General features: G+C 36.4%; 128 protein-coding genes, 1 pseudogene and 3 other annotated features (1 of these 132 running past the window's edge). Of the genes and pseudogenes, 36 read left to right on the top strand and 93 right to left on the bottom strand.

The window, feature by feature from the left end:
* The 18 genes from AC2CGR_RS15230 to AC2CGR_RS15145 form a co-directional block, all read right to left on the bottom strand.
* Positions 1-458, bottom strand: the 5' portion of a protein-coding gene (locus AC2CGR_RS15230) for a dUTP diphosphatase (protein ID WP_000365050.1). The gene continues 34 nt to the left of window position 1, outside the view; 458 of the gene's 492 nt are visible here — the first part of the coding sequence; the start codon lies at positions 456-458; the stop codon falls past the left edge of the window.
* Between the two features lie 470 nt (positions 459-928).
* A complete protein-coding gene (gene rplT, locus AC2CGR_RS15225; RefSeq protein ID WP_001138362.1) occupies positions 929-1,285 on the bottom strand; it encodes a 50S ribosomal protein L20 in 357 nt (118 codons plus the stop codon).
* Between the two features lie 37 nt (positions 1,286-1,322).
* Positions 1,323-1,523, bottom strand: a complete 201-nt coding sequence (gene rpmI / locus AC2CGR_RS15220; protein ID WP_001125945.1) for a 50S ribosomal protein L35 — start codon at positions 1,521-1,523, stop codon at positions 1,323-1,325.
* 21 nt (positions 1,524-1,544) lie between these two features.
* A complete protein-coding gene (gene infC, locus AC2CGR_RS15215; RefSeq protein WP_000973214.1) occupies positions 1,545-2,048 on the bottom strand; it encodes a translation initiation factor IF-3 in 504 nt (167 codons plus the stop codon).
* A 62-nt stretch (positions 2,049-2,110) separates the two neighbouring features.
* Positions 2,111-2,231, bottom strand: a sequence feature (ribosomal protein L20 leader region).
* 210 nt (positions 2,232-2,441) lie between these two features.
* Positions 2,442-4,379 (bottom strand): threonine--tRNA ligase, encoded by a 1,938-nt coding sequence (thrS, locus tag AC2CGR_RS15210; protein ID WP_000786081.1) that lies wholly within the window; start codon positions 4,377-4,379, stop codon positions 2,442-2,444.
* A 47-nt stretch (positions 4,380-4,426) separates the two neighbouring features.
* Positions 4,427-4,655 (bottom strand) — a binding site (T-box leader).
* A gap of 31 nt (positions 4,656-4,686) precedes the next feature.
* The gene (gene ytxC / locus AC2CGR_RS15205; protein ID WP_000569618.1) at positions 4,687-5,568 is read right to left on the bottom strand and encodes a putative sporulation protein YtxC; all 882 of its coding nucleotides are present in this window, start codon (positions 5,566-5,568) and stop codon (positions 4,687-4,689) included.
* Between the two features lie 279 nt (positions 5,569-5,847).
* Positions 5,848-6,786, bottom strand: coding sequence for a primosomal protein DnaI (gene dnaI / locus AC2CGR_RS15200; protein ID WP_000400101.1), 939 nt, complete (start codon positions 6,784-6,786; stop codon positions 5,848-5,850).
* 33 nt (positions 6,787-6,819) lie between these two features.
* Positions 6,820-8,226, bottom strand: a complete 1,407-nt coding sequence (locus AC2CGR_RS15195; RefSeq protein ID WP_131100812.1) for a replication initiation and membrane attachment family protein — start codon at positions 8,224-8,226, stop codon at positions 6,820-6,822.
* 127 nt (positions 8,227-8,353) lie between these two features.
* A complete protein-coding gene (gene nrdR, locus AC2CGR_RS15190; protein ID WP_001203687.1) occupies positions 8,354-8,815 on the bottom strand; it encodes a transcriptional regulator NrdR in 462 nt (153 codons plus the stop codon).
* A gap of 285 nt (positions 8,816-9,100) precedes the next feature.
* Complete coding sequence (gene speD / locus AC2CGR_RS15185; protein ID WP_002003660.1) at positions 9,101-9,484, bottom strand: adenosylmethionine decarboxylase; 384 nt, start codon at positions 9,482-9,484, stop codon at positions 9,101-9,103.
* A 388-nt stretch (positions 9,485-9,872) separates the two neighbouring features.
* Entirely contained in the window at positions 9,873-10,901 is a 1,029-nt protein-coding gene (locus tag AC2CGR_RS15180) for a glyceraldehyde-3-phosphate dehydrogenase (protein WP_484480972.1), read from the bottom strand.
* Positions 10,902-11,010: 109 nt separating this feature from the next.
* Positions 11,011-11,613 carry a dephospho-CoA kinase gene (gene coaE, locus AC2CGR_RS15175; protein ID WP_270184758.1) on the bottom strand — a complete coding sequence of 201 codons (603 nt, stop codon included), beginning with the start codon at positions 11,611-11,613 and terminating at the stop codon, positions 11,011-11,013.
* A 51-nt stretch (positions 11,614-11,664) separates the two neighbouring features.
* Entirely contained in the window at positions 11,665-12,297 is a 633-nt protein-coding gene (gene ytaF / locus AC2CGR_RS15170; RefSeq protein ID WP_000281744.1) for a sporulation membrane protein YtaF, read from the bottom strand.
* 72 nt (positions 12,298-12,369) lie between these two features.
* Positions 12,370-13,200 (bottom strand): DNA-formamidopyrimidine glycosylase, encoded by an 831-nt coding sequence (gene mutM / locus AC2CGR_RS15165; RefSeq protein ID WP_001114481.1) that lies wholly within the window; start codon positions 13,198-13,200, stop codon positions 12,370-12,372.
* A 12-nt stretch (positions 13,201-13,212) separates the two neighbouring features.
* Positions 13,213-15,846: a DNA polymerase I gene (gene polA / locus AC2CGR_RS15160; RefSeq protein ID WP_131100814.1), complete on the bottom strand. Its 2,634-nt coding sequence runs from the start codon at positions 15,844-15,846 to the stop codon at positions 13,213-13,215.
* 285 nt (positions 15,847-16,131) lie between these two features.
* Complete coding sequence (gene phoR, locus AC2CGR_RS15155; RefSeq protein WP_087968410.1) at positions 16,132-17,895, bottom strand: sensory box histidine kinase PhoR; 1,764 nt, start codon at positions 17,893-17,895, stop codon at positions 16,132-16,134.
* Positions 17,888-18,607, bottom strand: a complete 720-nt coding sequence (phoP, locus tag AC2CGR_RS15150; RefSeq protein WP_001065225.1) for a two-component system response regulator PhoP — start codon at positions 18,605-18,607, stop codon at positions 17,888-17,890. Before phoP ends, phoR begins: the two co-directional genes overlap by 8 nt.
* A gap of 148 nt (positions 18,608-18,755) precedes the next feature.
* Positions 18,756-18,992, bottom strand: coding sequence for a hypothetical protein (locus AC2CGR_RS15145; protein WP_270184757.1), 237 nt, complete (start codon positions 18,990-18,992; stop codon positions 18,756-18,758).
* 89 nt (positions 18,993-19,081) lie between these two features.
* On the opposite strand from AC2CGR_RS15145, the gene AC2CGR_RS15140 reads away from it, so the two are divergent.
* Positions 19,082-19,213, top strand: coding sequence for a hypothetical protein (locus AC2CGR_RS15140; protein ID WP_087968409.1), 132 nt, complete (start codon positions 19,082-19,084; stop codon positions 19,211-19,213).
* Between the two features lie 57 nt (positions 19,214-19,270).
* On the opposite strand, the gene AC2CGR_RS15135 is transcribed toward AC2CGR_RS15140, so the two are convergent.
* From AC2CGR_RS15135 to AC2CGR_RS15115, 5 genes are all read right to left on the bottom strand, one after another.
* Complete coding sequence (locus AC2CGR_RS15135; RefSeq protein WP_000914180.1) at positions 19,271-19,744, bottom strand: MaoC family dehydratase; 474 nt, start codon at positions 19,742-19,744, stop codon at positions 19,271-19,273.
* Positions 19,745-19,960: 216 nt separating this feature from the next.
* On the bottom strand, positions 19,961-20,899 hold the full coding sequence (gene mdh, locus AC2CGR_RS15130; protein ID WP_000153232.1) for a malate dehydrogenase: 939 nt from the start codon (positions 20,897-20,899) through the stop codon (positions 19,961-19,963).
* A gap of 19 nt (positions 20,900-20,918) precedes the next feature.
* A complete protein-coding gene (icd, locus tag AC2CGR_RS15125) occupies positions 20,919-22,211 on the bottom strand; it encodes an NADP-dependent isocitrate dehydrogenase (RefSeq protein ID WP_000206898.1) in 1,293 nt (430 codons plus the stop codon).
* 160 nt (positions 22,212-22,371) lie between these two features.
* Positions 22,372-23,520: a citrate synthase gene (gene citZ / locus AC2CGR_RS15120; RefSeq protein ID WP_205687610.1), complete on the bottom strand. Its 1,149-nt coding sequence runs from the start codon at positions 23,518-23,520 to the stop codon at positions 22,372-22,374.
* A 387-nt stretch (positions 23,521-23,907) separates the two neighbouring features.
* The gene (locus AC2CGR_RS15115; protein WP_000625507.1) at positions 23,908-24,369 is read right to left on the bottom strand and encodes a DUF441 domain-containing protein; all 462 of its coding nucleotides are present in this window, start codon (positions 24,367-24,369) and stop codon (positions 23,908-23,910) included.
* A gap of 419 nt (positions 24,370-24,788) precedes the next feature.
* Here AC2CGR_RS15115 and ytvI point away from each other — a divergent pair, with 419 nt between their 5' ends.
* Entirely contained in the window at positions 24,789-25,907 is a 1,119-nt protein-coding gene (gene ytvI, locus AC2CGR_RS15110; RefSeq protein ID WP_001081398.1) for a sporulation integral membrane protein YtvI, read from the top strand.
* Positions 25,908-26,493: 586 nt separating this feature from the next.
* On the opposite strand, the gene AC2CGR_RS15105 is transcribed toward ytvI, so the two are convergent.
* The 8 genes from AC2CGR_RS15105 to dnaE form a co-directional block, all read right to left on the bottom strand.
* Complete coding sequence (locus tag AC2CGR_RS15105; protein ID WP_000871626.1) at positions 26,494-26,883, bottom strand: FxsA family protein; 390 nt, start codon at positions 26,881-26,883, stop codon at positions 26,494-26,496.
* Between the two features lie 199 nt (positions 26,884-27,082).
* Complete coding sequence (gene pyk, locus AC2CGR_RS15100; RefSeq protein ID WP_001232664.1) at positions 27,083-28,840, bottom strand: pyruvate kinase; 1,758 nt, start codon at positions 28,838-28,840, stop codon at positions 27,083-27,085.
* Between the two features lie 53 nt (positions 28,841-28,893).
* Entirely contained in the window at positions 28,894-29,853 is a 960-nt protein-coding gene (gene pfkA / locus AC2CGR_RS15095; RefSeq protein WP_000821163.1) for a 6-phosphofructokinase, read from the bottom strand.
* 128 nt (positions 29,854-29,981) lie between these two features.
* Positions 29,982-30,956, bottom strand: a complete 975-nt coding sequence (gene accA, locus AC2CGR_RS15090) for an acetyl-CoA carboxylase carboxyl transferase subunit alpha (protein ID WP_000818798.1) — start codon at positions 30,954-30,956, stop codon at positions 29,982-29,984.
* Positions 30,944-31,813 (bottom strand): acetyl-CoA carboxylase, carboxyltransferase subunit beta, encoded by an 870-nt coding sequence (accD, locus tag AC2CGR_RS15085; protein ID WP_000942865.1) that lies wholly within the window; start codon positions 31,811-31,813, stop codon positions 30,944-30,946. The genes accA and accD overlap by 13 nt, the downstream gene beginning before the upstream one ends.
* A gap of 185 nt (positions 31,814-31,998) precedes the next feature.
* Complete coding sequence (locus AC2CGR_RS15080; protein ID WP_087968406.1) at positions 31,999-32,643, bottom strand: FadR/GntR family transcriptional regulator; 645 nt, start codon at positions 32,641-32,643, stop codon at positions 31,999-32,001.
* Positions 32,644-32,657: 14 nt separating this feature from the next.
* Positions 32,658-33,866: an NADP-dependent malic enzyme gene (ystJ, locus tag AC2CGR_RS15075; protein WP_484481074.1), complete on the bottom strand. Its 1,209-nt coding sequence runs from the start codon at positions 33,864-33,866 to the stop codon at positions 32,658-32,660.
* A 133-nt stretch (positions 33,867-33,999) separates the two neighbouring features.
* Positions 34,000-37,326 carry a DNA polymerase III subunit alpha gene (gene dnaE / locus AC2CGR_RS15070; protein ID WP_087968405.1) on the bottom strand — a complete coding sequence of 1,109 codons (3,327 nt, stop codon included), beginning with the start codon at positions 37,324-37,326 and terminating at the stop codon, positions 34,000-34,002.
* A gap of 42 nt (positions 37,327-37,368) precedes the next feature.
* Here dnaE and AC2CGR_RS15065 point away from each other — a divergent pair, with 42 nt between their 5' ends.
* Both AC2CGR_RS15065 and ytrI read left to right on the top strand, forming a co-directional pair.
* On the top strand, positions 37,369-37,782 hold the full coding sequence (locus AC2CGR_RS15065; protein ID WP_002003648.1) for a YtrH family sporulation protein: 414 nt from the start codon (positions 37,369-37,371) through the stop codon (positions 37,780-37,782).
* The gene (ytrI, locus tag AC2CGR_RS15060) at positions 37,779-38,282 is read left to right on the top strand and encodes a sporulation membrane protein YtrI (protein ID WP_087968404.1); all 504 of its coding nucleotides are present in this window, start codon (positions 37,779-37,781) and stop codon (positions 38,280-38,282) included. The genes AC2CGR_RS15065 and ytrI overlap by 4 nt, the downstream gene beginning before the upstream one ends.
* Before the next feature lie 51 nt (positions 38,283-38,333).
* Here the strand turns inward: ytrI and AC2CGR_RS15055 are convergent, their stop codons facing one another.
* Entirely contained in the window at positions 38,334-39,266 is a 933-nt protein-coding gene (locus AC2CGR_RS15055; RefSeq protein ID WP_087968403.1) for a DHH family phosphoesterase, read from the bottom strand.
* Between the two features lie 240 nt (positions 39,267-39,506).
* On the opposite strand from AC2CGR_RS15055, the gene AC2CGR_RS15050 reads away from it, so the two are divergent.
* The gene (locus AC2CGR_RS15050; protein WP_001144763.1) at positions 39,507-39,812 is read left to right on the top strand and encodes a YtpI family protein; all 306 of its coding nucleotides are present in this window, start codon (positions 39,507-39,509) and stop codon (positions 39,810-39,812) included.
* A 7-nt stretch (positions 39,813-39,819) separates the two neighbouring features.
* Here the strand turns inward: AC2CGR_RS15050 and AC2CGR_RS15045 are convergent, their stop codons facing one another.
* The 3 genes from AC2CGR_RS15045 to AC2CGR_RS15035 all read right to left on the bottom strand — a co-directional run bounded on the left by AC2CGR_RS15045 (position 39,820) and on the right by AC2CGR_RS15035 (position 42,043).
* Positions 39,820-40,083, bottom strand: a complete 264-nt coding sequence (locus tag AC2CGR_RS15045) for a DUF3949 domain-containing protein (RefSeq protein ID WP_073542583.1) — start codon at positions 40,081-40,083, stop codon at positions 39,820-39,822.
* A gap of 125 nt (positions 40,084-40,208) precedes the next feature.
* Positions 40,209-40,532 carry a hypothetical protein gene (locus tag AC2CGR_RS15040; RefSeq protein WP_087968401.1) on the bottom strand — a complete coding sequence of 108 codons (324 nt, stop codon included), beginning with the start codon at positions 40,530-40,532 and terminating at the stop codon, positions 40,209-40,211.
* Positions 40,533-40,729: 197 nt separating this feature from the next.
* Positions 40,730-42,043, bottom strand: coding sequence for a CBS domain-containing protein (locus AC2CGR_RS15035; RefSeq protein ID WP_000201583.1), 1,314 nt, complete (start codon positions 42,041-42,043; stop codon positions 40,730-40,732).
* Between the two features lie 244 nt (positions 42,044-42,287).
* On the opposite strand from AC2CGR_RS15035, the gene AC2CGR_RS15030 reads away from it, so the two are divergent.
* A complete protein-coding gene (locus AC2CGR_RS15030) occupies positions 42,288-42,449 on the top strand; it encodes a hypothetical protein (protein WP_000976301.1) in 162 nt (53 codons plus the stop codon).
* A 40-nt stretch (positions 42,450-42,489) separates the two neighbouring features.
* Here AC2CGR_RS15030 and AC2CGR_RS15025 read toward each other — a convergent pair whose 3' ends face one another.
* Complete coding sequence (locus AC2CGR_RS15025; protein ID WP_131100818.1) at positions 42,490-43,173, bottom strand: metal-dependent hydrolase; 684 nt, start codon at positions 43,171-43,173, stop codon at positions 42,490-42,492.
* 149 nt (positions 43,174-43,322) lie between these two features.
* On the opposite strand from AC2CGR_RS15025, the gene pepQ reads away from it, so the two are divergent.
* A complete protein-coding gene (pepQ, locus tag AC2CGR_RS15020; protein WP_484480971.1) occupies positions 43,323-44,420 on the top strand; it encodes a Xaa-Pro dipeptidase in 1,098 nt (365 codons plus the stop codon).
* A gap of 28 nt (positions 44,421-44,448) precedes the next feature.
* On the opposite strand, the gene AC2CGR_RS15015 is transcribed toward pepQ, so the two are convergent.
* Together AC2CGR_RS15015 and AC2CGR_RS15010 are read right to left on the bottom strand one after the other, a co-directional pair.
* Positions 44,449-44,820 carry a DUF3221 domain-containing protein gene (locus AC2CGR_RS15015; protein ID WP_087968399.1) on the bottom strand — a complete coding sequence of 124 codons (372 nt, stop codon included), beginning with the start codon at positions 44,818-44,820 and terminating at the stop codon, positions 44,449-44,451.
* A gap of 20 nt (positions 44,821-44,840) precedes the next feature.
* Positions 44,841-45,215 (bottom strand): hypothetical protein, encoded by a 375-nt coding sequence (locus AC2CGR_RS15010; RefSeq protein WP_484480970.1) that lies wholly within the window; start codon positions 45,213-45,215, stop codon positions 44,841-44,843.
* A 93-nt stretch (positions 45,216-45,308) separates the two neighbouring features.
* Between AC2CGR_RS15010 and AC2CGR_RS15005 the strand changes: the two genes are divergently transcribed.
* Complete coding sequence (locus AC2CGR_RS15005) at positions 45,309-46,136, top strand: DUF2785 domain-containing protein (RefSeq protein WP_484480969.1); 828 nt, start codon at positions 45,309-45,311, stop codon at positions 46,134-46,136.
* Positions 46,137-46,150: 14 nt separating this feature from the next.
* Here AC2CGR_RS15005 and AC2CGR_RS15000 read toward each other — a convergent pair whose 3' ends face one another.
* The 7 genes from AC2CGR_RS15000 to AC2CGR_RS14970 form a co-directional block, all read right to left on the bottom strand.
* Positions 46,151-46,357 (bottom strand): hypothetical protein, encoded by a 207-nt coding sequence (locus tag AC2CGR_RS15000; protein ID WP_001248905.1) that lies wholly within the window; start codon positions 46,355-46,357, stop codon positions 46,151-46,153.
* Positions 46,358-46,420: 63 nt separating this feature from the next.
* Positions 46,421-47,434 (bottom strand): anti sigma factor C-terminal domain-containing protein, encoded by a 1,014-nt coding sequence (locus AC2CGR_RS14995; RefSeq protein WP_484480968.1) that lies wholly within the window; start codon positions 47,432-47,434, stop codon positions 46,421-46,423.
* Positions 47,415-47,924 carry an RNA polymerase sigma factor gene (locus AC2CGR_RS14990; RefSeq protein ID WP_087968395.1) on the bottom strand — a complete coding sequence of 170 codons (510 nt, stop codon included), beginning with the start codon at positions 47,922-47,924 and terminating at the stop codon, positions 47,415-47,417. The genes AC2CGR_RS14995 and AC2CGR_RS14990 overlap by 20 nt, the downstream gene beginning before the upstream one ends.
* Before the next feature lie 107 nt (positions 47,925-48,031).
* The gene (locus AC2CGR_RS14985; RefSeq protein ID WP_029440105.1) at positions 48,032-48,376 is read right to left on the bottom strand and encodes a DUF6176 family protein; all 345 of its coding nucleotides are present in this window, start codon (positions 48,374-48,376) and stop codon (positions 48,032-48,034) included.
* Positions 48,377-48,378: 2 nt separating this feature from the next.
* Positions 48,379-49,167 (bottom strand): GNAT family N-acetyltransferase, encoded by a 789-nt coding sequence (locus tag AC2CGR_RS14980; protein ID WP_484480967.1) that lies wholly within the window; start codon positions 49,165-49,167, stop codon positions 48,379-48,381.
* Positions 49,164-49,496 carry a cupin domain-containing protein gene (locus AC2CGR_RS14975; protein WP_048544398.1) on the bottom strand — a complete coding sequence of 111 codons (333 nt, stop codon included), beginning with the start codon at positions 49,494-49,496 and terminating at the stop codon, positions 49,164-49,166. Before AC2CGR_RS14975 ends, AC2CGR_RS14980 begins: the two co-directional genes overlap by 4 nt.
* A 44-nt stretch (positions 49,497-49,540) precedes the next feature.
* Positions 49,541-49,963, bottom strand: coding sequence for a hypothetical protein (locus AC2CGR_RS14970; protein ID WP_484480966.1), 423 nt, complete (start codon positions 49,961-49,963; stop codon positions 49,541-49,543).
* Positions 49,964-50,095: 132 nt separating this feature from the next.
* Here AC2CGR_RS14970 and AC2CGR_RS14965 point away from each other — a divergent pair, with 132 nt between their 5' ends.
* Positions 50,096-50,359: a helix-turn-helix transcriptional regulator gene (locus tag AC2CGR_RS14965; protein WP_002003636.1), complete on the top strand. Its 264-nt coding sequence runs from the start codon at positions 50,096-50,098 to the stop codon at positions 50,357-50,359.
* Positions 50,356-50,781: a hypothetical protein gene (locus AC2CGR_RS14960; RefSeq protein ID WP_029440109.1), complete on the top strand. Its 426-nt coding sequence runs from the start codon at positions 50,356-50,358 to the stop codon at positions 50,779-50,781. The genes AC2CGR_RS14965 and AC2CGR_RS14960 overlap by 4 nt, the downstream gene beginning before the upstream one ends.
* 51 nt (positions 50,782-50,832) lie before the next feature.
* Here the strand turns inward: AC2CGR_RS14960 and ald are convergent, their stop codons facing one another.
* On the bottom strand, positions 50,833-51,966 hold the full coding sequence (ald, locus tag AC2CGR_RS14955; RefSeq protein ID WP_001219405.1) for an alanine dehydrogenase: 1,134 nt from the start codon (positions 51,964-51,966) through the stop codon (positions 50,833-50,835).
* A gap of 214 nt (positions 51,967-52,180) precedes the next feature.
* Positions 52,181-52,972: an SDR family oxidoreductase gene (locus AC2CGR_RS14950; RefSeq protein ID WP_484480965.1), complete on the bottom strand. Its 792-nt coding sequence runs from the start codon at positions 52,970-52,972 to the stop codon at positions 52,181-52,183.
* Between the two features lie 147 nt (positions 52,973-53,119).
* Between AC2CGR_RS14950 and AC2CGR_RS14945 the strand changes: the two genes are divergently transcribed.
* Positions 53,120-53,578 (top strand): universal stress protein, encoded by a 459-nt coding sequence (locus tag AC2CGR_RS14945; protein WP_001066673.1) that lies wholly within the window; start codon positions 53,120-53,122, stop codon positions 53,576-53,578.
* A 309-nt stretch (positions 53,579-53,887) separates the two neighbouring features.
* On the opposite strand, the gene AC2CGR_RS14940 is transcribed toward AC2CGR_RS14945, so the two are convergent.
* Positions 53,888-54,310 carry a VOC family protein gene (locus tag AC2CGR_RS14940; RefSeq protein ID WP_484480964.1) on the bottom strand — a complete coding sequence of 141 codons (423 nt, stop codon included), beginning with the start codon at positions 54,308-54,310 and terminating at the stop codon, positions 53,888-53,890.
* Positions 54,311-54,667: 357 nt separating this feature from the next.
* Positions 54,668-55,363, bottom strand: a complete 696-nt coding sequence (locus AC2CGR_RS14935; RefSeq protein ID WP_131100835.1) for a hypothetical protein — start codon at positions 55,361-55,363, stop codon at positions 54,668-54,670.
* 95 nt (positions 55,364-55,458) lie between these two features.
* Here AC2CGR_RS14935 and AC2CGR_RS14930 point away from each other — a divergent pair, with 95 nt between their 5' ends.
* Together AC2CGR_RS14930 and AC2CGR_RS14925 are read left to right on the top strand one after the other, a co-directional pair.
* Positions 55,459-55,638 carry a hypothetical protein gene (locus AC2CGR_RS14930; protein ID WP_000342760.1) on the top strand — a complete coding sequence of 60 codons (180 nt, stop codon included), beginning with the start codon at positions 55,459-55,461 and terminating at the stop codon, positions 55,636-55,638.
* A 95-nt stretch (positions 55,639-55,733) separates the two neighbouring features.
* Positions 55,734-56,264: a DinB family protein gene (locus AC2CGR_RS14925; protein ID WP_049106978.1), complete on the top strand. Its 531-nt coding sequence runs from the start codon at positions 55,734-55,736 to the stop codon at positions 56,262-56,264.
* A 78-nt stretch (positions 56,265-56,342) separates the two neighbouring features.
* On the opposite strand, the gene argH is transcribed toward AC2CGR_RS14925, so the two are convergent.
* Positions 56,343-57,734 (bottom strand): argininosuccinate lyase, encoded by a 1,392-nt coding sequence (gene argH / locus AC2CGR_RS14920; RefSeq protein ID WP_131100839.1) that lies wholly within the window; start codon positions 57,732-57,734, stop codon positions 56,343-56,345.
* On the bottom strand, positions 57,731-58,936 hold the full coding sequence (locus AC2CGR_RS14915; RefSeq protein WP_131100841.1) for an argininosuccinate synthase: 1,206 nt from the start codon (positions 58,934-58,936) through the stop codon (positions 57,731-57,733). Before AC2CGR_RS14915 ends, argH begins: the two co-directional genes overlap by 4 nt.
* Before the next feature lie 166 nt (positions 58,937-59,102).
* Here AC2CGR_RS14915 and AC2CGR_RS14910 point away from each other — a divergent pair, with 166 nt between their 5' ends.
* Entirely contained in the window at positions 59,103-59,420 is a 318-nt protein-coding gene (locus AC2CGR_RS14910; RefSeq protein WP_131102650.1) for a radical SAM protein, read from the top strand.
* A 28-nt stretch (positions 59,421-59,448) separates the two neighbouring features.
* On the opposite strand, the gene AC2CGR_RS14905 is transcribed toward AC2CGR_RS14910, so the two are convergent.
* The gene (locus AC2CGR_RS14905; protein WP_000910285.1) at positions 59,449-59,643 is read right to left on the bottom strand and encodes a hypothetical protein; all 195 of its coding nucleotides are present in this window, start codon (positions 59,641-59,643) and stop codon (positions 59,449-59,451) included.
* Between the two features lie 852 nt (positions 59,644-60,495).
* On the opposite strand from AC2CGR_RS14905, the gene AC2CGR_RS14900 reads away from it, so the two are divergent.
* Positions 60,496-61,158 carry a YitT family protein gene (locus AC2CGR_RS14900; protein WP_001244510.1) on the top strand — a complete coding sequence of 221 codons (663 nt, stop codon included), beginning with the start codon at positions 60,496-60,498 and terminating at the stop codon, positions 61,156-61,158.
* Between the two features lie 31 nt (positions 61,159-61,189).
* Here AC2CGR_RS14900 and AC2CGR_RS14895 read toward each other — a convergent pair whose 3' ends face one another.
* Entirely contained in the window at positions 61,190-62,023 is an 834-nt protein-coding gene (locus tag AC2CGR_RS14895; protein ID WP_484480963.1) for an EcsC family protein, read from the bottom strand.
* Positions 62,024-62,160: 137 nt separating this feature from the next.
* On the opposite strand from AC2CGR_RS14895, the gene AC2CGR_RS14890 reads away from it, so the two are divergent.
* Both AC2CGR_RS14890 and AC2CGR_RS14885 read left to right on the top strand, forming a co-directional pair.
* On the top strand, positions 62,161-62,796 hold the full coding sequence (locus tag AC2CGR_RS14890; protein WP_131102652.1) for a DUF1796 family putative cysteine peptidase: 636 nt from the start codon (positions 62,161-62,163) through the stop codon (positions 62,794-62,796).
* A 71-nt stretch (positions 62,797-62,867) separates the two neighbouring features.
* Entirely contained in the window at positions 62,868-63,281 is a 414-nt protein-coding gene (locus tag AC2CGR_RS14885) for an NUDIX hydrolase (RefSeq protein ID WP_131100843.1), read from the top strand.
* A 49-nt stretch (positions 63,282-63,330) separates the two neighbouring features.
* On the opposite strand, the gene ackA is transcribed toward AC2CGR_RS14885, so the two are convergent.
* The 5 genes from ackA to AC2CGR_RS14860 form a co-directional block, all read right to left on the bottom strand.
* Positions 63,331-64,524: an acetate kinase gene (gene ackA, locus AC2CGR_RS14880; RefSeq protein WP_000034580.1), complete on the bottom strand. Its 1,194-nt coding sequence runs from the start codon at positions 64,522-64,524 to the stop codon at positions 63,331-63,333.
* Between the two features lie 299 nt (positions 64,525-64,823).
* Positions 64,824-65,810 carry a class I SAM-dependent methyltransferase gene (locus tag AC2CGR_RS14875; RefSeq protein WP_071725979.1) on the bottom strand — a complete coding sequence of 329 codons (987 nt, stop codon included), beginning with the start codon at positions 65,808-65,810 and terminating at the stop codon, positions 64,824-64,826.
* 199 nt (positions 65,811-66,009) lie between these two features.
* A complete protein-coding gene (gene tpx / locus AC2CGR_RS14870; RefSeq protein ID WP_000024528.1) occupies positions 66,010-66,510 on the bottom strand; it encodes a thiol peroxidase in 501 nt (166 codons plus the stop codon).
* A gap of 134 nt (positions 66,511-66,644) precedes the next feature.
* Positions 66,645-67,040, bottom strand: a complete 396-nt coding sequence (ytfJ, locus tag AC2CGR_RS14865; RefSeq protein WP_000350005.1) for a GerW family sporulation protein — start codon at positions 67,038-67,040, stop codon at positions 66,645-66,647.
* A gap of 12 nt (positions 67,041-67,052) precedes the next feature.
* A complete protein-coding gene (locus AC2CGR_RS14860; protein ID WP_131100845.1) occupies positions 67,053-67,691 on the bottom strand; it encodes a DUF2953 domain-containing protein in 639 nt (212 codons plus the stop codon).
* 205 nt (positions 67,692-67,896) lie between these two features.
* Between AC2CGR_RS14860 and AC2CGR_RS14855 the strand changes: the two genes are divergently transcribed.
* Positions 67,897-68,700, top strand: a complete 804-nt coding sequence (locus AC2CGR_RS14855; RefSeq protein ID WP_000785172.1) for an NAD kinase — start codon at positions 67,897-67,899, stop codon at positions 68,698-68,700.
* A 119-nt stretch (positions 68,701-68,819) separates the two neighbouring features.
* Here AC2CGR_RS14855 and AC2CGR_RS14850 read toward each other — a convergent pair whose 3' ends face one another.
* From AC2CGR_RS14850 to AC2CGR_RS14815, 8 genes and pseudogenes are all read right to left on the bottom strand, one after another.
* Entirely contained in the window at positions 68,820-70,388 is a 1,569-nt protein-coding gene (locus tag AC2CGR_RS14850; protein ID WP_270184752.1) for an amidohydrolase, read from the bottom strand.
* Positions 70,389-70,476: 88 nt separating this feature from the next.
* The gene (locus AC2CGR_RS14845; RefSeq protein WP_087968387.1) at positions 70,477-70,908 is read right to left on the bottom strand and encodes a VOC family protein; all 432 of its coding nucleotides are present in this window, start codon (positions 70,906-70,908) and stop codon (positions 70,477-70,479) included.
* Positions 70,909-71,014: 106 nt separating this feature from the next.
* Positions 71,015-72,601 (bottom strand): acyl-CoA synthetase MbcS, encoded by a 1,587-nt coding sequence (mbcS, locus tag AC2CGR_RS14840; RefSeq protein WP_087968386.1) that lies wholly within the window; start codon positions 72,599-72,601, stop codon positions 71,015-71,017.
* 254 nt (positions 72,602-72,855) lie between these two features.
* Positions 72,856-73,053, bottom strand: coding sequence for an alpha/beta-type small acid-soluble spore protein (locus AC2CGR_RS14835; RefSeq protein WP_000124489.1), 198 nt, complete (start codon positions 73,051-73,053; stop codon positions 72,856-72,858).
* Between the two features lie 80 nt (positions 73,054-73,133).
* On the bottom strand, positions 73,134-74,348 hold the full coding sequence (gene thiI, locus AC2CGR_RS14830) for a tRNA uracil 4-sulfurtransferase ThiI (protein WP_087968385.1): 1,215 nt from the start codon (positions 74,346-74,348) through the stop codon (positions 73,134-73,136).
* 6 nt (positions 74,349-74,354) lie between these two features.
* A complete protein-coding gene (locus AC2CGR_RS14825; protein ID WP_484480962.1) occupies positions 74,355-75,497 on the bottom strand; it encodes a cysteine desulfurase family protein in 1,143 nt (380 codons plus the stop codon).
* 168 nt (positions 75,498-75,665) lie between these two features.
* Positions 75,666-77,378, bottom strand: coding sequence for a septation ring formation regulator EzrA (ezrA, locus tag AC2CGR_RS14820; RefSeq protein ID WP_001970967.1), 1,713 nt, complete (start codon positions 77,376-77,378; stop codon positions 75,666-75,668).
* Between the two features lie 390 nt (positions 77,379-77,768).
* A pseudogene (locus tag AC2CGR_RS14815) lies at positions 77,769-78,578 on the bottom strand (LysR family transcriptional regulator); the annotation flags it as partial.
* 124 nt (positions 78,579-78,702) lie between these two features.
* On the opposite strand from AC2CGR_RS14815, the gene AC2CGR_RS14810 reads away from it, so the two are divergent.
* A complete protein-coding gene (locus AC2CGR_RS14810; protein ID WP_484480961.1) occupies positions 78,703-79,647 on the top strand; it encodes a DMT family transporter in 945 nt (314 codons plus the stop codon).
* An 11-nt stretch (positions 79,648-79,658) separates the two neighbouring features.
* On the opposite strand, the gene refZ is transcribed toward AC2CGR_RS14810, so the two are convergent.
* A complete protein-coding gene (refZ, locus tag AC2CGR_RS14805) occupies positions 79,659-80,297 on the bottom strand; it encodes a forespore capture DNA-binding protein RefZ (RefSeq protein WP_087968382.1) in 639 nt (212 codons plus the stop codon).
* Positions 80,298-80,444: 147 nt separating this feature from the next.
* On the opposite strand from refZ, the gene AC2CGR_RS14800 reads away from it, so the two are divergent.
* Complete coding sequence (locus AC2CGR_RS14800; RefSeq protein ID WP_087968381.1) at positions 80,445-80,924, top strand: GAF domain-containing protein; 480 nt, start codon at positions 80,445-80,447, stop codon at positions 80,922-80,924.
* 60 nt (positions 80,925-80,984) lie between these two features.
* Here the strand turns inward: AC2CGR_RS14800 and megL are convergent, their stop codons facing one another.
* Complete coding sequence (megL, locus tag AC2CGR_RS14795) at positions 80,985-82,163, bottom strand: methionine gamma-lyase (RefSeq protein ID WP_087968380.1); 1,179 nt, start codon at positions 82,161-82,163, stop codon at positions 80,985-80,987.
* A 398-nt stretch (positions 82,164-82,561) separates the two neighbouring features.
* Here megL and rpsD point away from each other — a divergent pair, with 398 nt between their 5' ends.
* Together rpsD and AC2CGR_RS14785 are read left to right on the top strand one after the other, a co-directional pair.
* A complete protein-coding gene (rpsD, locus tag AC2CGR_RS14790) occupies positions 82,562-83,164 on the top strand; it encodes a 30S ribosomal protein S4 (protein ID WP_000135311.1) in 603 nt (200 codons plus the stop codon).
* Positions 83,165-83,376: 212 nt separating this feature from the next.
* Complete coding sequence (locus AC2CGR_RS14785) at positions 83,377-84,525, top strand: type I restriction endonuclease (protein ID WP_087968378.1); 1,149 nt, start codon at positions 83,377-83,379, stop codon at positions 84,523-84,525.
* Between the two features lie 87 nt (positions 84,526-84,612).
* Here the strand turns inward: AC2CGR_RS14785 and AC2CGR_RS14780 are convergent, their stop codons facing one another.
* Positions 84,613-84,741 carry a hypothetical protein gene (locus AC2CGR_RS14780; RefSeq protein ID WP_000050940.1) on the bottom strand — a complete coding sequence of 43 codons (129 nt, stop codon included), beginning with the start codon at positions 84,739-84,741 and terminating at the stop codon, positions 84,613-84,615.
* Between the two features lie 105 nt (positions 84,742-84,846).
* Here AC2CGR_RS14780 and AC2CGR_RS14775 point away from each other — a divergent pair, with 105 nt between their 5' ends.
* Positions 84,847-85,194: a YjdJ family protein gene (locus AC2CGR_RS14775; RefSeq protein ID WP_131100849.1), complete on the top strand. Its 348-nt coding sequence runs from the start codon at positions 84,847-84,849 to the stop codon at positions 85,192-85,194.
* Positions 85,195-85,271: 77 nt separating this feature from the next.
* Here AC2CGR_RS14775 and tyrS read toward each other — a convergent pair whose 3' ends face one another.
* From tyrS to acsA, 6 genes are all read right to left on the bottom strand, one after another.
* Positions 85,272-86,528: a tyrosine--tRNA ligase gene (tyrS, locus tag AC2CGR_RS14770; RefSeq protein WP_001994474.1), complete on the bottom strand. Its 1,257-nt coding sequence runs from the start codon at positions 86,526-86,528 to the stop codon at positions 85,272-85,274.
* 70 nt (positions 86,529-86,598) lie between these two features.
* Positions 86,599-86,827, bottom strand: a binding site (T-box leader).
* Positions 86,828-86,904: 77 nt separating this feature from the next.
* Complete coding sequence (locus AC2CGR_RS14765; RefSeq protein WP_087968376.1) at positions 86,905-87,150, bottom strand: hypothetical protein; 246 nt, start codon at positions 87,148-87,150, stop codon at positions 86,905-86,907.
* A complete protein-coding gene (locus tag AC2CGR_RS14760) occupies positions 87,131-87,676 on the bottom strand; it encodes an RNA polymerase sigma factor (protein ID WP_087968375.1) in 546 nt (181 codons plus the stop codon). The genes AC2CGR_RS14765 and AC2CGR_RS14760 overlap by 20 nt, the downstream gene beginning before the upstream one ends.
* Complete coding sequence (locus AC2CGR_RS14755) at positions 87,657-88,112, bottom strand: hypothetical protein (protein WP_087968374.1); 456 nt, start codon at positions 88,110-88,112, stop codon at positions 87,657-87,659. Before AC2CGR_RS14755 ends, AC2CGR_RS14760 begins: the two co-directional genes overlap by 20 nt.
* Before the next feature lie 79 nt (positions 88,113-88,191).
* Positions 88,192-88,764 carry a GNAT family N-acetyltransferase gene (locus AC2CGR_RS14750; RefSeq protein ID WP_087968373.1) on the bottom strand — a complete coding sequence of 191 codons (573 nt, stop codon included), beginning with the start codon at positions 88,762-88,764 and terminating at the stop codon, positions 88,192-88,194.
* A gap of 65 nt (positions 88,765-88,829) precedes the next feature.
* On the bottom strand, positions 88,830-90,548 hold the full coding sequence (gene acsA, locus AC2CGR_RS14745; protein WP_087968372.1) for an acetate--CoA ligase: 1,719 nt from the start codon (positions 90,546-90,548) through the stop codon (positions 88,830-88,832).
* Between the two features lie 176 nt (positions 90,549-90,724).
* On the opposite strand from acsA, the gene acuA reads away from it, so the two are divergent.
* The 4 genes from acuA to AC2CGR_RS14725 all read left to right on the top strand — a co-directional run bounded on the left by acuA (position 90,725) and on the right by AC2CGR_RS14725 (position 94,264).
* The gene (acuA, locus tag AC2CGR_RS14740) at positions 90,725-91,357 is read left to right on the top strand and encodes an acetoin utilization protein acetyltransferase AcuA (RefSeq protein WP_484480960.1); all 633 of its coding nucleotides are present in this window, start codon (positions 90,725-90,727) and stop codon (positions 91,355-91,357) included.
* An 18-nt stretch (positions 91,358-91,375) separates the two neighbouring features.
* Complete coding sequence (locus AC2CGR_RS14735; RefSeq protein ID WP_000634570.1) at positions 91,376-92,020, top strand: acetoin utilization AcuB family protein; 645 nt, start codon at positions 91,376-91,378, stop codon at positions 92,018-92,020.
* A complete protein-coding gene (gene acuC / locus AC2CGR_RS14730) occupies positions 92,017-93,183 on the top strand; it encodes an acetoin utilization protein AcuC (protein ID WP_087968371.1) in 1,167 nt (388 codons plus the stop codon). The genes AC2CGR_RS14735 and acuC overlap by 4 nt, the downstream gene beginning before the upstream one ends.
* Positions 93,184-93,385: 202 nt before the next feature.
* Entirely contained in the window at positions 93,386-94,264 is an 879-nt protein-coding gene (locus tag AC2CGR_RS14725) for an alpha/beta fold hydrolase (protein WP_102990407.1), read from the top strand.
* Between the two features lie 71 nt (positions 94,265-94,335).
* On the opposite strand, the gene AC2CGR_RS14720 is transcribed toward AC2CGR_RS14725, so the two are convergent.
* The 3 genes from AC2CGR_RS14720 to AC2CGR_RS14710 form a co-directional block, all read right to left on the bottom strand.
* Positions 94,336-94,608 (bottom strand): hypothetical protein, encoded by a 273-nt coding sequence (locus AC2CGR_RS14720; protein ID WP_087968369.1) that lies wholly within the window; start codon positions 94,606-94,608, stop codon positions 94,336-94,338.
* A 119-nt stretch (positions 94,609-94,727) separates the two neighbouring features.
* Entirely contained in the window at positions 94,728-95,417 is a 690-nt protein-coding gene (locus AC2CGR_RS14715) for a response regulator transcription factor (RefSeq protein WP_002022538.1), read from the bottom strand.
* A 1-nt stretch (position 95,418) separates the two neighbouring features.
* Positions 95,419-96,873, bottom strand: a complete 1,455-nt coding sequence (locus tag AC2CGR_RS14710) for a sensor histidine kinase (protein WP_484480959.1) — start codon at positions 96,871-96,873, stop codon at positions 95,419-95,421.
* A gap of 304 nt (positions 96,874-97,177) precedes the next feature.
* Between AC2CGR_RS14710 and AC2CGR_RS14705 the strand changes: the two genes are divergently transcribed.
* The 3 genes from AC2CGR_RS14705 to mscL all read left to right on the top strand — a co-directional run bounded on the left by AC2CGR_RS14705 (position 97,178) and on the right by mscL (position 99,390).
* A complete protein-coding gene (locus AC2CGR_RS14705; protein ID WP_270184748.1) occupies positions 97,178-97,858 on the top strand; it encodes an ankyrin repeat domain-containing protein in 681 nt (226 codons plus the stop codon).
* A 78-nt stretch (positions 97,859-97,936) separates the two neighbouring features.
* Positions 97,937-98,863: a Gfo/Idh/MocA family protein gene (locus AC2CGR_RS14700; protein ID WP_484480958.1), complete on the top strand. Its 927-nt coding sequence runs from the start codon at positions 97,937-97,939 to the stop codon at positions 98,861-98,863.
* A 128-nt stretch (positions 98,864-98,991) separates the two neighbouring features.
* Positions 98,992-99,390: a large-conductance mechanosensitive channel protein MscL gene (gene mscL, locus AC2CGR_RS14695; RefSeq protein WP_000267001.1), complete on the top strand. Its 399-nt coding sequence runs from the start codon at positions 98,992-98,994 to the stop codon at positions 99,388-99,390.
* A 50-nt stretch (positions 99,391-99,440) separates the two neighbouring features.
* On the opposite strand, the gene AC2CGR_RS14690 is transcribed toward mscL, so the two are convergent.
* A complete protein-coding gene (locus AC2CGR_RS14690; protein WP_000636591.1) occupies positions 99,441-99,713 on the bottom strand; it encodes a DUF3917 domain-containing protein in 273 nt (90 codons plus the stop codon).
* 149 nt (positions 99,714-99,862) lie between these two features.
* Here AC2CGR_RS14690 and dhp61 point away from each other — a divergent pair, with 149 nt between their 5' ends.
* The 3 genes from dhp61 (at position 99,863) to AC2CGR_RS14675 (ending at position 100,842) form a co-directional block, all read left to right on the top strand.
* Positions 99,863-100,159, top strand: coding sequence for a protein Dhp61 (gene dhp61, locus AC2CGR_RS14685; RefSeq protein ID WP_484480957.1), 297 nt, complete (start codon positions 99,863-99,865; stop codon positions 100,157-100,159).
* 82 nt (positions 100,160-100,241) lie between these two features.
* Positions 100,242-100,478: a DUF3949 domain-containing protein gene (locus AC2CGR_RS14680; protein ID WP_000637883.1), complete on the top strand. Its 237-nt coding sequence runs from the start codon at positions 100,242-100,244 to the stop codon at positions 100,476-100,478.
* 1 nt (position 100,479) lies between these two features.
* The gene (locus tag AC2CGR_RS14675) at positions 100,480-100,842 is read left to right on the top strand and encodes a DUF4288 domain-containing protein (RefSeq protein ID WP_270184745.1); all 363 of its coding nucleotides are present in this window, start codon (positions 100,480-100,482) and stop codon (positions 100,840-100,842) included.
* Between the two features lie 33 nt (positions 100,843-100,875).
* Here the strand turns inward: AC2CGR_RS14675 and ccpA are convergent, their stop codons facing one another.
* From ccpA to AC2CGR_RS14655, 4 genes are all read right to left on the bottom strand, one after another.
* The gene (ccpA, locus tag AC2CGR_RS14670) at positions 100,876-101,874 is read right to left on the bottom strand and encodes a catabolite control protein A (RefSeq protein ID WP_001103293.1); all 999 of its coding nucleotides are present in this window, start codon (positions 101,872-101,874) and stop codon (positions 100,876-100,878) included.
* Between the two features lie 643 nt (positions 101,875-102,517).
* Positions 102,518-103,534 (bottom strand): CamS family sex pheromone protein, encoded by a 1,017-nt coding sequence (locus AC2CGR_RS14665; RefSeq protein ID WP_087968362.1) that lies wholly within the window; start codon positions 103,532-103,534, stop codon positions 102,518-102,520.
* Positions 103,535-103,651: 117 nt separating this feature from the next.
* The gene (ytxJ, locus tag AC2CGR_RS14660) at positions 103,652-103,978 is read right to left on the bottom strand and encodes a bacillithiol system redox-active protein YtxJ (RefSeq protein WP_001057490.1); all 327 of its coding nucleotides are present in this window, start codon (positions 103,976-103,978) and stop codon (positions 103,652-103,654) included.
* Complete coding sequence (locus tag AC2CGR_RS14655) at positions 103,978-104,490, bottom strand: DUF948 domain-containing protein (protein WP_001197726.1); 513 nt, start codon at positions 104,488-104,490, stop codon at positions 103,978-103,980. Before AC2CGR_RS14655 ends, ytxJ begins: the two co-directional genes overlap by 1 nt.
* Positions 104,491-104,677: 187 nt before the next feature.
* Here AC2CGR_RS14655 and AC2CGR_RS14650 point away from each other — a divergent pair, with 187 nt between their 5' ends.
* Positions 104,678-105,793 carry an aminopeptidase gene (locus AC2CGR_RS14650; RefSeq protein WP_000654739.1) on the top strand — a complete coding sequence of 372 codons (1,116 nt, stop codon included), beginning with the start codon at positions 104,678-104,680 and terminating at the stop codon, positions 105,791-105,793.
* Positions 105,794-105,827: 34 nt separating this feature from the next.
* Here AC2CGR_RS14650 and AC2CGR_RS14645 read toward each other — a convergent pair whose 3' ends face one another.
* The 7 genes from AC2CGR_RS14645 to AC2CGR_RS14615 form a co-directional block, all read right to left on the bottom strand.
* On the bottom strand, positions 105,828-106,262 hold the full coding sequence (locus AC2CGR_RS14645) for a hypothetical protein (RefSeq protein WP_087968361.1): 435 nt from the start codon (positions 106,260-106,262) through the stop codon (positions 105,828-105,830).
* 15 nt (positions 106,263-106,277) lie between these two features.
* Complete coding sequence (locus tag AC2CGR_RS14640; RefSeq protein WP_042875795.1) at positions 106,278-106,460, bottom strand: hypothetical protein; 183 nt, start codon at positions 106,458-106,460, stop codon at positions 106,278-106,280.
* Positions 106,457-106,861, bottom strand: coding sequence for a PH domain-containing protein (locus AC2CGR_RS14635; protein WP_087968360.1), 405 nt, complete (start codon positions 106,859-106,861; stop codon positions 106,457-106,459). The genes AC2CGR_RS14640 and AC2CGR_RS14635 overlap by 4 nt, the downstream gene beginning before the upstream one ends.
* A gap of 77 nt (positions 106,862-106,938) precedes the next feature.
* Complete coding sequence (locus AC2CGR_RS14630) at positions 106,939-107,430, bottom strand: GNAT family N-acetyltransferase (RefSeq protein ID WP_087968359.1); 492 nt, start codon at positions 107,428-107,430, stop codon at positions 106,939-106,941.
* Complete coding sequence (locus tag AC2CGR_RS14625) at positions 107,427-107,975, bottom strand: GNAT family N-acetyltransferase (protein ID WP_000494672.1); 549 nt, start codon at positions 107,973-107,975, stop codon at positions 107,427-107,429. The genes AC2CGR_RS14630 and AC2CGR_RS14625 overlap by 4 nt, the downstream gene beginning before the upstream one ends.
* Before the next feature lie 58 nt (positions 107,976-108,033).
* Positions 108,034-108,939: a DMT family transporter gene (locus AC2CGR_RS14620; protein ID WP_087968358.1), complete on the bottom strand. Its 906-nt coding sequence runs from the start codon at positions 108,937-108,939 to the stop codon at positions 108,034-108,036.
* Positions 108,929-109,342 (bottom strand): MerR family transcriptional regulator, encoded by a 414-nt coding sequence (locus tag AC2CGR_RS14615; RefSeq protein WP_000276594.1) that lies wholly within the window; start codon positions 109,340-109,342, stop codon positions 108,929-108,931. Before AC2CGR_RS14615 ends, AC2CGR_RS14620 begins: the two co-directional genes overlap by 11 nt.
* A gap of 122 nt (positions 109,343-109,464) precedes the next feature.
* Here AC2CGR_RS14615 and AC2CGR_RS14610 point away from each other — a divergent pair, with 122 nt between their 5' ends.
* A complete protein-coding gene (locus AC2CGR_RS14610; protein ID WP_061686055.1) occupies positions 109,465-109,809 on the top strand; it encodes a PadR family transcriptional regulator in 345 nt (114 codons plus the stop codon).
* Entirely contained in the window at positions 109,806-110,468 is a 663-nt protein-coding gene (locus tag AC2CGR_RS14605; protein WP_087968357.1) for an HAAS signaling domain-containing protein, read from the top strand. Before AC2CGR_RS14610 ends, AC2CGR_RS14605 begins: the two co-directional genes overlap by 4 nt.
* A 52-nt stretch (positions 110,469-110,520) precedes the next feature.
* On the opposite strand, the gene murC is transcribed toward AC2CGR_RS14605, so the two are convergent.
* The 3 genes from murC to AC2CGR_RS14590 all read right to left on the bottom strand — a co-directional run.
* A complete protein-coding gene (gene murC / locus AC2CGR_RS14600) occupies positions 110,521-111,831 on the bottom strand; it encodes a UDP-N-acetylmuramate--L-alanine ligase (RefSeq protein ID WP_088350228.1) in 1,311 nt (436 codons plus the stop codon).
* A 252-nt stretch (positions 111,832-112,083) separates the two neighbouring features.
* A complete protein-coding gene (locus tag AC2CGR_RS14595; protein WP_000658369.1) occupies positions 112,084-113,202 on the bottom strand; it encodes a nicotinate phosphoribosyltransferase in 1,119 nt (372 codons plus the stop codon).
* A gap of 61 nt (positions 113,203-113,263) precedes the next feature.
* A partial coding sequence (locus AC2CGR_RS14590) for a DNA translocase FtsK (protein WP_484480956.1) occupies positions 113,264-115,343 on the bottom strand: 2,080 nt, incomplete at its 5' end.

Here is a 115,343-nt window from a genome sequence, read left to right as displayed (position 1 = left end):
TCGTTTTTATCTAAATATGCCTTTTCAATCTCTTCTTGTTCAAACTCAAGTGCTTGTCCAAGTCGAAGGTAGCTTGTAAATAATTCAATATAGTTCGTAATAGATGGTTGATCCGTAAAACGAATCACCTTCGCATATGTGTCTAAGAAAATTTCTACTTGTGTTTTATTCGTCTGTGCACACTTATAGAATAGGAAGTTTTTATCAATACCTAAATCAATTCCGATTGATAAAATAAAATGCAAACCATCTACGTATTCTTCTAATATTACTTCACGTTCTGATGCTGGTTTGTTGCTCCAGTATTTAAAACAACGTGTTTCATTTGCAAGTTCTCCAATTTCTACAAGAAGAGCTAACATTTTTTCTTTTAACAACTTTTTCGGTTGTAAGTCATGTTCTTTCGCAATACGGTCATCTAATTCTTTTTGTAATTTAAATAGTTGTAGTAAGTCCACTCTATTGTCCTCCTCCAACATCGCATGTTACGCAACAATGTTGTTTCATCTCAAAGTTCATTATTATTTTTCGTTTCTTATTAATAAGTTAGCCATTTACCTCTTTACAAAATAGCTTGTCCTTAATTTACAAATACGTTTCAATCATCACGATTAGATTGTTCACTCCGATTGGTGATAGTTAATCATTATCCGTGTATTGTCCACTAATAAAAATGTTATTTTATCTGATGAAAGTTCCATATCATCTTTCCATTATAGCAGTGTCGTTTCACCTAGGAAAGATACTCTTCTTTCCAAAGGGGTATAATAAAAAAAAGCCAGAAGGATTCTCCTGACTTTATATGCATATTCTTCTATATTGCTATAACTTTTATATTGATTTTGTCATATCGATAACGACACACTTCTCTTTGCATACAAATAAAAAAACCTTAGAAGAAAAATCTTCTAAGGTTTCAACTAATTAATTAGTTAATGTTGTTTTTTGCAACTGTTGCTAATTCAGCGAAAGCTTTTTCGTCATGAACAGCTAAGTCAGCAAGCATCTTGCGGTTAACTTCGATGCCAGCATTTTTAAGACCGTGCATTAAGCGGCTGTAAGAAAGACCATTCATACGAGCTGCTGCGTTGATACGTGTAATCCATAATTTACGGAAGTCACGTTTCTTTTGACGGCGGTCACGGAATGCATACATTAGAGATTTCATAACCTGTTGGTTAGCAACCTTGAATAATGTATTTTTTGAACCGTAGTAACCTTTTGCTAATTTAATTACTTTTTTACGACGTTGACGAGTAACTGTACCACCTTTTACTCTTGGCATAATATTACCTCCTAATTGTTCTATATATCAGCCGAACTTATTTTAAGTTGTCAAGCATTTGACGAATGCGTTTGAAGTCACCAGCGCTTACTACACCAGCTTTACGTAGTTTACGTTTAGCTTTTGTAGATTTGTTAGCGAATAAATGGCTTGTGTAAGCGTGAGAACGTTTCAGTTTACCTGATCCAGTCTTTTTGAAACGCTTTGCAGCGCCGCGATGAGTTTTTTGTTTAGGCATAGGTATTTCCTCCTCTATCTATTACTTATCGTTTTTCGGTGCTAAAACTAAGAACATACTGCGTCCTTCCATTTTAGGCTTAGATTCGATTGTACTAACTTCAGCACAAGCTTCTGAGAAGCGATCTAAAACACGTTGACCGATTTCTTTATGAGTAATGGCACGTCCTTTAAAGCGAATTGACGCTTTAACCTTGTCGCCTTTCTCTAAAAACTTGATAGCATTACGAAGTTTTGTGTTAAAGTCGTGTTCATCAATTGTTGGACTTAAACGAACTTCTTTCATGCTAATTACTTTTTGATTTTTGCGCTGTTCTTTTTCTTTCTTCTGTTGCTCAAAGCGGAATTTACCGTAGTCCATAATGCGGCATACTGGCGGTTTCGCATTTGGAGCAACTAATACTAAATCAAGATTAAGATTTGCAGCTAAGTCTAAAGCGTCATTACGAGACTTGATTCCAAGTTGATCGCCATTTGCGCCAACTAAACGTACTTCACGTGCACGAATTTGCTCGTTAATCATCATATCCTTGCTAATAGTAAGCCACCTCCAAGGTTTTCTCAGAACATAGTTTGTAGTCATAGAACCCGACAAAAAAAGTGCGGGCATACGACACCCACACTTGTAAAATCTTAAGTAAGAAATACATTTACCTGTAAACTGCGAATGCGTCCATCAGGTGAGAAGCGGGTGCTTCTACTTGTTCCACAAAACAATATTCTATTATCCTTGATGAGTTTATCATAGGACATGACGTCTGTCAAGAAGACGCGATGTGTTTTACTAACAACAAGAAATATTGTAACAAACAACTAACATACTTGCAATACTTTTTTACGATAAGTATTACATGGTTTTTTTTTCTAATTTTCCTTGCTCATATTACATAGAAAAGCCGCGGTATACCGCGGCTTTTTCTTATCGTTTTCCTTCTACTTTAATCATGTCAACAAAAGCATCTAATGCGATTGTTTCTGATTTTTGTTCACCGTATTTACGTACGTTTACGCCGTTTTCAGTTACTTCATTGTCACCTACTACAAGCATGTACGGAATTTTTTGCATTTGTGCTTCACGGATTTTGTAACCAATTTTCTCTTCACGAGTATCTAATTCAACACGGATACCAGCACGGCGTAATTCATCTTGTACTTTTTTCGCATAGTCTAAATGTACTTGCGGAGAAACTGGAATTACTTGTGCTTGAACTGGAGCTAACCAAGTTGGGAATGCACCTTTGTATTCTTCAATTAAGAATGCTACGAAACGTTCCATAGTTGATACAACACCACGGTGAATTACAACTGGACGGTGTTGTTTACCATCTTCACCAACGTAAGCTAATTCAAAGCGTTCTGGAAGTAAGAAGTCTAATTGTACAGTTGAAAGTGTTTCGTCTTTTCCAAGAGCAGTACGAACTTGAACGTCAAGTTTTGGACCGTAGAACGCCGCTTCACCTTCAGCTTCATAGTAATCAAGACCCATTTCATCCATAGCTTCTTTTAACATGCCTTGTGCCTTTTCCCACATCTCATCATCAGCATAGTACTTTTTAGTATCTGCTGGGTCGCGATAAGATAGACGGAATGAGTAGTTCTCTAAACCGAAATCTTTGTACACTTCTAGAGTTAAGTTTACAACACGTTTTAACTCTTCTTTAATTTGATCTGGGCGTACAAAAATGTGCGCATCGTTTAAAGTCATTCCGCGTACACGTTGTAATCCAGATAACGCACCTGACATTTCATAGCGGTGCATTGTTCCAAGTTCCGCAATACGGATTGGTAATTCACGGTAGCTGTGAATATCGTTTTTATAAACCATCATGTGGTGAGGGCAGTTCATTGGACGAAGAACTAACTCTTCATTATCCATTTCCATTGATGGGAACATACCATCACGGTAGTGGTTCCAGTGACCAGAAGTTTCATAAAGCTCTCTGCTTCCTAGTACTGGAGTGTATACGTGATCATAGCCTAAGCTTGCTTCTTTATCAACGATGTAACGCTCAATAATGCGGCGGATTGTTGCACCCTTTGGTAACCAAAGTGGTAAACCTTGTCCTACTTTTTGGCTATTAGTAAATAGTTTTAATTCTTTACCTAATTTACGGTGATCGCGCTCTTTCGCTTCTTCAAGCATGCGTAAGTGCTCATCTAATTCTGCTTTCTTAACAAATGCAGTACCGTAAATACGTTGTAGCATTTTATTATTGCTATCGCCGCGCCAGTAAGCACCCGCAACGCTTAATAATTTAAATACTTTAATTTTCCCTGTAGATGGAAGGTGAACACCACGGCAAAGGTCGAAGAATTCGCCTTGCTCATAGATTGAAATAACTGCATCTTCTGGAAGATCGTTAATTAAATCTAATTTTAACTCATCGCCGATTTCTTCAAAGCGACGAATTGCTTCTGCACGTGGTACTTCATGACGAACGATTTCTAAGTTCTCGTTCACAATTTTTTGCATTTCTTTTTCGATTTTCTTGAAGTCTTCAACTGTAATTGCTTCTTCCATATCAATATCATAGTAGAAACCATTTTCAATTACTGGACCAATGCCAAGCTCAACCTTAACATCTTTATATAAACGTTTTAACGCTTGCGCTAAAAGGTGAGCTGTTGAGTGGCGTAAAATATATAAGCCATCTTCAGAATCTAATGTAATGATAGAAACTGCACCATCTTCTTCGATTGGTGTAACAAGATCAATCATCTCATCATTTAATTTTCCAGCCACAGCTTTTTTCTTTAAGCCTGGGCTAATAGAAGCTGCGATTTCTTCAGTTGTTACGCCTTTTGGAAACTCCTTCACAGCTCCATCAGGGAAAGTAATTTTAACTACATCTGCCATCACTGGTCACTCCTCTTTTTCTCAAAATAAAAAACACTCATCCCGTAAAAAGGGACGAGTGTTGAATTCGTGGTTCCACCCTTGTTCCAATTAACATAATTGTTAATTGCTCAAGTTCAACATAACGGTGTTGTCCGTTAGCAATTACTAGAAAAACCGTTCACTGCTAAAGTTTAGAGGTGGTAAGTAATAATCCCGTACTAGGAAGCTCACACCCTAAGGCTTCCCTCTCTGGAAATCGTAGAAAACTACTCATGTCCTCATCATGACATTTCAATATATTTCATTTATGTAGGTAATTATATGCTCAAAAACTTAGAAAATCAAGGGCGTTACCTTTATTTTTTAAATTTTTCACATTGCGCTCAAACTCATGTAATCCATGTAATTGTACCCGTTCTTGAAATACATTTCGCAAAGTAATAATCATATTATGGTCTTGTTCTTTCGTATATAAATAAATTTTTTTCGGCGAAATAGAAAGAAGTGGTGCAATTACTTTCGTATCAATATATACATCCTTTTGTTTTAATAAGTCTTCATCTATATATTGAACCAATTTCTCTTGTTTTAAACGTCTACCTTTATCATCATAGAAAATAAAACTTTCATCAAAAATAAGATGTACACATGACAAACGTGATTTCCGGCTACGAACTTGTTGCCGAAGCGTTTCAATAAACATTTGATATTCTTGTTCCAACTTATACTCATCAATCGCCACTTCAGCAAGCTTAGCTACCATTTCCCTATATGTACGAAGACGAAAACGAACATATGATGAAAACGAGAATGAAAGCGGATCACAAAGCCAGTTATTTAAAGAGGATTTAATATATGATTCAAATGTGTGACGTGTTAATTCACGAGCAATTCCTTTTCTTCTTCCTTTTAAAATCTCTTGTGCCATATGCAATATTTGATGACACTCTTCCTCTTCTTCATAAAAAAACTTCTCTTTTAAGATTGTATATATCCACTCATTTTGTTTCACATTCACAATGAAATATACCATTACTGGCAATAAAATCTTTTCAATATAATTTGATTCACATACTGGTATGTGAATCACCACTTTTTGTTCCTGTAAATACACACTCGTTTCCTTATATAACAGTTCCGCTCTTTTCAGTAGTTGTCTATATACATGCATAGCATCATTTTTTTCTTCGAAGCAAATTTCAATCACTTTTGTCCCCCCTTTTATCCCTGCTCTAAAGGACTGTATCTATACGTTACAAATCCTATAAGAGTCCGTCCCGCGTGAAAGTTCACTCTTAGTAGAATTACATTTCCTATCGTTAGAAAATCCACTCGATATGGCTTGCTAATTTTATATATATTAAGGGAGGGAGAAAAAAATGATACAAGCTACTAGGAATTTTCAATAAGAACTTTTCATTTTATAATTCGACTACTTAAAAAAACGTTTAACTACAAAAAAAGAGCAAGCTTCTCAGCTTACTCTTTACTTATGACGACGGTTTTTCCCGCCAATCGGAATTGGTTTCGCTAAATATTTAATTCGCTCCATAATACGAGCTGCTTTCATTTCTTCCGCTTCACCGCGCTGCGTATATGTTAAATGATGTTCTAGCTGCTTAAAATCAAAGTTAGACGTAAAGAACGTCGGTAAGTTTTCTAACATACGGAATTGCAAAATTGCACCGAGTACATCATCACGCACAAAGCTTGACATCGCTTCTGCTCCAATATCATCTAACATTAAAACTTGTACGCGTTTCACCGCATCAATCTTTTCCCCGATCGAATTATCTTGAATCGAACTTTTAATTTCACGTAGAAATTCAGGGAAGTATACAAGCATCGAACTTATTTTCTTTCGAGCAAGCTCATTCGCAATTGCTCCTAACAAATACGTTTTTCCTACACCAAATTTACCGTACAAATATAAACCTTGTACTTTTTTACCAGGTTCATATGTACTTAAAAACTCATTAGCTGCACCAATTGCATCAATACGCGCATCTAAATCTGAAGGGTCTAAGTTTTCCATCGTTGCTTGTAAAATATCAGTTGGCATATATACACTTTGAACGAGCTTTTCATATTTCTTCCTCTCGTCATATGCTACTTTTCTAACGCAACGATCATATTGAATATCAATCATCTTCCCTTGGATAACGAGCTTTGGCTCATATCCTTGCAGCATATTTTTACACGAACCTAGATCCGGACAATCCGCGCAACCTACACTTTGTCCAATATATTCGTATAATTTCACAAGACTGCGTTCAATCATAGACGTTGTTACTTCCCCTTTATGTTCGTCTATAAATTCTTTCACACGCGGATGTGCCATTACTTCCGCCTTTAATACTTCATATCTATTTTTAAAATTTTCATTTTCCATTAACTTTGCAAATGAATTTTGAATATGCTCCATTTTCTCACCTCAAAGAGCGTTCATTCTCTTCTATTAATCACGCTTATATTTTTTTAACACTTCTTCTAATCGTTTTCGTTCGTCCTCTAACGTACTTGCACCTTTTTCAGCATTTACATCTTTTTTCACAGTTTCTTTCTCTTGTTCTTTCGGCTCTTCTTTCAGCCAATCTGGTACCATTTCTTTTCGTACTGTTTTCTTCGACGTACGACCTTTCTTCTTCGTCTCAGCCCATTCTTGATATTGACGATTTTCTTCTTTCGCTAATGCCATTGCTTCAGCTACTGTACCGACCTTTTTACGTGCCCAATGCCCAGCAATCTTCTCGACATACGTTTTCGCAAGTTTCATATCTGAGCGTAGCATAACGTAATAAATAAGTACATTCACAACACCTGGCGTTAATTTTTGATTGATCATTACATCTTCAACGATTTGCAAGTCAGCCTTCGTCGCCTCTGCACCACCAGAGATTTCTTTCAATAGTTGCTTTGGTGAGATTTCCTCTAGCTGTTTGATTAACATCTCTTCTTGCGTAGAAGGCTCTTTTTCTTTCATCATACGTGCAGCGTGAGGCTGTACTCTTTCACTTAATACCGGTAATGCTTGACCATTTTCAAATTGATACCAATCGCGCGCTCCTTTTCTAAGCCTTTCGATATCAATTGTTTGCATCTCTGTCACTGCACCAAGAACGATATTTTGCATCGATAACACATCTACATCATACACGTAAGCAAGTGTAATGACACATTCTCGCACTTGATCTGTAATCGCCTTTTTAGGGACAAGAGCGGACAAGCCATCTACAAATAAAGAGAAATCAAAGAAATCATTCCAAACTTTTGGAGCGTCTCCCTTTTCATTACTTGGCATAGCTGTCGTTTTTGGAATACGAAGGTCTTCTTGCGCATGCTCAAGCTGCCCTGGATTAAACGAACCAAACACATCGTTAAAAGAACGCGTAACATTTTCATAAGATGCAAAATCAAATTCTTCTTCTAAGAAATAATGCTTTACTTGATTATATTTTGTCCGACTCAATCGATTGTATAAAAAGATACTTAAAACAATATCATCAAAAAACTGCTTCGGAGATAAAGGTGGTTGCAGCTCATATATAAACATTCGAATATCTTTTTCTTTCTTAATATATACTTTCAAAAGTCCAATTGCCTCTAACTTTACTCGTTCCTCATATACTTCGGGAAGCTGCATTTGCATGGTCACCATAAGGGAATGATGCGTATTCTCTTTTCCAAACACACGATCTTGCTCTAACTCTCCCCATAGCGTCATGTACAAGCTAAAAGCTCTACTACCTATTAACGGCTGATATAACATCGTTAACACTTTTCGGTCGTAATTATGCAATAACCCTTTCGCACTTACTTTATAACGATCAATCGGCAATAGCTCCATCCATGACTGTTTTTCCATTCTTGCTTTTCCTTTCTCTCATCCAATCTTCACTATATAATTTCTTAGCGAAAAAGAGCTATTAGCTTTCGCTTCTAGCTCTCTTATCTCATTATTTACGGTATGTAAAGAGAATACAATACAGATTCTACTCTCTTTCTTTTTGCAGTATATCTTTTAATTCTTCAATAAATACATTTAAATCTTTAAATTGGCGATATACAGAAGCAAAACGCACGTAAGCAACATCATCGATATCACGCAGTTCTTCCATAACAATTTCACCAATCATATCACTTTTCACTTCTGATATACCTAAATTACGAAGTTCACGTTCCACACTTTGAGTTACTTCTTCTAATTGTCTTAAAGATACTGGTCTTTTTTCACACGCTTTAATTAAGCCACGTAAAATCTTTTCTTTATTAAACTCTTCTCGTGTTCCTTCTTTTTTTACAACGATAAGAGGTGACTCTTCCACTCTTTCAAATGTCGTAAAGCGGCTTAAACAGCTTTCACACTCTCTCCTTCTTCGAATAGAGCGCCCCTCGTCTACCGGACGCGAATCTAACACTCTTGTACCATTATGAGAACAGGATGGACAACGCAATATATTCACTCCTTTACACTATACTCTTTATTTTTTCTCTACTTACTTCATCTGACAATATATATACATTATTATATAACTCATTTTAACTCTCTTACCACTTTAAGTTTAAGCGCATTATGCTATCATCTCGGTTTCAAAAATAAGATGGTAGATAGGGCGTTAACTCATTCGTAAGAGCTCCATTTATTCAACTAACGAGTACGTTATATTTTTCCTTTTTTATAAACTAAAAAAGAGGTGCATTATACACCTCTTTACATTTTAAATCAATTATGTTCTTTTTTAAAGAGCTTTTGTTTCTCTCTGCTTAATTTCGAAGCTACCAGTGCCTCGAGGAAGCTCGATGCTCTCACGCGTTTTCGCGTTTAAACCTTCTGCAATATATTCTGCAGCAACATTTGGATCAATACGATCCCCACAAGTATAAACATCAATACTTGCGTAACCGTGCTCCGGAAAGCTATGAATTGTTAAATGTGATTCCGAGATAATTACTACTCCACTTACACCTTGTGGTGCAAATTTATGGAAAGCAACCTCACGCACTTCAGCACCAGCTCTTAGTGCTGCATCCACAAATAATTGTTCAATATACGGCATGTCATTAAGCTTGTCGAAATCGCAATCCCAAAGTTCAGCGATCACGTGACGACCCATCGTATCCATAGTATCCATTCTACAGTTCCCCCTTGTAAATTTATTCTAACTGTTCGAATTGAAAACTAATTTGCAATTTGGCTTGCTCCACTACCACGGGGGAAAGTTAGTCCAGAGAGGTCCTAACCCTTTAAGTAGTGACTACGTACCTCAGCTCTTAAGTTTACGAGTGTTAGTATACTTTGTTTATTTTCATTTTGCAACAACAGTTTTTTCGATTTTCTGTCATATTTTCCTCTTTACTTTTCCCTAAAAAAAATAAATGATTCACGAATACAGTAACCCCAACGTTTCGTGGTATGTCCACTTTCAAAAATATACTTATATAATTTTTTTCCTTTTCAGAAAAAAATAAAAAAAAGAGGGCAAATATTCCACTTGCCCTCTCCTTATTCACTTAAATATGTTGCACATTTTCTTGTTTCGCTAATTCATCCACAACTAACGTTACAAGATCTACAACACGACGAGAGTAGCCCCACTCGTTATCATACCAAGCAAGTACTTTCACTTTACGATCACCCATTACCATTGTGGATAAACCATCAATAATAGCTGAGTGTGTATTTGTATTAAAGTCAATAGATACTAAAGGCTCTTCGCTGAATTCTACAATGCCTTTTAACGCACCGTTTGCAACAGTTTTGAAAGCATCGTTAATAGCTTCAACTGTCACATCACGTTTTACATCTACTACTAAGTCAACAAGAGACACGTTTGGTGTTGGTACACGAAGTGCCATACCATGAAGTTTTCCATTTAAATGTGGAAGAACTTTTGCTAGCGCTTTCGCAGCACCTGTCGTTGTCGGAATAATTGATTGTCCGCAAGCACGTGCTCTTCTTAAATCTTTATGTGGGTTATCAATATTTTTTTGGTCATTTGTATAAGCGTGAACTGTCGTCATTAAACCGTTTTCAATTCCAAACTGCTCATCTAACACCTTCACAACAGGTGCTAAACAGTTTGTTGTACAAGATGCATTTGAAATAACAGTATGTTTTGTAATATCTAATTGGTCTTCGTTCACACCAACTACAATTGTTACATCTTCATTTTTACCAGGAGCTGTTAAAATAACGTTTTTCGCTCCAGCTTCAACGTGAAGAATTGCTTTTTCTTTTGAATTAAATTTACCAGTTGCTTCAATTACAACTTCAACACCTAAATCTGTCCAAGGCAATTCCTTTGGATCGCGGTTGTTTAAAAGGCGAATCATTTTCCCATCAACTAATAAGTGATCTTCAAATGCTTCTACTGTTCCGTCAAACTTGCCGTGAACTGTATCATATTTAATTAAATGTGCTAACGTTTCAGATGGATAGCTTGCATTGATTGCTACAATTTCGAATGCGCTTTCTTTTATTGCCTGACGAAATACCATTCTCCCAATACGTCCAAATCCATTAATTGCCACACGAGTCATAATATGTTATCCCCCTTGAATGCGTTATACTATTTATCTCCAATCCCAATAATAGTATAACACAAAAAGGGGATATGTCACTAAGCATTTTCATTAATTTCACAATTTTTTAGTCAATAATGTTCCAATTCTTTAAAATCACCTGTAATTGTGTTTTCGTTCCCATAATTGTGCCATCATTATTTATCACTTCATCTGCATTTTTCATTTTTTCTTCTAACGGCATTTGAGATTGAATACGAGCTGTTGCTTCTTCTTCTGAAAAATTATTTCGCTTCATTAAACGTTCTAATTGCGTATGCGGCTTAACTGCTACAACTAAAACGTGGTCAACAAGACTTGTTAATTTACTTTCAAATAAGAGAGGAATATCTAACACAACCGCTTGCATACCTTCTTTTATGTACATTTCCTTTTGCCTATTCATTTCCTCACGCACTGCAGGATGAACAATTTTGTTTAACTGCAATCGTTTCTCTTCATTATAGAAAACGACACTTCCTAATTTTGGCCGATCCAGTTCTCCATCTTCTTGTAATACTTCTGTTCCAAACACTTCTACAATTTTGTTATATGCTGGCTTTCCTTGTTCTACAACTTCTCGCGCAATAATATCTGCATCAATAACTGGTATATTTAGCTCGCGAAACATTTGAGATACTGTACTTTTTCCGCTTGCAATACCTCCCGTTAATCCAATTACTACTGTCATAATACCCCTCCTCATAATAAAAGGCGCGAAACTAATGTTCCACGCCCGTACTTACATTTTCCAAATTCCAATAATAATGAGTAATACCCCAGGCAGGAATGTAAATTTTTGCAACCATTTCATATTTGATAAAACCGTTCCAAGTTTCATTCCAATAAATAAAAACAAAGAACTCATCACTGCAACTAATATCGCCATCATAGCGGGTGCATACCCTAATAAAGATGCACCAATTCCAGCACCAAATGAATCTACAGAAAGAGCGATACCAAGAAGCAATGCTTCTCCTGCAGAAATGGTGCCCGATTTATCGAAATCTGCTACAGTCGGTTTCCGTAAAATTTGAATGACTAACCCAAGCGAGGCAATCTCTAATTTCCAGACCTTCTCCTCTTGCTTTGGTTCTTCTTTTTTCTCACTTCGAAAAAATTGGTATAATACCCAAATCCCAATTCCAATAAGAACAAGCCCACCGATACGCGTTGCGATAACAGGTGAAAATACTTTCGCGATCATATGTCCAATTCCCATTGAAACAAGCATAACAGCCGCTGAACACATTCCGATAATTATAATTGATCTTAGTGGAATTCTTACGCTTCTTAAACCATATGTTAGCCCTACACTACAGCTATCTAAGCTTAATGTAAAAGCTAATAAAATAAGAGATAAATAAAGGTACATCGGTAAGCTCCTCCCTTATACATAGCTCTGCTGTATGTATATGACAAATGCCTATCCGATGTTATCTCTTTTCTATATTCTCGGCTGACAAATTGGGCAGTAATGCGTTCCTCTTCCGCCAACAACTGTTTTTTCTAATATCGTACCGCAAGTTACACACGGTTCTCCCTTTTTTCCGTATACATTTAGAAGTTCTTGGAAAGAACCAATTTGCCCTTGCGAGTTGATATACGTTCGAATTGTACTTCCGCCACGCTTCACTGCTTCGCCTAACGTTGTAACCGTCGCCTCGTAAATTCGTTCAATTTCTTCTGCTGTTAAAGACGAAGCTTCTCGTTCTGGATGAATTTGAGAACGGAATAAAACTTCATCTACATATATATTTCCAAGTCCTACTAAAAGACGCTGGTCTAATAATACAACTTTTATTTTACGATTTGTCTTTTGCAATCTCTCTTGTAAATACTGTGGTGTCAATTCAGCATCAAATGGCTCCGGACCTAAGTCAGCAAGAGGCATTTGATTCATTTCTTCACCCTTTTTAAAGAGATGCATCGTACCAAACTTTCTCACATCTTTATAATGTAATTCAGTTCCATCTGTAAATAAGAAACGGACGTGCGTATGCTTATCAATTGGCTCATCCTCTTGATGCAGTAAAAACTTACCTTCCATACGCAAATGTGAAACAATGACATAATTCGTTACATATAAAAGCAAAAACTTTCCTCTTCGCTTTATATTTTCAATCGTCTCACCTTTTAGCATTTCTTTAAAGATTTCTGCATCATCTGGACGTTTTACTATTTTGGGATAGGTAACAATGACATCTTCAATCGTTTTTCCTGTTACAAGATTTTCAAGTGTCCGTCTGACGTTTTCAACCTCTGGTAATTCAGGCATTTCATCACTTCCTTATTTTGCGTCGTACCAAGTTGGACCGTAAGAATAATCAACTTTCAGCGGAACTGCAAGTTCAATTGCATGCTCCATTACTTCTGGTACAAGCTTCTCTAATTTTTCAATTTCTTCTTTTGGTGCTTCAAATATTAATTCATCGTGTACTTGCAATAGAAGACGCGCTTGTAATCCTTCTTCTTCTAAACGATCTGCCATAATAATCATCGCTTTTTTAATAATATCTGCTGCAGTACCTTGAATTGGTGTATTCATAGCTGTACGCTCAGCAAAGCTACGCAAGTTGAAATTACGACTCGTAATTTCCGGAATGTAACGGCGGCGATTTAATAATGTAGCTACATATCCTTTTTGTTTCGCATCTTTTACGATGTCATCCATGTATTCTTGTACACCAGGGAAACTTTCTAAATACTTTTCAATAAATTCCGCCGCTGCTTTTCTTGTAATTCCTAAGTTTTGTGAAAGACCATAATCACTAATACCATACACAATTCCGAAGTTAACAGCTTTCGCTTGTCGTCTCATATTTGAAGTTACTTCATCTTTTTCAACGCCAAATACATCCATAGCTGTTTTCGTATGAATATCCATGTCATGTTGGAACGCGTCGACTAGCCCTTTATCATTTGCAATATGAGCTAATACACGAAGTTCAATTTGTGAATAATCGGCTGCGTACATAATCCACCCTTCTTCTGATGGAACGAATGCCTGACGAATCTTTCTTCCTTCTTCTAATCGAATCGGGATATTTTGTAAGTTTGGATCCGTTGAACTTAATCGGCCCGTTTGCGTTAATACTTGATTGAAACGAGTATGGATTTTAGATGAATCTTCATGTACAACTTTTAATAAACCTTCAATATAAGTTGAATTTAGTTTCCCTAATTGACGGTAATGTAAAATGTTTGGAATAATTTCATGGTGATCCATCAGCTTGTCTAGTACATCAGCTGACGTAGAATAACCTGTTTTCGTCTTCTTAATAACCGGTAAGTTTAAATTCTCAAACAAAATAACACCAAGCTGCTTCGGTGAATTAATATTAAATTCTGTTCCCGCCAGCTTATAAATTTCCTGTTCCATTTCCTTTAATCTACCCGCAAGTTCTTCTCCCATATTACGAAGACGTTCTGTATCAACTTTTACACCTTTTACTTCCATATCAGCTAATACACGTGCAAGTGGTAATTCTAACTCTGTAAACAGTTCATATTGCTCATTCTTTTCTAACTCTTCAACGAATGTTTGCTTTACATCATATAATACATGCACTTTACGAGCTACATGCTCCGCTACTACTTCTAGCTCTGGCACAGCACGCTTCGCACCTTTTCCGTAAACTTCTTCATCGGACTTCACAGCATGCGTTTCTTTCATTTTCGCTACAGTACGGAAATCTTTATCCGTATCAGCCGGGTCAAGTAAATACGCAGCGATTAATAGATCAAAGTCAATCCCTTGTATATCTATACCATTCCATTTCAGTGCAACGATCGCACGCTTCGCATCAAATGTATACTTTCTCATTTCTCCATCTGCAAGCCAATCTTTAAAAGCACCTGACTTAAGAGCAATTTCTGTCTGAATAAAGTAACATCCATTTTCATTTTGAATACCGAAACCTTGAATGTCTGCTTTATGATAGTTATCTTCTTGTACTTCAACGATAAGCGCACTATCTTGCTGCAGCATTTCTTCTGTAACTTCTTCCACAATATCAAATGTAATATCATCTAATTCAGCGGGAGCCGTTTCTTCTGGTGTAACACCTAATTTATTTAAAAGAGATGTAAATCCTAAATTCTCAAACATAGGAATAACATCGCTCGGTTCATACCCTTTGTATTCCATATCATCTACATGCACAGTAATCGGCGCATCTATAATAATAGTAGCAAGATCTTTACTCATAAGAGCTTGTTCTTTATTTGCTTCCAGCTTTTCTTTTAATTTCTTCCCGCTTACTTGATCTATATTTTCATACACTTCTTCAACCGTTCCAAACTGTGTTAACAATTTAATCGCAGTTTTTTCACCAACTCCTGGTACACCTGGAATATTATCTGATTGGTCGCCCATTAAACCTTTCATATCGATAATTTGTTTTGGTGATAAGCTATATTTCTCAAATAAAGCTTCTTTCGTATATTCATCTACTTCTGTAATCCCTTTTCGAGGAATGCATACAAGCGTATTATCAGAAACAAGTTGAAGTAAATCTTTATCTCCTGAAATAACTTTTACACTAGCTCCTTGTTCACTCGCTTCTTTCGCTAGCGTTCCCATAATGTCATCCGCTTCATAATTTTCTAATTCATAACGCGGTACGTTGAATGCATCGAGCACCTCACGAATAAACGGGAATTGCTCTGATAACTCAGGTGGAGTCTTTTGACGTCCTCCTTTATACTCACTATATGTTTTATGACGGAATGTCGTTTTACCCGCATCAAATGCTACTAACATGTGCGTCGGTTTTTCTTCCTCTAATATTCTCATTAACATCATTGTAAAACCGTAAATTGCGTTCGTATGTATACCCTTGTCGTTATTTAAAAGCGGTAGTGCAAAGAAAGCACGATACGCGATATTATTACCATCTACTAATACGACCTTTTTTTCCAAATCAGAAACCTCCCCATACAAATTTGAAATGATTTTTTTCACAGAAAAAAACCGTTTCTTTCCTCTCTCTATATTAACATGACTAATAGAGAGAAGAAAAATAACGGTTATTTTCTTTCATATATAAAACAGACTGATATTGGCATAAAGGGAAGTGACGAGAACAGCTTAACTATTCTCGTCCAAAATTACTCCTTGGATGAAGGGGTTTTCATGTATTATATTAACAGAGCTTTATTAATATTTAATTAAGCCATTGTTAATATATTGTAAACATCCTTCATCCTATTTTTCAGTTGCTGATTTTGGTAAAACAACTGTAAATGTTGTCCCTTCCCCAACTTCACTATCCACTGTAATTGTACCGTGATGTGCCTCAACTAAATGCTTTACAATCGATAACCCAAGGCCTGTACCACCAGTATTTCTACTTCTCGCTTTATCCACTCGGTAAAAGCGTTCAAAAATACGTGGAATTTCATCTTTACTAATACCAATTCCAGTATCCGATACTTTTATATAAGCATTATATTTATCTTCTGCTAATTCTACAGAAACAACACCTCCAGCCGGTGTATATACGATTGCGTTATTCATTAAATTGATAAAGATTTGCTGCAATCGACTTGGATCTCCAATGACAGAGACACGTTTTAACGCATTTACTTGTAAAGAGATTTCTTTTTCTCCCGCTTTATTATCAAGCACCATATGGATATCTTCAAGAAGTCCCTTCATATCAACGGTCCCCATACTCAATTTAAACCCTTGTTGCTCAATCTTTGATAAATCTAATAAATCTTCAATCAACCCTTGCATACGTTCACTTTCTTTTAAAATAATATGCAAGAAATGTTCGCAGAATTTTTTATTATCCATAGCACCGTCTAAGAGCGTTTCTGAAAAACCTTTAATAGAAGTAATCGGCGTTTTTAGTTCATGGGAAACATTCGCTAAGAAGTCTTTTCTCATTTGTTCTAACTTTTTCAGCTCAGTAATGTCATGGAATACAAGGACAATCCCTTTCCATTCATGGTTCGTCCCGATAATCGGTGCTCCATATACCTCGAAATGCTTTCGCTCAATTCCAAGTGGCAATAACATTTGTTTGCGCACTTTCACTTCTGTCATAAAAATTTCTTCCACGAGCTCTATAATTTCCGGATGATGAAACGACTCATAATATAAACGATCTAAATATTCTTCATCTGTGACGTGGAAAGTTTCCTTATACGAACGGTTTACAAGGTTGATATAACCGCGGCTATCAATTAAAATCATTCCACTTCCCATATTTTCAATTAACGTATGTAGACGATCTTGTTGCATTTCTTGCTCAAGCGTCATCTCTTGTAAATTACGGGCTAAAATATTAATCGCTTTACTTAACATTCCTGTTTCATCCGAATGACTTTCATAAGCGCGCGCTTTATAATTTCCCTTCGCCAATTCAATAGCCACTTTCGTAACGGATTCAATCGGTCTAATATATTGCCCTGTAATTTTCATACCTAAAAATACGACGACGAGACACGCGATAACAAATCCGATAATTAATAATCCCCACGTTTTTTGATGAACAGCTTTCAAAGGCTCAATTGTACTTTTCACCAAAATGTACCCTTGTTTTCCTGCCGCATCTTGCACGAACACCGCATGGTAAAATTCATTATTTTGATCTGTTTCTTTCGTAACGACTTTATTTCTTTGTTTCGTTGTTTCCGAGGAAAGATCTTTGATTGTCCCTTGGCTAAACGCAGACTGTTCGCCTCCGCTATATTGAACTTTCTTTTTTTCATCTACAAATGCAATAGACGCCTGTATTTTTTCTTCTAACTTCTCAAATACATATGGATTTTTTAAAACATCATCAAAACCTTGTTCTTCTGCTAATACCGCAACATACTCTGTCTCTTTTACCATTCTCTCTTTCGCATGATCTATATAGTAGTTTTCAAACACAGTTTCTAGCAATAAACCGAGTCCAACTAAAATAAATACAATAAGAGAAACAAATGTAAAAAGAAGCCTGGAACGAAATTTATTCATCCCCTTTTGGCTCCTCTAATTTATATCCTAAACCACGTATCGTTTTAATGTACGTCGGTTTTTTCGTATTTTGTTCAATTTTATCTCGCAAATGGCTAATATGAACGTCAACAATTCGTGTATCACCAGCGAAATCATAATTCCATACAGCACTTAATAATTGATCACGCGTTAATACGCGACTTTTATTTTTCGCAAGATAAACAAGTAATTCAAATTCTTTTGGTGTTAATTCAAGCTTTCTTCCTTGGAAATAAGCCTCATAAAACTCTGGTAAAATTTTGAGTTCAGCAATCGTGATGCTCTCTTCATCTGACGATTCTGTAACTTGCTCTTCTTGTTGTAATTTCGTGCGGCGTAAAATTGCCTTCACACGCGCAACAACTTCCCTTGGGCTAAATGGCTTCGTCATATAATCATCTGCCCCAAGTTCAAGACCTAACACCTTATCAAATTCATCATCTTTTGCTGTTAACATTAAAATCGGCGTCATAACGCGCTGCAATCGTAATTCTTTACACACTTCCATACCATCCATTTTTGGAAGCATTAAATCTAATATAATTAAATCTGGGCGTTCTGTTGTCGCTTTTTGAAGCGCCATTTCTCCATCCATCGCTGTTATCACTTCAAACCCAGCTTGTTGTAAATTAAATTCGATTAAAGTTAAGATAAATTCCTCATCATCAACTACTAAAATACGATTGTTCATTCTTTTCCTCCAAGTTATAGACTTGAAACCTTCTTCATCCTAGTATTTTCCCCGTTATTCTCATCATACTAGAAAACAAGGTCCCTCTCAATATAATTGTCTATTCATGGATTCAGATTGTGCCATTGTTATTACTCATTCACTTCCATTAACGTGTTGTTACCCATACTTTATACACATCTATATTTTCATTCCATTCTACTTCCGTATGAATATTGAATTCTCGATTTTGCGCTAGAAAAAAAGAAAGAGCATACGCTATTTTATAGTCTAGTGTTTCATATCCATCAAATAGTCTTCCATACATTTCATTCGCAACCCCGTCCGCCCATACTTCAGCTTCTCTTATCGTTTCAAAGATAACGTCTTCTCTCTTCCACTTCATCTTAAAAAACCACCCCTTTAATTGACTTTAATTACCAACCGATATATTATTAATTTTAATATATAAATAAACATGGAAAAGGAGCTATTATGCGAATATTACTACCTATTTTAACTTTGTTAGTAACATGTTTCCTTACTTTTAACGTACCAAGCTGGGATACAATTAAAACAGGGTGTTCAGATTTTGCTGAAGGGTTCGCACAAGGATTCTTTAACTAAAAATAGCGCTAGCACCCCTTATTAAAGGTATGCTAGCGCTATTCATATTTTCATGTTTTAAAAATTATCTAACGCTTTCTCCATAATAGAAACTGATTTGAAAGGAGGCGTTACTGTTAAGGAGCCTTTTACAACCGTTTCTCCTTTTTCATCATGAGCAGATACAAGCATATCAATTGTATGTTCCTCCTCAGAAACAGCCACAACTTCAAAGTGGATTTGTAACGTTTCATAATGGTGAACATGCTTCACGAACGTAAGGTCCTTTCTCGTAATATGACTACCTGGACCTGGTAAATATTTCGTAACTGCCGTTGTAATCATTCCAGTTAGCATAATGCTTGGTACAATCGGCTTTTCATACGGAGTTTGGGATGCGTAATCATGCTGAATATATAATGGATTGGCATCATTCGTTAACCCTAAGTACAATAACAAATCTTTATCCTCAATTTTTTCAGTGATAGATAATTTCTCTCCTACTGTAATTTCATCCATTTTACGACCAATTTGAACTTTTTTCTTTAACATGTTACAACCCCCTCCGATTTTTTCACCTTATTATCCTGCTAAAAGCGATACTTGATCCGACATTTACTATGATGAGGGCAATGTATAGTATAAATCTATAGTTTCATTATAGGATACACCAAATGATAGCGTTTTCATATTATTTCAAAAAAACATTTGTATAAATAGTAGAAAAAGATTCGGGGCCCCGAATCTTTTTCTACTTCTATTTCATTATTAAACAAGAACCTTCATAACATTACGTACAGATTCTACAGAGCGATCTAACGCTTCTTTTTCATCTGCAAGAAGTTCTAATTCAATAATTTTTTCAATTCCGTTACCACCTAGAATTACTGGTACCCCTAAGTAAAGGTCACTATAACCGTATTCACCTTCAAGGTACGCAATAGCCGGTAATACACGGCGTTGATCTTTTAAGATTGCTTCTGTCATTTCAACTAAAGAAGCAGCTGGCGCGTAATATGCACTACCGTTTCCTAATAAGCCTACAATCTCACCGCCACCTTTACGGGTACGTTCTACGATTGCTTCTAAACGCTCTTTCGGTATTAACGTTTCTAACGGAATGCCACCTGCATAAGAATAACGTACAAGAGGTACCATATCGTCACCGTGTCCACCAAGAACAAATCCTGTAATGTCTTTCACAGAAAGATTTAATTCTTGTGCGATGAATGTACGGAAACGAGCTGTATCTAATACGCCCGATTGACCGATAACACGCTCTTTCGGGAATCCTGCTTCTTTAAATACAGAATATGTCATTGCATCAACTGGATTTGTTAATACAACAATAATCGCATTTGGTGAATGTTTTGCAATGTCGCGCGTAATACTTTTCATAATTTTAGAGTTTGTTGCTACTAAGTCATCACGGCTCATACCAGGCTTACGCGCAATACCTGCTGTAATCACAACAACGTCAGAATCAGCAGTATCTGCGTAATCAGATGTTCCAATAATGTTAGCATCAAAACCTTGTACTGGGCTCGCTTCTAACATATCTAACGCTTTCCCTTTTGTTGGATTTTCCAGTTGTGGAATGTCCACTAGTACAACATCTGCAAGTTCTTTTTGTGCTAATAAGAATGCTGTTGTTGCTCCTGTAAATCCCGCACCGATGACTGAAACTTTCTTGCGTTTGATTGTCATAATTTACCCCCCGCTTTAATTATGCGTTTTTGATTATCGCTACATCCATGTTTTTAATAAGTTCATTAGCGAACTCAGAACATTTCACTTCTGTTGCACCTTCCATTAAGCGTGCGAAATCATAAGTTACTACTTTTGAAGCAATTGTTTTCTCAACTGAAGCAGTTACTAATTTCGCAGCTTCGTTCCATCCTAAGTGTTCTAATAATAATACACCAGAAAGAAGAACTGAAGATGGATTTACTTTATCTAAACCTGCATATTTCGGAGCTGTACCGTGCGTAGCTTCAAAGATAGCATGTCCAGTCACATAGTTAATATTTGCACCAGGTGCAATACCAATTCCACCTACTTGTGCAGCAAGTGCATCAGAGATGTAGTCACCGTTTAAGTTCATTGTTGCAACAACATCGAACTCACGTGGACGAGTTAAAATTTGTTGTAAGAAGATGTCTGCAATAGAATCTTTTACGATGATTTTTCCAGCCACTTCAGCGTCTGCCATCGCTTTATTCGCTGCATCTTTGCCATCTTTCTCAACGATACGATCATATTCAGCCCAAGTAAATACTTTGTCGCCGAATTCTTGTTCCGCTACTTCGTAACCCCAGTTTTTGAAAGCACCTTCTGTAAATTTCATAATGTTTCCTTTATGAACTAATGTAACAGAAGAGCGTTTTTCGTTAATTGCATATTGAATTGCAGCACGAACAAGACGCTTTGTCCCTTCTTCTGAGATTGGTTTAATACCAATACCAGATGTTTCTGGGAAGCGGATTTTATTAACACCCATTGCTTCTTTTAAGAAAGCAAGAACTTTTTCTGCTTCTGGAGATCCTTGCGCATATTCAATTCCAGCATAAATGTCTTCTGTATTTTCACGGAAAATAACCATATCAGTATCTTCCGGACGTTTTACAGGTGAAGGAACACCTTCAAAATAACGAACTGGACGTAGACATACATATAAATCTAATTCTTGACGAAGTGCTACGTTTAGAGAACGAATACCACCGCCAACTGGAGTTGTAAGTGGACCTTTAATCGCGATTAAATATTCACGAATTAAATTTAAAGTTTCTTCTGGTAACCACTCGCCTGTTTGGTTGAATGCTTTTTCCCCTGCAAGCACTTCTTTCCAAACGATTTTCTTCTCACCATCATAAGCTTTTTCAACTGCTGCTTCTAGTACACGAGATGCAGCTGCCCAAATATCAGGACCAATTCCATCTCCTTCGATAAATGGAATAATCGGATTGTTTGGTACATTCATAACACCATTAGTTACAGTAATTTTTTCACCTGTCGTCAATGTGATAACCCCCATGTTTGAAATTTCATATGTATGAAACTGAGGGAATAACCCCTCAGTTCAAACCGTTAGTCAAATTAAAATATTCTAATCATTACATCTTTCCGAAAAAATCAGACTTTTGAAAGCGTATTTTCACTATCAAAATAGTGTTATTCGCTTATCGTTGTGCAATTGGAACATACACTTGATGCGTTGGTCCATTATAATCAGCACGCGGACGGATTAAACGGTTATTTTCATATTGTTCTAGAATATGAGCTAACCAGCCTGACATACGGCTAATTGCAAAAATAGGTGTAAATAAGTCATGGTCAATTCCTAAACAATGGTATACAGAAGCTGAATAGAAATCAACATTTGGTGGAAGACCTTTTTCTTTTGTTACAATGTCTTCAATTTTGATAGACATATTATACCATTTCTCTTCTCCTAAAAGCACGCATAATCTCTTAGACATTTCGCGTAAATGTTTTGCACGCGGATCACCCTGCTCATATACACGGTGGCCAAAGCCCATGATTTTCACTTTATTTTGAAGAGCATTATGAATATATGATTCTACATTTTCTTCTTCGCCAATTTCAGTTAACATCTTCATTACATTTTCATTTGCCCCGCCGTGAAGAGGACCTTTTAACGCACCGATTGCTGCTGTAATACCAGAATATACATCTGAAAGTGTAGCTACACAAACGCGTGCAGTAAATGTAGAAGCGTTTAACTCATGATCTGCGTGAAGTACAAGCGCCTTATCAAAAGCTTCAATTTCAACTTCATTTGGCTCGCGATCATTTAACATGTACAAGAAGTTTGCAGCTAATGATAAATCATTTCTAGGCTCAACAACATCTAAGCCTTTACGAATTCTTGCATAAGCAGCAACTAAAGTTCCCACTTGAGCCTGTAATTTAACCGCTTTCAAATAATTGGACTTGTCATCCATAATTTCAGCGCTCTCATCGTATAATGATAGCATGGAAATTGCAGTTCGTAAAACAGACATCGGATGTGCAATTTTTAAATCTACTTGTTTCAAATATGCTAAAATCTCACCTGGAACTTTATAGTATTCCGATACAATCTCATTAAATTCCGCAAGTTCTTGCTCATTAGGAAGCTTGCGATGCCATAATAAGTACACTACTTCTTCAAATGTAGCATTCTCAGCTAAATCATCAATATTATACCCAACATAAGTTAATGTATCATCAATAATAGAGCTCACAGATGATGTTGTTGCTACTACCCCTTCTAAACCTCGAATAACAGTCATGACATTCTCTCCTTTTCCTGAAAATTCTCCCAACCTTGCTCCTTATATCTATTTGCTCCCCTTTTGAATTATGAACGCCCGTTCACTCTTTAGGCAAGCAAAATGCACGATCATGCAAATTTGTTGCGATGTTCCCCTCTTATTGTCCACTGTCTACATGGAAAGCATGAGCGTGAATGTCTCCCCGAATCCTCACGCTCAAAACAACAAGTTAGTGAGGAAAATTAATTCCGAAGAGTTTTATGATAAAAACAACATAAAACAATATCATTATAAAATTGTTTTATGTTGTTTTTATTTTATCTGGTGTAAAGTCTCTGCTGTTATGTAACTTTTCAAAGTTTCTAATCCTATTATAAACAATTATCTGACTTTTGTGAACAGAAAGAATTCAAAATTTTTATATTACTATAAAATTCCTTATTTAAACATCTGTATAATACTCATAACTGCATAGGCAATTCCAGCCCCAATTAATGGACCTACAGCGACCCCATTAAATAAAGCAACTGCTATAATTGTCCCGAAAACGAGCGCAGTTGTAATATGAGGATCTGTCGTTAATAATTGTACGCCGCCTTTCGCTAACAAAGCAACTGCTACCCCTGAAGCTAAAGCAATCCATGCATAATACGATTTCGCTGCTTCCCCAAGTTGTTTAAACCCTATTTCCCCCGTCGCAATCGGCACGAGTACTGCTATTGTAATAACCGTAACACCGAGGTTAATCCCTTTCGTTTGTAGATAAGGAAAGACTTTATCTCCTAGAAACGTAAATTTCAATAGAAATAACACACCAATAGCTACAGTAAGCGATTGGTTTTTCGCAATAAGTCCTATAATAAGTAGTATGAATAAAAATAACGTTGACTGACTAATCATGTTTGCACTTCCTTTCTGAAAATAATGAACTCATTTCCAAACAAAAATACCTTTAAACCTATCGTTATACATGCTATATCGATGCCTATTCAACATGAATCACTTCATTTTTTTATGTATTTTAAAATGAAAAACTGAGACTTTCACCATCCAAATGTAAGCATGTATACATTTTAAAAAACGGACGTCTCTCCTTTCTTTTCTAATTAGAAACAGGTAAAATAAAAAGAAGAGAAAATGAAGTTTTTACCATATAGTAGAAGCATCAACACCAAGCTTTCACAGTCACTCACGTACTGAAAAAGCAGGAAAATCCATCATTCCACTATAACATAAAGTGAAACTTTAATCAGTGGGGCACACTCGTTGTAAGTTGAACGAATTAGGATAATCCAAATTGGAATGGGAGGTATACATCTTTGAATCGAAACTTACTATATATGATATTGCGACTCGTATTTGTCATTGTAGCGACGGTAGCCGGGTTCTATGCATTACTATATATGTCAGGACTTATATACCCTTTTATTATCGCTTTCGCATTTGCTTATTTGATTAATCCTGTTGTCAATTTCCTTAATCAAAAACTACAATTTCCTCGCGCACTCGCAGTACTCGTTAGCTTAATTCTCGTATTCGGAGCTATCGTCGGACTCGTTACATATCTTGTAACAGAAGCAATATCTGCCACAACATACTTACTACAACTTGTTACAGTAAAATTTCCGGATATCGTTACATTCGCTCAGCAGTTTGCACTTAATCATATTATGCCTCTCTATGATGATTTAATCTCTAAATTTAATCATCTTGGGGAACCACAGCGCTATACTATTACACAAAACATCCAAAACTTAGGAACCGAAGCAACGACACAAATGAAAGAACTTTTAACCGCCATTATAAGCGGGTTAACAAATTTCATTAGTGCACTACCAACCACTTTAACTGTACTTGTATTCGTTTTATTAGCCACTTTCTTCATTAGTTACGATTGGCATCGTCTTGCTCAGAAAGTAAGAAAGTTTTTACCCAACCGTGTTCATGGCTATGGAAAAACTATTTTTGTGGATTTAAGAAAAGCTTTATTCGGTTTTGTTAAAGCGCAACTTACACTCGTATCTATGACAACTGTTATTGTACTAATCGGACTTTTAATATTACGCGTACCATACGCCATTACTATCGCGATTATTACAGGGGTTGTAGATTTACTCCCGTATTTAGGAACAGGGGCTGTCTTCGTTCCTTGGGTTATATACGTATTTTTCACTGGCGACACTGCTTTCGCCATCGGTCTTCTCATTTTATACATCGTCGTGATTGTCCAAAGACAAATTATGGAGCCGAAGGTACTTTCATCTAATATCGGCCTCGATCCATTAGCAACACTGATTGCTCTATTTGTCGGCTTTAAGCTCTTTGGCTTCTTAGGATTAATCATCGGTCCAGTCACCTTAGTACTACTTAATACATTGCACAAAGCTCGTGTATTCCATGACTTGTGGAAATATATTAAAGGCTCACCTTCAAAATAATAGTTTCTAATTCATACACAACAAAAAACTTACATGTAATCAGTGGGAATTTCCCACTGATTATTCCTTGTACTTATTTTTCATACTCATTACTTAAAACAAGAGAATTGCACTCAAAAAAGATAATTCTCTTGTTTTTTGCATAAAAAACGCATATTTCGTGGTGTTTTTACATATTTATTCTATTATTTTTATAATTATTACTTCCATTTATTGATTTTTATGTAAATGAATAAATATACAAAATAGCACAGAATTAGACTTAAACTGACCATTTCCCTGCTCTTATTTAACTTTTTTCATTCCAATTCATTCTTTTTATATACAAAAGCAATCTTAAGTTCAGATTCCCTCTTTAAACACACTGATTAAGAGCTAGCAACTCCCCAAATCACATATCCAATCGAAAAAATACACAACAAATACAATAAAGTGAAACTTTAATCTACAAGGACCCTATCCCCATCGATTATTAACCGTCACATTCGCCGCATGTTAAAACACATCTTTCGTTAACTGAACTTTAACCACCCTCTCATCCTATTACAGATAAAAAAATAGTGCTTAGATCGCTATAATCTAAGCACTATTTCTGCACAATAATAGTTGAGTTCTTTCTAAACTTCCATTCCATCCACTTCATAATAAACGGCTTCAATAAAGCCCTCGTCATCGGGATAACAAAGATTAAACCTATTATATCCGTTACATATCCAGGAAGTACTAAAAGAATACCTCCTACAAAGATAAAAATACCATCCAGCACCGCTGCTCCTGGCATTTCTCCTCTATTCAACTTAGATTGAATCTCTCCAAGTACTTTAAACCCTTGTCTTTTCGCCAAATATACACCTACAACACCTGTAAATACGATCATTGCGAACGTAGACCACAAACCTATTACATGACTCGACCCAATTAAGACTGTAATTTCAATAGCCGGTATTAAAATAAATAAGAATAGTAACCACTTCATAGCTCTACACCCCTCTCATATACCATCGCTTTTAACGCCCTCAAAACACTCATATACATCATACGGAATCCGAATGCACTTTCCTATCAAACCTCATAATAAACAGCTTTTAAGAGTAATTTCAGACGCCTCAAGCTAGTTCTATCTCATTTTTTGTGTAAAAAAAAGAGAAGGACTCCGATCCTTCTCTCCGTATTACTTATAGCACTTCCGCATGTCCATTATAAACAATTCCGCGTGCTGCATCAACTGTTACTTCTTGGCCATTTTTTAAAGTTGCTGTTACGCCGTTTACGCCAACGATAACAGGAATACCGATTGATACACCTACAACAGCCGCATGGCTTGTTAGACCGCCTTCTTCTACAACTAGAGCAGCAGCTTTTTCGATTGCAGGAATCATATCTTTATCAGTGCTTGTTGTAACAAGAATATCACCTTCGTTTACGTTCGCTACAGCTTCAGCAGCTGTTTTCGCTACAACCACTTTACCTTTTGCAGCTTTACGACCGATTCCTTGTCCTTTAGCAACTTCTTCACCAACAACGTGGATTTTCATTAAGTTTGTTGTACCAGTTTCAGCAACCGGAACACCAGCAGTGATTACTACAGTGTCTCCAAGTCCGATTAGACCTGCATCCATACCTGTTTGAATCGCTGTATCTAACATTTCGTCAGTAGAAGCTGCGCGCTTCTCAGCCATAAATGCTTGTACACCCCAAACAAGTGCAAGACGACGTCCTACTTGCTCGTCAGATGTTACAGCTACGATTGGAGATTTTGGACGGTATTTAGAGATCATTTTCGCAGTATATCCACTTTCTGTTGGAGCTACGATTGCAGCTACATCAAGAGCAAGTGCTGTATGCGCAACAGATTGGCTAATTGCATCTGTAATTGTTGGAGTGAACTCTTTAATACGTTTTTTGAACATATCTTCATATTGTAATGATTTTTCAACACGTACTGCGATGTTAGCCATCATTGTTACTGCTTCTACTGGGTATTGTCCAGCAGCTGTTTCACCTGAAAGCATGATTGCATCTGTACCATCGAAGATTGCGTTAGCTACGTCACTTGCTTCCGCACGAGTTGGACGTGGGTTACGTTGCATAGAATCTAACATTTGTGTTGCAGTAATAACTGGTTTACCTAACACGTTACATTTTTTGATTAGACGTTTTTGTACTAATGGTACTTCTTCTGGTGGAATTTCTACACCCATGTCACCACGAGCTACCATTAAACCGTCAGAAACTTCTAAGATTGAATCGATGTTGTCGATACCCTCTTGGTTTTCGATTTTTGGTACGATTTGGATGTACTGAGCGTTATGCTCTTCTAATAATTCACGGATTTCTAATACGTCAGCTGCTTTACGTACGAATGAAGCTGCGATGAAATCAACTTTTTGCTCGATACCGAAGATGATATCTTTTACGTCTTTTTCAGTGATACCAGGAAGCTTAATGCTTACGTTTGGTACGTTAACACCTTTTTTATTTTTTACAGTTCCGCTGTTAAGAACTTTTGTACGGATGTTTCCATCAGCTTTCTCGATTACTTCTAGCTCGATAAGACCGTCATCGATTAGAATGCGAGAACCTGGGTCTACATCGTCATAAAGACCAGCATAAGATACAGAGAACTTCTCTGCAGTACCTAATACTTGCTCAGTAGAAAGAACTACTTCTGCACCTGTTACAAGCTCAGCTTGTCCGTCTACGAAGTCGTGAGTACGGATTTCTGGACCTTTTGTATCAAGTAAGATACCAACTGTTTTACCAGTTTTCTTTGAAGCTTCACGAATGTTTTTAATACGAGCGCCGTGCTCTTCATGGCTACCATGAGAGAAGTTTAAACGAGCAACGTTCATACCTGCTTCGATTAATTGCTCTAATTTTTCAATACTTTCACTAGCAGGACCTATAGTACATACAATTTTAGTTTTACGCATATTGCACCTCCGAAAATTATGAAACCGTTCCCAAATATCCGACATTAAGCCGATTAGATGGATAATTCTTTAGATAATTGATACATATCTTTATCGATTGTATGCTTTTGAGCTAACGCTTCGATAATGTCATGATCAACAAGTTTGTTATCTTGAATACCTACACAACGTCCGCCTTTACCAGCAATTAACAATTCAACTGCTCTTGCGCCAAGACGACTTGCTAATACACGGTCTTGTGCACTTGGTGATCCACCACGTTGTACGTGACCTAATACAGTTACGCGAGTATCAAAGTTTGTTGCTTCTTCAATGTGCTTACCGATGTCAATTGCACTTCCAACACCTTCAGCTACAACGATAATACTGTGTTTCTTACCACGTTCACTACCACGCTTCAGACGAGCGATAACATCTTCCATGTCATACTCTTCTTCTGGGATTAAGATTGTTTCCGCACCATCAGCTAAACCAGCCCATAATGCGATATCACCAGCGTGACGTCCCATTACTTCGATAACATATGTACGTTCATGAGATGTAGCTGTGTCACGAATTTTATCAATTGCATCAATAACAGTGTTTAAAGCTGTATCGAAACCAATTGTGAAGTCTGTTCCAGGGATATCATTGTCAATTGTACCTGGTACACCAACACATGGGAATCCTTGTTCAGTTAATTTTTTAGCGCCTTGGTAAGAACCATCTCCACCAATAACAACAAGTCCTTCGATACCGTGTTTCTTTAATTGCTCGATACCTTTTAGTCGTACTTCTGGGTCTTTAAACTCAGGACATCTTGCTGTATATAATTTCGTACCACCGCGGTGGATAATATCGCCAACAGAACCTAGTTCTAATTTTTCAATGTGACCAGAAATTAATCCAGCGTATCCATGGTAAATACCATATACTTCAATATCATGGAAAATCGCTTTACGAACAACTGCACGAATGGCAGCATTCATACCAGGTGAATCTCCACCACTTGTTAATACACCAATACGTTTCATTTGTACTCACCTCATAAAGATTATTTGCCTTATAATAAAATAACACGAAAAAATATAAAAATACAATGGAGAAGATGTGTCTTTTCATAATAAAAACGTGCATTCGCGAAGTGGAACGCACGCTTTTCTTATTTTATCCAAATGGAAGCGTTTGAAAACGAAACTTGCCCAATTTTCATATATTTTTCATAACGTTTTTCGATTAATTCATCTTTCGAAATTCCGTTTAATTGTTCAAAAGTTTTTCTAAGCATTAAATCTATATTTTCTGACTGTTTCAAAATATTACGGTGTGCTCCACCTTTTGTCTCTGGAATAATTTCGTCAATTACACCTAATTCTTTCAAATCTGCTGCTGTAATTCTCATCGCCTCTGCAGCTTCCTTTGCTTTTCCTGCATCTTTCCAAAGAATTGCCGCTGCACCCTCTGGTGTAATAACAGAATAAGTGGAATTTTCTAGCATATGAATGTAATCCCCTACTCCAAGACCTAGTGCACCACCACTACCACCTTCGCCGATAACGATACAAATAACAGGTACCGTTAAGCCTGCCATTTCAAATAAATTGCGGGCGATAGCTTCACTTTGACCACGTTCTTCAGCAGCTTTACCAGGATAAGCTCCTTTCGTATCAATAAAACAAATAATTGGACGATTGAACTTTTCCGCCTGCTTCATTAAACGTAATGCTTTTCGATATCCTTCTGGGTGAGGCATCCCAAAATTACGGCGAATATTTTCTTTCGTATCTTTTCCGCGTTGATGCCCAATTACAGTTACAGGCATCCCTTTATACTTCGCAATGCCGCCGACAATCGCTGCATCATCGCCAAATAGACGATCTCCATGACATTCAAAAAAATCAGTAAATAAGTGCTCAATATAATCGAGCGTTGTCGGTCGTTCTGCATGACGAGCAATTTGAACACGGTCCCATACTTTCATATTGCCGTATATATCTTCCTCTAAATTTTCTAGCTTGTCTTCCAAAATACGAATCTCCTCACTGAAGTCCATCTGGCTGTTTTTCGTATAGTCTTTCAGTTCACGAATCTTATTTCTTAGCTCAACAACTGGTTTCTCAAATTCTAGCTCTGCCATACAGCCATTTCTCCTCCTTGATGAACTTCTAAAATCTTGCGAAGCGATTCTCTCATATCATCACGATGTACCACCGCATCCAATTGACCATGTTCTAGTAAGAATTCTGCCGTTTGGAAATCTTCCGGTAGTTTCTCACGCACGGTTTGTTCAATTACACGTCTACCAGCAAATCCGATCAGTGCCCCTGGTTCTGCAAGATTATAATCACCAAGTGAAGCGAAACTCGCTGAAACCCCGCCCGTCGTTGGATGAGTCATAACAGAAATAAATAATCCTCCTGCATTACTATGCTTTTTCAAAGCTACGCTTGTTTTTGCCATTTGCATTAAACTTAATATCCCTTCTTGCATACGGGCACCACCCGAAGCAGTAAAGATAATAAATGGAACTTGTAAGTCGTACGCCTTTTCAACCGCACGGGCAATTTTTTCTCCTACAACAGAGCCCATGCTCCCCATTCGAAAACGAGAATCCATTACTGCAACAACAACAAGCATGTCATCAATTGTTCCTTCACCAGTTACAACCGCTTCGTTCAATTCAGTCTTCTTACGATCGCTCTCTAGTTTCTCTTCATATCCTGGAAACTCGAGTGGATTTAATGAAACCATTTCTTTGTCATACTCACGGAATGACCCTTCGTCCAATATACTATCAAGACGTTCCCATGCATTCATAGGATGATGATATCCACAATTCACACATACTTTTAAATTTTTTAGAAGCTCTTTCGTATACATGATTTTTTTACATTTCGGACATTTTGTCATAACGCCATCTGGTACATCTTTTCGTACTTGTTCTGAAGGTATTGCAGCGTACTTTTTCTTTTTCACGAATAAATCTCTTAGCACAATTTGACCCCCTTCGTTGAGAGCTAAGGTTAGCGCAAGAAGAAAATTGGGCTAACACCAAAGTTTGATGTTAGCCTTATCTTCTCAATCTGTCTAATAACCTCACTCTTTACGTTTAACTTTAACCGCTACGCGATAGAATGTTTGTCATAACGTGTCATGGTCATTTCGACAAATTTTATACATTACGAGTGAAACTGTATATTCTCTACTAATTCATCGTAAATTTTTAGTGCATCATTTTCTTGTTTTTCTTCCAAAGTAGCGTAAAGCTTTCTATACATATCGATAGAATCTCCTGAAACTTTACAAGAAAGCGTTGATACGTAATCATTTACGATCATCCAAATGCGATATAGTAAATAATTATCGACTTGTTCAATAAGTGTTTTAAAGAACGTTTGATGAAGCAATGGAATTGAGTTTTCATTTCCTTCAAGCACTTGATGTAATTTACTTAGTACTTTAGAAAACGTTTCTTTCGGTAAATTACATACAATTCGAATCATATCTTTCTCAAGCAATCGTTTTGTTTGTAATAAATCACGAATTGTTTTCTCATCTTGCAACAAGAACGGAGCAATCAATTGTACAAGACCGTTATCGTAAAAGTTCCGAATAAATGTCCCTTCACCACGTCTCGTTTCAATTAATCCTACAAGTTCTAAAGCACGCAACGCTTCTCTTACAGAGGAACGCCCTACATTTAAACGTGAACTTAACTCACGCTCAGACGGCAGGCGATCCCCCGCTACCAATCCATCCTCTTCCATAATGGAACGGATTTTTTTTACAATTTCGAGATATACTTTTGTATTTGATGATGTCAATGGAAATTCCTCGCTTATTCTTTACCAATCAGCGCTAATTGTTTTGTTTTCTCAGCAACTTCATTTGGATCTACTTGACGGCGAGCCACTCCTGTCTCCATTGCAGCTTTCGCAACGTAAGCTGCTACTTGAGGCGCTACACGCGCGTCAAACGGTGCTGGAATGATATAGTCTGCATTTAACTCATCTTCTGCTACAAGCTCAGCAATAGCCTGTACAGCTGCCATCTTCATTTCTTCATTAATTTGTGTCGCATGTACGTCAAGTGCACCGCGGAAAATACCAGGGAACGCTAGTACATTATTTACTTGGTTTGCGAAGTCAGAACGACCCGTTCCAACAACAGCTGCGCCCGCTGCTTTTGCCAATTCTGGCATAATTTCTGGAACTGGATTCGCCATCGCAAAAATAATTGCATCGTCATTCATTGTACGAACCATTTCTTCTGTTAATGCACCTTCTGCAGATACACCAATAAATACGTCCGCACCTTGTACAACATCAGCTAAAGAACCTTCGATACGATTCTTATTTGTATATTTTGCAACTTCATCCTTCACCGGATTCATACCTGCAGGACGACCATCATAGATTGCCCCTTTACGGTCACACATAATAATGTCGCGTACACCATAGCGATATAAAAGTTTAATAATTGCAATACCTGCTGCACCTGCGCCATTTGCGACAACTTTAATGTCAGACATTTTCTTTCCAACTAGTTTTAGCGCGTTCACAAGACCCGCTACTGTTACGATAGCTGTTCCGTGTTGATCATCATGGAAGATAGGAATATTTGTTTCTTTTTTCAAACGTTCTTCAATAATGAAGCAGTTTGGTGCTGCGATATCCTCTAAGTTAACGCCGCCAAAAGTTGGCTCCATTAATTTTACAGTTTCAACAATTTTATCTACATCGTTTGTATTTAAGGCAATTGGGAATGCATCTACACCAGCAAAGCTCTTGAATAATACAGCTTTACCTTCCATTACTGGAAGAGATGCTTCAGGTCCGATGTTACCAAGACCAAGTACAGCCGTTCCATCAGTCACAACTGCTACCATATTTCCCTTCATCGTATATTCATATACCTTACTTTTATCGTCATAAATTTCTTTACAAGGTTCTGCAACCCCTGGAGAATATGCAAGACTTAAATCTTTTGCATTTTCTACTTTTACTTTTGATACAGTTTCTAATTTTCCTTGATGCACTTTATGCATGTGAAGTGCTTCTTCACGAAGTGTTGACAAACTATCCACTCTCCTCAAATTATTCTTGCTGATATCAATTTCTCCAAGTGGTCTGACCACGAACACTACTACTATAATAATCGAAGTGTAGGGAAATTGTCCATTATATTTTCACAACCACATTTTCTTCCCCGACAATTTCACGAAGTGCTCCTAAACATTCTTCACTTGGATGAATCGATAAACTTCGAGATAATTGTACCATTTTATGTTCCTTTTCATAATAAATTAGTACTTTCGCAAAACCCGAATAGTCAAACAATATTTTAGTAACCTGATTTAAAAGCTTTTTCTCATATTGAGACGGCAATTTCACGTAAACAGACGCATCTTTCTTTTCTTCATACACATCCATTTCTTCTAATGGATATAGTCCATTTACAATCCATTGCAACTTATGATTTCTAAGCTCAATCATGCCGTCAACTAAAACAATTGCTCCTTCTTGTAACTTATCTGAGAAATGTATATACGTTTCGGGGAAAAGAACTGCTTCCATTTCATCATTTTGATCACAAAATGTAATAAACGCCATCTTTTGCAACTTTTTCGTACGAATCACTCTCACACTTGTTATATACACGATAGCTCTTTGTACTTTTTTCTTATGTCGCATCGCCTGAGCGAGAGATGGAATTTCTAATTCTTTCGCTAACTTCACATACTGCGCTGTCGGATAGCTTGATAAATAAAAACCTAGTACTTCCTTCTCTTTATTTAACTGTTCAATAAAAGAGAGCTCTTCTCCTTGTACGTATTTTGATTTTGGAACAGCATCTCCTAAATCACGTGCAAGATTGGCATACTCTAACGCTCCTTTAAGACTTTTCCATAAATTCGTTCTCGAAACACCAAAATCGTCAAAACATCCAGACCAGACGAACGCCTCTAAATTTCGCTCTGTTACAAACTTTGATGGCATGCGCAGACAAAATTCAAATAAATCTTCAAACATTTTTTTCTCTCGTTCTTCGATTAATGCTGTCACTGTAGCCATTCCAATGTTTCGAATGGAAAGTAAGCTGTAACGTATCGCATTTCCTTCTATTTGGAAATTGTAACCACTTCTCTGAAGAGATGGTGGCAAAACATGAAAACCTTTCCGCTTTGTTTCTCGTATATACTGCACAATCTTATCTTCATTTCCAATTGCACTTGATAATAGTGCTGTCATAAATTCCAGCGTATAATTCGCTTTTAAGTAGGCAAGCTGATATCCAATCATACTGTAGGCTACAGCATGACTTCGGTTAAAACCGTAATTCGCGAATCTTACAATTAAGTCGTAAATTTTCTCTGCAGATGTCTCGTCATAACCATTTTGTAAACAACCTTGCACAAAATGCTTACGTTCCTGGTCTAAAATATCACGATTTTTTTTACTCACTGCACGGCGTAATAAATCTGCTTCTCCGAGCGAGAAGCCCGCCAACTTCGACGCAATTTGCATAATTTGTTCTTGGTATACAATTACACCGTATGTTCTTTCTAAAATCGGTTTTAAGTCCGGATGTAAATATTCAATTTTTCTTTTTCCATGCTTTGATTCAATAAAGGTTGGAATTTGTTCCATCGGTCCTGGTCTATATAAAGAGTTAACAGCGACAATATCTTCAAATTCATTCGGCTTTAACCCGCGAAGTACATTTCGCATACCACCTGATTCAAGCTGGAATACACCTGTTGTATCCCCTCTACCTAACAATTGGAACGTCTTTTCATCTTGAAGTGGTAAATTTCTTATATCAATTTCTTTCCCTGTTTTTTTCACGATAAACTTTATAATATTTTCAAGTAACGTTAAATTACGTAGTCCTAAAAAGTCCATCTTGAGCAAGCCAAGTTCTTCTAATGCATCAGCTGGGTATTGCGTAACATACACATCGTTATGCCCTTCTTGAATGGCAACACTTCCTGTTAATGGCTCTTGGCTCATAATAACGCCAGCTGCATGAATAGACGTATGACGTGGTAAGCCTTCTACACGTTTCGCAATTTCAAACACACGCTCATGCAGAAGGTTTCCTTGTATAAACTCACGGAGTGATTGCGATTCCTCATATGCATCTTTTAACGTTATACCAAGCTTTGATGGAATAAGTTTTGAGAATATATCAATATCTCGCGGCGGAAGTCCCATTACACGCGCAATATCTCTAATTGCTGCTTTCGCTGCCAGCGTCCCGAACGTTACAATTTGAGCAACACGAAGCTGACCATATTTATCTTTCACATATCGAATCATCTCATCACGTCTTATATCTGGAAAATCGATATCAATATCTGGAAGTGTCACACGTTCAGGGTTTAAAAATCTTTCAAATAATAGATCGTATTCAATTGGATCAATATCTGTAATTTCTAATACGTAAGAAACGAGTGAGCCAGCCGCCGATCCTCGACCTGGTCCTGTTAAAATATGATTTTCATGCGCGTACTTCATAAAATCCCAGACGATGAGGAAATAATCACTAAACCCCATACTAGAAATCACATTTAATTCATGATTCAAACGCTTTATATGTACTTCTTTCGGCGTACCATAACGTTTCTGCAATCCTTCTTCACAAACGCGGCGTAAATACATATCATTCGTCTCGTTAGCTGGAACAGGGAATTTCGGTAATTGATTTACATGAAACGGTATTTCTACTCTGCAACGTTCTGCAATTTCTACTGTGTTATAAATCGCTTCTTCTACGTGAGAAAATAGTGCTTCCATTTCATCTGATGATTTTAAATAATATTGATCTGTTTTCAGCCTCGGCCTATCTGGATCCGTCATTTTCGTTCCACTTTCAACAGATAATAAGCATTCATGAACAAGTGCGTCACTTTGATTGATGTAGCGTACATCGTTTGTTGCAACGACTGGGATATTTATCCTACTCGTAAATTCAGGTAATTTCTCTTGCAGAAGCAATTCATCTTGAATCGCATGGTGCTGTAAACTCATATAAAAATTACCGAACATATTTTGATACATGCGAGCTACTTCTTCAGCCTGACTCTCTTTGTCTTCTAATAATAATTGTTCAATTTCCCCATCTTTACCTGGTGAAATGGCAATTAATCCTTTCGCATAATGGGCAAGCCACTTCTTAGGAATACCTTCTTTTGACTTCGTCATAATGCTACTAGAAATTTTTAATAAATTTTGATAACCTATTTCATTTTCAGCAAGTAAGACAAGCGGATAAGACTTTTCTTCTTCTTCACTAAAAATAGAGGCTGTTAAGCCGATAATAGGCTGTATACCATGTTTCTTACATGCTTTATAAAACGGAATAACGCCATACATAACATTTTCATCCGTAATAGCTAGTGATGAATAACCGAGCTCCTTCGCCCTAACTACAAGCTCATCAATTTTACAAGCACTTTTTAATAAACTAAAAACGGTTTGACATTGTAAATGCACAAACTTCACTGTTGTACCCTCTCTTTACCTATTTGACTACTTTTATTATAGGTGAAGAGGAAAGCGGAAATCAAAACATACTTCTTATACTTTGTCCATATATATGAAGAAGAAAGGGGAATGACGATGGATGTAAGAGAACATACTTTTTTCTCTCTGCTTATTATTAGTTATTTTATTGCCTTTGGGGTTATACTTGGTGGTTCATTAATTGGTGGATTTGGTGCGTTTCTTATCGGAAAACCAACTCTAACTTACATTAATCAATTCGCCCAAAATTTAAGAATTTGGGCACTCGTTGCAGCGATTGGCGGAACATTTGATACTTTTTATAGTTTTGAAAGAAGTTTCTTTGGCGGGGATATGAAAGATATCGTAAAACAAATTCTCCTTATTTTTTTCGCAACGGGTGGTATGCAAACTGGTCTTATTATTATTAAATGGCTAACGCAGGAGCATGTATGAGAGTACCAAGTGCCAATACAGCAAAAAGATGGTATTTAGTTTTAGCTGGCGCTGCTGTTGGAGGCGTGTTGAGCTGGTTTATTTTTTTGTACATATACGGTGTTTTTCAAGAAGAACAAGCTAGTAAAATAGCAGAACAAAGAGAAATTATAGAAAAACAAGAAGCAAAGCTCCACGTCCTTCTCGAAGATCAAGAAAAATTGAATACTGAAAATAAACGGCTCTTAACCATTCAAGAGATTAAAATAAAACTTATAAATCGAGAAAAATACGATTTAGACAGTCTTACACTCGAAAATATGACTACATCTATCCATAATGACCTTCAGCATCTTTTAACGAAAAACATACAAAGTATCGCAAAAAATAAAGACCTACTCAAAAAGGTAATCGAAAACAAGACGTACAAACATTACGATCGGCTATACCGTTTTAAAGTCGATACAATATCTTTTGATACTGTGCTTGAAATTAGCATTACGATAGAGAAAGAAAAATAAAGAAGGAGGGCTTTAGCGCCACTCCTTCTTTTCGTTCTAACATATACTTTCTTATTTACAAATCTCACGTAAATCAGCAAATAGACGATCCGCTTCTTCCCAAGAAGATGCTTTTGCACCTGAAGCCATCGGATGTCCTCCGCCGTTATATTGCATTGCTAATTTATTTATAACTGGTCCTTTTGAACGAAGGCGAACACGAATCACATCGTCTTCCTCTAAAAATAGAACCCATGCCTTTAATCCATCAATATTACCAAGTGCTCCAACAACGCCGGATGCCTCAGAAGGAAGTACATCAAATTCTTCTAATACTTCTTTCGTTAATTTAATGTAAGCTGCTCCTTCTTCTACCATCGTAAAGTTTTGTAAAATATAACCATTTAAACGAGCGATCTTTTCTTTTGTTTTATACATTTCATTGTATAAATCTGTGAATTTCACACCCATGTCAACAAGCTCACTTACGTAACGAAGTGTTTTCGCTGTTGTATTTGGGAATAAGAAACGACCTGTATCCCCAACAATACCCGCTAAAATAAGACGAGCTGCTTCTTTTGTTATTTGTAATCCTTTATCTTTTCCATAATTATAAAACTCATAAATCATTTCGCTTGTAGAACTTGCTGTCGTATCTACCCATGTAATATCTCCGTATGGATCTTCATTTGGATGATGATCAATTTTGATTAACATCTTCCCTTTTGTATAGCGTTGATCGTCAACACGTTCTTGGTTTGCTGTATCACAAACGATAACAAGCGCATTTTCGTATACACTATCTTCAATATCATCCATTACTCGTAAATATGCTAATGACGGTTCATTGTACCCAACCGTATAAATATTTTTCTCTGGAAACGATTCTTGTAGAATTGTACTAAGACCGCCCTGTGAACCTAACGCATCTGGATCCGGACGTACATGGCGATGAATAATAATTGTATTAAACTCTTTAATTGCTCCTAAAATTTGCTCATGCATATGTATAATCTCCTTTTTATTCAACTTCTTCACTTCAACGTGCAGTAAAAGCCCAGTGAATGGGTGCTAATCATTAGCGCACGGAAACATCCCCGCACTAGTAAAAGTCTCACTTTATCCTCCATTATAACGGAAAGTATTTCATACATGCGAACAATTGCTTTATAATAGAAGTTAGAAAGTTTAGATATTTCTTTTTTCTCCACTATTATTTTTCATAAAGCGATGGGAGTGTGCATGATGCCAGTATTAGTCTTCTGTATTATCGTCTCATTTATGTTGTACCTCTTCTACAAAACAAAATACTTTCGTACAAACCGCCCAATGGAGAAAGGTTGGCTCTCAGGAAAATCCGCAATGGCACTCGGTTCATTCGTCTTATTCTTCGGGATAAACCAATTCTTTTTAGAACTTTCAACCGCTCGTATTATCGTTGGTATCTTATTCGTTCTATTTGGCAGCGCAAGTGCCTTTAATGGATTTCGCCAATACAAACATTTCTTACCATTAGCAGTTGAAGAAGCCGAAGTCTATGAAACAACGTAAAAAAGCATCAACATTGTGATGCTTTTTTACGTCCTCTAACTTTTAAAATCATATATGCGACAAACGCAGAAGGAATATTGAATGGATTGCCTTGCACATGGAGATGTAATTGTTCTTCCCCAAAAGACATTTTTTCATATAGCTCTCGCTGAGATAATCCTGTTTTTTTCTTTTTTTCATGTAAACCTTGTAAGTATAAATATTGAATCGGTATCATCACAAGGAAGTAAAATAGTGCAATACCACCAAAAAAGAGAACTTCTGATGACATGTTGTATACCACCTTCCCAGAATCCATTTTCTTACAATACAATTATACCATAGTCTAAAATTCAAATGAATTAATATTCTGTTTTTTTGTTAAACAATTGTCTCTCCGTACCGATACATATCCTGCTATTTTTCTACTTCTCTCCCAAAACTCTGACCGAACTTAAGTAATAGCTTCAAAATCCAATAAAACAAAATAAAGTTAAAGAAAAAACCTAATGGATTAAATAAAAATTCCCATCCGCCATAATAAACAAATGTTTCAGCTGGTACACCAAAGTAAAGAAAATCGCTCTTATTTTCTCCAGTTGTAGGGATAAAGGAACAAATAATAGCGAAAATCAAACTTATTACATACAATTTCTTTTTACTTAAATCCATTATTCTATGAGTTATCACATGAACAGTAATTACAAATATGAAACCTAAAAAGAAAAATATGACTCCCATTCGACACCTCCACAATTATTGTTCAAGCATCTGCAAATGATTACACGCTTCTATTCATAAATATGAAACAGAACGTAATTTAACTTTTTCTTTTGCAATTCAAAACATAATAGATTCAGTTGATAACTAAATTTTAAAACGCCCTACTGTATCTTCTTAAAAAAATGGAACAAACCAAAGCGGCTTGCTCCATCTTTTTATTTATCGATCAATTGCACCATAAGTAATGCTTTCCCAACAACATTACCTTCATGATGTACTTCTACATCAACCTTACCAAATTTACGTCCAATTTCTAATACTTTCGGATGAACGGATACAACATTGTCAATTTGAACTGGTTTTACGAAATAAATTGTTAAGTTCTCAACAATTAAATCACTCTTCTTTTGCGCACGAATAACGCGATTTGTTGCTTCCGTCACAATCGTTGCGAATACACCGTAAGATAGCGTTCCGATTGAATTCGTCATTTGTGGTGTCACTGAAAATTGATATAGATGCTCATTTTTCGCTTCTTTCGGCGTCATAAATTGATTCGTTACAATATCATCGATTGTTTCGCCGACTTGCGGTTGACGCTGAATCATTTGCAACGCCTGAAGCACATCTTGACGACTAATAATACCTTGCAACTTATTTCCTTCATCAACAACAGGAAGTAACTCAATACCTTCCCACACCATCATACGTGCCGCAGCTGCGACAGACATTTTTCCATTTACCGTAATTGGATGCTTTGTCATCACTTTATCAATTGGTGTTTCTTTCGCTACACCGATCATATCTTTTGAAGTTACAATACCTAATACCTTTTTATTTTCATCAACAATTGGATATCTTCCATGCATCGTCTCTTCGTTATATGCATGCCATTGCTGCACTGTATCATCTGGCTTTAAATATAACGTTTCTTCAATTGGTGTTAAAATATCTTCAACGAGTACAATTTCTTTCTTAATAAGCTGATCGTAAATCGCACGGTTAATTAACGTTGCCACTGTAAATGTATCGTAACTACTTGAAATAATCGGCAGTTTTAATTCATCTGCTAATTTCTTCACATGATCTTCCGTATCAAATCCGCCCGTAATTAACACCGCAGCCCCAGTTTCTAACGCTAATTGATGTGCGTTCGTACGATTACCGACAATAAGTAAGTTTCCAGCTTCTGTATAGCGCATCATCGCTTCTAATTTCATTGCCCCGATTACGAATTTATTTAACGTTTTATGTAGTCCTTCTCTGCCTCCAAGTACTTGACCATCGACAATGTTAACGACTTCTGCATATGTCAGCTTTTCAATATTCTCTTTCTTCTTTTGTTCAATTCGAATTGTTCCGACACGTTCAATCGTACTAACATACCCTTTATTTTCTGCATCTTTAATTGCACGGTAAGCTGTCCCTTCACTTACACTCAAATCTTTTGCAATTTGCCTTACAGAAATTTTATGCCCTACTGGTAGGCTATTAATGTGTTCTAAAATTTGGTTATGCTTGGTAGCCAAATGGTTTCACCATACTTTCTTTTCCCTAAATTCTTCATGTGTTGTATTTTTAGTATACTATATTTTCAAAACTGTTACACTCTCTCTTTGTATATCTGTACTATTTTTTTTATAACAAAATACGCCTTACATTACACCACTTCTTCTATTACAACAATGTAATGGTATTGTCATCTCGTTCGATAGTTTGTCCAGCCGCTTCCATATACAATGAAGACAAGAAATGAAACAAAGGAGCGGATACATGATGAAAAAATTATTAGAAGTTGTAGGTGCTGTATTTTTAGCTTTCGTAGACGGGAAAAAAGTTGCAATGGAATTGAATGAAACACCTGAACAGCCACTTCCAAAAAGAAAAGAATCATCAAAACAAGTACAACCTTTAAAAGCTGTCCTACACACGTAAAAAACCCTTCACTTGTCTTTTCAAATGAAGGGTTTCTTTTCTATAGTGTAATACTTTCTCCAGCTTCTAATACTTTCCCTGTACAATTGTGTAGCTTTTCTACAAATTGATATGGATCTTGTTCAATTACTGGGAACGTATTGTAATGCATCGGTACAACAGTTTTCGCCTGAACCCATTTTGCTGCTAAAACAGCATCTTCTGGTCCCATTGTGAAATTATCACCAATTGGTAAAAATGCTACATCAATGTTATTTAGCTCCCCAATTAATTTCATATCAGAGAATAGAGCAGTATCCCCTGCATGATACACAGTTTTTTCTTCTGCTGTAAATAAAATACCCGCTGGCATACCTGTATATGTAATCGTCTTATTTTCTTCATCAATATAACTAGAGCCGTGGAATGCTTGTGTAAACTTCACTTTTCCGAAGTCAAATTCATGTGAACCACCAATATGCATCGGATGTGTTTTTACACCTTGCCAACTTAAAAATGTCGCTAGTTCAAATGGCGCCACTACAACTGCATTATTTTTCTTCGCAAGCTCTACTGTATCTCCAACATGATCACCATGTCCATGCGATAAAAGAATCGCATCTACTTTTACATCTTCAGCCTTTAAATCTGTTTTCGGATTTCCCGTTAAAAATGGATCAATTAAAATCACTTTTCCATTCGTTTCAATCTTTACAACTGAATGCCCATGATAAGATACTTTCATTCTTACATTCCTCCCCTATTCACATTCTCACTTTTTATTCTACATGATTTTTCAATTCCCTGTCTTTTCTAACATCTATTTACTTGTCATAACGCTTTCTTCCGAGTTAAAGTTATATTTGTAATTAAATATCTCGGGGGTGCCAATCGATGAATGCTAGATTAGAAAATTTAATGCAATGGCTAAAAGAAAAAAACGTAGAAGCTGCGTTCTTAACTTCTACACCAAACGTCTTCTACATGACAAACTTCCACTGTGAACCACACGAAAGACTTCTTGGTATGTTTGTATTCCAAGAAAAAGAACCTATTTTAATTTGCCCTAAAATGGAAGAAGGCCAAGCACGTAACGCTGGCTGGGCACATGAAATTATCGGATTTACTGATACTGACAGACCATGGGATATGATTGCAAAAGCAATTAAAGACCGCGGCATCAATGCAAACGCAGTTGCAATTGAAAAAGAACATCTAAACGTAGAACGCTACGAAGAACTAACAAAACTATTCCCAAATGCAGCTTTCAAATCAGCTGAGGAAAAAGTTCGTGAACTTCGTTTAATTAAAGATGAAAAAGAACTTTCTATTTTACGCGAAGCAGCTAAAATGGCAGACTATGCTGTTGAAGTTGGTGTAAATGCAATTAAAGAAGATCGTAGCGAGCTAGAAGTATTAGCAATTATTGAACACGAATTAAAAACAAAAGGCATACATAAAATGTCATTTGATACGATGGTATTAGCTGGTGCAAACTCTGCTCTTCCACACGGTATTCCAGGTGCAAACAAAATGAAACACGGCGATTTCGTACTATTTGATTTAGGCGTAATCATTGATGGCTATTGCTCTGACATTACACGTACAGTAGCATTCGGCGAGATTTCTGAAGAACAAACTCGTATTTACAACACTGTACTTGCTGGACAACTACAAGCAGTTGAAGCATGTAAACCAGGTGTTACACTTGGTGCAATCGACAACGCTGCTCGTTCTGTTATCGCAGATGCAGGTTACGGCGACTTCTTCCCACACCGTCTTGGTCACGGACTTGGAATTAGCGTACATGAATATCCAGATGTAAAAGCTGGCAACGAATCTCCATTAAAAGAAGGTATGGTCTTCACAATCGAACCAGGTATTTACGTACCAAACGTAGGTGGTGTTCGTATTGAAGATGATATTTATATCACAAAAGACGGATCAGAAATTTTAACGAAATTCCCGAAAGAATTACAATTTGTGAAATAAGAAAAAGGCAGCGTGAGTGCTGCCTTTTTTATTTCTCTACTATTTCAAATTTCTCCACAATCATTTTTGCTGGATAGCTTTCAAGCATTTGAGAAGACCATACTTTTATTTTATCCCCTGTTTTTAATTGATTATATGCGCTTTTATCCTTAAAACTTAAAACCGTATGTGATGGATGTTCTTTATTCATTTGTTGTTCTATATAATTTTGTAACTCTACTTTTGTTTCAAACGTTTTATCATCGGCCAAAAACACCGTGTCATTTCTTAATATGATATACCCCTCTTTAGGTACATCTTTTACCGCTACTTGCTCTACTGATTTTGTAGTACACGCTGCTAATATGATTAGAACTACACCTAAAAACATGAACATAGAAAATTTCATATGCCTATCCATTCGCAACTCCTCACTCTAGGCTATTTCGGCTTTAAAACCATCTTCTCCTCATACTTATCATCCCATTTAATCACAATCTCTATCGGTTCATCTTTAGATAGAGGCGCGCAACTTACACAAGAAGACTTCATTTCAACCTTTGCTCCTTTATGATTTTCTGACGTTTGTGTCATTGTGCTAAAAGCTCCATTAATAGCAATCTCTAAATTCTTAAATTCTGTATTCCCATCTCCACCCTTATACTGAAATATAAACACTCCATCTTCACTGTCATCCTTAATATGGCCTTTATATTGTCCTGTCCAACTTTTGCTCTCGCTAGAAAAAGTAAAATACCAAATCGCGCAGCTTCCTAAAAAGAAAATACTAATGAAAAAGAATAATGCTCTCTTCATCATACCCCTCCATTCAAATGCACTTATTTATTGTCTATTTCTTCCTTCTATTATACTATTGAAATACAGAATTTTCTAAAATAGGAGGTTTATATGTTACAACAACAGTTAGAAGAAATTCGTAATAATAATTACGTAATCAATGATGCCCTCAATATCGATCCTTTAAGTTCCAATATGCTTGAGCATATTGGAGATACTGATAGCTATTTAAGAGACAAACTTATTTACTCTACTTTTTATCACCTCATCAAAAAGGAATACATTTCACACACGCAATTACAGAAGCTATTACTAGAAAGCATCGGTGAAAAATATTTATTGTATAAGATTCATTCGGATGACGAAGAGGCGGTATTTACCCGAGCATTTACAACATTATTAATTGCTCTCATTATAGATGCAGATACAAATCATAATTTCTTATCACAGACTGATATTTTAACTGTAACAGATCAATTAATTCTATATATGAACAATGAACGTGATTTCCGTGGATATGTGCAAGACCACGGATGGGCACATAGTATCGCTCATGCTTCTGATACATTTGAGGCGCTTGTTCGCAGTCCTAAACTAGAAACTTTACATTACCAAGAAATATTACAAACTTTATTAAACAAAGTTGGTGTCCATTCTATTTGCTACAAATATGAAGAAGACGAGCGTCTCGTTTATCCAATTGTCGCAATGCTACAAAATGGCTTAAAGGAAGAAGCACTCATATTAGCCCTTCATGACTTAGTAGCTCAATTACCCGTCCAAAAACAAACATTACATATTAAATCGTACGAGTTTCTATACGGAAACATAAAATCTTTCTTACGTAGCTTATTTTTCAGACTACGTACATTTTCCATATGTAAAGAAACCGAATGCGAAATTGAAAAATTGCTCCAAGAGCTTCCAAAATATTATTAAAAAAAGAAGGCCACTTAGAAAGTGCCTTCTTCTATTTCACTAATATTTAATTGGAATTTCACGATCCAAACTGAGAAAAGGTGGACAAGAAGCGCAAACGCCATACATGCTCCGCTTAAAAAAGTTAGTATAGGATGCGAATACACGTGCCCTAATCCATAAGATATCGCCACGAAAAACATTGTTATGTAAATATAAATTGCTCCATGTATTTGCCTCATATAAACCTCCTTTTCACATATTATAACATAAATTTTCTGATTATTCACATTAATAGACTGTGATTAATATTTCTCAACTGTTACACCTCTAACAGCAGCCTTAATATATGGTGCTCCTTGTAAACTTTGTAAATCCTCTGTTTTGCCTGTTACGACTATACCGTATATTGGTAGGTCTTTTGGTTTGGTGTTTTTTATTTCTTTATAATATTGTTCAAAATAATCACTTGGTATACCTTCACTATTTTTTGCCAAATACTTCATTTGGTATAGAAACTCTTTTGAGTTTATTGTTAAATCGTTTTTCACATCTTCTTTTACTTTTGCATAACTTCCTTCAAATCCAAAAACATTTTTAGCCATTTCTGCATTTAATATCGCGCCATTTTTAGGATCTTTTAACCCTACATAAGAATCACTTTTCTTTTCATTATATGTATCTACCCAAAACCAAACTGGCTGTACACTTTTCGGAAGCATTTCAGTAATTTGTTCAGCTGTATACGATTTATCAAAAGATAAGGCTACTTCTGCAACTTTATTTTGCAAATCCCCAATATTTTTCAGGTCATCCACATAATTTTTATAAGTAACGAAAGGTAAATAAAACCTCATTTCCCTTTGCATTGTTTGCACATTATAATCTGGTATCGTAACAGCCTCTTCACCCCTTTTTTCCTCATCTAAACTAACAAGCTCACCATTGTAGTGCTTCATACTATAATCCCATATACCAGATTCGTATATATCATTTACCCATTTCACTGGTTGACCAGCTATATTTTTATAAGAGTTATATATTACTGTACTTCCTGTCATACCAAGACTTAAATACATGCTTCCGCTGAAACGGATATTAGGTCCTTGAACCATATGTAGTGCATTCATTTCTCTTTCCATTTTTCTAAACGTTTGCTGTGAGAAGTAAGATGCACCCAAAAACAAAGTTACTATAACAATAATGCACGCACAAATAGAAATAAGCCAATTTCTCCAAAACTGCTTCCTCTTCGCTCTCTTCATCAAAGTCTTCATCTGCTTATCATCCATATTCAAATCAAAGTCTTTCCGACTCATCGTTTCTCCTCCTATACAATTTTTTAAATTGATTTCTTGCACGGTACAAACTTGTTTTTACTGTATCTTCTTTCATACTTAATAAAATGGCAATTTCCTTATAAGATAGTTCATACTCATATTTTAACAGTAAAATATGACGATAATCCTCCGTCATCGTCCCCAATACTTCTTGTACCTCGCCTTGTAGTTCACTTGTTAAAAGCACTTCATCCAATGACTTTTGACCAATAAGAACGACCGATTCAATTGCGATTGGATTTAGTCTTTTTTCTTTTCGATATAAATCTCGATGCTGATTAATTGCAACCCTAAAGAGCCACGGTGTTAAATGCTCTAACGGTATTTCTTCCATAAGTAATAAAGCTTTATATAACGTATCTTGCACAATATCTTCTGCTTCTTTTCTATTTGCTCCAATCTTAATTAAGTATCCAAACACAGCTTTTGATTTCTCTATTAATAACGATTCAAATGTATCATGGCTCATCTAGCTCTCCTTTCTACATACTCAACGTTTGAGAGCGTAAAATGTATACAGCTTTTCTTAAAAAAATTTTAATAATAAAAAGCACATCCATTTTGATGTGCTTTTTATTATTTCATCGCGTCCTTCACAATATCTTGAATCATAACGACTTCTGTTTTCATATCAACAGACGGTGCTTCTTCATCAATACACTCATACCAAAATTCCAAATGCTTTTTATCAATTTCATGATGAGAATTTTCGACAAGAGCCCCGCCTTCTCCTTGCACAGAATACCAATATAAGTACTCTTCTCCATCTCTTATTTCCCGGAAAATTGTCTCAACGTACATCTTTTCGTCGTTTAATGTCAAAAGTACTTCTTTCATATTGTCATTAAGAAGCTGCATCCATTCATCTACACGATGACTTTTACCAGGCTTCACTTTAAATCTCGTTAATTCCACATTCATTTTTATTCCCCCGTTTTCTTACGTACAAATAAACTATATTCTATCGGATTATGAAAACTTAATTTGCTAGCTAATTTTCGCGAAGAAATGTTGTCTACATAACAATCCCAGCACGGTGTAATATCATTTTGCATGCAATGTTCAATAAACCGTGTTGCGACAGCTTGGGCTAATCCTTTCCCTTGATATGCTTTATGCGTCGCAATATCAATTTCCGCAAATCCATTCCCATTAAATATCGAAACACATTCCGCTACAATCATCCCATCTTGTTCTATACAAAATCCAAAACCACCGTTTAAAAACGTTTCTTTTGATCCCCAATATTCTTTGTAGTACTCCTCTGTAAATTCACTGCTTCGTTCTATATCTCTTCTATCAATACGCTTCACTTCATATGTATTTTTGTTACAATCTCGTTTTCTCGCTTCAAAGGTTACGCTTTGAAATTTCATTCGCGGAATGTTCCGAAGTACATGACTAAAACGCTCTTCAATCATTATTTCCCACTCTTCACTCGAAGTGAACAATGTAAATCTCTTCTCTGTTTTTTCAATAGCCTTTTTTATAAACGAAAATAAATCTTCGTTATAATTTTGATCATCAGTATCACCAAATAAATAATAAATACCATTCGCTGTACGAATTAGTCCTGCTGTTAACTTCTCGTTTGCAAAAAACTCACCATCTATCATGTGATCACATACCGCATAAGCAAACGTCGTCGTTTTTGTATGACTTTCTAAAATCGGAAGGATTTTTCTATACTCGGCTACGGATAATTTTTTCATAATTGCTCCACTTTAATCGTATCCGCCTCTATATTTTCAAAACAAAGATTTACCGTTCTCTTTAATGCTCTCGTTCTATGAATCGTACATGCCGGAATTAAAATAGAATCATTTGGCTTTAATACCGCTGTTTCTCCATCTTCAAAATCAATAAGTAATTCTCCCTCTAACACAATAAATAATTCATCCGAATTAGAATGATAGTGCCAATCATATTCACCAGTAAATACAGCGATTCGTAAGCAATGACTGTTTATATTTGAAACGACGAAGTTTTTATGTTGATCTTGAATGTCCTTTGTTAATTCTATTAAGTTCACAGTTTCCATCTTTCGTCTCATCCTTTCATTAGTCGTTCTTCTGAAAAAACAACTTAGTCTCCACCACCTCCGCAATCTCCTCCACCATCACTTGAGCTACTACAATCACTGCTACTGTAGTCACTGAATCCACTTGATGAACTTGAAGCGTATGAAGATTTTTTGCTTCTTTTTCTATCTTTTTTACTTTCATGACTAGGCCACATTTTATCAAATAATATAAAGAATAAGATTCCTTCTACCATAACAAGTATAACGCCAAAAATACCTTCAATAACATTGGAGGTTATCCCAAAATTTTTAACCATTCCACATAAAAACACGCAAAAAATCACATACAAGAACATACAAATATATCGAAATGTTTTTTCTATTATAAGAACTACTTTTTTTGAAAAAGGTATGTTCTGTTCCTGTTTTTTCTTTATATACTTTCGTCTTTTCGCTTCCTTTTTCTTCCTCTTTTTGTTTCCCACCCAATCCCCTCTTTTGACTTTTATTTTTTCATTTAATTCCAAATTATCACAAAAATTAACATTATAACAAGCTATATTTCACGTAAAGCTTTGTTTACTTTTTGTAAAGTTTCATTTACTTATTACCTAAAAATGGATATAATAAATGTAACAAATTTACAAAAAGGAGACTTTGTATATTTGATTAAAAATAAGGTAAAACAATTCCGCGTCGTTCGAGACATCACCCAAGAACAATTAGCTTCCTCTGTTCAAATCACTAGACAATCCCTCATCGCCATCGAGAAGAATAAATACAACCCGAGTTTAGAATTAGCATTGAAATTATGTGAGTTTTTCAACTGTAAAGTAGAAGATTTATTTCAATTAGATAAAACTGGGGAGGAAAAAGAATGAAAAATACTTTTAATCAAGAGTTCATTTCGCATCTTACCATTTTATTGTTAGGTTCAACTTTTCTTTATTTCAATAGTAATGATGAAGAAAAGATTAGCTCTGTCCTTCTATTCACTGGCGTATACATACTCTTAGCCTTGATACTATTCGTAGTGAAACGGATATTCTTTAAGAAAAAAAAGAGCGATTCCGAGAAGTATCCATTACCTGAAATGGATGAACGAATCGAGAAAATGAGCTTAAAACTTATGGCGCAAATTTTCGGCCTCTCTCATTTAATCGGTTCTGCGATACTATTTATTTTATATATCACTGACAAAAATTCGATGATACGAGTTGAGTATGCCTTATATTACTTGTTCGGCATTCTTTTCTTTACAATGATGTTTGGATTGAAAATTGTAAAGAAACTAGACAATTAATCTAAACAAAAAGCCCCTCCTTGCGTAAGGAGGGGCTTACATGTATTTCTATTATGATAAAGCAGGAGCTTTCTCAAGAAGCTCTTTTGCATCAGCGTATTGTAAGCCGTGAGCTTCTGCAACCGCTTCGAATGTTACATAGCCATCTAATGTATTAATACCTTTTAATAATGCAGTGTTGCCTAAGCAAGCATCTTTATAACCTTTGTTCGCAATTTGTACTGCATATGGTACTGTTACGTTTGTTAATGCAAGAGTTGATGTACGTGGAACCGCACCTGGCATATTCGCAACTGCATAATGAACAACGCCGTGTTTTTCGTAAGTTGGGTTATCATGAGTTGTAATACGGTCAGTTGTTTCGAAAATACCACCTTGGTCAATCGCGATATCTACAACGACAGAACCTGGCTCCATTGATTGAATCATTTCTTCTGTTACAAGTTTTGGCGCTTTTGCACCTGGAATTAATACTGCACCAATAACAAGGTCAGATTCTTTTACAGCTTCTGCAATGTTGTATGGATTAGACATTAACGTTTTTACTTGGTTACCGAAAATGTCATCTAGTTGACGAAGACGTTCTGCACTTAAGTCGATGATTGTTACATCTGCACCTAAACCTACTGCAATCTTCGCTGCGTTTGTACCAGCTTGACCACCGCCGATAATTGTTACTTTGCCGCGTTTTACCCCTGGAACGCCTGCAAGTAAAATACCTTTACCACCTTTGTTTTTCTCAAGGAATTGTGCACCGATTTGTGCAGACATACGACCTGCTACTTCACTCATAGGTGCAAGTAATGGTAGTGAACGATTGTCTAATTGTACTGTTTCGTATGCAATTGATACAACTTTGTTATCAATTAATGCTTTCGTTAATTCTGGTTCTGGAGCTAAGTGTAAGTATGTGAATAAAATTAAACCTTCACGGAAATAGCCGTATTCACTTGCTACTGGCTCTTTTACCTTCATAACCATATCTTGATTCCATGCTTCTTCAGCAGTTTCAACAAGTTTCGCACCAGCTTGTACGTATTCTTCATCCGTAAAACCAGATCCTAAACCTGCTCCTTTTTGAACAAAAACTTCATGACCATTTTGTACTAAATGTACTGCTCCCGCTGGCGTCATTGCCACGCGGTTTTCATTGTTTTTAATTTCTGTTGGAATACCGATACGCATGATTAGTTCCCCCTTGAGTTATGAAATGACCCCTGAATCATTTTTTAAAGCGCTTTCTACGCTCTTATATTTTAACATAATATCTCAATATTTGACAAAAAAATAATACAAGTTTTCCGATAGATTTAATCTTACATTAAAGGACAGTATTATCCGCACCTCTTTGCATAAAGGATAAACTGTCCAATTATTCGAAACTTCTCTTTATTTTTCTCTATCGATGTCTATGAATAACATCTACTGCACCAGTCACTTCAATAATTGTACCGGTAATCATATCGGAATCGTCCTCACATAAAAACGAAATCGTTCTTGCGATATCTTCGCCTGTTCCAGATCTACCAATTGGTGTGTTATGTTCTTTTAACTGACGTGCTTCTTGAATCGTCGCTTCTTTCATTTCACCAATAATATCACCAGGACATACCATATTTGCAGTAATACCATATTCAGCTTCTTCGTAAGCAACTGTTTTCGTTAATGAAACAAGTCCTACTTTCGCTGCCGCAAAAGCTGAACGATAAATCCATCCCGGTGCGCTATCCGCCCCTTGAAATCCGTAATTTATAATACGGCCAAAGTTCTGTTTTCTCATAACCGGAACGACAAGTTTCAACAAATGAAATACCGCTGTTAAATTACCCTGAATCATTTCATTCCATTCATCTTCTTCATAATCGACTAACTTTTTTCGTTCAAATACATATGGACCAGCATTATTAATTAAGAAATCAATTTTGCCAAAACGGCTTATCGCTTCTTCTACCATTTTATGTAAATCTTCCTTTTTCGTGACATCCGCTTGCACGAATTGTAGACGCTCTTCCATATTTTTATATGTTTCTTTCATCTTTTCCATAGCCGTGATATCGCTATGATACGTTACTGTTACTGAATATCCTTTAGCCAATAACTTTTCTGTTACTTGCTTTCCTAAACCTTTCGTACCGGCTGTAATGAGCGCGTGTCTCACAAACATGCCTCCTTTTAAATTGCTATAGTTCATATGTAACAAGTTCTCGCACCAATTACAACTAAAATGAATCAAAACAGAGTTTTCGAAATTCTGTAACGTTTCCGACAAGCACATTACCAAAATTTGTTTTATAATAAAGTTGTAAACGGTAATAAAAATGATTGGGAGGAATTTACTATGAATAATACATATACAAATATTTTAATCGCGGTGGATGGTTCTAAAGAAGCAGAAAAAGCCTTTAAAAAAGCAATTCAAGTCGCAAAACGCAACAATGCAACATTAACTATTGCTCATATCGTTGATGTAAAAGCATACTCAGCAGTAGAAGCTTATAGCCGTGCAATTGCTGAACGTGCAAATCTATTTGCAGAAGACTTATTAGAAGACTACAAAAAAACTGCGCTTGAAGCTGGCCTTGAAAAAATTGAAACTGTATTAGAATTTGGTAATCCTAAATCAAAAATCTCAAAAGAAATCGCTCCAAACCATAAAGTAGATTTAATTATGTGTGGTGCAACTGGTTTAAATGCTGTTGAGCGTTTCCTAATTGGTAGCGTCTCTGAACATATTATTCGCTATGCGAAATGCGATGTCCTTGTTGTTCGTGGTGATGAGGAGCAAGGTGAGCTTTAATTTATAAATAAAGCACCAAGTCCAGATGCTTTATTAAAGGCTTGGGGTTGGGTTAAGGAAATTAAAATTTATAGCTCAAATGAACAATAAATACATGTTGTGAAACAACGATAAGAAAGTAAAAAAGGAGCGGGAAATCCACTCCTTTTTTTCACGACACGCCTTTATTTTTGTTCACAGAAATAAATCTTCTCTATTTCCCTCTACCCTTACATGGATTTTAAAAATATCAATCCACTCCACAAAATCAAAGAACACTTCAAAATCCTTATTTTCCAATTGATCGTTTCATACAGTTTAAACTGTATTCTACTTAATTCTTTGAGCAATTGGATGATCATTTTTTAATTGCAACAAACCCCATAAGTTCCCATATAAATCCTTGAATACTGCAACTGTTCCATAATCTTGCTCTTGCGGCTCTCTCACAAATTCAATTCCTCTTGAGATCATTTCATTATAATCCCTCCAAAAATCGTCAGTATTTAAGAAAAGAAAAACTCTGCCGCCTGACTGGTTACCGATAAAAGAATCTTGCTCAGGTTTGGATGCTCTAGCCAGTAATATTGTGGTACCGACTGAACCAGGAGGAGATACCACTACCCATCTTTTGTTTTGCTCTGGTTGATATATATCTTGAACTAATGTAAAGTTTAGTTTCTTTGTATAGAACTCTATTGCTTCATCATAATCTTTTACTACTAATGCGATATGAACTATTGATTGAACCATTATTATCCCTCCTATTATTACTGAACTAGCAAATTATAGTATAACATCTCTTGTTTTTCTTCTCAGTTTTATACTTTATCATTTTTCATCTTATAACAATGATATGTAGTTATTAAAAAGCACCGTTCTTTCTTAAAGTTTTACAGAAACAACTTTATTATCACTTTGATGTATATAGTTATAAAGAGGTTAAATGTATTGATAAATGGAGGATAAAGAACATAAAAAAATAGGTGTATCAAGAATCGTGCTAATACACCTTAAAACTACATTGTTAAACAACATGTGTTGTCGTGTAGTATATCTTATATATTTAATTACTTTAGATTCAGTATTATATATTAAGTTTAGCGTTTTTTATTTCACATATTTTACTATAAATACAAGACAAGCCACAATAACAATAGTAATTGCCAATACATAAGGTGGAAGAAACTTCAAAGACCACAATGCCATCATAATCGTAGCTACTGTTAAATAAGATTGCCTTGCATCTTCTGTCATTTTTTTACGAAGGCAGAATACATACAAATAACCAATTGGCGGCGTAATAAAGCAAAGAACATATATGATTTTTGATTTCAAATACCATTTTTGTTCTCCAAGTTTCTTTATATCTTCTTCTATTCTTTTATGCTCTTGTTCTCTCGCTTCTTCTACAATTGGATCTTCCTCTTCTCCTTGCTTTTCTTTCATATAAGGAAGAAAGTGCATGAAAAAATAACATGCGAATACGATTACCCAAAATTTAATATCTAATCTTTCTAATGGAATATGCTCACTAAAACAAGCAGCGGCAATCACTAAAGAAAAACAATACGTTGTTATCCAAAATGAACGTTTTCTCTTTTTTCGTTCCATTTCTTTTTTATCTTGTACATGTTTTCTTTTCGAAAGCCATATCGAAATACAGCAGTCTACTACAAATAGAATAAAGATAAATATCCCGATATGTACTGTTTCTACATCCTCAAATGAAAAAACATTTGGAAATGCAACGTGTAATACAATTAGCGTGTACAAAATTAGCCCTATAAAATAAATACGTCTCATTTTCCATCCCTTTCTTATTTCCTAACATTACATTAACATACATTTTTTAGAAGTAGACGGACAAAATATATATGTTTAAAAAAGGAGGATGCAACATGGATGATTCTGAACGTATTATTTTAGATGTGAATGGGAAAGAAATCGAAATGTTAGATACGATTCGTACTCATTTTAAAGAGAAACATGGAGTTGAACTAAGTAACGGTGCACTGCTTAGAGATTTGATGGATATTGAGTATATTCGAATTACGGAAGATCGACATAAGTATGATTAATCGATACATTGTAAGCCTAGAGCAAATTGCTCTAGGCTTACTTACATCCACACGAAAAATGCTATAATTAGGAAAAATGTGGAGGCTGTCAAAATATGAAATCTGAAAATATCTCAAAACATTTTCATACATTACATGTACAAAGGAACGAATTCCTTCCTCATCTCCATTCACTATCAAAAGAACAACTATGGTATAGGAAAGAGGACAAAAAATGGTCTATTGGTGAACACTTTTATCACTTATATTTAATTGCAAAGATGCTTAAAGTAGCAATTAAATTCTCTTTCACCCTTATCCCTTATGCAAAGCTAAGAAAAAACGCCCCATTTGCCACTGAAACACATGACATTTATGCCGAATATAAAGAAAAGCATGGCAAAGGAATGAAAGCACCTTGGATTTTAATCCCTTCAAAAAAAGTCTATCAATCTATGAATGTAACTCAATTAGAAGAATTACTTACACGTGAAACAAATGAAATAAAAAAACTTGTTCAAAATATAGAAGAAAATATTGCAGGGCATATCGTATTTTTAGATCCAATTGCTCACTATCCTAATTTGATTCAATCTATTCAACTATTAGCGATACATGAGAAACATCATTTTATGAGTATGAAATGATAAATACTCCTATAAAAATCTAAATACAAAAAGGTAAGGTGCTTTCTATAAAAAGCACCTTACCTTCTATCTCATACATCATTTAATTCCTACAAACTCTCCAACTAATCCCTTCGCCTTCTCCAAAGCTTTTTCAATTTGCTCAAATCCTGTCCCGCCAGCACTGTTACGACGCTTTACAGCCGCATATGGTGACAGCACTTCATACAAATCTTCTTCAAATAACGAACTCATTTCTTTATACGTTTCAAGTGGCACATCTACTAAATAAATTCCTTTTTGTGTGCAGTGTAGCACTAGCTTTCCAACAATTTCATGAGCTTGACGGAATGGTAGTCCTTTGTTTGCTAAGTAGTCGGCGATTTCTGTTGCGTTAGAGAAATCTTGCGTTACAGCTTGCCCCATTTTTTCTTTGTTTACAGTCATCGTCTCTAACATGCCTGCCATAATATGAAGGCATCCTTCTACTGTTTTTACTGTATCAAACATTCCTTCTTTATCTTCTTGCAAATCTTTATTGTAAGCGAGCGGTAATCCTTTCATGACTGTAAGTAAACTAAATAAATTACCGTACACTCTGCCTGTTTTACCACGAATAAGTTCTGCCATATCCGGGTTTTTCTTTTGCGGCATAATACTGCTTCCCGTTGCATATTGATCGCTCATTTCAATAAATTGAAACTCTTGGCTACTCCATAAAATAAGTTCTTCGCAAAAGCGCGATAAATGCATCATAAGCATAGATGAGTTACTGAGGAACTCCAGTATGAAATCACGATCGCTTACTGCATCTAAACTATTTTCATAGATTCCATTAAATCCAAGAAGCTCCGCACTATATTCTCGGTCAATCGGGAATGTTGTTCCAGCTAACGCTCCTGCTCCTAATGGCGATATGTTAATACGCTTTAACGAATCTTCATAACGATTTACATCACGCTCTAACATCCAAAAATAAGCGAGAATATGATGAGCAAATGAAATTGGCTGGGCACGTTGCAAATGCGTATAGCCAGGCATAATCGTTTCAATGTTATTTTCTGCTTGATGAACAAGAACCGTTTGCAATTGTTTTGTAGCTTTCATAATATGTTCTACTTTTTCTTTTAAATATAAGTGCATATCGGTCGCTACTTGATCGTTACGACTTCGGCCAGTATGAAGCTTCCCTCCTACTTCGCCGATTTGTTCAATTAACATCTTTTCGATATTCAAATGAATGTCTTCCGCTTCAACGGAAAAATGCAGTTTATTTTGTTTCGCTTCTTCTAATAAATATTGAAGACCTATTTTTATTTTCTCTGCTTCTTCTTTCGTAACGATGCCTTGCTTTGCTAGCATCGTTACGTGCGCAATACTCCCGTTTATATCTTGATTTACTAATTGTTGATCGAAGGAGATGGATGCCCCGAACTCTTCAACCCACGCTTCCGCTTCTTCTGTAAAACGTCCGCCCCAAAGTTTGCTCACGCTTCCACCTTCTTTTGATTCACTTGGCTGTATACTTTCGTCGGTAAACCGAATAATGAAATGAATCCAACTGCTGCATCATGATTAAATTCATCCTGAGCAGTATACGTTGCTAATTTTTCATCGTATAAAGAGTACTCAGATTTACGCCCTTCTACAATTGCATGACCTTTAAATAATTTCACACGCACTGTACCTGTTACATTTTTTTGCGTTTCTTGTAAGAAAGCATGAAGCGCTTGTTTTAAAGGCGAGAACCATAAACCGTTATAAATAAGCTCTGTTATTTTTTGCTCAATCATCGGTTTAAAATGTGCTACTTCTTTTACGAGTGTTAAATCTTCAAGTTCTTTATGCGCCGTAATTAATGTCATTGCTGCTGGGCATTCGTATACTTCACGCGATTTAATACCGACAAGGCGATTTTCTACGTGATCGATACGTCCAACGCCATGTTTTCCAGCAAGTGCATTTAACGTTTTAATTAGTTCTGAAAGTGGATATGAAGTACCATTTAAAGTAGTCGGCACGCCTGCTTCAAAGCCAATTTCTACAAACTCTGGTTTATTCGGTGTATCTTCTAATGCCAATGTCATCTCATATGCATCTTCTGGCGGCGCTGCCCATGGATCTTCTAAAATACCACATTCATTGCTGCGTCCCCATAAGTTTTGATCGATTGAAAACGGGCTATCTAAATTAATTGGAATCGGTACGTCGTTTTCTTTTGCATAAGCAATTTCTTCTTCACGTGACCATTTCCATTCACGTACAGGTGCAATCACTTCTAAGTAAGGATTTAATGCTTGAATAGAAACTTCAAAACGAACTTGATCATTCCCTTTCCCTGTACATCCATGTGCAACTGCAGTCGCTCCTTCTTGTTCTGCAATTTCCACTAATTTCTTCGCGATAAGTGGGCGTGATAGGGCCGAAACGAGAGGGTATTTTCCTTCGTATAACGTGTGCGCTTGCATCGCCATCAATGCATATTCGTTTGCAAATTCTTCTTGAACATCAATCATATATGATTTAATTGCACCTACTGAAAGTGCCTTTTCTTTTACAAATGCTAAGTCTTTACCTTCCCCTAAGTCTAAACAAAGCGCGATAATATCATAATTCTTCTCTTGTAACCATTTAATTGCAACAGAAGTATCAAGACCTCCGGAATATGCTAATACAACTTTTTTCTTCTCCATTTTGCATCCCCCTAAAGAATAATTATTCATTTTCTTTTATAATAATTCACACTTTAACACCTTTCACAAAATGTATCAAGAGTCATTTTCAAATTTTTTCAAACAATTTCGTCGAACTTCTTTCTGTTTTCATGTACAATAAACGCAGGAAAACGGGGGTGAACTTATGGAAAAGTATTTCTTATACGATGAACATCTCGGAATTGAAATTCCGCATTTACAAGAAGACTGGGAAGATATCCCCGAAAAAATGCAACATGCAATTTTATTAAAATGGGAGCAAGTTCGCGGAAAGATTCCTGATCGTATAAAAGAACTGGAACACGATATTAATACAAAACAGCATCATTTAAATAACGAAGAAGACTTCGAAATTTCTTGCAAACTGAATTCAGAAATTGCCGATCTCGCTTCCATCATTAATGACCTTTGGCTTTGGTATCGACTCACTCAAAATGTATCCGAGGGGAAAGCACACCAATGAAAAAAGCATGCCCCTCAATTATTTTGGGTCATGCTTTTTTGTCGTAACACGATTTACAATATATCTCTTGTGCTGTTTTCGCCAAGCACACATCAAACGGGCCAACTAATATACTTCTTTCTTTCGGCAACTTTACAAAAGCAACTAGCTCTTCTTCATATTCAATCTTTTTCTGACATATAACACATGTTAATTCTTTTCTTTTGAACATGTCTTTTAGCATATCTTCACTCCCCCTTTCATCTATCTATATTAATATACTCTCATAATAGTTAAGTCTTGTAAAAAATGACACATTCGGAAGTGAATGATTCATATACTATGTACAAAAGGAGGTCTTAAGCTTATGCGCGCTTTCGTTATTATCGCTTTAACTTTTTTAAGTGTGATTAGCTGGGATGCGTTTTTTAAAGATAAAAATGATGATAAAAATACAACTGAATAGAAACTCTTCTTTTCTTACTTATTGGACAAACTAAAAAACTGTCCAATTCTCCAAAATAACTTAGGCTTTTCTACAAAAATATTTAAACATAACAATTTTTGTAGATTTCCTCCGGTTATTGTCGGTTTCCATCCGCATACATTTTTTGAAAGTATGATATAATAATATAAATCTTGAAGGAAGGGATTTTGATATCATGATCGCTCGAAGGAGCATGTGGCATCGTATTGACGAATCATACACGTAGCGTATTTTTCAGCTCAGATACTTTAGTCTAGCGAAAAAAATACGAGAGTGGGGAAATTATGATTGCCCGAAGGATAATTTGGCAAAAAAAAGACTCTTCTTACACATAGCGTTTTGTTTAGGACTTAATTGTTACTAGCTAAACAAAACAAAGAAGAGCAGGATTGCTAAATGAAGAATCCTACTCCACGTTTTGTTTAGTCGTTTTAAGACTTAAACTAAAACGAAGGTAGGGAGAATTGATGGACGAGAGGATTATTCGTTATTTCTTCAGCGACATATAGCGTAGTTAGTTTTTTCGTAAACTAACTGAAAGCTACATGTGAGCTCGTAGTTAGTTTACAACACAAAAAGGACTACTAACTACGGAAAGAAGGAATAACGATGAGGAACATCCAAAGTCGACAAATTATTAAAGAAATTTTTATGGTTTTAATCGGTTCATTTATTTTAGCAGCAGCGCTATATCACATTCACTTCCAAAACCACTTAACAGAAGGTGGCTTTGTAGGTATTGCACTATTCATCCAAAATTTTTATGATATTTCACCATCTATTTCAACTGTAATTATGGATATCCCAATTATTTTACTGTGTGCTTCATTTTTAGGTAGAAAAATGGTTGGCTATTCATTCTTAGGTTCAATTTCATTCGGAGTATTTTATTCTCTTATGGAAAATTATTCTCCATTTACGGTCGATTTATCAAACAATTTATTTATAGCTGCAGTAGTTGGCGGTGCGTTAGCTGGTATTGGACTCGGTTTTATATTGCGATTTGGCGGTGCAACCGGCGGAGACGATATTTTAACAATTGTATTAAGTAAAAAAACACGTTTTACAATTGGGCAAATTTTCTTCGTCTTTGACGCGATTGTTCTTGCGCTTTCATTATATTATTTAAATTGGACAGAAATTGCTTTTACTATTCTTTCGATTGCCGTACAGGCAAAAACATTGGATTTAATTTATTATCCAAAAACAGAAAAAGCAGAAGAAAAGCAACCAGTATCTATTCCAATGTCCAAAAAGCATGCAACAAATTAAAAAAGCGAAAGGCTTCGGCCTCTCGCTTTTTTTATGCTCTTTTTTCCTTCTCGACTATGTGGCGCACTTGATAAAATCTATTTGCAAATTCAGTAACATTTCTTGTTAAACGATAATTCACTGTAGACCCGATTGCCATTCCAATTACCGGAATACCTTGGAATAATTTACGACGAAGTGCATAAATCGAAAATGTTTTCAAAATTTGTTTTAAGATAATTTCAGTAGAAGCTGGTTGTAATACCGCTTCGTCTCCTTCATAGAAGAAGGAATCTTCTTGCTCTAGCTCTTGCAGTAAATTGTACCATGCGTATTGCTGAAGTCTTCCCGGTAGTAATGATGCATGAAATACCTTTAACGCAAGCATCATTTCATAAGGCTTGTTCACATCATGCCCAAATGATGTTGCAATAAGTTGAACAGCCTTCACATTTAACGCAATCATAACCGGAAAATCAGCTGTTAATAATAATAAACCTCCAGCACCCGTTGCTCCGCCTTGTACGAATGAATATAAGCGATGTCTTGCCGTTTGCTGCTCTGCTATGTATGTTAATTGATCAATAGATAATGCTTTTAAATCCTCTAGTTGCTCAATCGATTTATCAAATAATCTCGATGTCCCTAAAATACGATTACGCGCCTCTAACTGTGATTGTGAACTTTGAATCAATGCATGCAAATGAAAGAGCCATCCATCTGCTTTCGTAAAGAAATCTTTTCGTTTTTTCTCAGGTAATTTCGCAATTGTAGTATGTACCCATTTATCAAACATTTTTTGAAAATCGGTCGCTTCTTGCTCAACTAATTGCGATTCCCATTCTTTTATATTGTCTAAAATGGCTTGTTCTCGCTTCGATCGCATCGTAACAACCACCTCGTTCGATTTTTTTCTATTGTAACATATTTCTGCTTATTCTTTGCAAATATGCTTGTCTATCTTTATTCACATACCATTTTTGAGTAGCATAAAATAGTAACAAAAAGGATGAGATGAATCACATGAATCTATCCGATATAAAAAAAGAATATCATGCAGTATTCAGCTTAGGACAAAACTGCTGGCCTGCTTGGGCGTTATATCAATTCGAATTATCACCATTTTTTGGTGTTATTGATTTTATGTTAAGCCCTTCATTAGAAAAAGTGAATGTATTATTACAAAATCGATTTGACCGTTTTTTACAGTTCGAAAATTTATCCTTCATCTCATTTTGGGATGATGATGCAAAATTGAGACTACGGGACAACCTCTATGAAATCGACTCCTGTCATGACTTTAAAACAGATGTAAACACACCAACTTCTTGGCCTTCTTATTCAGAAATCAAGCTAAATTATGAGCACCGAATTCATCGTTTTCTAACAACAATTGAGACGGCAAAATCCATATTGTTTATTCGAACTGGAGGGACATACGAAGAAGCACGTTCCTTGGAACACATTTTATCTCAAGTAGTCAAACATAAATTCTCCGTCTTATTACTCATTCCTGCAGATGTACCAACTGTTGTAGAAGAAGATTGGGGACTACAACATATTTGCGTTATAAAATGCCCTATTATGGATGTATACCAGTACAATGAAGCATTTTGGACTGACTTATTTGATGGGATTTCAATTAGACCGCACGCTTAAATACACGACACTTTGTATCACGCAATACATTATAATCATCCTTATACAAAATAAATAAGGAGTGGTTGTATATGTATCCACGTGCAAAAGCTTTCGGTCTTGCTATACATCACGGTCGCCTTCTCGTACAAGAATATCATACAGGCGATGAAACATATTACCGACCTCTTGGCGGTTCAATTGAACTTGGTGAAAAATCAGCACATACCGTTATTCGTGAATTTAAAGAAGAACTTCATACAGAAGTGGAAATTACCAATTATGTAGGTTGCTTAGAAAACATCTTTCATCTTGATGGAGAAATTGCTCATGAAATCATTCAGCTATATTCTTTACGCTTATTAGACACATCACTGTATGAAATGGAAAAAGTGAATATACAAGATGAGCAAACAGTATCGTATGCGAAATGGATTCCCTTTACAGCATTCATTCAGAAGAAGAAAGTACTCTATCCAGATGGAATTTTGAACTATCTCCAATAGAAAAAAGACGAGATCCTATAGGATCTCGTCTTTCTTTTCATATAGTATATTAACCAATATCTCCAAGACGTAGTACGTCACGAGCGATCATAACTTCTTCGTCAGTTGGAATTACGATAATTTTTACTGGAGAATGTGGGAAATTGATGAATGCTTCCTCACCGAATACGTTATTGCGTTTTGCATCGAAGTATACGCCCATGTACTCAAGGCCTTCTAATACGCGCTCACGAATAATCGCACTGTTTTCACCTACACCAGCTGTGAAGATGATTGCGTCTACACCTTTCATACGAGCAGTGTAAGAACCGATGTATTTGTGGATACGGCTTACGAATACATCAAGTGCTACTTTCGCACGGTGGTCGCCTTCTTCTTCTTTCGCAATGATGTCACGTAGGTCACTAGAGAAACCAGTAAGACCTAACATACCACTCTTCTTGTTTAATACGTTAACCACTTCTTCTACTGTTTGACCTGTTTTTTCCATGATGTATGGAATTAACGCAGGGTCAAGGTTACCAGAACGTGTACCCATTGTTACACCAGCAAGTGGAGTGAAGCCCATAGAAGTATCGATAGATTTACCGCCTTCTACTGCTGCGATACTTGCACCGTTACCTAAGTGACAAGAAAGTAAGCTTAAGCTTTCAAGTGGACGACCTAATAGTTCAGCCGCACGCTCAGTTACATATTTATGAGAAGTTCCGTGGAAACCGTATTTACGGATACCGAATTTTTCATAGTACTCATATGGTAAGCTGTATAGGAATGCAGATTCCGGCATTGTTTGGTGGAATGCTGTATCGAATACTGCTACTGCTGGTACGTTTGGTAATACTTCTTGGAATGCTTTAATACCAACAACGTTTGCTGGGTTGTGAAGTGGTGCTAAATCGCTTAATTCTTCGATATCAGCTAATACTTCATCAGTAATTAGAACAGAGTCAGCAAATTTTTCGCCGCCGTGAACAACACGGTGACCGATACCGCCAATCTCATCTAGAGATTTAACGATTCCGTTTTCAGTTAATTTTTTAAGAAGCATATTAACTGCTACTGCGTGATCTGGAATGTTTGTAATTTCTTTTTGTTTTTCGCCATCTACAGTAATAGTGAAGATACTATCTTCTAAACCGATACGTTCTACTAAACCTTTTGTTAATACTGTTTCACTTGGCATTTCAAATAATTGGAATTTTAAGGAAGAGCTTCCTGCGTTAATCGCGATGATTTTTGACATCTAGTCTTTCGCCCCTTTTTCTCTTGGTAGTTGTGTGGATGTTTCCACAAACCGCTCGATTTTATCTGATCAAATTTACTAAATATGAAAACGTTTCATCATTAGCAAATTTTATACTCACGATTTTAATTTAAACATCGTACGACATATATTTCAAGTGAAAAAATTGTAACACCAAGAAAAAATATATATTACAGATTTCAAAAAAATTCAGTTAAATCTAGTATATATTTAAAAATATGACATATCATATAAAACTGTACTACACGAATTACTAACCCTGTTACATATACCTATCCTTATTTATGTGTTGCAAACCAAGTATTTAATTGATCCATAATATCCTCCATCGCCTTCATGTTAGAGAATTTAGGTAATTCCACTAATAACGCCTGTTTTGGCATCGTTACACTAGGGCCTTTCTTTTGGAGAACAAATATACTTTTTGCATTTTTCTCGTTTTTAAACATGGAAACAGGTAGCTGTAATAACCCCTGAATAAAGCATGTTTCTTTAATAAATGCATGTAATTTCGGTGCTTGATCACTTTCAAAAATGAAGTTCGGTACTAGGAAGAATAAGTAGCCACCTTCTTTCGTATGCTTCACACTTTGTTCAATAAATAGGTGGTGGGCATATGACATTCCTTCATCTGCTTTCAATTTATATTCACTTGCACCGATTTCATTTGGATAGTAGCCAATCGGTAAGTCTGAAATAACTGCATCAACTGGATCGATATAAAGCGGTGCTAGTCCATCTTGATGGAAGAATTCGATTGCATGCTTTTGTAAATTCGCATTTACTAAGGCAAGTTTAATTAGCACTTCGTCCACTTCTACACCAAATCCACTCATTGTTAGTCCTTCTTTGGCGCTATTAAATACAGTAGTCATTAAGTTACCTGTTCCAATTGCAGGGTCTAACACAGTAATTTCATTTTGCCCTTGCATAAATTTATGGAATAAGTAGCTCATGAACATACCAACTGCATCAGGTGTCATTTCGTGATTCGCTTGTACGCCTTCTTTCATTCCTTTTAAGATGGCTAACTGAAATGCTTTACGAATTTCTTCACCTTTATATGTTTCTTCATTAAACGTACTATATTCACGATTCAGCCTTTCAATTGCTGATTCTGATAATTCCTCTTGTAAAATCGCTCCTTCAAACAAGTTATCACCTGTTTCTACAAGCGCCTCTAAATATGTTACATCTAATTCTTTACGTAAAACTACCGCAGAAGAATCAAAAATAGAAAATAATGTTTCTACTGTCTGACTCACGTACATTCCTCCTTCTCTCTTTTACACATAACTTATATCATACCACAAAGTGTTTTTTTCCAAAAAGAAAAAGCGACCTCCTACAAAGAGCTCCCCTTTAAGTTATATATGATATAACGTTTTTTCTCATATATCGATGCCGTTACAGAGCAATATATGAGAAAAAACGACCTCTTTATAAGAGGCCATTTCTTTTGCATTATTTTGCAGCTTTAGCTGCTTCTAATGCTGCTTCATAGTTTGGATGGCTTGTACCTTCACTTACGTATTCTACGTAAACTACTTTGTCATTGCTATCTACTACGAATACTGCACGAGCAAGTAAACGAAGCTCTTTCATTACTAAGCCGTAAGCTTCACCAAATGAAAGGTCGCGGTGGTCAGAAAGTGTAACAACATTTTCTAAACCGTTTGCTGCACACCAGCGTTTTTGAGCGAATGGTAAGTCAGCGCTAATTGTTAATACTTTCGCGTTTTCAATACCTGCTGCATCTTGGTTAAAACGACGTGTTTGTGCATCACACACACCTGTGTCGATTGAAGGTACAACACTAATTAATTTCACTTCGCCTTTGTATGTTTCTAAACTTACTGGAGATAAGTCGTTTGCTAACACTTGGAAGTTTGGCGCTTGATCGCCAACTTTAACTTCTGTTCCAACTAAAGTCATTGGGTTACCTTTAAAAGTTACGTTTGCCACTTGAAAATCCTCCCTTATTTAAACAAAATATGTACAATGTAAATGATAGTTTGTCCCTATCGATAATGCAAATAAAATCGCTTTATTTACAAAAAAATTAAAGAAGCTAATCCATTGATCAGCTTCTTTATTCCTTAAATTTGAAATTCAGGATCATCTTCTTTTCTTTTATCCATCATTTCCTTCACTTTATCAACAGCTTGTGGCGCTAATTCAATTATTTTATCGATGACATGTGTTTGCTTATCTAAATGTAACACTTTTACGCCTTCTCCATTTATAACGAGAAAAGCAACAGGATTAATAGAAACTCCTCCACCGCTCCCCCCGCCAAATGGATGACGGCCTGAATGTTCTACTTTACCAAATTCACTTCCACCAGCAGCAAATCCGAAGCTAACTTTTGAAACGGTAAGAATTACACTTCCATCTGCCGCTTTAATTGGATCGCCCACAATTGTATTTACATCAGTCATTTGTTTTAAATGCTGCATTGCAGTTGTCATTAAACCTTGAATTGGATGGTCCATTCTATATCCCCCCTATGCTTGAACAGATTTGTCTGTCACACCAGATTTTTGCTTCCTCATAAACATGAGTAATTTTACTGCTGTTTTTACAGTACGGAATATACGAAAAGATGCTGTTAATTCACATCTTGACGCAAACCCTTTCCCTTGAAAAACAGGAGTAATTTCAAATTCTGGTACGTCGACAATATGCATATATTGTCCTACAACTCCAGCAGCCATTCCTTTTGTCCCCCATGCATATCCGGTGACAATTCCAGTACTAGCTGCGTCGCCTGCTCCAATTTGTGTATGCCATTTCCAACCATTGATTTTTACTCGTTTGAGAAAATCTTTAACAATAGTATGAACTTCTTGAAGCCTTTTTATCAGCTCCCCAATACTATCAAGTTGTGCCATAATTTTATTATCTAGTCCGCCGTCCTCTTCAGCTTTTTCGATTTTTTGTCCTGTTTTCTTCTGCTGTTTCTCAATTCTTTCCAGCACATCAAATGTATATCGAATCATCCATATTTTCACTTGAAGCAAACATTGCTTTTCCATTTCTGAATATAAAAATGTCACCTTAAGCTTTATTTTCGACAATAGTATAAACAAAATAAAAAGGAGAAGAATTATTATTCCAATTACGAGCCACTTCATACGTATCATCCTTTCACTCCGTACCCATTATCGACAACTTTATTCATCATTAAACAGAGTTTTATAAGATTGAATATAAAAATTTTTCTAAAAACAAAAAGGTATTTTGACAATTTATATCGAAATATATTATTTGAACATATCATCAGGGAACGGACTCTAATGATATGTAGCACGAAGCATAGAAAATTTAACTGCAGTGGAGGGATACATAATGGCAGATCGTCGCAATTTATTTTTCTTTTATGGTGATGACAAAGCAAAGCTCGTTGAAAAAATGAAACCAATCTATCGTATTTTAGAAGAGAATGGATTTACCATATTAGATCATCCAAAAAATGCAAACGCTATCGTCAGTGTTGGAGATGATGCAACTTTCTTACAAGCCGTTCGTAAAACTGGTTTTAGAGAAGATTGTTTATATGCAGGAATTTCTACGAAAGATGAAATTTCATTCTACTGCGATTTCCATATTGATCACGTTGATACAGCCCTTCAAGAAATTACAAAAAATGAAATTGAAGTGCGAAAATATCCAACAATTCAGGTAGATGTCGATGGCAACACATCTTTCCATTGTTTAAATGAGTTCTCGTTACGTTCTAGCATTATTAAAACATTCGTTGTAGATGTTCACGTTGATAATTTATATTTCGAAACATTTAGAGGTGACGGTTTAGTTGTTTCTACTCCAACAGGAAGTACAGCTTACAATAAATCGTTACGTGGTGCAGTTGTTGACCCGCTTATCCCTTGCTTCCAAGTAAGTGAATTAGCATCTTTAAACAACAACACATACCGTACACTTGGTTCACCGTTCATTTTAAATCACGAACGTACACTAACTTTAAAACTAAGACCAGACGGTAACGATTATCCTGTTATCGGTATGGATAATGAAGCGCTTAGCATTAAACAAGTAGAAAAAGCTGTTGTACGCTTAAGCGATAAACAAATTAAAACAGTTAAATTAAAAAACAACTCTTTCTGGGAAAAAGTACAGAGAACGTTTTTATAGTATTTAAAAACCGTCGCATTATGGAGATTCCAAAATGCGACGGTTTTCTATTTGTAGACAGTTCCGCTTATTATCCGGCCGCTATTCTTGTCAGTTTTTGTCGGTAAGTCGATATATTTTTACGCATCTTTTCTATAGACAACTTGGCCATCTATTACGGTCATTTCTGCTTGTACTTCTTTTATTTCTTCTGCCTCAATTTCAAAAATATTGCGGTCTAATATCGTAAAGTCTGCTTCATATCCTTTTGTAATTTGCCCTCGCTTCGCTTCTTTTCCAATTGCATAGGCACTTCCTGTTGTAAATAGATTAACAGCCTCATATGGCGTTAATCTTTCCTCAGGCATATAGCATACACCGTCAATAAAACTTCTACGTGTAACAGCACTATATATGCCTAGAAACGGATTTACTTGCTCAATCGGAGCATCTGATCCCCCGTTACAGTGTAATCCTGCCTCCAGCAACGTCTTCCAAGCATACGCATAACGAAGACGTTGCTCGCCTAGTTTTTCAATGACTGATGGAAAATCCGATGAAACAAAGACTGGTTGTATATCAATAATGGCTTGTAAGTTTTTCATTCTTTCAATCAACTCTTCACGAGCTAGCTGACAATGAATAATGCGGTCACGTAATCCTTCTGCTGGCGGATACAATTCAAGTGCATCAATGACATATTCAAGCGATAAGTCACCGATAGTATGAATCGCAACTGGCATATATAAATCTCGTGCTTTCTTCACTAATTCCGCAAGTTCTTTACGTGAGAAAATCGCAACCCCATTCGTTTCCTTCGCATCTTCATACGGCTCACTTAATAATGCTGTTCTTCCGCCAAAAGAACCGTCAGAAAAAATTTTCATTGCCCCAAATTCAATATAATGCTCATTTTCATATTCCTTTCGTTCATGTGCTACTTCATGGTGAACGAGTAAATGTGCTTTAAATGGCATTTCCTTTATGACATGAGAAAACGCATTATGCGTCTTTCTAAAACCACCGTAATAATTTAAATCTTCCGTATGTCCACCAACGAGGCCATATTGCCAACAATCTTTAATCGCTGTTTGCAAAGCGCTTTGTAAATAAGCTTCATCAATTTCAGGCTGCACATGTTTAATTAACTCTTGTCCTTGTTCATATAAAAGCCCTGTTAACATATTTGATGAATCACGGCCAATTTTCCCGCCTTTTGGATCTTCTGTCGCTTCTGTTATATTCACTTCTTGCAGTATGTATGAATTCACCCATGTAACGTGACGACAAACTCGCTTTAATAAAATGGGATGTTCTTTCGAAATTTCATCTAAATCACGCGCGTGAACATCTTTCGTATCTGTAAAGTTATTCTCATTCCATCCTTCTCCAATAATCCAAGAACCTTTGGGTGCTTCTTCTACGCGCTTCTGAACGAGAGTAAGCACTTCGCTATACGATGTGCAATTTGATAAATCTAGACGAAGTAATCTCTCCCCGTGACCAATAAGATGCATATGGCTATCAACGAGACCTGGAATCATTGTTTTGCCTTTTAAATCGTGCAATGTAACCGCAGCATATCGGCTTTCTAACTCTTCTTTACTTCCAACATCAACGATCATACCCTTTTCAACGTAAACAGCGTCCACTTTTTCATTTTCTTCTCTCATCGTGTAAATGGTGCCGCCGTACCAAATTTCTCCCATATGCTCATCCCCCTTTTCCCTTTAGTCTACGAAATTCGTTCGTATAAAAAAAGCACCATTTCGATTAAAAACGGTGCTTTTCCAAAAATTATTTTTGTTCAGTAGTAGACGTTGTAATTTGCCATTCAATGCTAAATTTATCTTTTACTTGTCCGTATGCTGGGCTCCAGAATGTTTCTTGAAGTGGCATGATAACTTCGCCACCTTCTTGTAACTTATCGAATACTTCTTTTGCTTTTTCTGCATTACTAATTTGAATTGCAATTGTTACTTGAGATCCGATTGCATGCCCTTGACCTGGGAATGTATCAGAAATCATAAGATCCGTATTACCAACTTTTAAAGTAGCGTGTAAAACGCGCTCTTTTGCTTCAGCTGGAACCGGGTATTCTGGATTTTCAGGCATATCACCAAAAGTTTGCATGACTTCTACTTTTGCATCTAACGCCTCTTTATAAAACTGTACAGCTTCTTGCCCACTACCATCTAAAACTAAGTACGGATTAATACCTAAAATCATACGGACACCTCATTTTTTAAATTTATAAAATCGAACTTATGTTCGTTTTTTTATGATATCATATGCTTAATACTTCATTCAACCATTTTTTTCACTATTTTCAAAATTATTTTGATGGAATCTCCATCTCTTGTTTTCTAAGTTCAATACGGCGGATTTTTCCAGAAATCGTTTTTGGTAGTTCATCTACAAATTCAATTTTGCGAGGGTATTTATATGGTGCAGTAAGTTCTTTGACGTGTTGTTGGAGTATTGGAATTAATGTTTCTTCGTTCTTTTCTATATTCTCTCTTAATACGATAAATGCCTTCACGACACTTCCGCGAATTTCATCAGGACTTGCGACAACCGCACATTCTCTTACGTAAGGATGTTTTACAAGTGCATCCTCTACTTCAAACGGCCCGATTGTATAACCAGAGCTAATAATGATATCATCACCGCGCCCTTCAAACCAGAAGTAGCCATCTTCATCTTTCTTCGCTTTATCACCAGTAATATAATAATTACCGCGGAATTGCATCGCTGTGCGCTCATCGTCTTTGTAATATTGTTTAAAGAGGGCTGGTGTTTCAATGTGAACTGCAATATCACCAACTTCTCCTATCCTTACCGGAATGCCTTCTTCATCTACAATATCAACGTGGTTGCCTGGCGTTGGTTTTCCCATTGATCCTGGTCTAATATCCATCCCTTTCATTACACCAACAAGCAATGTATTTTCCGTTTGCCCATAGCCGTCTCTCACTGTAATATGAAAGTGCTTTTGGAACGTTTCAATGACTTCTCTATTTAACGGTTCACCTGCGGATACAGCGCTATGTAACGCCTCTAAATTGTACTGGCTTAAATCTTCTACCTTTGCCATTAATCTATACTCAGTCGGTGTACAACAAAGCACATTCACCTTATTATCGTCTAATAAGTTCAGGTACGTTTTTGGTTCAAACTTACCGTGATACACAAATCCTGTTGCCCCTGATCCTAGCGTTGCTAAAAACGGGCTCCAAATCCACTTTTGCCAGCCTGGACTAGCCGTTGCCCACACAACATCATTCTCTTCAATTCCGAGCCAATTTGGAGCGCTCGTACGTAAATGAGCGTATGCCCACGCATGCGTATGAACAACACCTTTTGGATTTCCTGTCGTTCCTGAAGTGTAAGATAAAAAGACCATATCTTCTTTATCTGTCTTTGCCATTTCTAACATGTCACTTTCTGTTTCTAACGCTGTTTTTAAATTCATCCATCCATCTACTGACCGCTCGCTCAGAACGAATTTTTGAAGAGAATCCATCGCTTCTATATCATCAAACTGTCCAATGTATGGCTCATAACTTACGATTGCTTTTACTTCCCCGTGTCCAATACGGTATTCGATATCCTTTTTGCGCAACATTTCCGAACTCGGAATTACGACAAATCCTGCTTTAATCGCAGCGATATACGTCATGTATGCTTCAATTAAACGCGGCATCATAATGAGGAGCTTGTCCCCTTTTTGCAGACCACTCTTTATAAAAGCGTTTCCAATTTTATTTGCACCTTTCATTAACTCAGCGTATGTAACTTCTCGTCGATTCCCTTTATCATCTTGCCAAATTAAAGCAAGTTTCTCTTTATCACCTGTATATTTCTCTATTTCAGAAACTAAATTATAAGACGGTGGTGCCAACAATTCTTCTCTCTTCATAAACATCCTCCTTTTTCTTTATGCCTCCCTTATATAATAAAGAATTTTCTGTCAATTTTGAACCCTCATCTTTTGACAAATTTTTTAGTTCTGTCGAATTGATAAATGAAATTATATCGACGATTTATATATATTGCATACAACTTGCAATATACAAACGTTTCGACAAAGGATATCGCCTTACCGACAAATAGTGACACAACACAAAAAAGAAAGAGCGGGAGAACCCGCTCTTCCTAAGCCATCATATGGGATTATTTTTGGTAACCGCCTAATTGTTGCTCAGCTAGTGAAACTAGACGTTTAGTGATTTCGCCACCAACAGAACCGTTAGCGCGAGCTGTTGCATCAGCTCCAAGTTGAACACCAAACTCTTGAGCGATTTCGTATTTCATTTGGTCTAATGCTGATTCAGCACCAGGAACCGCTAATTTATTTGTGCTACGTGCCATGTTATATCACCTCCTTGTGAGTATAGAGTGTGATAAATAACATGACTTCATACACGTTTTAGATATGGTAATTTATGGTTTTAGAAAAGTTCTTCGAATTTTTCTTCTTCCGCCGCTACTTCTACCGTTTGTAATACCATCGTTTCTTTGTTCGCTACAGCTTCATCGATTAATGGTGTAAAATCATATTTCGCTTCAAAACGATTTGCTTTTTCACGCTTCGGCTTAGTCGCTGGGCTTGCTGGTGTGAATACTGTACAGCAATCTTCGTACGGACGAATTGAAATTTCATATGTGCCAATTTCTTCAGCGATTTTAATAATCTCTAATTTATCCATCGTAATAAGTGGACGAATAACTGGATAGTTTGTTACTTCATTGATTGTATGCATACTATCTAATGTTTGACTTGCTACTTGTCCAAGACTTTCACCAGTCGTGATTGCTAGTGCGTTACGCTCCTCTGCGATACGCTCTGTAATACGCATCATCATACGGCGCATAACTGTCATTGAATAGCTAGATGGGATTTCTTTATTAATCGTTTTTTGCACTTCTGTAAATGGAACAAGGTGAAGTGTTACACGTTTACAGTATTTCGTTAATTCTTGTGCTAAATCGATTACTTTTTGTTTCGCGCGCTCACTTGTGAAAGGCGGGCTATGGAAGTGAACTGCTTCCACAGATACGCCGCGTTTCATCGTTAAGTACGCTGCTACTGGGCTATCAATACCGCCAGAAAGAAGTACCATTACTTTTCCGCCAACGCCAACTGGTAAACCGCCAGCTCCCATACGCTCATCGCACATAATGTAGCTATAACCACTGCGAATTTCTACACGTACATTTACATCTGGATTATGAACATCTACAGTAATATCTTCTGTATTTTCTAGAATGTGTCCACCAATCTCAGGTAATAATTCCATCGTTCTCATTGGGAAATGCTTATAAGAACGGTGTACAGTAATTTTAAATGTTTTCACATCGCCTTTTACTTGTAAGAAAGCTGCTAATGCACCTTTTTTAATGTCTTCTAATTCTGATGGTACTTTCATCGCTAAGTTAAACTTATGAATACCAAATACATCTTTCAATCTTTCAGATACCGCTTCATGATCTTCGCCATTTAATTGGATGTACATACGGTCATGTGTTGCATCAATTTTAATATTTGGGAATTTTTTCAGTTTGAACTTCACGTTATCTTTTAATGTGCTTACAAATTTAGAACGGTTCTTACCTTTAGTCGTCATCTCTCCATAACGAACTAAAATATATTCATATGTCATCATATTCCTTTACCTCATCACTTCATATAATTTTGGCATCGTCTCTTTCACAATACCTTCAAATTGCTTAACTTCTTCCATCGTGTTTTCTGGTGCCAAACTAATGCGAATAGCACTTGCAGCAGCGGCATGCGGTACTCCCATTGATACTAACACTCTGCTCACTTCATTTGCTTTTGAAGAACAAGCAGATTTCGTTGATACATATACGCCGTGCTCTTCTAAAGCATGAACGACCACTTCTGGTTTTAAACCTACAAATGATACATTTAAAATATGCGGTGCTGCATATGCAAGCGACGTATTGATCGTTACATCTTCCATTTCTTTAAAGAAACGGACAAGCTCTGCTTGTAAACTTTGCAAATGAGCTACCTTTTCTTTCACTTGTTCCATTGTCATGCGAAGTGCTTTCACCATCGCTACAATGCCAGGTAAGTTCTCTGTACCAGAGCGATACTTCAGCTCTTGTTGGCCACCTGATAAAATTGGATCTAACCTTACGCCATCACGTACATAAAGAAGACCCGTTCCTTTTACACTGTGGAATTTATGTCCAGATATTGAGCAAAGATCAATATGAGAAGCGTATAAATTAAGCGGTACTTTTCCTATCCCTTGTACATGGTCCACATGGAATCTTATTTTCGGATAATTCGATAATAACATTCCAATTTCAGCAACGGGCTGAATCGCTCCAGTCTCGTTGTTCACGTGAATAATTGACACAAGAATCGTATCTTCACGAAGTGCTCGTTTTACATCCTCTACCGATACAACACCATGCTCATTAACCGGTAAATATGTTACATCAAAACCGAGATCTTCTAATTGTTTATATGCTTCAAACACAGACGCGTGTTCAATATTTGTTGTAATGATATGTTTACCGCGCGAACGATTCCTCATCGCTATTCCTTTAATCGCAAGGTTATTCCCTTCCGTTCCACCTGATGTGAAAATAATTTCAGAAGGTTTAACGTGAAGAAGCTGCGCTGCAATTGTTCTTGATTGTGTTAATAGACGCTCTGCCTCTCCTCCAAGCGAATGAATAGAAGAAGGATTCCCAAAATATTTCCCCGCAACCGTTACGTACGATTGAAGAGCTTCTGGATATGGCTTTGTCGTCGCACTATTATCAAAATAGATCATCGTTCTTCCCCTTTCAGCGCTGTCACATCATATAATCATATCACAAATACGTGTCATTACGCTAAGACTACTCAAAGGTTCCGTTATATTTTAAAACGAATAACCTTACTGTATTCCGCTATTCATTATAGCAACATCGCCTGCAAAATTACACAAAAAAACAAACCCTTATGAAAGGGTTTGTTCATTGTCTACATATTCAGCTATTTTTTGAACAACGCCAGGCTCAAGTTGCTCTAGTACAGAAGCCGCTTGTTCTAAAGCTGCATCGTATTGATATTCACGGAATAATTTCTCCGCATAATTTAAGCTCTCTGCAAGGTTCTCATCATGACTGCGGTAACGATTACCGTATTGAATTAATTTTTCTACTAAATACGCTTGTCCAATTAACTCTTCTGTCATTTCAGCTACACCATTAACAGTTGTGTAAGCTTCTTCTAAACTACTATTTACAGCATTCATATTTAACGGCTTCACTTCTAATTGCTCATATACAGCTTGCATTGCCATTTGTCCTCTTTTTAAATCTTCCATAATACTCTCTGGAAGACCTGGCAAATTCGACTTTTGCATAAAGCGTTTCGTTTCGAAAATAGTATTTCGCATTTCTTGTAACTTCTCACGTGCTTCAAATTCTTCTTTGCGCATCGTTTGCAGCATTTCTTTATATTCTGCATGAAGTACTTTTAATGTTTCACATTGCTCATAAACCTCTTCTAGTTCCTCACGAATAATAGAGAAGGCAATATCTTGTTCCGCAACGCGTAATTGTAGCATTTCAAAACGTTTCATTAAAATATGCATTTGTTTCTCAATTACTTTTTGAGACTCAATGTCCTTATCTTGTAACTGATAACTTTGTTTCACAAGTTGCGTTTCTGCTTTTGTTTCAATCGTTTCAGTTCGAATTTCTTCTAAGTCTTCATAAACAGAAAGTGTTTTTTGCTCCACATAATGTCTCGCATGCACTTCTTGTTCCAGTTGATCGTAGAAGCCATCTAAACGCGTTTTTAAGTTTTCTACTTTTTCAGCCGCTTCCGTTATGTGAAGCTCTTGTATATCCATTAAACATGTTTGTAGTTGTTTCGTCATATCGCGAACTTCTTTAGGGACTTCCAAATAATCTAATACATAACCTTGTCTTACCATATCATTATGTCCGTGTAATAAATCTTCCAGCTGAACTGGTAACGTCGCTTGACACTCTACCAATAAATCTGGAATTTGGTGAATAATGATTTCTAAATCTGCTAAACCTTCTTCCAAACTAATAACAATTTCTCTCGCTTTTAAATAGTCGCCATTGTTTGTTGCTTCTTCAAAGGTTTTAAATTTCTCAGATTCAGCGTCTAGCATCTCTTCAATTTTCTGCTCTGCTGCTCCATACATATGTCTATGAGCAAGAACACTCTTCTTCATACTACGATATGTATCACGTAACCCTTCGATTTCCGAGCTATTTTTTTCATGGCTTTCTAACAATTGCTGTAATTCATTTAAAATGTCTGTAATACGATTATCAGCGTCATCTAAACCACTTATGGATTCATTCATCGCATGCTTTGCTTTTCGGAAGGAGAATTGCGAGGCGAATTTTCGCGCTTGCGCTAAATCTTTGTCAGCTTTCGGAATGGTTGTTGATACAATTTCATCCCATTCTTCACGCCATTTACCAAACAGTTCTTCTGTTTGACCCGTCATATTTAAATCTTTCACCCGTTTTAGTTCATCTGCCACAGGTTTATCTTTTATCTCTTGTTTCCACTGCTCAAGTGCTTCAATATCTTTATATGAACGATTTCTTATCACAAGCTCTATCATGAGCAGCACTAGAATAGAGCTTACTACAATGATAACGATCGTCAGGATAGAATCCATGCAAAAAAGCCTCCTAGTTATATCTCTTTTTTTGTCCGTTCCGTTTATGAAATGGAAGGCATTATGTATAAAAAGGGAATTCCCCTATATTTAACAACTAACAATGTACTAATCATACCATGTAATGGCTTGTTTTTGACCTAGTTTTTTTTAAAATTTCATGTTTCTTTCAATGCAATTGTAATCTTTCTCAATATTCCGTTTGGATTACCTCTCATCATCAAATGAATGCAATAAAGTGAAACTTTAATCAGTGGGGTTGTTTCCCGCCCACTGATTATTAGTTGAACCAATCGGGCTTTTACGGGCAGTTGATTCCCCACCTAACTTCTTTGCTTTCGCTGAATTTTGAGGTGGGGTCTTACTGCCCGGCAAATAGCGGGATACAAGGCCTTCTTCCATATGAGATGCAAAATAAATTTTGCGCACAAGTGGCGGTTCAATAGAAATCGCATGCACATTTCCTTGCCTTACCGCTTGCTCTACTGCTATTTCTGGAAGTAACGTGATGCCAAGTCCAGCACTGACCATCGCAAGCATCGGTTCTGCATAAGAAGTTTCAAATGCAATAATCGGTTTCGCACCTATCCCTTGAAACATATTCGTAATCATTTTCCTTACATCGCAGATTTCTGGGTATACGATTAACTTTTCATTTTGCAAATCTTCCATTCGGATTACTGTTTTCTCTTTATAAAGATGATCATTTGAAACGACACACACGATTTTTTCTTCTCGTATTTCTTTTATACACGTAGCGCCTTCTACTACTGAATCGATGAACATCGCTTCAATCTTCCGTTCTTTGAAGAGTCCCATCAGTACTTTTGTATGCTCAATTTTCCATTCTACTTCGAACCCATCACCTAATATATCTTTACATTTTGATATGTAATGTGCTGCTAAACTTGGCAATATGCCTATAGAAATGTTCCGCTTCTCTTGAAATTTCTTCATCTCGGCTTTCACTTCATGTATGTGCTCCAAAATCGGTAACATTCTTGTTATAAATAACTCTCCAGCACTTGTTAATTCCACTCCTTGCGCGGAACGCTTCAGTAAAGTAACTTCTAAATCGGCCTCTAACCTTTGAATTTGTTTACTAAGCGCCGGCTGAGAAATATGTAAAATCTTACTCGCCTTTGATAAACTTCGCGTATTCTTTACTTCAATAAACGATCGTACTGCCTCCAAATCCATCGTACACACCTCTAACCAAAAGTTATAACTGTCATAAAGAATCGATATTTCCTTCTATAAACAATTACTCTTTATACTTATTTCATCAACTTACTATAACGAAATGTAAAGGGGAAAGATACTCTTGAACAAAAAACAAATGCTACTCGGATCCCTCCTATGCTTACTTGCCGTAACGGCTTGGGGATTTATGTTTCCTGTCATGGCAAACGCCTTACAGTTTATCGATCCGTTCTTCTTCACAACGATTCGCTATGGATCAGCAGCTATTATTTTTCTTATTCTGTTATTACTTACCGAAGGGACAAGGGCACTCCGCTTAGAAAAGAAAACACTTTCGTTACTCTTTTACGGAACGTTCGGTTTCGCAGGATATGGTTTTCTCGTTTTCTACGGACAACAACTTGCCGGACCGTCTGGAGCCATCCATGCCGCGATGATTCAGTCTCTTATGCCACTCATCGCTTTATTATTGCAGTGGATAACAAAAAACAAACGTCCACAAAACTACACTTTCCTTTGTATGTTCGTTGCACTTATCGGTGTTATGCTTGTCATTTCAAAAGGAAATATTCACTTATTATTTGGAGCTGCCAGTAACCTCTCAACAAATATACTTATGCTGTGCGGCGTTACTTGCTGGGTCATTTATACAAACGGTGGTGCTCGTTTTCAATTTTGGTCACCACTTAGGTATACGACGTTAACTTGTTTATTTGGCTCAATATCACTCATCGTTATTGTCACTTTCTTCACTTATACAAACGTCATTACTGTACCATCACTACGTACAATTATGAACGTTCGTTTTGAACTCTTATATATGTCGATTATTGCAGGCGTTATCGCAGTATTTTGCTGGAACGCAGGAAATCGCTATATTTCATCTATTAACGGCATATTATTTATGAATTTAGTTCCTGTGCTTGCACTTATCGGTTCCATCTTTCGAGGTTATACAGTCGACAAAATTGAAGTTGCCGGAGCCTCATTAACAATTATCGCGCTATTATGCAACAATGTATGGCAAAGAAAAGAAAGCACAAAAATCCCCACCTCAGTTCGTTAGGTGGGGATTTTTCACATATGAACAGCCCTTGGCCATTCATAGTACATATTCGTTATACACAATGTTTGTTCCATCCATTGTTCAATTTCTTTCGTGTACATTTCTAAGAAAAAGGTCTCAGATGGAAAAGAATGCAATACTTCTGATATATATTGCGGATATAAAAACGGCATATTCATCATGCCTTTTAATTGCGTCATAAACATTGTAAAAGATACCTTTTTAAATTCTTGTTTCATTTGTCCCTGTCTAATCATTTGCTCTATATAATATCTTTCTTTAGAAAAATAAACAGTCATCACTTCGCGAATTAATGTCGTATCAAGCGAAAGCTCTCGATAAAAGAAACGTGTCAGTTCCCTATTATCAAATTGATATCGTAAAATCCCACGCACCATTTGCACCATCACATCTTTAGCCGACAAATATTCTCTCTGTTCAAAGGACGTTTCAATCACATGAATATACCCTTCTAAAAAATCAGTAATAAGCTGCTCTAATAGGCCTTGCTTTCCAGCAAAATAATATGAAATATTCGCTACATTCACATCCGCTCGCTTTGCAATGTCTCGCACCGACGTTCCATCATAACCTCTCGTGTTAAACAACGATATTGCCGCATCAATTACTTTTTGTTTCGTCTGTTTCATGCGCTCACTTCCTCTCACTGAACAGCTATAGTGTAAATTTCTTGACTTTTAAGACAAATTCCTTTAATTTTCTATCGACAAAGTCATGTGAAATACATCGTATTTTGCTAATATTTTACACATCTCGATAAAAAAGGAGCTGTTTCCATGTTTACTAAAGAAAGTTATGCAGGATCTCGCGTGCAGCAATATGAGACAGTAATAAAACAACTGGATGCATTATTAACTGGCGAATCAAACGTAGTCGCAAACTTATCAAATGCGTCCGCATTATTAAACCAATTTTTGGATCGCGTTAATTGGGTTGGCTTTTATGTAACAGAAGGAAATCAGCTTGTTCTTGGACCATTCCAAGGAATGCCTGCTTGCGTGCGCATTCCATTTGGACGAGGCGTTTGCGGCGTTGCAGCCGAAACGAAAACTACGCAGCTTGTAGCAGACGTTCACCAATTTCCAGGACACATCGCTTGCGACAGTGCTTCAAATTCAGAAATCGTCGTACCGATTATAAAAGATGGGGATGTCATTGGTGTACTTGATATTGATAGTCCTGAAAAAAACCGTTTCGACGAAGTAGATCAGCGCTATTTAGAAAAATTTGTGGAAACACTCCTAAAACATATGTAACAAAAAAGAGCTAGTTATCGATTAAGTACATTACGTACAAAACCGATAGCTAGCTCTTTTTTATTGATTACTAACCGTAGATATTTTCTTTAATGCCTGCTCTAAATCAGAAACGATATCCTCCCACGATTCTAAACCGACAGATAAACGTATTAGATTATCATAAATGCCCATTTCTTGTCTTAACTCAGCTGGAATCGCAGCGTGCGTCATCGTTGCCGGGTGCTGAATTAACGTTTCTGTATCTCCTAAACTTACCGCAATTGTAATAAAGTGAAGGTCATTAATAAACGCCTGCGTCTCTTCTTTCCCACCTTTAATTGAAAAAGATATAACACCGCCCCCACGTTTCATTTGGCGAGATGCTAACTCCCCTTCTGGATACCAAACACCTTCTACCGCATCATGATTTTTTAAAAACGATACAATTTTTTCTGCATTATCACAATGGCGGTCCATTCTTACCGCTAGTGTCTTTAATCCGCGTAACAATAACCATGCATCAAACGGCGCCATAATGCCGCCGATATCTTTTCGCATCGGGCGAATTTTTTCAGCTAACGCTTTCGATTTACAAATCGTTACACCTGCTACAACATCACCGTGACCACCGATATATTTTGTCGCACTATGAACAACAGCGTCACAGCCAAGTTCAAGCGGTCTTTGTAAATAAGGTGAACAAAACGTATTGTCAACAATGACAAGTAATCCATTTCGCTTCGCAACTCGAATCACTTGTTTTAAATCAATTAATTTCATTGTCGGATTAATCGGTGTTTCAACGAAAACAAGCTTCGTATTTGGACGGATTTTATTTTCAATATCAGTCTCTGTCTCCATATCACAAAACGAATGCGTAATCATAAATTTCTCTTCTAACACTTCTAAAAAGCCGTACGTGCACCCATATAATCCGTTTGAACAAATAATATGATCTCCAGCTTTTAGAAAGCCAATTAAAGTTGCTGAAATAGCTGCCATACCGGATCCGAAAGCAAGTGCCTCTTCTCCTCCTTCTAACACTGCCATACGTTCTTCAAATAATTTCACAGTCGGATTTCCAAGCCGTGAGTAAATATAAGATGGATCCACTCCCGCAAAACTCGCCTCTCCTTGCTGCGCAGTCTCAAATGTAAATGTAGACGTTTGAAATAAAGGCGGTGTTAAACTTCCTTTATGTTCCTCTGATGTATACCCGTGATGAATTAACGCTGTCTCCATATGCTTCTTTTTCATAAAAACATCCCCTTTTATGTTTTTATTGCCGCATATTCACCAACAAAAATTTGATGAACGTTTTTACCATATTTTATGTAAGCGTTTTATTTGTGTTTCTATCTCTTCTTTTATATCGTTTTAAATTCCTTCTTGTTCATTTCCAAAATTTATATGCATAAAACAAAAACGTACTCGCTTGACGAAACTCTGGGTAAAAGATATAATAGCGTTTGTGTAAAATAAAAAGGCAGCCTTGTAATGTGAGTTTATCGTTTGTATTTTGTTCCTCTACGGAGGTGTATCTCGTAACTCCCTGCTGCTGGAGCGAAGGTACATGAAAACAAAATGCCCGTAAATATCGATTACGTCTGTTTTTATTTTACGTAAATAAAAACATTTTAAAGGAGGAGTCAACTATGGCTCGTTATACAGGTCCAGCTTGGAAACTGTCTCGTCGTCTTGGAATCTCTCTAAGCGGCACAGGAAAAGAATTAGAAAAACGCCCTTACGCACCAGGTCCTCACGGTCCTAACCAACGTAAGAAACTTTCAGAATACGGTTTACAATTACAAGAGAAACAAAAACTTCGTCACATGTACGGCATGACTGAGCGTCAATTCCGTCGCACATTTGACCAAGCAGGTAAAATGCCTGGTAAGCACGGCGAAAACTTCATGATCCTTCTTGAAGCTCGTCTTGACAACTTAGTTTACCGTATGGGCTTAGCTCGCACTCGTCGTGCAGCTCGCCAATTAGTAAACCACGGTCACATCATGGTTGATGGCGCTCGCGTAGATATCCCATCTTACCGTGTAAAACCTGGTCAAACTATCAGCGTTCGCGAAAAATCTAACAACCTTGTTGTTGTTAAAGAAGCGATCGAAGTTAACAACTTCGTACCAGAATACTTAACTTTCGATGCTGACAAATTAGAAGCTACTTACACTCGTCACGCTGAGCGTGCTGAGTTACCAGCTGAAATCAACGAAGCATTAATCGTAGAGTTCTACTCTCGTTAATGACAAAAAGCCAATCCTGTGGATTGGCTTTTTTCAATTTCCCCATTATTTTTATATCCTACATAACATAAAAATCCCAATACCCTATACTCCCATCTAAAACAAAAAGAATAACCTCCCTGTTTCCATAAAGAACTCTGTTATATTATGAATTTTCATGGAATAACAATAATATTAAAGATTTTTAAACTTTATAACGAGGGGACATTGATATGGAATTCAGAAATGACATAAACAAAATAGCTAACCAAATTTTAGAACGAACAGAGTACATAACTAATGAAGAAATGACCAAGCAATCATTAATTATTCCCTTTCTTCAAAAACTAGGTTATGACGTTTTTAATCCTTTAGAAGTTAGACCTGAGTATGTTGCAGACTTCGGAACTAAGAAGGGAGAAAAAGTCGATTATGCGGTTTTTAAAAATGGGGTTCCAATTATTTTAATCGAGGCAAAATCTGTAACAGAAAATCTCCTTAAACACGATGCGCAACTATCTAGATATTTCAACGCCTTACCTGATGTCAAAGTAGGGGTACTAACTAATGGTGTAGAATATAAGTTTTATACTGATTTAACAAATGACAATGTGATGGATGAAAAACCTTTCTTCACATTCAGCATGGATAATGTAACTAATTTAGATATTGAAACGATTGAAACTTTTACAAAAGAAAATTTTGAAGCTGAAGAAATCGTAAAATATGCTGAAGAGCTTATTTATATGACCAATTTAAACTCTACAATTAAAGAACTATTTAAAAATCCTTCAGATGACTTCCTTCGTTTTCTAATTAGAGACTTTAGCTCAACTAGAATTACAAATAACGTTTTAGAGCGATTCCGACCAATCGTTAAAAAAGCAATTAATCGAACACTATTAGAAATAATCAGTGATGGTTTAACACCAAAAGAAACAAAAACATCGGAGAAAATAGAAACAAGCCTAGTTGCAGCCGCTTCTACCGAAATTATTGAAGACATTAACAAAGAAGACAAAACAGATAGAGTTTTCACTACAGAAAATGAACTAACCGCATTTAACATTGTTAAAGAGATTTTAACTGAGCATCAAAGAGATATCAGTAACCTCAAATATAAAGATACCATTAGTTATTTTTGTATCATGAATCGTGTAATCACAAAATGGTTTATACGTCTCTTCCTTGATGGAGATGCAAAATCCTTAGTTGTAAGACTCGATTTAGAAGCTACTAAACAGCTATGCCCTAATTTTGTGGTTGAACAAGCCCCAAAATCACAGGGAGTGAGTAGAATTTTTATTGATAACGTCAACGACTTGAAAAACATGGAAAAACTTATTACTTCTTGCTATGATCAAATTTTATTTAATGTTTAAAAGAGAAAAATGTACGCTATTTTTCCAATAACCTGACAAAAAGCCAATCCTGTGGATTGGCTTTTTTCGTTTATATATAAAATAAAATTATTTATTTTCCTCTTTCTGAACATATACATAAGCATCTTTCTGCTCTTTATGTATATCAACCTTCGAATTCTCTGCAAGTTGACCCGCGTTTAGCAAAGAAAAAATAATGAGTGCTTCTAGTGACATTTCGTTTTACCACTCCTTTCTAGTTGTTATACATTTATCATACCGCTTACATGTGATTTCCGTATGAACTCGAAAAGGAGATTACAACAAAATGGTTACAAGCATATGAATGCACGCTATAATAACCATAAAATAGGAGGTGGATTCTTTTTGACAATAAACCAAATGGTTCAACTCGGAAGTTCATTTATGTTATTTATTACTTCAGCACTGATGAGTTGGTATCAGGGGAGTAATTTAATAGATAATCATGATGAATGGAAATATAGTGCTAAGTTTACGAATTACTTCAAAGGCACTGTTTCAAATTACGAAGATATTTATCAAATCGATTTCTTTATATATGCAGCAAAATTTTATCCAACAGCATTTATCGTTATGCTAGTGAGTTTACTTTATATGCTCATATTAATTCTTTATATTGTATTTAAAAGAAAAGATTCGGCGATTTAAATCCATACATAAAAACCCCGAATCATCAACTTTTCAGCCTACAATTCGGGGTACTATTTGTTTACATTCGTTTCTAATTAGTAACGAATTAAGAAATATTTCTTTTTACCGCGGCGAATGATTGTGAATTTACCTTCGATGCGGTCGTTTTCTGTTACAACATAGTCTAATGCTTGTGTACGCTCACCGTTTACGTAGATTGCGCCGTTCGTTACATCTTCACGTGCTTGACGTTTTGATGGAGAGATTTTGCTTTCTACAAGTAAGTCGATTAATACTGTATCTTCTGCAGTACGTTCTACAGATGGTACGTCTTTGAATCCTTGCTCGATTTCGCTTGCAGTCAGTTCTGCTACAGAACCGCTAAATAATGCAGCTGAAATTTTAATCGCTTGCTCTAATGCTTCTTCACCGTGAACAAGTTTTGTCATTTCTGCACCTAATGCTTTTTGTGCTGCACGTTTTTCTGGTGCTTCAGCTACTTGCTTCTCAAGCTCAAGAATTTCTTCATGAGATAAGAATGTAAAGTATTTTAAGTATTTAACAACATCACGGTCATCTGTGTTAATCCAGAATTGGTAGAACTCGTAAGGAGTTGTTTTCTCTGGGTCTAACCAAATTGCGCCGCCTTCTGTTTTACCAAACTTCGTACCGTCAGATTTCGTAACAAGTGGAATTGTTAAACCGAATGCTTTCGCATCTTCTTCTGATTTACGGATTAATTCAAGACCAGCTGTAATGTTACCCCATTGATCACTACCACCGATTTGTAGGCGGCAATTATGGTGTTGGTATAAGTTTAAGAAGTCGTATGATTGTAAAATCATATAACTAAACTCAGTAAATGAAATACCAGTCTCTAAACGAGATGCTACTGTATCTTTTGCTAACATATAGTTTAAACCGAAGTTTTTACCGATATCGCGTAAGAATGAAATGACATCTAAGTTACCAAGCCAATCATAGTTGTTAGCCATTGTTGCTGGGTTGTCCACGTTTTCGAACTCTAAGAAGTTTGAAAGTTGGTTTTTAATGCTTTCTGTGTAGTAAGCAACTGTATCTTTCGTATTTAATGTACGCTCTGCTTTTTTACCACTTGGGTCACCGATCATACCAGTACCACCGCCAACAAGTGCGATTGGTTGGTGACCAGCTAATTGAAAACGACGTAACATTAATACTGGTAGCATATGACCGATGTGTAAGCTATCCGCTGTTGGGTCGAAACCACAGTATAATTTAACGCTTTCTTTTTCTAATAATTGCTCAAGGCCCTCAGCGTCTGTTTGCTGATTAATTAGACCGCGAAATTCAAGATCTTGTAAAATACCCATATCCTACATACTCTCCTTTAAGTTCATTACTGGCGTGAAGGTTAAAAACATAAAAAAATCGCCCCTTCAAATAAGGGACGATTTTGATTATCGCGTTACCACCCTAGTTGCAGACCAAAAAAGCCTACCACCTTATTTACATAACGGCTTAGCACCGTCTCTTCCCTTTTGAATACAATTCAATCGAAAAAAGATGCTCTAGGGGCGTAATTCGCGATCATCTATGTGCTGATTTTCACCGGCCATCAGCTCTCTAAAACAGGGAAATGATCACTACTTCTCCCTTTCCACGCTCAATTATTCATATACTTTTCTTTATACCATCATTTATATAGGCGTGTCAAATAAGGGTCGGATTTCTCTTCTTACCAACCCTTTACAACGCCATAAAGAGTATCGTAATAAGAGAAAGAATTGGAACCCCAACTAATAACGATACATGAAACACAACTGATAAATCATTCCCCATCGTCGCCTCCACAGGATCTTTCGCTGGAGAACCAAGAAATCCGATTAATCGATCGAATCGACTTACCGTTTTTGGAAAGTCCGGTACTTCTACATGGTCACTATCTAAATGCTGCTGTAATTTATATTCATTTTTAAAGGGATTTTCGCTCAATTTCGTCCACCTCCAGCAATTGTTTCAATTTCTTTATCCCGTTATGAAGTCTCGATTTCACCGTTCCGACTGGAATATCTAATACCTCTGCAATTTCTTTTTGCTGCATATCATGATAATAAGACAGGATTAGGACCGCTCTTTGCTCTTCTGGAACTTTCAAAATTGCTTCTCTTACTGTGAGCCGATCTTCGTGAGAAAATTCTTTTTCCGGAATCGGCACTAAAAATGGCAAAAGCGTACGCCACTTTTTTCTCCTATTTAATTTATTAATCATAAGACGATAACCGATTTGAAATAAATACGTTTTTATTCTACCTTTTTCAGGTTCATACATATGTTTCTTACGCTCTAGCGTCAAAAACGTATCTTGGACAAGGTCGATACTTAATTGTTCATCTCGGTTAAATCGAAATAAAAATGTGTATAGCGCTGGTTTGATTAAAACGTATAGTTTTTCCCCAGCCTGCCTATCTCCACTTTGATACGCCAGCATGAGTTCCTCCTCAATCCCAATCTGCGCCATGATTTTTGATCTCCTTTATTCCTTTTAACGTCAATGAAATACGGGAAATTAAATATACACTTGCGACAATAATCCATACTTGTGATTGATTCGTAAAAAATTGAACATACGGGTTTTGAATTGTCTCGCCGGTTGAAACTAAAATATTTAATGCTTGCACACATATACATGCATACACTGCCAGGCAAGCCGAAATCGTATCAAATACATTCCAGCGAAAATATACTTTTGTTTTCGTAAAATCAATTTTATATCCATTTTTTCTTACTATATGTTTTCTATCAAATGGAATAATAATTGAAAACATAACAATCATCATAACGCCAGCTGTAATCATTGATACTTTAAATCCGATTGGCATCGGTAATAGCAAACCACAAGAAAATACGACTATAATTCCAATTAAGGCAAAAGTAAGAAGTAATTTATTAGACATAAAAAAGCCTCCCTCATCTATTCTTTCATAAATGTATACAGACGAGGAAGGCACTTCGTTCAAATATTATTTTATTTTTTTAACTATAATCTTTTAGGCAAGGCAAGGCAAGCCAATCCTTTTTAAATAGTACATAATGGTTTTCTAGAAAGGTTTTATCGTATTTAGGGAATAAGCACTCCACTTGTTTCTCCAATTTAAATCCTATTTGCTCCATAGATCTGCATGAATTGATATTATTATCCCATGCCTGTGCATGAACCTCATCTACGTCTAAAGTTAAAAATATGTAATTATATATTAAGTTTCTCGATTCTCGATTGACCCCTGTACGCCAATACTTACGCGCAATCCGCTGAGCTTCCGAAGTTACAATTAACTTTTTATTTTCATTCATTATTGGCATAGAAATCCAATAGGTCCCTATCATTTCCTTTGATTTCTTCATTACGATTGCCCAAGCCATAATATCTTTTAAATTTTTATAGGTATGTAACAAGTCCTTAATTTCATTACCATCTTTTGGAGTCACATTCCCTGTCCAATGGTGCATACCTGGATCTTTCATTACCTCATACCACTGTTTGTAATCTTTTTCCGGTTCCACAGAACGTAAGCATACTATGTTTCCTTCTAAAACAGGTATCTTCATCTACATTCCCCCTTTATTATTTACAAAAAAAGGCCTGAACGTTGTTTCGTTCAGACCTTTCTCTCTTAATCTTCCATCGTTGATAAGTCACCTGTTGGTAAGTTTAACTCCCACGCTTTTAATACGCGGCGCATAATTTTACCGCTTCTCGTTTTCGGTAATTTATCTCTAAATTCAATTTGCCTTGGCGCTGCATGAGCTGCTAGACCTTTCTTTACAAATTGACGAATTTCTTCTTTTAATTCTTCAGATGGCTCGTATCCTGCTCGAAGCGCGATAAATGCTTTAATAATTTCGCCGCGCACCGGATCAGGAATACCAATTACACCAGCTTCTGCAACAGCAGCATGCTCGATTAATTTGCTTTCTACTTCAAATGGTCCAACGCGCTCACCTGACGTCATAATTACATCATCAATACGCCCTTGGAACCAGAAGTATCCATCCTCGTCCATGTATGCAGAATCACCTGATACGTACCAATCACCTGGCATGAAGTAAGACTCATATTTTTGCTTGTTATTCCAAATTCCACGCATCATAGCTGGCCAACCTTTGCCAATTGCTAAGTTACCCATTGTGTATGGAGGCACTTCATTTCCTTCATTATCAACAATCGCTGCTTTCACACCTGGAATTGGTTTACCCATTGAACCTGGACGGATTTCCATACAAGGGTAGTTACAAATAACTTGTCCACCTGTTTCTGTCATCCACCACGTATCATGAATACGAAGTCCAAATGCGTTCATACCCCAGCGAATTACTTCTGGATTTAACGGTTCACCAACGCTTAACACGTGGCGCACTTGTGATAAATCATATTTTTTAATTGCATCTTGTCCAGCACCCATTAACATACGGAATGCTGTTGGTGCGCTGTACCAAACTGTTACACCGTAATCTTGCAGTGCTTCATACCAAGCTTCTGGACTAAAGCGTCCGCCTAAAATAACATTTGATGCTCCGACTAACCACGGTGCAAAAATACCGTAAGCTGTTCCCGTTACCCAGCCTGGGTCAGCTGTGCACCAATATACATCGTCTTCTTTTAAATCTAATACCCATTTCGCCGTTTGATAGTGCTGAACCATTGCGTTTTGTGCATGAAGCACACCTTTTGGCTTACCAGTAGAACCAGACGTGTAATGTAGAATTAAACCGTCTTCACGGCCTAACCATTCGATATGTAATTCTTTTGAAGCTTGTTCGAATAAAGGATTGAACGCCACCGTTTTACCGCCTTCTTCTACATGATCTCCAACAAGGAAGACTGTTTTTAAAGCTGGTAAATCATTTAATGGTACACGCTCTAGCAATTCAGGCGTTGTAATTAACACTTTTGCTTCGCTATCTTCTAAACGATCGCGAACTGCCCCTTCCATAAATGCTTCAAATAGCGGTCCAACGATTGCCCCTAATTTCACAGCACCAAGAAGTGCGAAATATAACTCTGGGGAACGCGGCATAAAAATAAAAACGCGATCGCCTTTTTCTACATCGCCATAATTTTTCAGGACGTTTCCTGCTTTATTAGAAAAATCCTTCATTTCCTTAAATGTATATTTCTCTTTTCGCGATCCATCTTGATAATAAAGAGCTACTTTATTCTTTCGATCGGATTTCGCATGCTTATCAATTGCCTCATACGCCATATTTACTCGGCCTGTCTCATTCCAAGTAAAGTTTTTATTAACCTCTTCCCAGTTAAAATTCGCGTATGCCTCATCATAATTCGGCAAATTATTTATTCCTTTAATGACTGGAAGCGTTTCTACTTTCATACTTTACATCCCCCTCCTATGTATTCTATTATCTATTATAATGACATTATTTAAAATTTTCAGTATATTTGTTGATTTTTAGACAAATTTTTAATGACAAAATTCGATTCACATCGCATATATTATAAAGTACGATATGAATAGATTCACAAACCCTCAAGGTGGTGAGCAATACATTGATCCATAAAAAAATATATAATGCTAGAAACTTAAAAACAGCGAAAGGCACTTTAATTATTGAAGGGCCTGTCTCTACACATAACTTAGAAATGTATGAATTTCATCCAGATTTAGTTGCGTTTCGTCCTGCCGAGCAACAATATAAAGCAATTGTCGAAATTTCTAAATTACCAGAAGCTCGTCTCATTATTGCTAGACATGACCAAACGATTGTTGGATATATTACATACTTGTATCCTGATCCACTTGAACGATGGTCAGAAGGAAAAATGGAAAACTTAATTGAACTCGGGGCAATTGAAGTTGTCCCAGCCTTCCGTGGTTGCGCTGTCGGAAAAAACTTATTAGAAGTTTCCATGATGGACGATTATATGGAAGATTACATTATATTGACGACTGAATATTATTGGCACTGGGATTTGAAACAAACAGGCTTAAATGTTTGGGAATATCGAAAAGTAATGGAAAAGATGATGAATGCCGGCGGGTTACAATGGATGGCTACAGATGATCCTGAAATTTGCTCGCATCCCGCTAACTGTTTAATGGTCCGCATCGGCAAACGCGTTGATACGGATTCTATTCAAGCATTTGACCGTCTACGTTTTCACAATCGTTTTATGTACTAAATAAAGGGGGCAACTGGAATGATTGTAGAAGAAATTATGAATCAAGATGTGGTGACACTACACCCAAACGATACAATCGAAACAGCAATCCGAACGATACGCACGAAAGGCATTCGGCACATTCCAATTGTCGATCAAAATAATCATGTCGTAGGCATTATTTCTGATCGGGATGTAAGAGATGCAAGTCCGTCTATTTTAGATGAACAAGTTTCACTCGATATGCTACAGCAACCGCTCGAACTGATTATGAAACATCCTGTTATGACTTGCCATCCTCTCGACTTTGTTGAGGAAATTGCTACTTTATTTTTTGAAAACAAAATAGGGTGCCTTCCTGTAACAAAGGCTGGAAAGTTAGTTGGAATCATTTCTGAATCCACTGTACTGCACACGTTAGTGAAATTAACAGGAGCACATCAACCGAGTTCACAAATTGAAATTCAAGTAAAAAATGAACCCGGTATTCTTGGAAAAGTCGTTGCTATTTTTAGTGATTTACAAATAAACATCGTGAGCGTTCTCGTCTACCCAGCAAAAGATGAGAATGATAAAGTACTCGTTTTCCGCATCCAAACGATGAATCCGCTAAAAGTGATCGATGCACTTGAGGCAGAAGGCTACCGCGTATTATGGCCGAACATTATGGGGATGCAAGCATGAGTAGCGCGTTTATTTATTCGGATGACTTTCGGGGCTATTCATTTAGCCCTGATCATCCTTTTAACCAACTGCGCGTCACACTTACGTATGATTTATTACAAAAGGGCGGTTTCATCTCTCCTTCTCAAATCATCTCACCACGGATGGCTACAGATGAAGAGATTGCCTACATTCATACAGAGGAGTACATAAATGCGGTAAAACGTGCTGGAGAAGGAAAGTTAGAAAAATCAATTGCGATGACATATGGACTCGGAACAGAAGATACACCGATGTTTCCAAATATGCACGAAGCAAGCGCATTACTCGTTGGCGGTACATTAACAGCTGTTGACGCTGTTCTTTCCGGGAAAGTAAAACATGCGCTTAACTTAGGAGGCGGCTTACATCACGGCTTCCGTGGCAAAGCATCTGGCTTTTGTATTTATAACGATAGTTCTATCGCAATGAAATATATTCAGAAGAAATACGGTTTACGTGTTTTATATATTGATACAGATGCTCATCACGGTGATGGTGTACAGTGGTCTTTTTATGACGATCCTAACGTATGCACCATTTCACTACACGAAACCGGTCGTTATTTATTCCCTGGAACTGGCGCTGTAAATGAACGCGGACAAGGGAATGGCTATAGTTATTCTTTTAACGTTCCACTCGATGCTTTTACAGAAGACGAATCGTTTCTAGAATCATATCGAACTGTCGTAAAAGAAGTTGCCGCATACTTTAAACCGGATATTATTTTGACGCAAAATGGCGCTGACGCACATTACTACGACCCACTTACACATCTTTGCGCAACGATGAATATTTACCGTGAAATACCGAAGCTCGCTCGCGAAATCGCTAACGAATATTGCGAAGGTCGCTGGATTGCTGTCGGCGGTGGTGGCTATGACCACTGGCGCGTCGTCCCAAGAGCTTGGGCACTCATTTGGCTCGAAATGAACAACATCCAAAACATCTCAGGTTATCTCCCTCCAGAATGGATTGACGCTTGGAAAGGACAAGCAGAAACAGAACTTCCCCTCACATGGGAAGATCCAGACAACATGTATAAACCTATCCCCCGTAAACCAGAAATTGAAGAAAAGAACGCATTAACTGTAGCGAAATCCCTTGAAATTATTCGGAATAATATGACAAAATCTTTGTACTAAAGGAAAAGGAGGCTCGTTTTTGAATAGCCTCCTTTTGTTTATTGTCGGTTTCTGTCGGTAAGTCGATATATTTTAATAATCGCTGATATATTTCAGGTTGCGCCGATATATTCTGATAATCGCTGATATATTTTGAGTTGCGCCGATATATTCCAATAATCGCTGATATATTTTCATTTAGTCACAGTCTGGCCCAATTTTTATGAGGAAAGGTCGTGATATTATGTGGATACAACAAATGATCCACACGAAACGTGGCACATTCGAGCTTTTTACTAAAGGCAGTGGCGAACCGCTTTGCATTACACATCACTATTCACAATTTAATGAAACTGGTGATTACTTTGCTGATGTTTTCACTTCTACGCATCGTGTATTGCTCATTAATTTACGAGATGCTGGTAACTCCGCAAAAGCCAATTCAGAAAAAGAATTAAGTATGATTGAAACCATTCACGATTTAGAAGCGATACGAGAATCTTTACAACTTCCAATATGGCATTTCGCCGGCCATTCAACAGGTGGTATGCTCGGACTTTTATACGCGATTACCTATCCACATTCCTTACAATCATTAGTCGTGGTCGGAGCCGCAGCAAGTAACTACACCGAAACACCCTTTTGCATTTATCACCCAACAAATCCACAGTTTCATTATATGCAACAACTCATCGAAAACTTAAAAAGCCCTCACCTTACAAATGAAGAACGAAAAGAACTAGCTACTAAGAGAACAAAATTATCATTGTATAAACCAAAAAACTACAACTCTTATTTTGATAAGCCAATCAAAAAAATAATGTCTGCTAGCCGAATGAACGCTTTTTCTCACGAATATCGAGCATTTAATTTACGAGAACATTTACCTTCTACGAAAACAAAGACACTTATTATATGCGGAAGACACGATGTGCAGTGCCCGATTCAGTATTCTATCGAGATGCATGAGGGCATACGTAATTCTATTTTTGTGACATTTGAAGAGAGTAACCATTATCCTTTTTTAGAAGAAGCTGCTCTGTTTACTTCTACTATTCAAGAGTTTTACCAATCGTTACAAAAAGAAAATACACGCCATTAGTTCTATTTAAGGTTACAAACTAACAGCTCATAGCCTCTATGAGACTATGAGCTGTTTTCAAAAGAAATATTTCAACTAGTAACAATTAAAAGAAGAACACACAAAACCACTAAACCTAAATCAATAAATACTGCCTTTTTATCTCCTTCTTTTAAACTTATTAGAAAACTAGAAACTATTTTAATTGCAAAAAAGACCATCATAAATAACCAACCAAAATGATCATTCGTATAATCGTCATCATAAAACATTTGTACTGCACCTATTAGTAATAAAACAAGTATGATATTAGTTCCAATCTTTAAAATCTTGTTTGATTTATTATCTTTTAATATATCCCCCAAAATGTAGCACGCCCTCTCACACTCTCCTATGTTTTATCTCTCTTTATATTTTAACATAAATTACCTATTCTCCCCTTTTGATTACATACAAAAAACCTGCCAAAACTTTGACAGGTTCTCTACACGTTAAAACGATAACCAGCTCCCCACACTGTTTCAATATATTGCGGGTGAGCTGGATCTCTTTCAATTTTTTCACGTAGCTTTCTAATATGAACGACAACAGTTGCTAAATCACCAGCGGAATCTAATCCCCAGATGCGCTCAAATAACTGTTCTTTATTTAATACTTGATTTGGATTTGTGACAAAGAATGTTAATAAATCAAATTCCTTCGTTGTAAATGCGATTTCTTCATTGTTTATAAAAACTTTCCTCGCCCGTTGATCAATAGAGATTCCGTGAATATATAACGTATCGCGTTGCTTACTTACATTTCCTGATAATCTTTCATAACGAGAAATATGTGCTTTTACTCTTGCTACTAGCTCACTCGGGCTAAACGGCTTCGTTATATAATCATCCGCTCCTAATCCGAGTCCGCGAATTTTATCTATATCTTCTTTTTTTGCTGAAACAAGTAAAATCGGAATATCTTTTATAGCTCGAATTTGCTTACAAATTTCAAATCCATTCATTTTCGGAAGCATAATATCTAAAATAATTAAATCGTAGTCTTCTTGCAGAGCCATTTGTAAACCTATCTCTCCAGAGTGTTCTACATCAACTTGAAAATCACTAATTTCTAAATAATCTCGCTGTAATTCTGCAATACTTACTTCATCTTCTATTAATAAAATTCTTTTCAATTTACTCACCACATTCCTCTACTTTTTCCAATGAGAAGAAAATGCTTGTGCCTTTCCCAAGCTCGCTTTCCGCCCAAATTTCCCCGCCATGTTCTTCAACAATTTGCTTCGCTATTGCTAAACCAAGTCCACTTCCACCTGTACTCGAATTTCTCGATTGCTCTGCACGATAAAAACGTTCAAAAATATAAGGAAGTGTATCAGATTCTATACCTGATCCGTTGTCCATTACTTTCACAATTACTTTATTTTTATCAATCGATACTGCTACAGTAATTTTCTTTTCTTCTTTATCCATGTATTTCACACTATTATGAATTAAATTTGATATCACTCTATTGATCTTTTCGCAATCAGCCGTTACATATAGTGGTGATGCATGTAATTGTAAGTTAACTTCTATACCTTCTTTACTTAAATCCATCTGCATCTCTTCTATTAACTCTTGCATAAACATATTTAATTCAACCGTTTCAAACTGAAAGGGAACTCGATTTAAATCGAGCTTTGAGAATAAAAATAATTCATCAATGAGTGTATCCATATGTCTTGCTTTCGTATGGATAGTTGTCAAATACTTATCCATTTTTTCTGGCGTATTTGCTACTCCGTCTTTTATTCCTTCTACATATCCAATAATTGATGTAATCGGTGTTTTTAAATCATGAGAGATGTTTGAAATGAGCTCTTTTCGATTTTCTTCATACTGTGTTTGCAACTCTATCGATTCTTTTAATTTCTTCCTCATTTCCTCAAATCCTTGATTTAATTGCCCGATTTCATCGTGCGATGTAACTGGTATTTGAAAATCTAAATTTCCTTCTTTAATTTTCTCAGTCGCATCTTTCAATACAAAGATTGGTTTTATTACACTTCTTGAGACGAGGTAACTTAATAATCCAATAAGCAAAATGGCTAACAGTAAAAGTGATACGAACAAAATTGGAAATAATTTTTGTGTAAGATCTACAAATGAACTTTGCCTTTTTAATACAAATATACTCCCCTCTTCTTCCTGAGGAAAATAAAAATCAAACTTTACATATCGATAAAATGTATCTCCTAGTTCCGTTGTACCACGACTATTAATATTTGCAGATTCAAATTTCGGAAGGGCTTCTTTTAAAGATACACTTTCAAATACGTTTGAAGCATACGAAAGTGTTTCTCCTTTTCTTACTACTATTTTCACACCCTCTTTTTCTATTGCTGAGACAAACGACTCATCTAACAATTGAGATTGATGCTGTTTGGCGGCTGACTTCAACTCAAGATAGGCATTCTCTTCTTCTGGTGTAAGCGGCTTTTGAATGTAAGAACTTTTATAGAAATTTTTCACTGCTTCCAAGTCACCTGTTATCGAAAAAACGATTAAAAATCCCGCAACTAATATAAGCGTAATGGAAACGAGAATGACAGCGATATAAGAAAATAAAAACCTTGTTTTAATAGACATATGTTACATCCTCACTTTACCCCGCTATTTGCCGGGCAGTAAGATCCCCACTTCAAAATTCAGAGAAAGCAAAGAAGTTAAGTGGGGGATCAACTGCCCATAAAAGCCCGATTGGTTCAACTAATAATCAGTGGGGGATGAACAAAACCCCCCACTGATTAAAGTTTCACTTTATCAAACCTTATTATTTACAAGCATAAAAATATATGATCAAATACTCAAGCGATTTTATAGTAATTTTAGCGTCAGTTTATAAAAATTTAATGTTCTTATTTTACAGTTGAAATGAGGAGGTTGAGATTCCATGTTCAAAAAAACAGTAAGCATGATATGTTGCGTAATTTTTTTGCAAGGTTGCTCGCAAGAACAAGAAGTTAAAAAGGAGATGACAAACATGGAGACATCGCTACTAACAGCTACTGAGAAACAAGAAACGAATACTGTTATATCGTTACTCAAAAAAGGGGCTGACATAAATATAACAGATAATAAAGGACGTACTCCTCTTATGATTGCTACATATAAAAATGATGTAAAAACCGCAAAAGTACTTATCGAAGCTGGTGCCGACGTAAATATTCAAGATGATATGAAAAACAACCCCTTTCTATACGCCGGTGCAGAAGGTTACTTGGATATTTTAAAGCTAACGATTGATGCTGGCGCAGATCCAACGCTTACGAATCGTTACGGCGGAACAGCCCTTATCCCCGCCTCAGAACATGGTTATATTGATGTTATAAAAGAACTCCTCACGCGAACAAATATCAATGTAAACCATGTCAATAATCTCGGTTGGACAGCTTTAATGGAAGCCATCGTACTAAGCAACGGAGATGAAACACAACAACAAGTCATCCGCCTGCTCATTGAACACGGCGCAGATGTAAACATTCCAGACAACGATGGTGTTATCCCGCTAGAGCATGCTCGCGCTCATAACTTTGAAGAGATAGAAAAGATTTTGCTAGAAGGACATAAGTAAAAAGCTAATTTTTGCCTTCCTCCCCCGCCCTATGCTACATTTAAGCCGTTATATCAATATGAATAGGTGGGAATACACATGAACAAACCTAAAATTGGGATGATTGGACTTGGAAGTATTGCACAAAAAGCTTATCTTCCAACACTTACAAAAGAAACAGATTGGAATTTTGTAGGGGCGTTTACACCTAACGCGGAGAAAAGAAAACAAGTTTGCCAGCAATACCGCATTCAAGACTTCCATTCTATTGAAACGTTAGCTTCGGAATGCGATGCAATCTTCGTTCATAGTTCAACTGCTACGCATTATGAAATCGTTTCTGAACTTCTGAAAAAAGGAATCGATGTTTACGTTGATAAGCCGCTAGCTGCTACAGTGGAACAGGCTGAGAAACTAGTCGAGTTGAGCGAAAAGTATAACCGAAAGTTAATGGTCGGATTTAATCGCCGATTCGTTCCTATGTATGTTGCAGCAAAAGAGCAAGCTCATCATATTTCATGGGTTCGAATTGAAAAACACCGCACAAATAAAGTCGGACCATATACGTACGACTTTACGATGTTAGATGATTACTTACATATTGTAGATACTGTTCGCTGGTTAGCTAACGATGAGCTTAACGTCGTTCATAATATGATGCAAATCAATGAAAAGAATGAACTTCTTTACGGACATCATACATATACAACGCCAAACGGACTATTACTTTCTACTGCAATGCATCGCCACGCCGGTACAAATTTAGAACAAATTGAACTTGTAACGACAGGAAAAATCATTCGCGTAAAAAACATGAACACATTTGAAGTTGAGCAGGAAAATGCAATTTCTCAGATTGGTTCTCCATCATGGGATACGACGTTAAAACAACGTGGTTTTGAAGATGCTGTTCATCATTTTATTAAATGTGTTCATGGAGATACAAAGCCTGTTGTAGATGGATTAGAAGGATTAAAAACGCAGCAACTGTTACACTCTCTATTGGACGATCTAAACAAAAATTAAAACGGATACATTTTTCAGAATTTACTTTCATTCCCATTTCCTCTTTATTTCTCACGCAAATTTCTATAGAATATGTTGATAGGAATTATAAATTTCATAATGAATCGTGGAAAGGATGGGATTAACACATGTGGAACGAGTTTAAGAAATTCGCGTTCAAAGGGAACGTAATCGATTTAGCTGTCGGGGTTGTAATCGGTGCTGCATTCGGTAAAATCGTTAGTTCTTTAGTAAAAGATATTATTACACCATTACTTGGTATGGTATTAGGTGGCGTTGACTTTACAGATTTAAAAATTACATTCGGTAAATCATCTATTATGTATGGTAACTTTATCCAAACTATCTTTGATTTCTTAATTATCGCAGCTGCTATCTTTATGTTCGTTAAAGTGTTCAACAAACTAACATCTAAAAGAGAAGAAGAAAAAGAGGAAGAAATTCCAGAACCAACAAAAGAAGAAGAACTTCTTGGCGAAATTCGCGACTTATTAAAACAACAAAACTCTTCTAAAGATAGAGCATAATTGAACGGATAAAAAGGCATGTCCCAAGAGGAACATGCCTTTTTTATATGCTATAACGTTTCCGAATTCATATGAATAAATAAAATAATACCAGCAACCATAAGTACCATAATACTACTTGCAAATAGTGTAATACCGATAAACATTAAACTTGTGCTCATATCCACTGATACACTTTCAATAAAAATAGAAATTACATACGTGATAAGGGCAATTCCTGCAAGAATACTTCCTGGAACAAATCGCTTTAAACCATTTTGTTTTAACGTCATATATGCAAAAATAGCAGTCATACAAAGCGTAATTATCCAAAGAACGATCATCTCTTCTCCCCCCTCACAAGCCTTTTCTTTCTATTATACATGACATTGCCCTATAATAGTTAAATTTGCACTTATGTGACATATAACAAGGAATAATATAACCTATAGAGAAGTCTTCCAGATAAGCTATATACTAGGGAGGGTTTCAATTGGAAGATGATATTGTAGGATATTTCAAACAAGTTGAGCGATTCGATTATATTACAATCGACCTAGACAAAAAGTTTTTTTATATTGAAGTTGTACAAATAAAAACAAATATAACTTTGCTAAAAATATCACTTAACTTAGAACAAGATGAAACGATTGTAGCTGGAAAAGCAAAACACTATGATCCTGCTAGACTAGAACAGTTAATACAAAGTTTTAAACACACTGCACAAACATGCCTTGAACATAATTTACGAATCCCTGAAGAACTTTTTGCATTTTGGAAAGAGAATTAATCCCTCCTGAAAAAATGGTTATTTTTTCTATTAATTGATATAATTATCATATATAAATATTCTTTATAAGGGAGTGTTCATAATGATTTGGATTTCACTAATCGTATTAGCCTATTTCATCATTCTCGTCCCAATACAGTATAACTACATTAAAATACTCAAAGAAAAACAGAAGAAAATGAATGTGTCACAAAACGAATTATATGACAACATGTCTTATGAAGAATCTCAAGTGCATTATCATTACCAAAGTAACGTATTTACAATACCTGCTTCGCTTGTCGCAAGTATTATTTATAAGGTGAAACATGCAGCATAATATGTACGCTGTAAAATTATTGTTTGAATCTATTCATTCTGGTGAGCCTGATGCTCTGAAAATTGATGAGCATTATGAAAAGAATCACGATACACTTTTTGAAGAGAGTATTCTTCTTGTTAAAGCAAGCAGTTTGGAAGAAGCTCATGCACTAGGTGAACAGATGGCTATACAGTCTGAGCATACGTACGATAATATGTACGATGAGCAAATAACATGGACATTTCGAAAACTGTTGCATGTGTTTGAATTAGACGATACACCATTTGAAACAGGAAAAGAATTGTACGCACGATTTTTACAAGTTAAGAAAAATGAAACGGTGGATACAGTCGTACAAAAATACTATCCTGAATACAAATAAAAGCTCACAGCAAATGCTGTGAGCTTTTTATACTTACTTCGTTGAATCTCTAAATTGGATACGGTGAGGTAAGATAACAGTGTGATCTTCCACTTTTTCTTTGTTCATATACTTTGTTAATAGACGCATTGCTACTGCACCGATATCATACATCGGTTGTACAACTGTTGAAAGTTGCGGACGAACCATTAATGCAAGGCGTGTATTATCGAAACCAAGTACTTCTACATCAGTTGGTACATTTAATCCAGCGTCTTGTGCTGCGTGAATTACACCTAGTGCCATTTCGTCAGAAGATACGAAGATCGCTGTTGGCTTTTCATCAAGGCCCCAAAGCTTTTCGAATGCTTCGATACCTGAATCATATGTGTAATCTCCATCGATTACAAGATTTTCATCATATGAAATACCTGCTTCTTCTAAAGCTTTTTTATAACCTTGTAACTTCTTCGCGCTTCCCGCTTTATCAATGAAAGGACCAGAGACGAAACCGATACGCTTATGTCCTTGCTCAATAAAGTGCTTCATTGCGTCGTAAGCTGCTTGTGTATAATCAATGTTTACTGATGGCGTTTCATTTTGCTCATCAAATGACGCTGCTAATACAATTGGTACTGGAGACTTTTTAAATTCTTCAATGTGAATATCTGTAATATCTTCACCCATGAAAACAATTCCGTCCACTTGTTTTCCAAGCATCGTATTTAATAAATGGAACTCCTTCTCTTTGTTTTGGTCAGAGTTACTTAAAATGATGTTATATTTGTACATTGTTGCGATATCTTCAATTCCACGAGCAAGTTCTGCATAAAACGTATTTGAGATATCAGGAATAATAACACCTACTGTAGTTGTCTTCTTACTTGCTAGTCCACGTGCTACCGCATTTGGGCGGTATCCTAAACGATCAATTGCTTCTAATACTTTCTTTCTTGTTGTAGGCTTTACATTTGGGTTACCGTTCACAACGCGTGATACGGTAGCCATTGAAACGTTCGCTTCGCGCGCTACATCATATATTGTTACGTTCATCTCATCGCACACTCCTTCTATTTTTGTTATCTATTTTTATGTATCGGTTACTTGAATGAAAAAAAGACATCAACTCTATTTGCAGATGCCACCAATCGTCCCGAGTTCTTCCTTTTACTAATGATACGATAAAAACGCAGGCTCATACAATATTTTCCCGCAAAAGTTTCGAAAAAATTCGCTTCTTTTCTCGTATTTTCGTATTTTTTATGAAAAAAAGGGCATTTTTTGTAAAAATATAGATGTTTCATAAGTGGAAACCTTATTTTAAGCAGTACGATAGTACATGAAATTTATATCAGCGATTTTTCAAATATATCAACCGCAACTCGAAATATATCAGCGATTTTCCAAATATATCGACCACAACTCAAAATATATCAGCGATTTTCCAAATATATCGACTTACCAACAAAAATCGACAGTGATAGGCATTTGATGCGCTGGATCTGGAAGTACTTCACAATTGGCAATAGAAGATCACATCCCCCTGTAGAATGTGTTACATAGACAAAGTAAGGGGTAAATAGGTTTCTTCCTTTACAATCGATACAGCGGAAATATGGAGCGTATTACATGGCGCTCTGTTCCACCTTACACTTTCATTTACAGTAAAAAAAGACAGTTTAAACACTGTCTTTTTTTATAAGAAGGAAACAAACGGTTTATCGCTGTTTTTCTCTTTTATAACAATTGCCTCGATTTTATTCTCAGACTTTATCTGTAATTGTACTTTTGCATCTTTAGGTAACTGTTCTAACATACTTTGAGCAGCCAGTTGGGTAAGGCCCATTAATTCTGTTTTACCGTTATATTTAATAACAATATTCATATCCAATGTATCCATTTGATCTTTCTTATAAGAAACTTTAGCATTTACTGGGATAAAGTCTCCAGGAGAAAAACCTTTCATTGCTTCAGCAAATTTATTTATTTTTGCATTATCTTCTCCATGTGCTTGTGTAAATTCATCAGAAGGATATGAATACGCTTTTTCTTCAATCGCATTCCAATTTCCAAGGTTCGTATCATTCTTTTGAACGGTAGCACTAGCAATATACGTACCATTTTTTAAAGAACTTGTACTTTCTTGCTTAAAGATAGCAAACGTAATTGGGGATTTATTATACTTGTCATTTTTATGAATAGCTTCAATAAGTTGCTTGGCAACTTCAGTCCCCTTAGACATTGCTTCTTCATTGGATACACTTGAAGACATAGCTAACCCAATTACAACGCCAGATAAACTTAATTCATTTGAATTCTGTTTCCCGAAATAGTCTTGTTCTATAATATTTGTCAAAACTGGCGCTTCTACTTTCGCGACTAGCTCATCAATTAACTTCTCAGGAATATACTGATTTAATTGTAGTACATGATTTTCTGTATCAAATTGCTCTTTTGCAATATTCATTAAACCATTTTCATACTCTGCTAAATCTAATTTAGAATTTGTTTTTACATTAGCTGTATTTATAACCTTTTGTTCTTTTAAAGGAATTACAGTTCTATAATAATCTTTAGAAACAGCAGTTCTCGGAATCATACTTTTTTCTTTCGTATCTTTCTGTATAACTTCATCCTTCTTACTAATCGTATCATTACTACAAGCCCCTAGTAATAGACTTACGACCGCGAAAGATAATGCCATTTTCTTCATTACTTAAAACCTACTTTCAACAATCTAGTTATTTAATTTGAACTATTAACAGTTTACCATTAAATATATTTCAACAAAAACAAAAAAAAGAAGCAAGCACCTTTCGCTTGCTTCTTTTTACTTAATATTCTCTTCTAAAGCATCTTTTTTAATGTTCCAATGAGACGTATTCCATACTACCATCCCATCTTTTATGTATAACACTTGCGGAGATTCATGTTTAATGCTGTATTGTTCTGCAACACGGTTTGAAACATCTCTCGCATCTTGTACGTATAAGTAATACGCTGGTACCGCTCTTTCTTCACTACAATAAGCTTGAAATTCTGTATAGGCACCATGACTAATCGGGCATGTCGTACTATGTTTAAAAAGAACATAAGGCTCGTTTTTTTCTACTAGTACTTCAAGCTCTTCAATTGTTTCAACTTTTGTCATATTCATCAAGATTCACCTCTCATACGAAGTCTAGAGCGCTTCTCTTTCTTTTCAGCTTTTTTCTCGAGTCTTTCTAATTTACGTTCTTCTTTTTCAACCTTTTTCTCTTGTCTTGTCGCACGATAATGATTGTATACTTCAATTGCTGCGCTACTCCACTGTACAACTTGCGCTACTTTATCTGCATTATTTTCAATTTCGTCCGTAACAGACTCTGATACATTACGAAGTTTCGTATTTAAGGAATGGATTGTCGTTCCAATTCCATCTACACCCGATACTACTTTATTTAATGATTGTGACTTCTGTTGAATGTCATCAGCTAACGCATTTGTTTTATGTAATAATTGCTCCGTCTCTACGCTAATTCCTTGCATTTGCTTTTCTAAACCTTCTAACGTGCTTGCAACGTTTTCTAACGTCTTCTGAACCGATAACAACGTTCTGCATACATACACTACTAATACAGCGAAAGCAACCGCGATAATAGCCGCACTTACATATAAAAGAACTTGCATTTCATCACTTCCTTTATCTTTTTCATACTTTCCCCTATTATACAATCATTTTCCGTTTCGTTCTAATCCCTATCTTTTCATTAGAATTTTCATACTTATTCGTTAACTTTAACATAAATGATTCAACAAATTCCACTAAGTAGGTTACAATAGGAGAGGATACATAATTAGTAGGGAGGCTTTACATATGAAAGATCCACGCATTGAAAAGTTAGCATACAATTTAATTAACTACTCTATTCGCTTACAAAAAGGCGAAAAAGTATTAATTGAAAACTTTGGCTTACAAAAAGAACTTGTAACTGCACTTGTAAAAGAAGCATATGCAGCTGGTGGTTTCCCATTCGTTTCTTTAAAAGATCATCAAGTAGATCGCTCTTTATTAATGGGTGCTACTGAAGAACATTTTGAACAAATCGCTGCATATGAAGCAAGCGTAATGAAAGATATGGACGCTTATATCGGTCTTCGCTCTGGCGATAACATTAACGAACAAGCTGACGTGCCAAGTGAAAGAATGCAAATTCACGGTCAAACAGTTGGTAAAAAAGTTCATAGAGACATCCGCGTTCCAAAAACACGCTGGGTTGTTCTTCGCTACCCAAATGCTTCTATGGCGCAGCTTGCTAAAATGAGCACAGAAGCTTTCGAAGACTTCTACTTCGAAGTTTGTAACTTAGACTACGGTAAAATGGATAAGGCGATGGATAGCCTTGTTACATTAATGAATAAAACAGATAAAGTACGCCTAACTGGACCTGGAACTGACTTAACATTCTCTATTAAAGACATTCCAGCAATTAAATGCTCAGGTCATTTAAACATTCCAGACGGTGAAGTATACTCTGCACCAGTTCGTGATTCTGTTAACGGTACAGTTTCTTACAACACGCCATCTCCTTACAACGGTTATACATTTGAAAATGTACAACTCAAGTTCGAGAACGGCCAAATCGTTGAAGCAACTGCAAACGATACAGAGCGTATTAACAAAATCTTTGATACAGACGAAGGCGCACGCTACGTTGGTGAGTTCGCAATTGGCGTAAACCCATACATCTTACATCCAATGGGAGACATCCTATTCGATGAAAAAATTGATGGCAGCTTCCACTTCACTCCTGGACAAGCTTACGACGATGCATGGAACGGCAACAACTCGAACATTCACTGGGATTTAGTATGTATCCAACGCCCTGAATACGGCGGCGGCGAAATTTACTTCGACGACGTACTCATCCGTAAAGACGGACGCTTCGTTGTACCTGAATTAGAAGCTTTAAACCCAGAGAACTTAAAATAATAATAAAAACGCTCGGGATTTTTCCGAGCGTTTTTTAATACTTTAATAAGTCTTTCGCCACATCTTCTGGCACTTTAAAACTCATCTTCTTATTTTTCATTTCAACTTCAACATAAGGGACATCGTTATATACTGTCATCGTACCTATTTCATGTAATTCCTTTTTGTCTTTACTCGACTCTGATAATTTTGTTGTATCCTCTTGGTACATTTTAAATGTTTTCCCTTGCGGAGTATCTAAAGGAGTCGACTGCATTTCCCACTTATCCATTTTCATGACTTCAAACAGCTTTTCAATTTCATTCTTATCAGTAATTACTTTTTTCTCACTTGAATCAGTAAGTGATTCAATTTCAACTTTTTGTGCCTTTTCTAAGTTCAGATCCGTCTTTTCCTTCTTCGTACTACATCCTAGTAAAAGAACGGATGCGGTTAGCATAAGTACAAATAACATAAAGACTTTTTTCATTTCTAATCCTCCTAACTACATAGAGCTACTTTTCTCGCTTTTTGTTTGCTGGAAGTGAAAATAATACAAAAGCGCCACTGCAATAGTACCTATTAATATTGGCACATATAATGGCAAATCCCATTTCATATATACTCTAGTGCAACCAACAAGCACAAATAATATTTCTAAACAAAACAAAGGTTTTACATATTTCATTTCTTACCTACCATTTCTATTTTCACATGTGGATTCTCTTTCTCGATAAGCGTCAAAAATTCATTCCTATCTTGCGGCATCGCAACCATATGTACTTTATATGCATTCGTCGTAATTTCAAGAGATTTCCCAACTTGACGAATGATTCTTATCTCTTTCAATACGATATCGTCATTTAAAATACCGTACTTTAATACACCATTCTCCACTTTATGCTTTTTAATAAATACTTCCCAAACGAGTGGTACATTTACAAGGAAGCATAAACCCATCCCAATTAACGCTGTCATCCACTGCTCTTTATTAGCGACAATCATGACAAGTGGATATACAAACATAAAAGCTAACGTGAGACAAACGAAAAATACTACTGACTTACTTCTTTTAATCGGAAAGTTCATACACGCACCTCCTAACCTAAATTATACCACTTTTTCCATTTTAGTTCATAAAAAAAGGCCATTTCTACATGACCTTCTTAAACGATATATCTATAGAATTTCTTATCCACCTGTAACACTGGAAAACTTTTTGGCAAATCTTCTATATCCACACTTTGAAAACCGTTCTTTTCATAAAAGCGATGCGCCGCTAAAAATTTCACTGTCGTTCCTAAGTAAATATCTTTCAGCTTTTTATTCTCAGCCCACGAAATTGCTGTTTGGAGCAACTTATTTGATGCACCCCACTCTTTTCCGCGAAATTCTTTTTTTACGAACATTTTTCTTAACGCTACTTGATGATTCCCAATATCTAATAAAGCTACTGTTCCAACTACTTTACCATCATAATTTGCTACCCAAAAGTTTCCATGATTCCTTTGATAAAATGTTTCTATTTCAAGCAGGTCTGGCTGCTCTTCTTTCGTAATGGGGACATTGTACTCTTTTTGCTGAATATGAACGATAAGATCTACTACTTCGTCTTGAAATTTACTTTCATACGGAACAATATGAATCTTCTCGTTCATCGAATCTCCTTCCACTCTGAAGCTAATAAACTATATACAGCGATATCGTGGAAGTGATCGTATAGCCATTCTTCATCTCTTAAAATACCATCTAACTTAAATCCTAAACGTTCTGGGATAGCACGGCTTTTCACATTTTCAACACCGCATCTAATTTCCATTTTATTTAATTTTAAATTCTCAAATGCATAGTGAAGTACAGCCTTTACGCTACGCGTCATAATACCTTTCCCGCCAGCATCTTCTGCAAGATAATATCCGAGACTAGCTGCTTTCTTTCCCCAGCTCACTGGATGAATACCTACCATACCAACGAGCTTTCCTTTATAACGTATACCACTTTCAAAACCGTCTCCCTCTGCAAACTTCTTTAACCACATCGGACAAATCTCATTATAAGCATCAGCAGATTTCGTCCCATCTACCCAAGGAAGCCATCTTCTTAAATGGTTACGGTTTTGATTTATTAATTGATATAGTTCCTCTTTATGATGCTTCTCTAATAATTGTAGTTCAATTTCGTCGTCTACTCGGAGTGTGAACATGTTTTTTAGCTCCCCTTTTTAGTTTTCTTATTATTCTAACATTTTTAGATGTAAAAAGTTAAATATTAACACTTTCTTTTGATTTTCTTTGTATAAAACCAGAAGAATACGATACTCCCGTAATAACTAATATCATTCCTACAGATTGTGCAGATGTTATATTGACTCCTTCAATAAAAGAAATAAGTATTGTAACAACAGGCACTAGATTAAAAAATAAAGATGTCCTTGCTGCACCAATTTGAGCAATTCCATTATTCCACCATAAGTAACCAAGCACACTCATTCCAATTGCCATAAAGAGAATCGCTCCCCATGCCAACAAAGGAATTTCTAAAACTGGTACTATACTTTTTTGTGTAGAAGATATGATAATAAAGGCAAGTGCACAAATAGTCATCGTATATGTCGTCGTTTGTATTGGATTACCAGTTTTAATAAACCTTCTGCCTAGCACACCGTATAACGCCCAGCAAATATTCCCTAATAAAATATAAAAATCCCCTTTTGAAAATGATAAATTTTGTAGTGCGGTAAACGAGCCTTGTGTAAGCACAAAAACAACACCAAGTAGTGCAAGTAACATTCCAATACCTTGGCGCTTCACTATTTTCTCTCGTAAAATGACACTTGCTAATAACGTTGTAACGAGCGGATTTGTTGCCATAATAAGTGCACCATTAATAGCTTCTGTATGTTTCATTCCTAAAAAGAAAAAGAAGTTAAAGCCGAATACACCAACAATACCTAACAAAAAGTAATAGACTCTATTCTGCCTCCATACCTCTACCTCAAAATCTTTTCGTATTTTTAACAGACATAACATCACAAATGCAGCAATCCCAAAACGCCATGCCGCTATATGAATCGCTTCGAAATACTGCACCGCATATTTCGAAGCATTAAATGTCCCACCAGTAAATATTGCAAATCCTAATAACTGCGCATATACTTTATTTTTCATTGTCGGCCTCCCAGTCTTTTCCTTCTAGAAAACCGTAATAAACTTCTAACTTTTCTTCTGTTAGTTGGACAACCTTTTGCAATTGTTCTTGCTGTTCTTTTAACCTTTCTAAATGAGTTGTTAAAATTGAAATTCTCTTTTTTACTTTCGCTGGCACTTCCTCTTTCCTCTGCCTAATTTCCTCTATAATGCATCCATCACTTGCAAACTCAGCCATCTCTTCTAATGACATTCCAGTTTGTTTTAATGAACATAAAAATTTTAATAGGCGCACATCACCTTCTGTATATTGACGAATCCCGCTATTTCGCGTTGGTGGTGGTAATAATCCTAATTTCTCATAGTAACGCAAAGTATGAATACCCATCCCTGTTAATTCTGCTACTTCACCGATTTTATACATGTTCTCTCCCCCTTGTTTTTACATATTCATCTTACAACCTAGAGTTAGCTCTAGGTCAATACAGAAATAAAAATCCACTATATATGATTGATATCTAGATATGAATCATATATAGTTAAAGTATGGAAAAAAATGATAATTTTATAATTCAATTACGTAAAGGTGTTTTTGATCTCGCTATTTTGTCCTTAATAAGTAAACAACCTATGTACGGATACGAAATTACAAGTGCATTACAAGAAATCCCTGTATTTCATATCCCCAATGGCTCGATTTATCCTATATTAAATCGAATCACGAAAAACAATTGGGCTGTTTCCTATTGGGAAGAGTCTGGTGATGGCCCAAAAAGAAAATACTATCGCATTACAGACGAAGGGAGAGAAATTTTACATAATCGCTTACATGATTATGATGCCGTGTATCAAGCTCTAATGTTACTAGCTAAAGGAGAGGATAAAAAATGAACAAAGAACAATTCTTTGCAAATGAACTCATAGCTTCTTTCTTACATGACCTTCAGAAAGGTTTAATGAAATTACCTACATCAGCACGAGAACAACATATGCTAGAAATTAAATCCGATTTATATGAAAATGCATTACGTAAAAAAAGTGAAGGGATACCATCAGGAGTCATTCCTTCACAAGTGATTGAAGAATTTCTTCCTCCAAAAGAATTAGCAAAGGAAATTGCAGTAGAATATACAGACGTTATTGAAGAAGCACAGCAATCTACAAATACATTTATTAAATATTATTCTGGCCTATCTATCGGTCCACTTGGTGCTCTATCAGTGCCTATTGTACTAGGCTTCATCAATATTTCAGCTAATTTGCCATTTGTACTAGCTTTTATAGCAAGTAACATTTGGTTTATCTGTAGAGAAAACCATTGGAATACAGACTTATTAAAATACTTTAAAACAATAATTTCCATTAGCTCAAGGCTTTTAATCGCCCTTCCGTTTACTTTTTTCGCAATTCGCATCATCATAACAAAACAATTCGATATGTTTTCATTCTATTATTTAATTGGATATGTACTTTTTAGTTCAATTTATATCGTTTTGTTAAAACAACTCTACAAAAAGAATAAACAATACCAACCTATCAATGCTTTTTAAATGTATCGAACACAATAGAAAAGACGCACAGCTAAGCTATGCGTCTTTTCTATTACTTCTCTGCAACTTGAACTTCTTTTACGTAAGCTGCTTCGAATTTTTGGATGTCTCCTGCGCCCATGAAAATGAGAACGCCGTTTTTATGTTTCTTTAATACATCCGTTGTTGTATCTGTAATTAATTCTGCACCGTCAATACGCTTTTGCAGATCTTCGATTGTTAATTCACCTTTGTTTTCGCGCGCTGATCCGAAAATATCACATAAGTATACTTGATCCGCTTTGCTTAGGCTTTCAGCAAACTCATCTAAGAACTTTTCTGTACGTGAGAATGTGTGTGGCTGGAATACAGCGACAATTTCACGCTCTGGATGTTTTTGACGAGCTGCTTCAATCGTTGCATTAATTTCTGTCGGATGGTGTGCGTAGTCATCGATAATAACTTGCTCTCCCATCGGCTTCTCATTAAAGCGACGTTTTACGCCTTCAAAAGTTGTTAACTGATGCTTAACTGCTTCTACATCAACGTTTTCATAATGGCAAAGCGCGATTACTGCTAATGCATTTAATACGCTGTGATTGCCGTATCCTGTAATTTTGAACGTGTCATAGTACGTATTACGAACGAATACATCGAAAATAGTACCATCTGTTCTCTTTTGAATGTTACGTGCTTGGAAATCATTATCTTCTCCAAATCCATAGAAAATAACAGGTACTTTCGCTTGAATTTTTTGAAGTTCTTCATCATCTCCACATGCAATAATGCCTTTTTTCACTTGCAATGCCATCTCTTGGAATGCACTGAACACATCATTGATATCTGCGAAATAATCTGGATGATCAAAATCAATGTTTGTCATAATCGCATAGTCTGGATTGTAAGACAAGAAATGACGACGATACTCACAAGCTTCAAATACAAAATACTTACTATTTTCTACCCCATGCCCTGTTCCATCTCCAATAAGGTAAGATGTAGGGTGTGCACCTTGCATTACATGGGCTAACAAACCAGTTGTTGATGTTTTTCCATGTGCACCAGTTACAGCAACACTTGTGTATTGGTTCATAAGGTCACCTAAGAAGTGATGGTAACGATGTACTGGGATGTTTAATTCTTTTGCTGCTACGATTTCTTCATGCGTATCAGGAAATGCATTTCCTGCAATAATCACTTGTCCTTCTTTTACATTACTTTTATCAAAAGGAAGAATCGAGATACTACGCTTTTCCAACGCAGTTTGTGTAAAGAAACGCTTTTCATAATCAGACCCTTGAACAGTATGCTTCATGTCATGAAGAATTTGCGCTAATGAACTCATTCCTGTTCCTTTAATTCCTACAAAATGGTAAACTGTCATCTTAAAGAACCTCCAACATTTCGAACTAATACAACGGCCTATCTATAAGACAGTATATGAATCTTTTCTTATTTTGGTAATCATCATACATTTTTGATGTAGTGAAGTTATTCTTCCCTTCACTTATCAGGATAAACTCGTACGTACTTCTTTTTTATGTCCATAACAAATCCATTATAGCAAAAAAGAAGCCGCTATACTATGATAACAGAAAAACTGATAGGGTCAATCACCTATCAGTTTTTCTCTCTTTTACATATCTTCTCTTTTTTCTAATTGAACACGTTCTAGACGTGGGTTTGGACGATATTTACGACCAGCTTTCGCTTCTGGTTTTCCATTTAATTCTACGTTATCACCAGTAAAGCCAATATTCATTTTTAATAAGCTACTTCCTACTCCGTATATATCAACAGGTACGTTTTGAGCTTCAAATTCACGAATACGCTTCTCATCAAATCCACCAGTTACAACGATGTCTACATGCTGGAATCCTTCTTCATCAAGTGCTTTACGAAGTGCGAATACAAGCGATGGGTTTACACCACGTGGATCGAATGTTCCAAGTACCTCTGGGTGGCGAATGAAGTATTGATCAATCATCGTGCGGGACGTATCTACACGTACACCTTTTAATGTTGATCCAAATTCACGCGCTACGCGAAGTGCATCTGTAATGACATCATTATTGTAATCAATTAATACAACTAATTCATCTTCTGGGAATTTCTTATGATACGCTTTTGCCGCTTCCACAACATCACCATTAAACATTTGGATTAATGCGTGAGGCATCGTCCCCATACCACTTTTGCCCCACCATTCATTCATCGCATGCGTCGCTTGTGCGCTCATACCTCCGATGTATGCTGCATAACCGTCACCAGCTTGTTGTGTATAATGATCATCACGGTCTCCCATGAAAATAACTGGTTTTTCTTTATCTACGCTACGCGCAGCTTGGACGACGTTATATACGTTTGTTGCAACCGATGTACGACGAGCTAAAATCCCATCAATGACACCTTCTAAAAATCCGAAATTTTCATAAGGACCATGAATTGTCAACACTGTTTCAAATGGACTAATTTTATCGCCATCTTTTAAAGAGTTAATCTCAAGTTCCTCAGGATTTTTAGCGAATGTTTGTAGCAATGCAATGACTTCATCCGTTCCGCAAAGAACTGCATTTTCCTTTTGGAAAAATTGCATCGTTACAACACTTTTCGGGCGAAATTCTTCGATGATTTCTCTAGTCTTTAAAAAGTAAACGGCAGAGAACCAACCTTCTCCAACGCGTTCGTCAAATTTAAATGTTTTATTTGTTAGTCTATTTATTTCACCTTTTAATTTTAATTCAATTTCTTTCATGTCGCTTTACTCCCTACTTTACTATCCAACATTTTCTCTTAGTATACAGCAAAACCGTTTACTATACATTTGTTTCCTGCATAGCGGCAAATTCATCCTCAGAAATAAGGACGTCTCTTGGCTTCGTTCCTCTACCTTCAGAAATAATTCCTTGCGATTCCATCTCTTCAATGAGACGTGCCGCGCGATTATAACCGATGCGGAATTTTCGCTGTACAGAAGATGTGGACGCTCCCCCTTGTTCTACAACAAATTGACATGCATCAAGGAACAATTCGTCTTCCGACTCGGCTTGTTCTGTTTTCGCTAATAAATCCTCTTGCTTAAATAAGTAATTCGGCTTCATTTGCTTTTTCACATGATCAACTGTCTTTTCAATCTCATCATCCGATACATATACACCTTGTACACGAACTGGCTTAGATGTACCGTTCCCTAAGAATAACATATCACCACGGCCAAGTAATTTCTCCGCGCCCCCAATATCAATAATCGTACGCGAATCAACTTGAGATGATACAGTAAACGCAATACGCGTTGGAATGTTTGACTTAATTAAACCTGTAATAACATCTACAGATGGACGCTGCGTCGCTACTAATAAATGAATACCACAAGCACGTGCTTTTTGCGCAATACGACAAATTGCTTCCTCAACATCACCAGGTGCTACCATCATTAAGTCGGCTAACTCGTCAATGACAATAACGATATAAGGTAATGTCTCTCCCGGAATTTCTCGCCCACTTACAATCGTATTGTAGCGAGTTAAATCACGAGCACCTGCGTGCGCAAACAATTCATAACGGCGCTCCATTTCTTCAACTGCCCATTTTAATGCAGCTGTCGCTGCTTTTACATCCGTAATCACAGGTGCTACAAGATGCGGAACAGAATTGTATGGTGCAAGCTCAACCATCTTCGGATCGATTAACATTAACTTCACTTCATGTGGTTTTGCTTTATATAAAATGCTCGTTAAAATGGCGTTAATACATACACTTTTACCAGAACCTGTTGCACCCGCAATAAGTCCGTGTGGCATTTTTCGAATATCCGTTACAATTGGATCACCTGAAATATCAAGTCCAAGCGCAACCGTAAGCGGTGATTCACTCTTTGTAAACACAGGACTTCTTAAAATTTCACGAAGAAATACTGGCTTACTTTCTTTATTTGGAACTTCGATTCCAATCGCACTCTTCCCTGGAATCGGCGCTTCAATCCGAATATCTTTCGCCGCTAAACTTAGCTTAATATCATCACTTAAGTTTGTAATTTTATTTACTTTTACACCTGGATCTGGCTGTACTTCAAAACGAGTTACTGCTGGACCTTGCGATACATTAATAACATGTGCGCCAACGTGGAAATTATTAAACGTTGTATCTAATAATTCTTTCTGTTCTTCCAACCATTCCGTATTATCTAATGCTGCTTGCTGCGGAATCGATAGCAATGTTAATGGTGGAATCGTATACGTCGGTGGTGTTTGCAATACATTTCGCACATCGTTCTCTCTTTGATTTACAACATATGCTTTCTCTTCTACTTCCGTACTTGAAATTGGCTTTTGTACTTGCTCTGCCACTACTTGTTGTACTGGTTGCGCTTCTTCCACTTGTGGTTCTACTACCACTTGCTGCATTGGTTTTTCTTCCACTTGTGGTTCTACCACTACTTGCTGCATTGGTTTTTCTTCCACTTGTGGTTCTACTACCACTTGCTGCACTGGTTTTTCTTCCACTTGTGGCTCCACTACTACTTGTTGCATTGGTTTTTCTTCCACTTGTGGTTCTACCACTACTTGCTGCATTGGTTTTTCTTCTACTTGATGTACAGACTTATTCTCTACTCGTTCACTCATAGAAGGTTGCATTGCATTCGTTCTAGCCGCATGTCTTTCCATTAATCGCGTTCTGTCTTGTTTCAACATAACAACATTAAATGGTACGTGACGCTTTTTCTCACGTTTTGGTTCTTCTTTTTGTACAACTGGTTGTTCTTCTGCGACCGGTGCTTCTTCTACAACTGATTGTTCTTCTGCGACCGGTGTTTCTTCTACAACTGATTGTTCTTCTGCGACCAGTGTTTCTTCTACAACTGATTGTTCTTCTACAATCGGTGTTTCTTCTACAACT

It is taken from the genome of Bacillus sp. LSHTCR4 (genome assembly GCF_057197025.1).
Note: the sequence above shows the minus strand (reverse complement) of the source record. Positions and strands in the feature narration are given on the sequence as shown.

Excerpts from the sequence above, each read along its gene's own strand:
- AC2CGR_RS14640 (WP_042875795.1), bottom strand. The coding sequence starts at position 106,460 with ATGAAATATGTAAAACCTTTGTTTTGTTTAGAAATATTATTTGTGCTT.
- AC2CGR_RS14755 (WP_087968374.1), bottom strand. The coding sequence starts at position 88,112 with ATGTCTAATAAATTACTTCTTACTTTTGCCTTAATTGGAATTATAGTC.
- AC2CGR_RS14800 (WP_087968381.1), top strand. The coding sequence starts at position 80,445 with ATGTTTACTAAAGAAAGTTATGCAGGATCTCGCGTGCAGCAATATGAG.
- rpmI (WP_001125945.1), bottom strand. The coding sequence starts at position 1,523 with ATGCCTAAACAAAAAACTCATCGCGGCGCTGCAAAGCGTTTCAAAAAG.
- ystJ (WP_484481074.1), bottom strand. The coding sequence starts at position 33,866 with ATGCATAAAGTGCATCAAGGAAAATTAGAAACTGTATCAAAAGTAAAA.
- AC2CGR_RS14675 (WP_270184745.1), top strand. The coding sequence starts at position 100,480 with ATGTACGCTGTAAAATTATTGTTTGAATCTATTCATTCTGGTGAGCCT.
- coaE (WP_270184758.1), bottom strand. The coding sequence starts at position 11,613 with ATGACAGTAGTAATTGGATTAACGGGAGGTATTGCAAGCGGAAAAAGT.
- speD (WP_002003660.1), bottom strand. The coding sequence starts at position 9,484 with ATGGATACGATGGGTCGTCACGTGATCGCTGAACTTTGGGATTGCGAT.
- AC2CGR_RS14625 (WP_000494672.1), bottom strand. The coding sequence starts at position 107,975 with ATGTTCACACTCCGAGTAGACGACGAAATTGAACTACAATTATTAGAG.
- ytfJ (WP_000350005.1), bottom strand. The coding sequence starts at position 67,040 with ATGGACCATCCAATTCAAGGTTTAATGACAACTGCAATGCAGCATTTA.
- ccpA (WP_001103293.1), bottom strand. The coding sequence starts at position 101,874 with ATGAACGTAACAATATATGATGTAGCGCGCGAAGCGAACGTTTCAATG.
- AC2CGR_RS14980 (WP_484480967.1), bottom strand. The coding sequence starts at position 49,167 with ATGAAAAAATTATCCGTAGCCGAGTATAGAAAAATCCTTCCGATTTTA.
- AC2CGR_RS15135 (WP_000914180.1), bottom strand. The coding sequence starts at position 19,744 with ATGTTAAAGAAAAAAGTTCAAATTGGTCGTAAAATGGATGAAATTACA.
- AC2CGR_RS14775 (WP_131100849.1), top strand. The coding sequence starts at position 84,847 with ATGAATGCACGCTATAATAACCATAAAATAGGAGGTGGATTCTTTTTG.
- AC2CGR_RS15015 (WP_087968399.1), bottom strand. The coding sequence starts at position 44,820 with ATGGATAGGCATATGAAATTTTCTATGTTCATGTTTTTAGGTGTAGTT.
- AC2CGR_RS15115 (WP_000625507.1), bottom strand. The coding sequence starts at position 24,369 with ATGATTAGTCAGTCAACGTTATTTTTATTCATACTACTTATTATAGGA.
- AC2CGR_RS14710 (WP_484480959.1), bottom strand. The coding sequence starts at position 96,873 with ATGTCTATTAAAACAAGGTTTTTATTTTCTTATATCGCTGTCATTCTC.
- AC2CGR_RS15000 (WP_001248905.1), bottom strand. The coding sequence starts at position 46,357 with ATGAGGCAAATACATGGAGCAATTTATATTTACATAACAATGTTTTTC.
- AC2CGR_RS15180 (WP_484480972.1), bottom strand. The coding sequence starts at position 10,901 with ATGACTCGTGTGGCAATTAATGGATTTGGACGTATTGGGAGAATGGTA.
- AC2CGR_RS14735 (WP_000634570.1), top strand. The coding sequence starts at position 91,376 with ATGATTGTAGAAGAAATTATGAATCAAGATGTGGTGACACTACACCCA.
- AC2CGR_RS14630 (WP_087968359.1), bottom strand. The coding sequence starts at position 107,430 with ATGAACGAGAAGATTCATATTGTTCCGTATGAAAGTAAATTTCAAGAC.
- AC2CGR_RS14845 (WP_087968387.1), bottom strand. The coding sequence starts at position 70,908 with ATGATTTTAGGTATTAATCCGTACTTAGTTTTAGATGGTAGTGGGCAA.
- AC2CGR_RS14690 (WP_000636591.1), bottom strand. The coding sequence starts at position 99,713 with ATGATCGTTCTTTGGATAATTACGCTTTGTATGACTGCTATTTTTGCA.
- ytxJ (WP_001057490.1), bottom strand. The coding sequence starts at position 103,978 with ATGAATATGACAAAAGTTGAAACAATTGAAGAGCTTGAAGTACTAGTA.
- AC2CGR_RS14925 (WP_049106978.1), top strand. The coding sequence starts at position 55,734 with ATGAAATCTGAAAATATCTCAAAACATTTTCATACATTACATGTACAA.
- AC2CGR_RS14750 (WP_087968373.1), bottom strand. The coding sequence starts at position 88,764 with ATGAAGATACCTGTTTTAGAAGGAAACATAGTATGCTTACGTTCTGTG.
- rpsD (WP_000135311.1), top strand. The coding sequence starts at position 82,562 with ATGGCTCGTTATACAGGTCCAGCTTGGAAACTGTCTCGTCGTCTTGGA.
- pepQ (WP_484480971.1), top strand. The coding sequence starts at position 43,323 with ATGAATGCTAGATTAGAAAATTTAATGCAATGGCTAAAAGAAAAAAAC.
- mutM (WP_001114481.1), bottom strand. The coding sequence starts at position 13,200 with ATGCCTGAATTACCAGAGGTTGAAAACGTCAGACGGACACTTGAAAAT.
- rplT (WP_001138362.1), bottom strand. The coding sequence starts at position 1,285 with ATGCCAAGAGTAAAAGGTGGTACAGTTACTCGTCAACGTCGTAAAAAA.
- AC2CGR_RS14700 (WP_484480958.1), top strand. The coding sequence starts at position 97,937 with ATGAACAAACCTAAAATTGGGATGATTGGACTTGGAAGTATTGCACAA.
- acsA (WP_087968372.1), bottom strand. The coding sequence starts at position 90,548 with ATGAAAGTAGAAACGCTTCCAGTCATTAAAGGAATAAATAATTTGCCG.
- phoR (WP_087968410.1), bottom strand. The coding sequence starts at position 17,895 with ATGAATAAATTTCGTTCCAGGCTTCTTTTTACATTTGTTTCTCTTATT.
- AC2CGR_RS15055 (WP_087968403.1), bottom strand. The coding sequence starts at position 39,266 with ATGCATGAGCAAATTTTAGGAGCAATTAAAGAGTTTAATACAATTATT.
- accA (WP_000818798.1), bottom strand. The coding sequence starts at position 30,956 with ATGGCAGAGCTAGAATTTGAGAAACCAGTTGTTGAGCTAAGAAATAAG.
- AC2CGR_RS14905 (WP_000910285.1), bottom strand. The coding sequence starts at position 59,643 with ATGCTAAAAGACATGTTCAAAAGAAAAGAATTAACATGTGTTATATGT.
- AC2CGR_RS14895 (WP_484480963.1), bottom strand. The coding sequence starts at position 62,023 with ATGCGATCGAAGCGAGAACAAGCCATTTTAGACAATATAAAAGAATGG.
- AC2CGR_RS14960 (WP_029440109.1), top strand. The coding sequence starts at position 50,356 with ATGAAAAATACTTTTAATCAAGAGTTCATTTCGCATCTTACCATTTTA.
- AC2CGR_RS14610 (WP_061686055.1), top strand. The coding sequence starts at position 109,465 with ATGGAAAAAAATGATAATTTTATAATTCAATTACGTAAAGGTGTTTTT.
- AC2CGR_RS14835 (WP_000124489.1), bottom strand. The coding sequence starts at position 73,053 with ATGGCACGTAGCACAAATAAATTAGCGGTTCCTGGTGCTGAATCAGCA.
- thiI (WP_087968385.1), bottom strand. The coding sequence starts at position 74,348 with ATGATGACATATGAATATATTTTAGTTCGTTATGGAGAGATGACGACT.
- AC2CGR_RS15030 (WP_000976301.1), top strand. The coding sequence starts at position 42,288 with ATGATGAAAAAATTATTAGAAGTTGTAGGTGCTGTATTTTTAGCTTTC.
- AC2CGR_RS15045 (WP_073542583.1), bottom strand. The coding sequence starts at position 40,083 with ATGTCATCAGAAGTTCTCTTTTTTGGTGGTATTGCACTATTTTACTTC.
- tyrS (WP_001994474.1), bottom strand. The coding sequence starts at position 86,528 with ATGGGTATTTTACAAGATCTTGAATTTCGCGGTCTAATTAATCAGCAA.
- AC2CGR_RS14945 (WP_001066673.1), top strand. The coding sequence starts at position 53,120 with ATGAATAATACATATACAAATATTTTAATCGCGGTGGATGGTTCTAAA.
- megL (WP_087968380.1), bottom strand. The coding sequence starts at position 82,163 with ATGAAAAAGAAGCATATGGAGACAGCGTTAATTCATCACGGGTATACA.
- AC2CGR_RS14665 (WP_087968362.1), bottom strand. The coding sequence starts at position 103,534 with ATGAAGAAAATGGCATTATCTTTCGCGGTCGTAAGTCTATTACTAGGG.
- phoP (WP_001065225.1), bottom strand. The coding sequence starts at position 18,607 with ATGAACAATCGTATTTTAGTAGTTGATGATGAGGAATTTATCTTAACT.
- AC2CGR_RS14785 (WP_087968378.1), top strand. The coding sequence starts at position 83,377 with ATGGAATTCAGAAATGACATAAACAAAATAGCTAACCAAATTTTAGAA.
- AC2CGR_RS14780 (WP_000050940.1), bottom strand. The coding sequence starts at position 84,741 with ATGTCACTAGAAGCACTCATTATTTTTTCTTTGCTAAACGCGGGTCAA.
- AC2CGR_RS14890 (WP_131102652.1), top strand. The coding sequence starts at position 62,161 with ATGAATCTATCCGATATAAAAAAAGAATATCATGCAGTATTCAGCTTA.
- AC2CGR_RS14620 (WP_087968358.1), bottom strand. The coding sequence starts at position 108,939 with ATGAAAAATAAAGTATATGCGCAGTTATTAGGATTTGCAATATTTACT.
- AC2CGR_RS15050 (WP_001144763.1), top strand. The coding sequence starts at position 39,507 with ATGCCAGTATTAGTCTTCTGTATTATCGTCTCATTTATGTTGTACCTC.
- AC2CGR_RS14825 (WP_484480962.1), bottom strand. The coding sequence starts at position 75,497 with ATGATCTATTTTGATAATAGTGCGACGACAAAGCCATATCCAGAAGCT.
- ytaF (WP_000281744.1), bottom strand. The coding sequence starts at position 12,297 with ATGTACCTTTATTTATCTCTTATTTTATTAGCTTTTACATTAAGCTTA.
- AC2CGR_RS15025 (WP_131100818.1), bottom strand. The coding sequence starts at position 43,173 with ATGAAAGTATCTTATCATGGGCATTCAGTTGTAAAGATTGAAACGAAT.
- refZ (WP_087968382.1), bottom strand. The coding sequence starts at position 80,297 with ATGAAACAGACGAAACAAAAAGTAATTGATGCGGCAATATCGTTGTTT.
- AC2CGR_RS14680 (WP_000637883.1), top strand. The coding sequence starts at position 100,242 with ATGATTTGGATTTCACTAATCGTATTAGCCTATTTCATCATTCTCGTC.
- infC (WP_000973214.1), bottom strand. The coding sequence starts at position 2,048 with ATGATGATTAACGAGCAAATTCGTGCACGTGAAGTACGTTTAGTTGGC.
- mdh (WP_000153232.1), bottom strand. The coding sequence starts at position 20,899 with ATGACAATCAAACGCAAGAAAGTTTCAGTCATCGGTGCGGGATTTACA.
- mbcS (WP_087968386.1), bottom strand. The coding sequence starts at position 72,601 with ATGAAGAGAGAAGAATTGTTGGCACCACCGTCTTATAATTTAGTTTCT.
- AC2CGR_RS14860 (WP_131100845.1), bottom strand. The coding sequence starts at position 67,691 with ATGATACGTATGAAGTGGCTCGTAATTGGAATAATAATTCTTCTCCTT.
- AC2CGR_RS14725 (WP_102990407.1), top strand. The coding sequence starts at position 93,386 with ATGAGGAAAGGTCGTGATATTATGTGGATACAACAAATGATCCACACG.
- AC2CGR_RS14615 (WP_000276594.1), bottom strand. The coding sequence starts at position 109,342 with ATGTATAAAATCGGTGAAGTAGCAGAATTAACAGGGATGGGTATTCAT.
- AC2CGR_RS14935 (WP_131100835.1), bottom strand. The coding sequence starts at position 55,363 with ATGAGACGTATTTATTTTATAGGGCTAATTTTGTACACGCTAATTGTA.
- AC2CGR_RS14650 (WP_000654739.1), top strand. The coding sequence starts at position 104,678 with ATGAAAGATCCACGCATTGAAAAGTTAGCATACAATTTAATTAACTAC.
- AC2CGR_RS14645 (WP_087968361.1), bottom strand. The coding sequence starts at position 106,262 with ATGAAAAAAGTCTTTATGTTATTTGTACTTATGCTAACCGCATCCGTT.
- AC2CGR_RS14965 (WP_002003636.1), top strand. The coding sequence starts at position 50,096 with ATGGATATAATAAATGTAACAAATTTACAAAAAGGAGACTTTGTATAT.
- AC2CGR_RS14760 (WP_087968375.1), bottom strand. The coding sequence starts at position 87,676 with ATGGCGCAGATTGGGATTGAGGAGGAACTCATGCTGGCGTATCAAAGT.
- pyk (WP_001232664.1), bottom strand. The coding sequence starts at position 28,840 with ATGCGTAAAACTAAAATTGTATGTACTATAGGTCCTGCTAGTGAAAGT.
- dnaI (WP_000400101.1), bottom strand. The coding sequence starts at position 6,786 with ATGGAGCATATTCAAAATTCATTTGCAAAGTTAATGGAAAATGAAAAT.
- AC2CGR_RS14930 (WP_000342760.1), top strand. The coding sequence starts at position 55,459 with ATGGATGATTCTGAACGTATTATTTTAGATGTGAATGGGAAAGAAATC.
- AC2CGR_RS14985 (WP_029440105.1), bottom strand. The coding sequence starts at position 48,376 with ATGAATGTGGAATTAACGAGATTTAAAGTGAAGCCTGGTAAAAGTCAT.
- AC2CGR_RS15140 (WP_087968409.1), top strand. The coding sequence starts at position 19,082 with ATGCGAATATTACTACCTATTTTAACTTTGTTAGTAACATGTTTCCTT.
- AC2CGR_RS15105 (WP_000871626.1), bottom strand. The coding sequence starts at position 26,883 with ATGAAGTGGTTACTATTCTTATTTATTTTAATACCGGCTATTGAAATT.
- AC2CGR_RS15145 (WP_270184757.1), bottom strand. The coding sequence starts at position 18,992 with ATGAAGTGGAAGAGAGAAGACGTTATCTTTGAAACGATAAGAGAAGCT.
- AC2CGR_RS14915 (WP_131100841.1), bottom strand. The coding sequence starts at position 58,936 with ATGGAGAAGAAAAAAGTTGTATTAGCATATTCCGGAGGTCTTGATACT.
- AC2CGR_RS14990 (WP_087968395.1), bottom strand. The coding sequence starts at position 47,924 with ATGAGCCATGATACATTTGAATCGTTATTAATAGAGAAATCAAAAGCT.
- AC2CGR_RS14950 (WP_484480965.1), bottom strand. The coding sequence starts at position 52,972 with ATGAACTATAGCAATTTAAAAGGAGGCATGTTTGTGAGACACGCGCTC.
- AC2CGR_RS14705 (WP_270184748.1), top strand. The coding sequence starts at position 97,178 with ATGTTCAAAAAAACAGTAAGCATGATATGTTGCGTAATTTTTTTGCAA.
- thrS (WP_000786081.1), bottom strand. The coding sequence starts at position 4,379 with ATGGCAGATGTAGTTAAAATTACTTTCCCTGATGGAGCTGTGAAGGAG.
- AC2CGR_RS14900 (WP_001244510.1), top strand. The coding sequence starts at position 60,496 with ATGAGGAACATCCAAAGTCGACAAATTATTAAAGAAATTTTTATGGTT.
- AC2CGR_RS15195 (WP_131100812.1), bottom strand. The coding sequence starts at position 8,226 with ATGGAAAAACAGTCATGGATGGAGCTATTGCCGATTGATCGTTATAAA.
- AC2CGR_RS14940 (WP_484480964.1), bottom strand. The coding sequence starts at position 54,310 with ATGGTTCAATCAATAGTTCATATCGCATTAGTAGTAAAAGATTATGAT.
- AC2CGR_RS15040 (WP_087968401.1), bottom strand. The coding sequence starts at position 40,532 with ATGGGAGTCATATTTTTCTTTTTAGGTTTCATATTTGTAATTACTGTT.
- AC2CGR_RS15005 (WP_484480969.1), top strand. The coding sequence starts at position 45,309 with ATGTTACAACAACAGTTAGAAGAAATTCGTAATAATAATTACGTAATC.
- ezrA (WP_001970967.1), bottom strand. The coding sequence starts at position 77,378 with ATGGATTCTATCCTGACGATCGTTATCATTGTAGTAAGCTCTATTCTA.
- mscL (WP_000267001.1), top strand. The coding sequence starts at position 98,992 with ATGTGGAACGAGTTTAAGAAATTCGCGTTCAAAGGGAACGTAATCGAT.
- AC2CGR_RS15010 (WP_484480970.1), bottom strand. The coding sequence starts at position 45,215 with ATGAAGAGAGCATTATTCTTTTTCATTAGTATTTTCTTTTTAGGAAGC.
- ytrI (WP_087968404.1), top strand. The coding sequence starts at position 37,779 with ATGAGAGTACCAAGTGCCAATACAGCAAAAAGATGGTATTTAGTTTTA.
- AC2CGR_RS14885 (WP_131100843.1), top strand. The coding sequence starts at position 62,868 with ATGTATCCACGTGCAAAAGCTTTCGGTCTTGCTATACATCACGGTCGC.
- acuC (WP_087968371.1), top strand. The coding sequence starts at position 92,017 with ATGAGTAGCGCGTTTATTTATTCGGATGACTTTCGGGGCTATTCATTT.
- AC2CGR_RS14975 (WP_048544398.1), bottom strand. The coding sequence starts at position 49,496 with ATGGAAACTGTGAACTTAATAGAATTAACAAAGGACATTCAAGATCAA.
- murC (WP_088350228.1), bottom strand. The coding sequence starts at position 111,831 with ATGACAGTTTACCATTTTGTAGGAATTAAAGGAACAGGAATGAGTTCA.
- AC2CGR_RS14850 (WP_270184752.1), bottom strand. The coding sequence starts at position 70,388 with ATGGGAGAAATTTGGTACGGCGGCACCATTTACACGATGAGAGAAGAA.
- AC2CGR_RS14595 (WP_000658369.1), bottom strand. The coding sequence starts at position 113,202 with ATGAAAGAAATTGAATTAAAATTAAAAGGTGAAATAAATAGACTAACA.
- AC2CGR_RS14655 (WP_001197726.1), bottom strand. The coding sequence starts at position 104,490 with ATGCAAGTTCTTTTATATGTAAGTGCGGCTATTATCGCGGTTGCTTTC.
- AC2CGR_RS14635 (WP_087968360.1), bottom strand. The coding sequence starts at position 106,861 with ATGAACTTTCCGATTAAAAGAAGTAAGTCAGTAGTATTTTTCGTTTGT.
- ackA (WP_000034580.1), bottom strand. The coding sequence starts at position 64,524 with ATGTCAAAAATCATCGCGATTAACGCAGGAAGCTCTTCCTTAAAATTC.
- AC2CGR_RS14910 (WP_131102650.1), top strand. The coding sequence starts at position 59,103 with ATGGAAAAGTATTTCTTATACGATGAACATCTCGGAATTGAAATTCCG.
- AC2CGR_RS14855 (WP_000785172.1), top strand. The coding sequence starts at position 67,897 with ATGGCAGATCGTCGCAATTTATTTTTCTTTTATGGTGATGACAAAGCA.
- pfkA (WP_000821163.1), bottom strand. The coding sequence starts at position 29,853 with ATGAAACGTATTGGTGTATTAACAAGTGGTGGAGATTCACCTGGTATG.
- AC2CGR_RS14605 (WP_087968357.1), top strand. The coding sequence starts at position 109,806 with ATGAACAAAGAACAATTCTTTGCAAATGAACTCATAGCTTCTTTCTTA.
- AC2CGR_RS14995 (WP_484480968.1), bottom strand. The coding sequence starts at position 47,434 with ATGAGTCGGAAAGACTTTGATTTGAATATGGATGATAAGCAGATGAAG.
- ald (WP_001219405.1), bottom strand. The coding sequence starts at position 51,966 with ATGCGTATCGGTATTCCAACAGAAATTAAAAACAATGAAAACCGCGTG.